Genomic DNA, 115,343 nt, shown 5'->3' on the forward strand with positions numbered 1-115,343 from the left:
AAGTACAAGGTACGTTATGTTCATCATAAAAGGCTTTTTCAAATGGCAGTAAAGAGAGCACCATATTGGTGGCTTTGGCGATTTTAAAAATCCGCTTAGGACGCCATGCCCACACCGAAGGGCTAACATAGTGAACCGTTTTGATACCTTTATTCTTAAGTTTGAGCTCAAGGCCAATATTAAAATCAGGTGCATCAATACCAATAAAGCAATCAGGCTTAATGGATGTGATTTTATCTATCAAGGTGGCACGTACTTTCAGTAGCCGTGGCAAGCGCGATAGCACTTCAACAATGCCCATCACCGCTAATTCCTCTATCGAAAACCAAGACTGGAAGCCTAATTTTTCCATACGAGGCCCACCAATGCCAACAAACTGTGCATCGGGGTAGCGTTGCTGTAGTGATTTTATTAAACCAGCACCTAAAATATCGCCGGAGATTTCTCCGGCGACCATGGCAAATATACGGGGTTTTGAATCGTTCATTAGATCACTTAACGAATAATGCCACGGGAAGAGTTAGTAATAAAATCAACCATGGCTTGAACATGGGGGTCATTGTCAGCATCAGGTTTTATTTCAGCTAATGCTTCTTCAAGGGTTAAATTTTTACGATATAAGGCTTTATAAGTACGACGGATAGCATGTTGGGTTTCTTTGCTAAAGCCACGACGTTTTAAGCCTTCAACATTTAATCCACGTGGTATAGCTGGGCTACCTGCGGCCATTACAAAAGGCGGCACATCTTGAAAAATAGTTGATGAGCCAGCGGTAAATGCATGAGCGCCAATGTGCACAAATTGATGCACGCCGGTCATTCCACCTAAAATAACATGATCATGTACGTGGACATGGCCTGCTATAGAGGCGTTATTAGCCATGATGACATGGTTACCGACCACACAGTCATGTGCGACATGCACATAAGCCATTAACAAGTTATTTGACCCTATGCGAGTCTCGCTATTATCTTGTACTGTACCACGATGGATGGTGACAGATTCACGGATAATATTGTTGTCACCCATGATTAAACGAGTCGGTTCGCCTGCATATTTTTTATCTTGGCATTCTTCACCTACAGAGGCGAATTGAAAGATACGGTTACCTTTACCGATAACCGATGGGCCTTTGATAACAACATGCGAACTAATCCAAGTATCATCGCCGATTTCTACATCTGCGCCGATATAACTCCAAGGTCCAATGGTGACATTGTTACCAATTTTGGCGTCTGGATGAACGAAAGCTAATTTATCTATCACGTTTGAATCTCTCTTCGGGCACACATAATTTCAGCAGAACACACCACGACGCCATCAACGCGTGCTTCTCCTTCAAATACACCAATTCCACGGCGCTCTTTAATCATCTTCACATGGAAATGGATTTGATCTCCGGGCTCAACAACACGTTTAAAACGTGCTTTGTCGATACCTGCAAAGTAATACAACACATTAGGTGATGGCTCTGTACTCATGGTTTTAAATGCTAATAGGCCTGTGGCCTGCGCCATAGCCTCTAAAATCAATACACCTGGCATAACAGGTGCTACAGGAAAATGACCTTGAAAAAATGGTTCATTTATTGTCACGTTTTTCATCGCGTGTAAATAGTCACCAACGGCGTAATCTAACACCCGGTCAATCAATAAAAATGGATATCTATGGGGAAGATATTTAAGGATTTCTTTAATATCCATTGTGTTTAATTCGTTCGACACTCTTGTTTCCTTAACAGGTTCAATGAGAGGTTTAGTATGACAGTTAATCTTATTTTTGCGTATTCTCAAGTTGTTTAACTCGAGCAAACAATTCATCTAGTTGGCGGAAGCGCACGGTATTGCGTCGCCATAACTTGTTTTCCATTGCTATAGTAGCAGAAGAATATATGCCTTTTTCACGGATAACACTGGTCACATTAGTACCACCCGAGATATGCACTCCATCAGCGATACTGATATGGCCAGAAACACCACAACCACCACCAATAATACAATACTTACCAATTGTCGAACTACCGGCAACAATTGTTCCGCCAGCAATAGCCGTGTTTTGACCAATCACCACGTTATGGGCAATTTGAACTTGGTTGTCAATAATAACACCGTCATGAATCTCAGTGTGCGATAACGCACCTCGGTCAACACTGGTAGAAGCACCTATTTCAACACGATTACCAATTCTAACCCCCCCTGTTTGAGGGATTTTTATCCAATTACCATTCTCGTTGGCATAACCAAAGCCATCAGAGCCAATAACCGATGCGGAATGAATAGTACAGTCGGTACCAATATGGACATTATGGTATAGAGTCACATTAGCCCATAAGCAGCTATTTTGACCAATAATGCTAGACTCGCCAACCACAGAGCCAGGACCTATTTGCACATTATCACTTAAAATAACATTGGCACCAATCACAGCATTTGCGCCAATTGACACATTTTCACCGAGTTTAGCACTCGCATCTATTTGTGCACTTGGATGAATACCAACAGCCGCTTTGGGCGAGGTATCAAGTAATTGTGCCACACGCGCAAAACCGACATAAGGGTCAGCAACAATAATTGCTGTCCCTTTATAATCTGCTGCGTCTTTTTCAGTAAGCAATACCGCACTCGCTTGAGTTGCCTCAAGTTGAGCACGGTACTTACTGTTGGCTAGAAAAGATAATTGGCCTTCTATTGCATCTTCTAAAGTGGCAACACTCATCACAATTTGGGTATCATCACCGCGAATTGTGGCATTTAGCAGTTGGCCAATTTCTTTTAAAGTCACTTGTTGCATAGTGTTTCTCGCCTCAAATTCGGGCTTATTTACCTTTACTTAACGCTTCAACCACTTTACCGCTAATATCAGCGTCTGGCTTAACAAAAATAACTGCACCACGTTGTAATACCATGTCATATTTTTCTTTCTCAGCAATGGTATTAATCGCTTTTTGAACTTGTACTAACAGTTTATTTTGCTCTTCACCCTGACGACGACGCATGTCTTCGTCAAGTGCTTTACCTTTTAATTGAAATTCAGACTTTAGCGATTCCATTTTACGAACCATGTCAGTCTTTTGAGTTTCACTCATTAACGCACCATCACGTTGCTGCTTTTCAACCAATGAACGCATTTCTTCCTGCATTTTTTGGACTTGAGCAACACGATCACCAAATTCAGCTTTTAATGATTTTGAGATTTGTTCACGTTGTGGCAATTGTTCAAATACTTCGCCCATATCCACTACAGCAATGTTTTCAGCATGCGCCATGATTGGTGCAGCTAAAAAAGCTAATGTCACTAATGCGCGATTTACCATCTTTTTCAAAGTAGACTCCTTGTTAATAAATACTTGTTCAGCAAAGTCTGCTGAGTTTATTTGTTTTAGAACGTTTTGCCAATATTGAACGAGAAAATCTCTGTTTCATCATCTTCGTATTCTTTAAGCGGCCATGCCAAACTAAAGACCATTGGGCCCATAGGAGACAGCCATTGCACACTCATACCCCATGAAGCACGAATACGCGCTGGATCACTATAGTCTTCAAGTTTACTAAATTCTTCCGATGGAAGAGTTCGGTAAGATTCATAATCAAACTCGGTATCCCACACGTTACCAGCATCAACAAAGAAACTGGTACGCACAGAATTGGTATAAGCTTCATCGAGGAATGGAGTAGGAACAATTAACTCCATACTGGCTGTTGCGATAGCATTACCACCGATAGAGCGACCCTGACTAACCTGAATTTGATTAGGCTCTCCAGGTAGGCTACAACCATCACCTGAAGCATCTGGAGCACATGGCTCACTGCCACGAACTAAATAGAATGATCTAGGACCAACAGAGTTGGATTTAAAACCACGCAATGAGCTACTGCCACCTGAGTAGTAGTTTTCCCAAAACGGTAAAATTTGATCGTTATCATTAAACTGACCAAAGCCATTGGCATAACCCAGACGTGCACGAGTCAAAAAGACAAAACTGTGGGTACGCGTTAATGGGAAGTAGAAGTTAGTATCAAAGTCTGTTTTAAAATATTGTAGATCAGACCCAGGTACCGTCATTTTACCATTCAAACGCTGTGACGAACCATCCGTTGGGAAGGTGCCGCGGTTTAAGGTACTTCTAGACCAACCACCATTAAAGTCGAAGTTATCAAATGCTAAATCGGCATTTGGATCTTCTTTATCACGATACACATTATAAAAACGCAACGCCTGCTCGTAGGCAGAAATTTCAGAAATGGCATTGTGACGATATCCAACACCACCGTTTAAGCGATTATATTCATTTATAGGAAAACCAGAATTTAATGCCACACCATAAGAGTTATTCTTATAGCGTTCTAAGTTAGCTTCATTTGCATCAAATTCGCTCCAGTAAACACTGCCACCTAAACTCACAGCATCTTTAGTAAAATAAGGGTCAGTAAAAGAGAGGTTTGCACTCTTAGAATACTTGTTGGTGTTAATGCTAATACCAGCCTGGTTACCTGTGCCTAAGAAGTTGTTTTGCTCAACACCAAACTGCAAGCTAACACCAGATTCAGTACCATAACCGACACCAGCATTAAAGGAACCTGATGGCTGCTCTTTCACCGACACAGCAACATCGACCAAATCATCACTGCCAGGGACTTGTATTGTCTCAGTATCAACTGTCTCGAAATAACCTAAACGGTTTAAACGAGCTTTGGACTGCTCAATTTGAGCAGAATTCAACCAAGCACCTTCCATTTGGCGTAATTCACGGCGCATAACTTCATCTTTAGTAACAGCGTTCCCAGTAAAATTAATACTGCGAACATATACACGTTTACCCGGATCAATATTAACGTTTAAGACGACTTCTTTATTTTCATCGTCAATTTCTGGGTATATTTTCACTTCAGGATAAGCATAACCAAAACGGCCAAGGTACTTGCTATACATTTCTTCGGTGAATGTGACATCCGCACCGTTATACATACTGCCAGCTTTAAGCGGCAATATTGCATTCATTAGCTCTTCTCGACCCATTAAATCGCCGGTGAGATTGACCTCTTTAATTTTATATTTTTCGCCTTCATCGACGTTGATCGTAATGTAGAGTCCTTTACGGTCAGGAGTCATAGCAACTTGCGTTGAGGTCACATCAAAACGAATATAACCTTGATTGTGGTAATAAGTTTTAATGGTTTCTAAGTCAGCTTGTAACTTTTGTTTTTGATAGCGACGTTCACCAAACACATCCCACCATGCAACAAAGTCTTTCAACTCAAGCATGCTAATCAATTCAGAGTCAGTGAAAACCGTGTTACCAACCACGTTAATTTGACGAATTTCAGCCGCTAAACCTTCGGTAAAGTTAAACTGCAACTCCACTCTATTACGCGGTAAGTTAACAATTTGAGCTTCAACTTTTGCGCCGTACTTACCGACACCATAGTAGAAATCTTGTAAGCCCTTTTCGATGCCTGATAACATTGTGCGGTCTAAAGACTCACCAATTTTGACACCAGAACCATCAAGACTCTCTTGAAGCTGCTCATCTTTAATATCTTTGTTACCTTCAAACGTCACCGCACTAATCGTCGGGCGCTCTTTAACGGTAACGTACAACACGCCATTTTCATGACTGACATTAATGGTTTCGAAATTAGTCGAACCATATAAGCTTTTTATCGCCTGTTGTATTTTAACTTGATCAACTGTGTCACCGACTTTAACCGGTAAGTTTAACAATGCAGCTCCTAATGCTACACGCTGTAGACCTTCAACTTGAATGTCTGTGACTTCAAATGGTTGGAATGTATTTGCCCAACCGCTTCCCGCATAAGACGCACCGACGAATAACATCGAGGCAAAAATTTTATTCAATCTCATAGAGCACTTCTAATTATTTGTCTGTCCTGCTCAGAGTCGGGCAAAATCGTTGAAAAGCGCTACGCTCATCAACATTAGCAGCAAAGCTGCGCCGAACCTGAATCCAATTTCCTGTACCTTTTCAGGCACAGGCCTACCCGTAATCACTTCAATAAAGTAATACAGCAAGTGTCCACCATCTAGCACAGGTAAAGGCATTAAGTTAATAATGCCTAAGTTAACGCTAATTAGTGCGATAAACCCAAGAAAGTACACCAATCCGTAATTTGCACTGGCTCCTGCACCTTGCGCAATCGAAATGGGACCACTTAAGTTTTTCACCGACACATCGCCGGTAAATAATTTGCCGATCATTTTGAAACTAACCACCACTAGCTGCCACGTTTTATCAGCTGCGGCGGAGACGGAATCTATCATGCCATATTGTAACTCAAAGCGCATATTTTCAGGCCACTGCGCCGCGGTAGGACTAACGCCTATAATACCAATCACGTCACCGCTATCATTTTTTTGAGCTTGAGGCACAACTTCAACTAAACGCTGCTCACCTGCCCGCTCAATTAACATAGCTATTGGTTTATTGGCTGACGTTTGTATCACATCAACAAACGCATTCCAATCTTTGTAATCTTGTTGATTAATACTTAAAATACGATCGCCAAGCATTAAACCAGAAATTTGTGCTGCGCTGCCATCACTTATGGCCGCTATAACGGGCTCAATACCAGGTCTAAATATACCTAATCCTATAGCGGTTATAGGTGACTCTTTCTCTGGATCAAATTGCCATTGACTAATATCTAATTCGTAAGTAGTTCCAGCGACCTCGCCCCCTTCCAATCGAGATAATGGTGCAAGCGTAATATCGACTTGCTCATTACCTATGTGGCCCACCAAGGCTAAGTTGACTTCTTCCCAATTGCGTACCTTCTGCCCAGAAACGGCAATTATTTGTTGCGGTTCTGACAGTTGAATAATCGCAGCAGGAGAATTTGCTTTAGTGGTATCAATGACGGGTTTAACTGACGGCACACCAATTAAATACATGGCATAAAGTGCAATTATTGCAAAAATAAAATTAGCAATCGGTCCGGCTGCCACAATCGCAATGCGTTGCCATACATTTTTGCGATTAAATGCTTGGTCAAGCATTTCCTCTGGTACGGTATCAACCCGTTCATCGAGCATTTTGACATACCCACCTAATGGGATCATTGCCACCACATACTCGGTGCCATCTTTACCGACTTTACGCCAAATAGCTTTACCAAAACCAATAGAGAATTTTTCAACTTTTACGCCACACTTACGTGCAACCCAAAAGTGGCCATATTCATGAACGGTAATTAAAATGCCTAAGGCGACAATAAACGAACCTAAATTCCAAAAAAAATCGAACATCTTGCTCCTGATTACGCCAAGGTTTTTATCGCTAACATCGCTTGTGTTCTTGCTTCGCCGTCGAGGCGAATAATATCTTCAATTGAATTCAATGCCGCGGGAGTGACTGAAACAAGGCATTGTTCATTTATTATTGCGATATCTGTAAATTTAATTCTACCTTGTAAAAAAGCTTCAACCGCAATTTCATTAGCGGCGTTTAACACTGTTGTCGACTCTTGGCCTTGTTTACATGCATCAATCGCTAACTTCAAACATGGAAAACGATTAAAATCAGCTTCAAAGAAACTTAACTGTCCGACTTTGAAAAAATCTAAAGGTTCAACTCCAGCCGAAATTCTTTGCGGATAGCTCATACAATGAGCAATCGGCGTACGCATATCAGGATTGCCCATCTGCGCGATAACGGAGCCATCTTTAAATTGTACCATTGAATGAATAACGCTTTGGGGATGGATAACTACTTTTAACTGTTCTGGACGAGTATTAAACAGCCAGCGCGCTTCGATATACTCTAACCCTTTGTTCATCATTGAAGCTGAATCAACGGAGATTTTTCGTCCCATTGACCAATTGGGGTGGTTACAAGCTTGCTCTGGACTCATGTGAGGAAATGACGCTAAATCTGCAGTTAAGAACGGACCGCCTGAGCCTGTTAACAAAATATGTGAAATCCCTTCTACAGCAATATCGCAATAACCTAAATTAGCTTGCACAGCTTCAGGCATACACTGAAAAATAGCATTATGTTCGCTGTCTACGGGTAATATTGTCGCCCCTGATGTCTTTGCGGTGTGCATAAAGAGTTCACCAGACATGACCAGCGCTTCTTTATTCGCTAGTAGCACCCGTTTGCCCGCTTTTACTGCTGCAAAGGTTGATACAAGCCCAGCTGCGCCGACAATTGCAGCCATAACAGTATGCACTTCTTGGCTGGTCACCAATCCAATCAAATCTTGCTCTGATGTGGTGACAATGGTTTTGCACCAAGCAGGTAAAGATGCTTTGAGTTTTACAGCGGCCTGCTGATTAACCATGTGAGCATAAACAGGTTGATGAGTCACACATAAAGCATGCATTTTCTCAACACTAGAATTGGCAACTAAGGCGTAAACACAAAACTTGTCAGGATTTGTTGCTATTACACTTAAGGTACTTGCGCCAATAGAGCCCGTTGCGCCAAGGATAACCATATTTTGCATCAAAATTACATCCACATCGCAATGTAAATGAGCGTGAATACAGGCAATGCAGCAGTTAGGCTATCAATTCTATCCAAAATACCACCGTGACCAGGCAAGATACTGCCTGAATCTTTAATTTCTGCTACACGTTTAAACATACTTTCTGATAAATCACCAAATGCAGAGGCTAATGCGGTAATAAGGGTCACCACAACTAACAGTCCGACCTCTTGTTCAGGAGAAACATACATCACAGCAGCAACGATTAACATAGTGGTTAACAATCCACCAGCCAAACCCTCTAAGGTTTTTGCTGGACTGACGCTTGGCATCAACTTATGTTTACCTAAAGTGCGCCCAGCAAAATAAGCGCCGGTATCGGTTGCCCAAACCACTAGCATGACAATAAACACTAACCAACCACCAAAATAAGGCTCAGCATGACTGCTTAATGACTTGAGAGCGATTAAGGACACAAAGCAAGGGATCAACGTCAATTGGCCAAACATGGATTTAAACATGTGGCTATCGCGCCAGAATTTAGCACTTTTAGGAAAACTAACCACCAAGATAGTGCTGAATACCCACCAGACAACACCAATACTGATAATCGCTAAAAACATTGGATTAATATGACCTTTAAACCAAAGACTGTCGGCAGGAAACATTACATTAATGACGACCAGTAAAATGGTAACAGTGACGGTAAATGACCACTGGGTAACATTACACTCCTTATCAATAAATCGGCCCCATTCTTTTGCTGCAATCGCAAAGATGGGAACTAAACACCACGCAAAATAAACCGTAGGTACCCAGAAAATACCGGCTAATACTAGTGGGATTAAACAAAGTGCTGTTATTATTCGTTGTTTTAGCAAAAAAATAATCCTTTTAAAAATTATAGCGTACGTATTTCTTCGATTTGACTTCCGGTCAGACCAAAACGACGCTGGCGGCTGGCAAACATTGCCAGTGCATGATGAAAAGCTTTCTCATCAAAATCAGGCCACAGTGTTTCAGTGAACACGAGTTCCGCATAGGCGGCCTGCCATAAAATAAAATTACTGATGCGGTAATCACCGCCTGTTCTTATCATTAAATCAACTTCGCTTTGATTTTGCATGCACAAATGTTGATTTAATGCCTCTTCTGTCATCTGACTGCTGCTGATTTCGCCACTTTCGACTTTTTCGGCTAACTTTTGAGCTGCCTGCATGATATCCCAGCGCCCGCCATAGTTTGCAGCAACATTTAAAACGAGACCTTTGTTATGTTTAGTTTTGTCTTGAGCTTGTCCAATTTGAGTTTGTAATCTAGCAGAGAATCGACTGATGTCGCCAATAATATTAAGTCGTACTTGGTTTTTATCCAGACGTTTTATTTCACGTTGTAATACGCTGAAAAAAAGTTCCATCAACAAACTGACTTCTTTATCGGGTCTACGCCAATTTTCACTCGAAAAGGCAAATAAAGTGAGAGATTCTATGCCTAATTGACTCGCAGCGCTGACAATACGTCTTACCGCTTTAACGCCGGCTTTATGGCCCACAACTCTTGGCATGCCTTTATTTTGTGCCCAGCGGCCATTACCATCCATAATAATAGCAACGTGTTTAGGCAAAGACTGCCTAACGATGTCAGATAATTGTCCAGGTAAACATTCTGATGAAGCTAAGTCAGAAAGTGAAGCTATACCTGATCCATAATCATTTGTAGATGACATTAACAACAACCCTATAAAAAACAAACGCCGTGTAGTATACACTTACACGGCGTATTAACTCTAGCGTTGAACGCTGAAGTTTAAACTTCCATTAGCTCTTTCTCTTTCGCGGCTAAAAGTTGATCAACCTGCTTGATAGCAGTGTCAGTAAACTTTTGGACACTGTCTTCACTGCGACGCACATCGTCTTCAGTGCAGTCTTTTGCTTTTTCAAGTTTTTTGACTTCAGTAATGGCATCACGACGGACATTACGAATAGCAATACGACCATTTTCAGCTTCGTTACGAACCACTTTGATAAAGTCTTTACGACGTTCTTCAGTTAGCGCTGGCAAAGGGATACGCATTGATGTACCCGCTGTCATTGGATTTAAACCCAAATCAGAAGACATAATGGCTTTCTCAACCGCTTGTACTAATGTTTGGTCAAACACAGTCACGTTAAGCGTACGTGAGTCTTCAATACCAATGTTCGCCACTTGCTTAAGAGGGGTCATTGAACCGTAGTAAGAAACTTGAATTGAATCTAACAGGCTAGGATGTGCACGTCCGGTACGCACTTTAGCCATTTGATTTTTACTTGCATCAACACATTTTCCCATGCGCTCTTGCGCATCTAACATAATTGTTTCAATCACAATAATTTCCTTTTTCACAAATATTTTTTGAACTGATAGATAAAGAATGACACAGACATTAGATCAGCTCAAATAAGGATTGCACATTATTTAATGCAATAATGAAGTTATTTTGGGTTACTATTTTTTTGACTACTAATAATAGTGCCTTCACCTTCGCCCATAATCACGCGTCGAAGTGCGCCAGGCTTGTTCATGTTAAACACTAAAATAGGTATATCGTGATCACGTGCCATTGTAAATGCAGCAAGGTCCATTATCTTAAATTCGGACTCTAATACTTCAGCATAAGTGAGCGCATCGTACTTAATAGCTTCAGGATCTTTCATTGGGTCCGCGGAGTAAACACCATCAACTTTGGTCCCTTTTAAGACCACTTCTGCTTCAATTTCAATACCGCGTAGGCAAGCAGCTGAATCAGTAGTACAAAATGGATTACCTGTACCCGCAGCAAAAATCACTACTCGACCAGACTTAAGTAAACTAATCGCCTCAGCCCAGTTGTAATCATCACAAACGCCCTTTAACGGAATCGCTGACATGAGACGTGCGTTAACATAGGCACGGTGAAGCGCGTCACGCATGGCTAAACCATTCATTACCGTTGCTAACATTCCCATGTGATCACCCACTACACGGTTCATGCCTGCTTGTGCAAGACCTTCACCTCGGAATAGATTACCACCACCAATAACCACACCAACTTGAATACCTAACTCAACCAGCTCTTTTACTTCTTGAGCCATACGATCAAGTACTTTAGGGTCGATGCCGAAGCCTTCTTCGCCCATTAATGCTTCACCGCTTAATTTAAGCAGAATACGTCTAAACGCAGGTTTTGGATTGGTGCTCATAATTTTGATCCTGATCATAACAAGACCGCAGCGATAGCTGCGGTCTTAGGGTCTTTTAAAGAAAAAGCGATTACGCCTTTTTAGTGGCAGCGATTTGTGCAGCTACTTCAGCAGCAAAATCTTCTTGTTTCTTTTCAATACCTTCGCCAACTTCTAAACGGATGAAGTTAGTTACTGTCGCTTTTTTCTCTTTAAGAACTTCGCCAACAGTTTTCTTTGGTTCCATGATGTAAGCTTGACCAGTAAGAGAGATCTCACCAGTAAACTTCTTCATACGACCAACAACCATCTTCTCAGCGATCTCTTGTGGCTTACCTTCGTTCATGGCGATTTCTACTTGTAGAGCTTGTTCTCTTTCAACAAGTTCTGCAGGTACATCTTCAGGGTTAACGAATTCAGGCTTAGAAGCAGCAACGTGCATTGCGATATGCTTTAATGTTTCTTCGTCAGCATCACCAGTAACAACAACACCGATACGGTCGCCGTGACGGTAAGATGCTAAGTTAGCACCATCGATGTACTCAACACGACGAATGTTGATGTTTTCACCAATTTTAGTCACTAGTGCAACACGAGTTTCTTCAAACTGTGCTTTTAAGTCTTCAATAGACACTTTAGATGCAGCAGCAACATCTAGAACTGCGTTAGCAAATCCTAGGAAGTTTGAGTCTTTTGCAACGAAGTCAGTTTGACAGTTAACTTCTAATAGCGCAGCGAAACCTTCGCCATTCTTAATCAGAATTGCACCGTCAGCAGCGATATTGCCCGCTTTTTTAGCAGCTTTAGCAGCGCCACTTTTACGCATGTTATCAATCGCTAGTTCGATGTCACCGTCAGTTTCAGTCAGTGCATTCTTACAGTCCATCATGCCAGCGCCAGTGCGGTCACGAAGTTCTTTAACTTGGGCAGCAGTAATCGCCATTGTTAAATCCTCTAATTTAGTTGGTCTAATTTTACATTATAAAACAGGGGCCATTAGGCCCCTGCTCACCAATTTTTTATTGGCAAATAAGGGGGATGGTTATCCATCTCGCCTTATTAAACAGCTTCTACGAAACCGTCTTGTTCAGCTTGAACAGCGATATCTTGACCACGGCCTGAGTTAGCGGCAGCAGCAACAGATGAAGTGTACAAACGAATTGCACGCATCGCATCATCGTTACCAGGAACGATATAGTTAACGCCATCTGGAGCAGAGTTAGTATCAACAACTGCAACAACTGGGATACCTAGGTTGTTAGCTTCTTTAATAGCGATATGCTCATGGTCAGCACCGATAACGAATAATACGTCAGGTAAACCGCCCATGTTTTTGATTCCGCCTAAAGATTTTTCTAACTTGTCTAACTCGCGTGAGCGCATTAACGCTTCTTTCTTAGTTAGCTTGTCGAAAGTACCGTCAACAGACTGGCTTTCTAGCTCTTTAAGACGCTTGATTGACTGACGAACAGTTTTCCAGTTTGTTAACATACCGCCTAACCAGCGGTGATCAACATAATACTGGTCACAAGAAATTGCAGATTCTTTGATAGCTTCGCCAGCAGCGCGCTTAGTACCTACGAATAAAACTTTACCTTTTTTAGAAGCAACATTGCTAATGAAAGCTAAAGCTTCATTGAACATTGGTACAGTGTGCTCAAGGTTGATGATGTGTACACCGTTGCGAGCACCGAAGATGAAAGGCTTCATCTTTGGGTTCCAATAACGTGTTTGGTGACCGAAGTGAACACCAGCCTGAAGCATTTCGCGCATTGTAACTGTAGTCATTTTATTTACCTTAATGTAATAAAGGGGTTAGACCTCCACGCATCCCATTTCTCGACCCTTAGCAACCTATTATGGCTTTAAGAGCACCCCGAAAAATGTGCCGATACGTGTGTGATTTAGTATTTAAGTTAATTGCCATGTATAATAGCCGCAAATTTTGACAGTTTGTTGAAAATAGAATATCCAGCTACTCAAAAGTAGAAAGTTATTCTGCAAAGTTCCACAAACAGCAAACAACAACTTACACATAACGGCGCGCTTTATACCATAAACGGCTATCAAATACAAATTTTTGCGTATAATTGATGACTAAAAACGTGCCTTTTTTGAACGTTAAAAACCAAGAGAAGATTCATGAGTATTGTGATTAAGAATGCCGACGAAATTGAAAAAATGCGCGCAGCGGGTAAACTCGCGGCGCAAGTACTGGAAATGATCGTGCCACACGTTATTGTGGGCGCGACAACTGAACAGTTAAATGCTATTTGTGCTCAATATACCGAAGAGCAAGGTGCTATTTCAGCACCGCTTAATTATCATGGTTTTCCTAAGTCGATTTGCACTTCAGTCAATAATACTATTTGTCATGGCATCCCTTCTGATTACGTATTAAAAAACGGTGATATATTAAACATTGATATTACAGTGATAAAAGACGGTTATCATGGCGATACCTCAAAGATGTTTTTAATTGGTGAAGTGAGCCCTAAAGACAAACGCTTGTGCCGTATTGCACAAGAAAGTCTCTACCTTGCAATCCGTCAAGTGCGTCCTGGTGCAAAATTAGGTGAAATTGGTACAACCATCGAAAAATTCATCAAGGCGAGCAAATCAGGACTTGATAAGTATTCTATCGTGCAAGATTATTGCGGTCATGGTATTGGTTCAGGCTTCCACGAAGAACCTCAAGTTGTCCATTATAAAAATAATGACAAAACCGTGATTAAACCCGGTATGTGTTTCACTATCGAACCTATGATCAACGCTGGTCGTCATACATCGATATTAGATAAAAATGACAACTGGACTGTGACTACCTCAGATGGTAAAAATTCAGCTCAATGGGAGCATACGCTACTCGTCACCGAAACTGGTGTTGAAGTACTGACCTTACGTGACGAAGAAGATTTTCCGAGAATCATTAACTTTTAACTCTTAATCAGTCAAGGATATCAATGAATACCGCGCTGGCAGCTAAAAATACTCTACTTGAACTTAACCAGCGCTTAGTTGAGCAATATAAAGCGAAACACCCTATCGCAGACATTGTTAGCCAACGCAGCGCATTTATTGATAACTTACTCCAAAAGGCTTGGGTTGATTGTCAGTTAGACCAATATTCGATGACATTAATTGCAGTAGGTGGGTATGGACGGGGTGAGCTATTGCCCTATTCTGACGTCGATTTATTGTTTTTAGTTGAACAAGATGAAATATGTCAAAACACCCAGGCTAAACTCAGCGAACTGATCACCTACCTTTGGGATGCAGGGCTTGAAATTGGTCACAGTGTCAGAACCATTGCACACACCATTGAGCAAGGCAAAGCTGACATTACCATCGCCACCAATTTAATTGAAGCGCGCTTTTTGTGCGGTAACACGCAATTATTTGAGCTGTTATATCAACGCATTCGCCAGGATGACTTTTGGCCTTCAGCTGATTTTTATAATGCCAAAAAAGAAGAGCAAACTCTTCGTCATTCAAGAGCGAGTGCCTTTGACCTCGAACCTAATATTAAGACTTGTCCAGGCGGGCTTCGGGATATTCAAACCATCGCCTGGGTGGCTATGCGACATTTTGATGCGGCCAACTTAACCGAGTTAGTTGAGCACGATTTTCTTGAGCCATCAGAGCTAGATGAGCTTCTAGAGTGCCAAAATTATTTATGGGAAATTCGCTTTGCTTTGCACATTAGTGCTAATCGCAATGAAAACCGCTTATTATTTGACTTGCAACGACAAGTTGCCAGTCTATTGGGTTATCAAGATGCGACTCAGCTAGCTGTAGAACAAATGATGAAACGCTATTATCGCACCGTAAGGCGAATAATGGAGTTGAATCAAATGCTGTTGCAACTATTCAAACGGGCAACGCTAGGGCATATTAAAGCGCTTGAAATTAGAAAAATTAATGATGATTACCAACGTCGTGGCCATTACATTGAAGTATTAAATGATGAATTATTCAGCCAATATCCCGAAGAGATTTTACGTTTGTTTTTGCATTCAATTAGAAACTCTAATATTGAAAATATTTATGCCCCAACATTACGCTTATTGAGAAAAGCTCGCCGCAGCTTAACGGGTCCACTGCAAGATAATGCTGCTTGTCGTAAAGTGTTTATGGAAATATTAAAACACCCTCGCGGTATTATTGCGTTTTCGATGATGCATAAACACGGTATTTTATCATCATATCTACCCGCCTGGAGAAGCATTGAAGGACAAATGCAGTTTGACCTATTCCATGCCTACACTGTAGATGAGCATACCCATAGATTATTACTGAACATTGAGCGCTTCTCACAAGCCGAGCAAAAAGATGAGTTTCCACTTGGCGCGGTACTGATTAACCAGTTGCCCAAAAAAGGCTTACTCGTATTAGGTGCTATTTTTCATGACATAGCGAAAGGCCGCGGCGGCGATCACAGTAAACTCGGTGCCCAAGATGCGCTCGATTTTTGTAAACTGCACGGCTTAAATGATCATGACGGCCGTTTAGTTGCCTGGCTTGTCGAAAATCATTTAGTGATGTCTATAACCGCTCAAAGGCGGGATATTTCAGACCCCGATGTAGTGGCAGCCTTTGCCGATAAAGTGCACGATGCCGCGCACTTAAGTTATTTGTATTGTTTAACTGTCGCCGACATTTGCGCTACCAATGAAAAAACCTGGAATAATTGGAAAGGCTCTCTGCTACGGGATTTATACTTCTCGACCCAGCGAGTACTGGCAAGAGGTAAAGAAAAGCCAGTAGATGAACAAGCTAGAGTTGACGAAGTTCAGGCTAAAGCCCAAAAAGAACTGTTTCGTCGTGGCCTAAAAGATAAAGATATGCAGGCATTATGGAGTCGATTTAAGCCTGAGTATTTTTTACGTCACCAACCTAATCAAGTCGCATGGCATACCGAAGCTATTATTAAACATAACCAAGATGAACCCTTGGTATTAATGTCAAAACACACCACCCGTGGTGGCACTGAATTATTTGTTTACAGCAAAGATAGGCCCAAACTATTCGCCACCGTAATGACCGTTTTGGACAATAAAAACATCAACGTACATGATGCAAATATCATGACGTCAATTGATAATTTTGCACTAGACACTTTCGTTATTTTAGAACAAGATGGCGAGCCTATTTTACAGCTGTCACGCATACAGAGTATCAGAAAGGCGCTTGAAAAAGCCCTTGCAAATGAAAACCCTAAATTACCTAAATTTAGAAAACTTGCGCGAATAATGAAGCCCTTTAATGTGCCTACGCAGGTCAGTTTCTTACCGAGTATTCGTCAAGATACCAGTATGATGGAACTAATAGCCCTTGATTCACCAGGATTATTAGCAAAAGTGGGTGATATTCTTTACCGCTGTGAAGTGACTTTATTAGCAGCCAAGATCACCACCATTGGCGAACGAGCAGAAGATTTTTTCATCTTACAAACACAAGATGGCCAGGCGCTAAATGAAGCGCAACAACAACATTTATCTTATGCGCTACATGTAGCGTTGAATCAATCTAGTTAATCAATATGATATTGGGAGAGTTCCATGGAGGCATTACGCCAACGAATAGAGGCGGCATTTGAAGCACGTCAAACTATCACCCCTAGCACAGTAGAGCCAAGTTTACGTGCTGACGTAGAGACAGTGATAAACATGCTTGATAAAGGTCAAGCACGTGTAGCTGAAAAAATAGATGGCGAATGGCATGTTCATCAGTGGTTAAAAAAAGCGGTATTATTATCATTCCGTATTTTTGATAACGGTGTTATCGAAGGTGGTGACACTAAATATTTTGATAAAGTGCCACAAAAGTTTGCTGACTATGATGAAGCACGTTTTAAAGCTGAAGCAATCCGCGTGGTCCCGCCAGCAACGGTTCGTAAAGGCTCATTTATCGGTAAAAATACCGTATTAATGCCATCATACGTTAACTTAGGCGCCTATGTTGATGAAGGTACTATGGTTGACACCTGGGCAACCGTAGGTTCATGCGCACAAATTGGTAAGAATGTTCACTTATCAGGTGGTGTTGGCATTGGTGGTGTATTAGAGCCATTACAAGCAGGCCCGACTATTATTGAAGATAACTGCTTTATTGGTGCCCGTAGCGAAATCGTTGAAGGTGTCATTGTTGAAGAAGGCAGTGTAATTTCAATGGGTGTTTATATTGGTCAAAGCACACGCATTTTTGATCGCGAGACAGGTGAAGTGCATTATGGTCGAGTGCCTGCAGGCTCTGTAGTCGTTTCAGGTAACTTACCGTCAAAGTGCGGAACTTACAGCCTATACGCCGCAATTATTGTCAAAAAAGTAGATGCTAAAACCCGTGGAAAAGTCGGTATTAACGAGTTATTACGTATTGTTGATTAAATTATAAATCAACTAGCATGTTCTATTCTGGTTAACAACAAAGGCTCTTAGGAGCCTTTTTTAATTCCTTAAAATCAAATGCATCTGTTTCTGAACATTTAACTTTGCATCGAACGCTCTTCATCCAGCTCATTCATCAATGCATTGGCTAAAATTTTCCATGTCACAATACCGATAACTTGATTATCAATATTTTGCACCACAAGATAATCAGTATTGTTTTTTTCCATTAAAATTTTGGCGTCTTTTAAAATCGTGTTAGCGGCAATAATATTAATTTTATGGTCCATTATTTGGTGGGCACGTTTATTGAGCAAACTACGGTCAACCAATCGTTCTGCTGCGGTATCTAAAAATGGGCTACGCCAAAAAGCTAACGTCTTTTTATCTATCACACCTATGGGTAAACGGTTTTGTTCTGACAAGACCACAGCGACTTGCATTTTTGCCTTATTTAGCATATTTTCAGTATGCTCAAGTGTATGATATTCCTCAATGGTAACTGCTGGATCCAATGATAAACTGCCGACATATTCAGCTGTTTTAAGATCGTGAATAGCCAGAATATCTAAACAAGCATCAACCACATGGGCGTCAAATATCTTACCTCGGCCTTCTATTAGCACATCATTTAACGCCGCCATTCCCATAGACGGTCGATAAGGCCGATGGCTTAAAATAGAGTCAGCCACATCCGCAACAGCGATAATTTTTGCCTCAATAATTATGTCTTTCTCTTTTAAACCACTAGGGTATCCAGAACCGTCTAGGCGCTCATGATGTTGCAAAATCATCTGCTTAATGGGCCAGGGGAATTCGACTTCATCAACAATTAACGCTCCTTGCACAGGATGCTGCTTGACTAACTCATACTCAATTGCCGTCAATCTGGAAGGTTTAGCAAGAATTTGACTCGGTATGGCAAGCTTACCTATGTCATGAATTAATGCCCCTAGCTTTAGCCCCTCTAACTGATCTGCAGGTAAACCCATTTTTTCGCCCATTAAATAACTTAATTGTGCGACTGATTTTTGATGACCTGCGGTATAGGCATCTTTTAGCTCTAAGGCTTCTGAAATAGCACCAACAAGCTGCACTAGTATGTGAGTCATTTTCTCTTTTTGGTCTTTAATAATGACTGACTGTTTAGACATTGCATTAATTGTGCGCGGGAGTTCGACACAGTGCCACAAAATGGTCGCATAGATCGCCAATGATTTTGCATCAACCTGGGTAAAAGGTTTATCCCTATTACCCACACCAATAATACCCACCACTTTTTTACGATATCGAATAGGGACACAAAGGTGATTATTAAACGCAAAATAGCCATCTCTTTGTAAGCGAACTGAATTATCTAGGGGGTCATTATCAATTGTCGCTTGTTTGGTTTTAATCGTTTCAGCCCACAGTCCTGAGTCTGCAAGATATTGCTGATTATCTGAAATAGCAAAAAACTGCTTCACTTTATCGGTCCAAGCCGTGCGAACAATTTTATTATGTTTTTCATCATAAATATGCAGATAACCTACTTGACTGTGGGTTAGCGCAAGCGCTTGTTGCAATGCTGTTTTGAATACCACATCGGATTTGGCAGTAATCACAGCTTCAATTTGTTGTAACCAATCATCGCTAGATTGAATGGCTAAATTGTAGTCAGGGTGGAGATCCATTAACCATTTTTCATCTAAATCTAATTGGGTTAGCACCATGCACCAGTGGTCAGCACTGTCGTCAATTGGCACTATGATAACTTGCTGTGCATGACCTCGTTCATCAATAAAGTGCAACAGCTGTTTTGTGGTTCGATTAGTTAAATCAATTAAGGTTAACTCTAGGGTTGGAAACGTGGCTGACATGGGCTGCTTTAAGATAGAGGCGATGGGTTTTTTAACTTGTGAATATAAAGCTTCACTTAATTTTACTATCTCTAAGCGATGATTGAACATAGCCCATGACAGTTCGAACCCTTTAGGTAGCTCTGCGTGTTTCAAAAAAAAGTCGTTCTTTTGATGCATTCTGTACAATCCTTGTCTATTTATACCCTCTACTTATCTTAGCTTAATAATTATTTATGGCTAATAATTTTCAATAAAACAGTTATTTAGCCCTATAAAAAAGCCTACATTTTGTTGTAGGCTTGATGTTTGAGTAAAATATTAACCCTTAAAATACGACTGTTTTATTGCCATAAACGACCACTTGTTCATTCAGAACTAATTGCAGAGCTTTACTGAGTACACTTTTCTCAACATCTCTACCTTGATGAGCTAGCTCTTCTGCACTGTAGCTGTGATCAACAGAAATAACATCTTGCTTAATGATAGGTCCCTCATCTAAACAGTTATTAACAAAATGGGCTGTCGCACCAATAATTTTCACCCCTCGGTCCCAAGCTTGTTTATAAGGTGAAGCACCAATAAATGCCGGTAAAAATGAATGGTGAATATTAATAATTCTGTCAGGAAATTGAGCCACAAATTCAGGAGTTAATACCCGCATATATTTAGCTAAGACAAGGTAATCAGTGTCGTAAGGCTGAATAACCTCAAGCATAGCCTGCTCATGTTCTTCGCGATTTAACCCTTCATGACTAACAAAGTGATAAGGAATATCAAATTTTTCAGTTAAATTTTGCAACACATCATAATTCCCTACCACGGCTGCAATTTCTACATCTAAACCACCGTAGTATGACTTCATTAATAAATCACCTAAACAATGCGCCTCTTTTGTTACCATCACCACGATTCGTTTTTTACCCGCATCGACTAGTTTTAAATGGTTTTTAGCGGGTAACACCGCTTTTAATGCACTGATAAATTCAGCATCATTAATCTTGCCATCTAATACTGTGCGCATAAAAAATCGCCCTTGAGCATGGTCAACAAACTCAGTATTTTTAATCACATTCAGATGATGGGCAAAACACACGCCGGTTATTTTTGCAATTAGCCCTTGAGCGTCTGCACAGTCAATAATGAGGATTTTTCTGGTTACTGTCGATTGCGCGATGTGGTCGCTCGCAGTCGTTTCTGATAATGCCATGGTTAAGTCTCGACTAAAAATTTCATTACTTAAGTCTGCCATTAAACTGCCATGATTTGGTAACTTTTATACTGAAATTTAATAAATTTTCACAAAATAGGCCACTAACTAAACATTAAGCATAAAAAATGATGAATTATTATCAAAAATGAAGTTTATCGACGGGAATCTATGTATTTTTGTAAAAGCTTTCTGAGGGTTTCTGCTTTAGTTCCATAGACCACTTGCACCCCTTTACCAACCACCACGACCCCTTTTGCCCCTAAGCGAACTAAACGTGCTTTATCAATTAAAGCTGAATCAATTACGCTAACTCTTAATCGCGTTAAACATGCAGAAAGCTCAATAATATTATCTCGCCCACCTAAACCTGCCACCATCCCCCTTAAACTTTCTTTTTGTTGGGGTAAAGCACTTGTAGGAGTCAGCCTTCCTGGGGTTTTCAAGTTAAAGCCAATAATACTAATACGAAACAAACTGTAATAAACAACGGCCGTTAATGGACCTAATATCATAAACCAGTAACGATTACTCGATTGGGGAAACAGTAAACTAAAATCCACTAATCCATGGGAAAATACAATGCTGTGGTGAACATCGAGCAGTATACAAATACTATAGGCCACACCCGTTAACACCGCATGTACCAAAAAAAGCAAAGGGGCGACAAACATAAAAGCGAACTCAATGGGCTCGGTAACACCGGTCAGCCAACTTGCCATACCGGCAGATAACATAATACCCGCCACTCGATTTCGTTCAGTTTTGTCCGCACAACGCCATATGGCGAATGCCGCAGCAGGTAAACCCCACATTTTAATTAAATAGCCTCCAGCAAGATTACCCGCCATAGGATCACCAGCTAAATATCGACCGACCTCACCACGTACCAGTTGTCCATCATGCCAAAAATGACCAAACTCTAAGTAAAATGGTGCATTCCATATGTGGTGTAGTCCTAATGGGATCAGTAAACGCTCAACAAAACCATATAATCCAAATGCAACCGAAGGGTCTTGATAAACTGCCCAATTAGATAGCAGTTCTATATTTGACGATAAGGGAGGCCAAATAAAAGCAAGCACGCTTGCGAGTATCATAGCTAAAGGCAAAATAATTAAGGGTGCGCTTCGACGACCTTCAAAAAATGAGAAGATAGCTGGTAGGGTTAACTTTTCACTCATCTTAACCGCGATATAGGTTATAGCACCGACCAACATACCACCCGCTATACCAGTATCTATGGTTTCGATACCCCACATTGGCCTTGAGGGTAATTGATAGAGTGAACTCAGTGCGCCCATGGTTGAGATAAACACACCAAACCCGAAAACGGCAGAAAAAGCGGCAAGCCCCTGATCTTTACAAAATCCAATTGCTATCGCGACAGCAAAAAGCAGTGGCATCATAGTAAAGATTAGGTGACCGACAGAAGAAAAGATTAAATTAACGGCTTCAGGAATGAAGGTTAAGGGATTAGCCGTGATACCCAGCATAACCCCAGCGGCTGGTAGTATAGCAATCGGGATCAATAAAGCCTGGCTTAATCGCTGTGCGAACTTAAACCATTGCTGGGTAATGACGTGTTTAGAAAATTTACCTATAACATGTCTGCATTAGCTGCGGCTTGCCAAGTTGTTAGCCATTGAACTGCATCTAACTCAGGTTCCATGGTTTCTGTGGCATCTATTTCCAATCTAGGGGTTAATGCCTGTGCGCCAAGCTCATTTAATAGCTCATCAAACTGTTTTGCTGCGCCGCAAAAGGTGTCATAACTTGAATCACCTAGACCAACAATGCTGTATTTCAATTTTGGTAAATAGGGCGCGGCAGATTTCATTTGTGTAAACCAAGGTTGAATATCTTCCGGTAAATCACCTTGGCCTGTGGTTGAGCAAACAATAATAAGATAATCAGATTCAGCAGGAATAAATCCTGCTAGCTCATCTGGTTGCTTTAAGGTGGTTGTAAAACCCATCTCAGTAATTTTTTTTGCTAATGTTTCAGCGGTAAATTGCGCACTGCCATAAACAGTACCAAAAACAAGATTAACATTTGCCACTACTTTATCCTTCCTGTGCCATGATTTAAAAATCAATTAGATTATAACTAACATACTGTATAAATTTGCTTTGTAGCAAGTGGGTTTTATTGATGAATTTAAATAAGCATACTGGCTTCAGTATCTAGATCGTTCCACCCCAGTAAACTGAAAAGATCTAACCACTCTTGTTCTAACTCAGTCTCTATGTGCATTGGCTCACCCGTTATTGGGTGGGTAAATTGCAAGCTTTTAGCAATAAGCCATAAACGGTTGACGCCAAAATGCTCACGCCCGAATTTATTTTGTTTACCATCGCCATGGGTGGTATCACCAATAATAGGATGACGTAAATGTGCCATATGGCGACGCAATTGATGTTTTCTGCCTGTTTTAGGTGTGAGCTTGACTAATCCGAAACGACTGGTTGGATAACGACCTGAACTAAATGGGATTTCACTATTAAGTAGCGGCTGATAAAAGGTCACAGCATCTTGAGCGGGTTTATCCGCAGCTGCAAATTTGTCAGCAACATCATCAAGTTCAACTCTTAAAGCATAGTCGAGCTCACCGCCATCATGCATATTACCGCGCACTAAAGCCAAATAGCGTTTAGTGACGGTATGATTTTCAAATTGCTCACATAAAGTACGTGCACATTCACTGCTTTTGGCAAATAACAACACGCCAGATGTGGGGCGGTCTAAACGATGAACTGGAAAAACATGGCAGCCAACGAGATCCCGGGTAAGTTGCATAGCAAAAAAACGTTCTTTACGCGCCAAGTAGCTACGATGCACTAACAAGCCTGCGGGTTTGTGAATAGCGACAATGTGTTCATCTTCAAATAAAACGGCTAATTCTGGGGGGCTTTGTTGCTCTTCATCAGCATTTAACGTCTGATCACCCTCTTGTTCTGGCTCAATATCAGCCATTAAAAGGTCATATAAATTGGAGTCGCTCATAGTCATTAGGTCGCTTATTGTCACCAGCCTGCACTAATATTGATTAGTTAACAGTTGGTCAAATTGATCCAATAGTGCAATTATCTCTTGTCTGTCAGGTAGCGCTTGCCACACCTGTTGCGCCATTGGCGCTATCGCCATTTGGCTAGGTAACGAGCTTTGCGTGTCGATTAATTGCTGCATTTTAGGAATAAAAATAAATTGTAACCATTGCTCAAATGCTAAGGTATCGCATGCAAATGGAGCCGTACTTGCCAGCGCTATAGTGGAAGGAGGCGTTAATGACCATAGACCTAACAACTTGAGTTGCTGCTCTAATTTTTCTAAAAAAGTCAGACTCGCTTCATAAAGCATATATAATGGCTCAAATACAATGGCAAAGGTTGAATATGATAACATTAGCCACCATTAATACCCACATATTGCCACGTTTTGTATAGCGAGTCCCCATGACAGAAATCACCACCCTTAGCCAATTTCTTGCCACAGCTAACACTCAATTCCAGGTTTATGATTTAGGCAGAAGAGTACAAAATATCGATATGATGGCATTTCATCAAATAGAGTCATTGGTTGCCCCCTACCCTTATCCCATTCAAGGCCATGCGCAGTTTGCGATAGTTTTTTGGCAGCAAAGCCAACAACCATACATTTGGTTTATCAAACTGGCCCTTGATGAACAGGGATTACTCTCCCCCGCGCCAAGACAACAATTTATAAAGATGATTTTAGAGGCGTTAGGCCGAGATCCGACTCAAGACCTAACGGATGAACAGCAACAACAATTGGCTAACCACCCATTCAGCTTTAAACCCAATCAACATAAATTGGCTATTTTTAATGCCTTAGTCAAAAAACAACTGGGCGAGCAAGCCTCAAATCAATATGAAATTGCAGCGCAGTATCTTGCCGGGCAAATGCCGCCACAACAATGGCAGCAAATTGGTATGCAAGGTTTAGCCGATGTATGCGTGAGAATGTCATCATTTGACCACCAACAGGATATTATCAACATTTTGCCGCTGGCCCCTGTAGAAGTACAAGCGGCATTATGTAGCTGCTTTGAACACCTGCCGATTGAACAGCCCTTAGCTGACGTATTAGTAACATTATTTGACCAATCCCCAGTAGAATATAAGGGGCTATTTTTAAAAGCGTTGGCATCAAATACAAAACTCAGTCAACAGGCAATACATAGATTAAATGTTCAAGATCAACTTGATGAAACTATGCTAATCACAATAGCAGCGCGTAATTGGTTAGCATTGAAAGATGACACCACCCGCAAATTCTTTTTAGAAGCGCTGGCAAAACAGCCACAAAGCTTTTTTAATCAAGTTTTTGCTGATATTGTTGCCATACCAAGCTTGCGTAATGCTTTACTAACAGATTTGCGTAATCCAGATCGCAGCGAACAACTCTCCCTCGCCATTGGCGGTTTATTTAAGGCAACAAGCCTATGATGTCTGATTTTTTAATAATGGCTGCACTGATTGTCACCGCTGCTTTCTTCTGGCAGTTACGCAATATGGCTGAACTTAGTCGCGTTTTCGCTGAGCAGGCTTGTGGCAAACAAAAAGTGCAGCTACTTGCAATCGCTATGGAATCTGCTCGCCCAAGTTTAGGCGGGCAAACTGGCTTATGTTGGCGAGCTAAGTTTATGTTTGAATTTAGCACTGATGGGATGAATCAATATCAGGCGCATATTAATATGCATGGAAAAAGAGTCACTAAAATAGACTGGCCGATTTTCCCTGAACCTGAATGGTTTGATGCACCAATGTCACAGGGAAAATTTGGTGGCTGCGGCACTAAAACAAGTTGTGATTCAGGTAAGTGTCATTAGCTATCAAACTGATGTTAACAGACTGAGTTAGACCCATCATGATTCACTCACAAAATGTTATCTTAACGGGTAGCATTTTTGTTTGTGATAATGGTTGGCTAATAGCTGTGGATTCATTCTAGTGCGGTAACGAATTGAAAACTCATTTAAAAACATGCAGACATAAAAAAGCCCCGACGCAGTGTCGAGGCTTCTTTATCCATCACTCAATCTCGATATAAATATCAAAGTGAGTCTAATAATGGTACCCGAGGCCAGACTTGAACTGGCACGCTTATTCAGCGAGGGATTTTAAATCCCTTGTGTCTACCGATTCCACCACTCGGGCAAACTGTGACGAATTGAATTTCAATTCGTAGAATCTATTGTCAACTTAACAACTTAGGTTGTGCCGCTGAACTTGCTGCACACTTTACTGTTTTTTTGAAATCACGCAACTATTAATTTTAATCAAACGATTCAAGTGACTTAAAAAACAACAAACTGAAGTGTTTTTATTCATTAACCGCTAAAAATTAAACAGCAAGTCTAATACCCATGCTTTATTAGGGCGTTGGTGTTATCGGTCACTCGAACTAAGCATGGCAACGCAGTGATGATAAAATAAAACTTATCCGCTATAAAAAAAGGCCGCTAACGCGACCTTCTTTTAATACTAAACAAACTCACAGCTTAATTAGCTACGTTGACGCGTAGGCTTAGCTTTACCAGTGACCACTTTCGTTTTACGCACAGCACGACGAATTTTAGCACTTTTCACTTTCGAGCGTGAAACACTGTGTTTATCGTGTCCGATAAGTGAACGGGTTTCAACGTCTAAGCTAGCCAGCTGACGCAAATAGTTCACTTGGTCTAATGAAAGTTCTAACCACCCGCCACGCGGCAGTGATTTAGGTAATTCAATCATGCCATAGCGAATACGGATCAGGCGGCTTACTTGTATTTCTTGTGATTCCCATAAACGACGCACCTCACGGTTACGACCTTCACGTAATGTCACATGCCACCACTGGTTTATGCCTTCACCACCGGCAGGTTTAACGCTATCGAACATGGCTGGGCCATCTTCTAGAGTCACACCGGTACGTAAACGCTGCACAGCAGCCTCTGGTACTTCACCAAAGGTACGCACGGCATATTCACGCTCAACTTCGTTCGATGGATGCATTAAGCGGTTAGCTAACTCGCCATCTGAAGTAAATAACAATAAACCTGAGGTGTTAATATCTAAACGTCCAACAGCAACCCAGCGTGAGTCACGCATGTTAGGTAAACGTTCAAAAACCGTTGGGCGGCCTTCAGGGTCTTTGCGCGAACAAATTTCACCTTCAGGTTTGTGGTACGCCAACACACGACAAATAACTTCGTCTACTGACTTTAATGCAATCGCGCGTCCATCGATACGTATTTTGGCACTAGCCTCAACACGGTCACCAAGATTGGCAATTTCACCATCAATACTAACTCGGCCTGCAGCAATCCATGCCTCCATCTCACGACGGGAGCCATGGCCTGCACGGGCCAAGACTTTCTGCAACTTTTCGCTCATTAGTATTACTCTTTAGTTTGCTCTTACGAGACTTGCTCTTGCGAGGTTTGCTCCACATTTTGTGGTGCCTGTTGGGCTTTTTCAAACATCGCTTGAAGTGACTCAATATCATTTAGCTCAGGTAAATCAGCTAACTTTTTTAAGCCAAAATAAGATAAAAAATCAATGGTGGTTGCATACAGTGCTGGTCTACCCGGCACCTCTTTGTGTCCGACCACTTTTATCCAATGTCTATCAGCTAAACTTTTAATGATGTGACTGCTGATCGCCACACCTCTTATTTGTTCAATATCGCCCCGGGTAACGGGTTGTCGATAGGCAATCACGGCTAAGGTTTCCATGGTTGCACGAGAATACTTTGGCGCTTTTTCTTGCCAGAGTGGCTGTAAAAAAGGGCTGAGTATTTCTTGAGTTTGAAAACGATATCCGCCGGCCACTTGCACCAGTTGAACACCGCGCTCTTGGTATTCTTGCTGTAATTCATCTACAGCGGCTTTAATTTTAACCCGTGACACGTTGAAATCAGCCAGTACGGTTTCTCTCAACGCTTTAATGGTCATCGGCTTGGCTAATACAAATAAACTGGCTTCGATTAATTGCTTTAATTGAGTCGGGTTTATTTGCATCATGGTTTACACTTATTTAACATTACTTGGCTTTAATATAAATGGTGGCAAAAGGCTCGTTCTGCACCACATCCACTAATAACTCTTTAATCAATTCCATTAACGCTAAAAAACTTACCACCACACCGGCACGGCCTTCTTCAAAATCAAATAACTGCTCAAAATGCAGGTATTCGTTACTGGATAGCTTAGCTAAAATTTGGCTCATTCGCTCGCGTGTGGACAGTTGCTCGCGCTTTACATGGTGATCTTCGCTCGCGTCAATGCGTTTTAGTACCTCACCAAATGCACGTGCTAATTCTAACAAGGTCACATCTGGAGGTACAATAATAGGCTTGATGTTGGGTGCTTTGGCAGCACTGACTTGAAATACATCCCGCTCTAGTCGAGGTAATTCATCTAAATCGTATGCAGCCTGTTTAATCACTTCATAGGCTTTCAACTGACGAATAAGTACAACTCTAGGGTCTTCTTCCTCATCGTTTTCTGTCACCATTTTAGGCAACAACAAACGTGATTTAATTTCAGCTAAGGTTGCTGCCATCACTAAATAATCGGCTGCTAGCTCAATTCTCGCCTCAGTTAACACTTCGATATAAAGTAAATACTGCTGAGAAATTTGCTGAATGGGTAAATCAACCACATCCAATTTTTGCTTGCGAATTAGGTATAAAAGTAAATCTAGCGGCCCTTCAAATGACTCTAGAAATACCTCTAATGCTTCTGGGGGAATAAACAAATCACTGGGCATAACGTCTAACGCTTTGCCGCGAACTATGGCTAATGGAAGGCTTTGTTGATGACCCTGCATAGCGCTCCGTTTGTTATGATTATTAGTGCGTAATGACTGTTTCTTCGCCCAATAAAACAGGCCCTAAAAGCGAACGCGCGATTATACGCATTAATGGATAAGGATTAAACAATTATCTACTCTATCGCTAATTGCTATTCAAATGCCGCCGTATCGCCAGCACCATAACGTAAAATGTTAATCTCACCTTCTGACATATCAATTACGGTTGTTTGCTTTTCAGGCAAGTAACCACCCAATACGATGCCTTCAACTTGATGCTCAAGAATATCGCGAATATGTTCTGGATCAGACTCAGCATGCTCTTCATTAGGCATTACTAAACTGGTCGACATTAAAGGCTCACCCAAGGCTTCTAATAATGCTTGTAAAATCAAGTTATCCGGTACACGAATACCAATAGTACGTTTTTTCTCACACTGTAAACGGCGAGGCACTTCTTTACTGGCTTTAAAAATGAAGGTGTATGGCCCAGGGGTGCAGCTTTTTAGCAAACGATAAGCTTGATTATCAACTTTTGCAAAATTGGCTAACTCAGACAGATCACGACACATTAATGAAAAATTTTGGTCATTATCAATCTGGCGAATACGAGCCATACGGGTCATTGCATTTTTATCGCCAATCATACAACCCAATGCATAGCCTGAGTCGGTTGGGTAAACGATAACCCCACCCTGCTTTAAAATTTCCACAACTTGATTGATTAATCTGGCTTGTGGGTTTTCTTCATGTATATAAAAAAATTGGCTCATTAACGTTCCATCCAAGATGCTGATTGCCAAACCCAAGTCACTCCTTGGGGTTGATATAAATTTTTACCTAACTCTATCCAGTTGCTTATAAAGTGAAAATCACTTCCCAATGAACCTAGTAGCTGATGTTGGTGGCATAATGCAAGTAAGTTATTGCGGTCATCAATGGTTTGCTGACCAAGCACGACTTCCATGGCGTCGCCGCCTGCTTCAGCAAAGTCTTTTACGAGTTTTTTAAGCCACTTTGCCGAGAGTTTATAACCGCTCGGATGCGCTAATACTGCAACACCACCCGCTTGATGGATCACGTTGATCGCATTTGCCATATCACCCCAGTTATTGGGGACGTAACCTGTTTTACCACGGGCTAAGTAGCGTTTAAAAACACTGGGCATATCGCTAGCGTAACCATGTTCAGCTAGCCATCTGGCATAATGGCCACGACTTAACGCCGCATCACCGGCAATCGCTTTGGCGCCTTCGTAGGCACCTTCTATGCCTGCTTTGGCTAAGCGTAAACCAATCTCTTGGGCGCGAACTTCACGCAGTTCACGTTGTGCTAATAAGAATTCAAGTAACGCAGGCTGGGATTTATCAATATTTAAACCCACAATGTGGATATCAAAATTATTCCAACGGGTGGATATTTCGGTGCCATCAATCAAATTTAACGGCTGAGCCTGTTGATTGTTAAATGAATGTGCTTCCGCTAAACCATCAATAGTATCATGATCAGTAATTGACAACATTTGCACGCCTTTTTCAAGCGCTCGGGCAACAAGTTCTGAGGGTGATAACATGCCGTCAGATGCAGTTGTGTGGCTGTGTAAATCGGCCAAGATAGATTCAGTATTCATGCCGATATTGTACTTGATACTCCTAATAAAAGCTTTGTGTATGTGTAAATAAATCGCTAAATAAGAGCAAGATACCGCAAAAAAACCACCTACAAGCGAATTTATTAGTCATTTATTAAAATAATGAATAATATTCAATTGACATTAAGCGCCAGCTAAGGTTTCCTATAGGCACTAAAACACACTGACTTAGATGACTTGCATGACACACTTTATCGCTTCTCAAAACATTACATGGTGGTGGCACTTCCCAAATTATCGGGTTGTGTGAAGCGTTGCGCTCATTTTAAGAGACAAAATTTTACAAGAAAGCCCGCAGAGATGTGGGCTTTCTTGTTATTTGGCCCACGCTCAGAGGCTGAATAATGATAATAATTTAGCGATGTATTTATTTAAGCGGTCATTCATTCCCCCTTAGATAACTTAATCGACACAGAATCAAACGAAGGCAGCACTATGAAACATGATCAAATAGCCCAGGTTAACACGGTAAAGCAGCCATTGACCTATCATGCAGACCCTTTAAGTCTTTATGAGCACGTCACCCAAAATGCCCCACATACTATGTTGTTGGAATCAGCTGAAATTGAGAGTAAAGACCATCTTAAAAGTATCGTATTAACCCACGCAGCGTTAATGATCCGGTGTGATAGTTATCAGCTAACGTTTACAGCCTTGAGTGCAAACGGCCAAAGTTTACTCAGCCCTATAGATGAATACTTTGCGGCGCAATTTAGTAGTCACAATAAGTTAGCCGATAATAGTTTAGTTATTCAATTAACCAAGGCCACCAGTCTGCAAGATGAAGATGCCCGGTTAAAATCAACGTCTCCGCTTGATGGTTTACGGGCACTGGTTAACCATATTCATACCGACACATCGCCTCAATTTGAAGACCTATTCTTAGGCGGCGTGCTTGCATATGACTTAATTGATACCGTTGAACCATTGCCTATGGTGCCTAATGCCAGTAATGAATGTCCTGATTATTTATTTTATCTCGCTGAAACCCTTATATTGATTGATCACAAGCTACAAAAAGCCGATATCATCAGTCAACAGTTTAACCAAGATACTGCGGTTACATCGCTGCTTACTGCGCAACGAAAACAGATAATAACCCAGTGCCAAACCATTGCAGCAGCAAAGCCGTTAGTGACTATCAACACCACTGAAACGGTTAACATTAGCGATGAAGAATACAAAAAGACCGTTATCGATTTAAAAGAACACATCGTTGCCGGTGATATTTTCCAAGTGGTGCCATCACGTAGCTTTAGTTTGCCTTGCCCCAATACACTCGGCGCTTATCGTGCATTACGTAAAACCAATCCTAGCCCTTATATGTTTTATTTTCGTGGTGCAGATTTCACCTTATTTGGCGCTTCCCCTGAGTCAGCACTGAAGTATGAGGCGGCTAATAATCAGGTTGAAGTTTACCCTATTGCGGGTACTCGTAAGCGCGGAAAAACACCTGAGGGAGAAATTGATTTTGATCTAGACAGTCGTATTGAATTGGAACTGCGTTTAGATAAAAAAGAGTTATCAGAGCATCTTATGCTGGTTGACTTAGCCCGCAACGATATTGCCCGCATTAGCCTAAGTGGTAGCCGCAAAGTCCCTGAGCTTTTGAAAGTTGACCGTTACTCCCATGTGATGCACTTGGTCAGCCGCGTAACTGGTCAACTGAGGGGAGATTTAGACGCGCTACACGCCTATCAAGCGTGTATGAATATGGGCACGTTAGTCGGCGCGCCAAAAGTACGCGCATCACAGTTAGTCCGTCAGGCAGAGCAAGCTCGCAGAGGCAGTTATGGCGGCGCCGTGGGTTACTTAAATGGCCTGGGCGATATGGATACCTGTATTGTGATCCGTTCAGCTTTTGTTAAAAATGATATTGCTCATATTCAAGCTGGTGCCGGGGTGGTATTTGATTCAGACCCACAAGCTGAAGCTGATGAAACCCGCCAAAAAGCACAGGCCGTGATCACCGCAATTAAACTAGGAGGCGGACTATGATAAATTCTAACGGCTTAGATAAACAAAACGCCACTCAGTACACTCAAAAAATGAAACTGTATTTACTCGATAACTTTGACTCTTTTACCTATAACCTGGTTGATCAATTCAGAAGCCTGGGTTTTGAAGTGGTTATTTACCGGAATGACGTTAGCGCCGAATATTTGGCAGAAAAGCTATTGAATGAAACCCAGCAAGCCGCATTGGTGTTATCACCCGGCCCTGGTGCGCCGCACGAAGCGGGCTGCATGATGGCATTAATTGGTAAAGTGGCGGGCAAAGTGCCTATGTTAGGTATTTGTCTTGGTCACCAAGCCATGGTGGAATATTACGGTGGAAAAGTAGAGCGCGCACCTTTTGTAGTGCACGGTAAAGCCAGCCCGACAGTGCATAACGGTCAAGGTGTATTTGCCAACCTTCCCTCACCTTTACCCGTTGCCCGTTATCACAGTTTAGTGGCGACAAGAGTACCTGATTGCCTTGATATTATTGCCACCACAGATGATATGCCAATGGCGATTTTACATGATGCCCACAAGGCAGTGGGATTCCAATTTCATCCAGAATCAATTTTAACCACTCTTGGCAGTCAATTACTGACCCAAACACTGACGTATTTAACCACGACCTCGATGTCTCAAGGAGGCCAATAATGTCTATGCCAACTGAATCAATGCAAACGCTGTTTGATAGCTTGTATCAAGGAAATGCGTTAACCCGTCAGCAAAGTGCCAGTTTATTTGCCAGCATAGTGGCTGGTGAAATGGACCCAGTCACTATGGCGGGAATGTTAGTCGCATTAAAAATGCGCGGCGAAACCATAGATGAAATCACCGGTGCTGCAGATGCATTACGTCAAGCGGCTAAAGCTTTTCCTCGCAGCAATCAATCTATTATTTCTGGAGTGGTTGATATTGTCGGCACCGGTGGTGATGGATTTAACACCATCAATATATCAACCACAGCGGCTTTTGTTGCAGCTGCAGCTGGCGCTAAAGTGGCCAAACACGGTAATCGCGGCGTATCAAGTAAATCAGGATCGTCAGATCTACTTACCCATTGTGGTATTGGCTTGACCATGACACCTGAGGCCTCAAGTCACTGTATTGACACGCTCGGATTATGTTTCTTATTCGCACCGCATTACCATGCGGGAGTACGTCATGCAGTACCTGTTCGCCAGGCACTAAAAACTCGCACCATATTTAACATTCTTGGGCCATTAATTAATCCGGCAAAACCTGAGTTTATGCTGCTTGGGGTGTATTCTCCTAAATTGTTAGCCCCTATCGTTAATGTGCTCAATGGATTGGGCGTAAAGCGCGCCATGGTTGTTCATGGTAGCGGCTTAGATGAAGTGGCTTTACACGGTGATACTCAAGTGGCTGAGCTAAACAATGGTGATATTCGCTTTTATACCCTAACGCCGGAAGAATTAGGCGTAACCAGAGCGGATATCAATTTATTAACCGGCGGTGAACCAAGTGAAAACGCCCAAATAACCCAAGCTATTTTGCAGGGTAAAGGCGAGACTGCACAACGTGATGCTGTAGCGATTAATGCCGGTTGTGCCCTTTATATCAGTGGTGTTGCTGACTCAGTTCAAGCGGGAACTCAGCTGGCGCTAACTACCTTAGCTAGCGGTAAAGCGCACCAGGTACTGACACAATTAGCAACCATAAGCCAAGCTACTGAGCAAGCTCAAGTGCACGCGCAAACTCAAGGGTAATGACAAATGAATCAAGCTAATCTATCACCAAAAGAAAGTAATGTATTAACTAAAATAGTGGATACCAAAGTCGCCCATATTGCCGCACTTAAGCTGCGTTTTCCAGAAGCGACATTACAACCCAAAACATCTGACCGCAGTTTATTTGAGGCGCTAAAACAGCCTAATGCGCAATATATATTTGAGTGTAAAAAAGCCAGTCCATCAAAAGGGGTTATTCGTCCAGTATTTGATGTTGATGCCATTGCTGATACCTATACCAAGTATGCAGCGGGTATTTCAGTACTCACCGACGAAGAGTTCTTTCAAGGTGATATGGATTATATTCCTCAAGTACGCGCCCGTGTTACTCAGCCTATTTTATGTAAAGACTTTTTTGTTGATGTATACCAGGTCAAATTAGCTGCCCATCAGGGCGCTGACGCAATACTGTTAATGCTTTCGGTGCTCGATGATGAACAATACCGACTACTAGCTGAAGAAGCTGCAAAGTATCAATTAGATACATTGACCGAAGTCAGTAATGAAGACGAATTACACCGAGCGATTGATCTTAATGCGCCTATTATTGGTATCAACAACCGTAACTTACGTGATTTATCGACAGATTTGGCTACTACAGAACAATTAGCGCCGCATATTCCAGCGGATCGGGTAGTGATAAGTGAATCAGGCATTTACTCGCATGACCAGATAAAACGACTCAACCCTTTGGTTGACGGTTACTTGGTTGGCAGCTCAATTATGGCGCAAGAGGATATCGATTTAGCGTGTCGTCAGTTATTATTTGGCAACAACAAAGTCTGTGGCTTAACTCGTATTGAAGATATTAAAGCCGTCGCCGATTTAGGCGGTGTTTATGGCGGCTTAATTTTTTATCCTAAATCACCACGCGCAGTCGATTTACCCCAAGCTAAAGTCTTGGTGGACCAAATGGGTGTTCAGGGCATTAGCCTTAATATGGTAGGTGTATTTGTCAATGCTGACACACAAGAAATAGTCGAAGCCGCTAACACCTTAGCGTTACATGCGGTGCAATTACACGGTAGCGAAACAGAACTTGAAATAGCCGCATTAGCTGAGCAGTTTAGCGGTTTAAATATTAATTGTGCTATTTGGAAAGCCATTGCCGTTGACAGTACCTGTGGCGACATTGGTGTTACGCCAAAAGGCGTAGACCGTTACTTGTATGATAGTAAGAATGAGAATCGATTTGGCGGCACGGGTCAAGCTTTTAACTGGCAATTATCTATCGAAAATAAAGATCAAGCTATGCTAGCGGGTGGCTTAAATGCCGGTAATGCTTACGAAGCCAGCCAGCAAGGGTTCTACGGATTAGACTTTAACTCAGGTGTAGAATCACACCCTGGTCAAAAGGAATATTCATTATTGGCACAGGTATTTAGCAACCTGAGACGCAACTAACATAGCTAGCAGTAACTAGATGTACATAGTCATCAATGACTCACAGTAAAGATTAGTAGAACTCATTTAGGGTATCGCTGTTTAACTAGCGATATTCACAAATATCCGATTTTAACTTCGAATCGACAACTGACTCAAAAACAGAATCTATTTAGCAACAGGACACATTATGGACGAGCTCAAGCTTAACCCTTATTTCGGCGAATATGGCGGTATGTATGTACCACAGATTCTAGTACCAGCTTTAAAGCAATTAGAAACTGCCTTTGTAGAAGCTCAACAAGACCCTGAGTTTCAAGCTGAGTTTACTGACCTGCTAAAAAACTATGCGGGTCGCCCAACAGCGCTGACACTTACCCGTAATTTAAGCCCTAACCCATTAGTAAAAATCTATCTTAAAAGAGAAGATTTGCTCCACGGCGGTGCCCATAAAACCAACCAGGTATTGGGTCAAGCATTATTGGCTAAGCGCATGGGTAAGAAAGAAATTATTGCTGAAACCGGTGCCGGCCAACACGGCGTAGCAACCGCCCTAGCCTGTGCGTTATTAGATCTTAAATGTAAAGTTTACATGGGTGCAAAAGACATTGAACGTCAATCACCAAACGTATTTAGAATGAAATTAATGGGGGCTGAGGTGGTACCTGTGACGTCTGGTTCATCCACCCTAAAAGATGCTTGTAACGAAGCAATGCGTGATTGGTCTGGCAGCTACGATAAAGCACATTACCTTTTAGGTACTGCAGCTGGCCCTCATCCATTCCCGACCATAGTGCGTGAATTTCAGCGTATTATTGGTGAAGAAACCAAAAGGCAAATTCTTGAAAAAGAAGGTCGCCTTCCGGATGCTGTTATTGCCTGTGTTGGCGGTGGTTCAAACGCTATTGGTATGTTTGCTGACTTTATCGATGAACCGTCAGTTGAACTTATTGGTGTCGAACCAGCAGGTAAAGGCATTGATACCCCCATGCACGGCGCCCCGCTTAAACACGGTAAAACCGGTATTTTCTTTGGTATGAAAGCCCCACTAATGCAAGACAGTCATGGTCAAATTGAAGAGTCTTATTCAGTTTCTGCCGGACTTGATTTCCCCTCTGTTGGTCCACAACATGCACACCTTAATGCCATTGGTCGTGCTAGATATGAGTCAGCAACCGATGATGAAGCATTAGAAATGTTCCAAGTATTGGCCCGTAAAGAAGGTATTATTCCTGCGCTTGAGTCCGCTCACGCACTTGCCTATGCAGTGCGACTAGCAAAAGAAGCCACCAAAGAAACCATTTTAGTGGTCAACTTATCAGGTCGTGGTGACAAGGATATTTTCACCGTAGCAGACATTTTAGCAGCCAAAGCACAGGAGAGCGGCAATGAGTAATCGATATCAGGCAGTCTTTGCGGCGTTAAAAGCAAAAAAACAAGGTGCCTTTGTCCCCTTTGTGACCATTGGTGACCCTAGTTTAGATATTTCTTTTAATATCATTAAAACCTTAGTTGAAAGTGGTGCTGATGCGCTGGAGTTAGGATTTCCATTTTCAGACCCACTTGCTGATGGCCCGGTTATTCAAGGCGCTAATTTGCGCTCGCTAGCAGCAGGCACCACACCTGACGACTGCTTTGAATTAATCGCTAAGGTTCGTGTGCTTTATCCAGAGTTGCCGATTGGCTTATTACTGTATGCTAACTTAGTATTTTCAAATGGTATTGATCAATTTTATACCAAAGCACAGGCAGCGGGTGTCGACTCAGTACTAATTGCCGATGTACCGATAGAAGAATCTGCCCCCTTTATTGCAGCAGCTAAACAGCACAATATAGCGCCAATATTTATTGCGCCGCCAAATGCAAACAGCGACACATTAAAACAGGTAAGTGAATTAGGTGAAGGTTACACCTACTTATTATCTCGTGCTGGCGTAACAGGCACTGAGTCTAAAGCAGGCGCACCAGTTGAACTTATTCTGGCAAAATTAGTTGAATTTAATGCGCCGCCACCGCTATTGGGCTTTGGTATTGCAGAGCCCGAGCAGGTCAAAGAAGCGATCAAAGCCGGTGCTGCGGGTGCTATATCAGGCTCAGCTGTGGTTAAAATCATTGAAACTCATCAACATGATGAAGCAAAATTACTGGCAACACTGGGCGAGTTTACCAAAAACATGAAAGCTGCCACGGCTTATTAAGTAAACCTAATTAGCTAATTATTATTGGAATAGATAGAATATTGGAGCCGCTAAAGGCTCCATTATTTTTACACTGCTATACTGATTTAAAAGACTAAAATTGAAAAGGACCCCATGGCTAAAACTGTATTGTATTTAATGATATCGATAGGCTTACTGCTCTTTGTTAACGGAGAAGCTGAGGCCATCGACATTGAAGAAATCACTGAAGTGAAATATAATTTATCGGTGCAGTTTGTCGACCCTAAACAAGCCTATTATATTGCTTTACTTGAACTGGCTTTACAAAGAAGTCAATCAAAGTACGGCGCTTACAAAATGACACCTGTGGTTATCGAAATGCCACAAGCCCGTACCATCAAATTAGTTGAATCGAACCAGCATATCGACATTGTGTGGACCATGACCTCTATTGAACGAGAAAACCAGCTGCAAGCAGTTTATATACCGTTACTTAAAGGCTTAATGGGTTATCGTATTGGTATCATACGCAAAGGCGAACAAAGTCGTTTTAATGGGATAAATTCCCTAACTGAATTTAAACGTATTCTTATTGGTCAAGGCTCAGACTGGCCAGATACAGATATTTTACAGCAAAATGGTTTTAGTGTTATTGCAGGTTCTGCCAGTAAATTATTAGCCATGTTAGCCAAAAATCGCTTTGACTATTTCCCCCGCGCAATACATGAACCTTGGGATGAATTGTCCCGCAGGGATGACATTGAATTAGAACAACATTTATTACTGCACTACGCTGCCCCCATTTACTTCTTTGTTAATAAGCAAAATAAACCATTGGCTGAACGATTAGAGTTTGGGTTACGCCAAACAATTGATGATGGCAGCTTTGATGAACTACTTTTAAATCATCCTATTACAGCAGGTGTAATAGAGAAGGCTCAGTTACACAAGCGCAGACAATTTGAAATAGCCAATCCCCTTTTATCACCCAAAAGCGCGGCATTATTAAATGATGCCAAATTATGGTTAACGACACTAGAAAGCGCTCAATAACATTAAATATCAATACGATTAATCTCGACAACCTTACAGTCAACTTAATGACCACAGCTAAATTTATTGATTACCTTATCTGCCTACTGCACTTATTTTATCCATCATAATTGATGAAAAAATGTTAATTATCAAACACCATTTTAGCCGTGGTAAAGGTTCTCGATTGACCTTATTGCATGGTACACTCTCAGCTTATTTTTTCATGCAATCGACTTTGCAGCCAACAGTGAATTTTATCTAACATGAAACAATTGCTCGATTTCTTACCCTTAGTTATTTTTTTCGCCGTGTATAAATTTGCCGATATTTATACCGCGACAGGCGTACTTATCGCCGCCACAGCAGTACAACTTATGGTAACGTACCTACTATATAAACAAGTAGAGAAAATGCATCTCATTACCTTCGCTATGGTAACGGTATTTGGCTCATTAACTTTGTTTTTTCATGACGATGCCTTCATAAAATGGAAAGTCACTATCGTCTATGGACTGTTTGCCGTGGGGCTAGGTGTTAGCCAATTAATGGGCAAGTCAGCACTGAAAAGTATGCTAGGTAAAGAGATGGTTGTCCAAGATAAGATCTGGGCTCAGGTAACCTGGTATTGGGTCAGTTTTTTCATTATTTGCGGTATCGTCAATATTTATGTCGCCTTTAGTTTACCGCTAGAAACCTGGGTTAACTTTAAGGTCTTTGGCTTAACCGCTTTAACCCTAATTAATACCGTAGTCACTGTGGTTTACTTGTTTAAACACATGGAAAACCCACCGGAAGAACCAAAAAGCGAATAGGGTTTAAATCGTTATTGAAAACGATTTCAGTGCGTTTTATTCAACAATGTTAAACAGCAAATTTAAGAACAAATGGAGCCTTAACTATGTGGTATATGATCTCTTCTCAAGATGTTGAAAACAGTTTAGAAAAACGCTTATCAGTCCGTGCCGATCACCTTGATCGTTTACAAGCTTTAGCCGATGAAGGCCGCTTGTTAACCGCAGGCCCACATCCTGCAATCGATAATGAAAATCCAGGTGAAGCTGGGTTTACAGGTTCACTAGTGGTTGCTGATTTTGCCTCACTAGAAGAAGCACAAGCTTGGGCCGATGTGGACCCGTATATTGCTGCAGGTGTGTATAAAAGCGTGATTGTTAAACCGTTTAAACGAGTCCTTCCATAATGAAAATTGTCTCATTTAACATCAATGGTATTCGGGCGCGGTTACATCAATTACAGGCATTGATTGATAGCCACCAGCCAGACATTATTGGCTTACAAGAAACCAAAGTGCACGATGAAGCGTTTCCGTTGGCCGATGTTGAAGCCATGGGCTACAAGGTGCATTACCATGGTGGCAAAGCCCACTATGGCGTAGCTATGTTGTCTAAAGTCGAGCCTATCAAGGTCATAAAAGGTTTTGAAAGCGACAGCGACGATGCACAGCGTCGTTTAATCATCGGCCAATTTAGCCAGCCAAATGGCCGTGTATTAACTGTCATCAACGGTTACTTTCCCCAGGGTGAAAGTATTCACCATGAAACCAAGTACCCTGCTAAGCGCAAATTTTACCAAGATTTAATGACCTACTTAACCACTCACCACACCCCAGATGAAGACATCGCTGTGATTGGTGATATCAATATTTCACCACTTGATTTAGATATCGGTATTGGTGAACCTAACGCTAAGCGTTGGTTAAAATCAGGTAAGTGTAGTTTTCAACCTGAAGAGCGTGAATGGTTAAAGACCTTATTAGACTGGGGCTTTGTTGACAGTTTCCGTCAATTACATCCAACACGTACTGAGCGTTATTCATGGTTTGATTATCGCAGCAAAGGCTTTGATGACAACCGTGGTCTGCGTATTGACGTTGTGTTAGCAACACAATCGTTAGTGGCTAATGTGGTTGAGTCTGATGTCGATTATGAGTTACGCGGCATCGAAAAACCCTCTGATCACGCTCCGATCTGGAGCACATTTAAAGCATAAACAACGGCTCTAATGTTTGTGTTTTACCCCATTAAAAAAGGCCTAATCGATGAGATTAGGCCTTTTTTGCTAATGCTATCTACAGAAATAACACTCCGCTTTCCATATGAAAACTGAGACTATAACAACAAAGACTATGACAACTGCCCGATATCAAGGTGTTTTGCGGCTAATTCAGCACTTGCGTGTGGAAGGTGAGGCACGTAACCTAAATAAGGTGCTGTCATCATTTGTTGTAAGCTTGCCAAATTAGCGGCTATCTCACTCATGTTTGCATCTACCTGATTAGCCACCCAACCAACAACCTTTAAGCTATCGGCTTCAATCGCTTGTAAGGTCAATAAAGCATGATTCAAACACCCTAGCTTCATACCGACCACTAAAATAACCCCGACTCGTTCGGCATTATGGGTTTGTACATAAGCATCCAGTTGCTTAACACTGTCCGACAAATACTGGTTATTGCCTAAGGGTAATCGCCAGCCACCCGCCCCTTCAATTAAGGCGAAATCTGCCGCTAAAATTGGTGTTGCCAGTAAAGCTTCTACTACCTTAGACGCCGATAATGTTACATCTATTTGAGCAGCAGCAATATGCGGCGCAATGGCTGGTTCAAACGCAATAGGATTAACCTGTTGGTAGCTTAAGCCCATGTTCGATTGTGCCATTAACGCTTGCGCATCTGGGTTTCTTAATCCATCAGGCGTTAACACACAGCCAGATGCGATGGGTTTAAAGCCACACTTGTTACCTTGGGCTAAAGAAAGCAACGCTGAAGAAATTAAGGTTTTACCGCTATCGGTGTCGGTTCCCGTCACAAAATAAATCATGTTCCGCCTACTTTATGTAAATGCAAAATTAACGCTTTTTCGCGTGGATATAAGCTATGTGGTAGGTCAAAGGTATGCCCTTTTCGGTGGCGAGGCCTTGTGCTAACACCACCCGCTCTTGCCAGGCGGATTTTGATAACATCGCCCGCGATTGACTGCCAGCTTGCCCAGCTGATGCGCCAACGCCTTTAATTGAATACAATAAACTGCGTAAACTATCGAAATACACGGTTACTTTTTCGACCTTGGCCTGTAAAACCGTCCAATGACTGTTGCACGATTGCATCGATGCATCTTTAACACCAAACGCGCTTAACAGGCTGGGCATACTGGTAAATTGATTGGTTCTAAAACCTAACGTTTGTAGTTCAGGTAAACTGCCATCGGCTACTATGGCGAGACTACAAACACCGTTATCCACTAACACGCGCTCAATTTCATTAACTGCTTTGGGGAAATCATCACACCATTGCAAGGCAAGATTTGAGTAAACGCTGTCAACACTATTAGCGCTAAGCGTCAAAGATTGCGCATCACAGTTAAGGGTTGAATATTGAGGGTAATTCAATCTGACCTGCTCTAACATGCCAGCGGCAATATCTATTGCAGTGACGTTAGATACCGATGAAAAATCACTAAAACAGGTACCAGGGCCACAGCCAATATCTGCCAGATGACCTGTTAATATGGCATTACCCTGTAATGTTTTGGCGGTGATCCGCTGTAGCACATCATGTTGTTTATACAAACTAGCCGCATGGGAAAAGGTATCGGCAACCGATTTATCTAACATCTATTGATTCTCAATTGGCTGATCTATTAACAACAAAGCAAGCTCGGCTACAAGTTGGCAAATTTGTGCAGACGTATGCTTGGCATTTAGGGTAATGCGTAATCTGGCCGAACCTTGAGGTACTGTGGGCGAACGTATTGCCCCTACCTTAAAGCCTTTTTGAGCCAGCGACTCTGCCACCGTCATGGTCGATATATTATCGCCAATAATAATAGGTTGAATTGCTGTGTTTGATTCAGTTAACCCAATACCCGCTTGCTCTGCTAAACGTCTAAATAAGGTAATATTGTCATTGAGTTGCATAAGGCGTTCAGGCTGCTGTTCAATTAATTTAAGCGCAGAAAAAGCCAAATATGCATTAGCCGGTGACAAGGCTGTTGAATAAATATAATGGCGGGCATTGGCCACTAAAAAATCAATCACTTGCTGGCTCGCTAAAATGGCTGCGCCTTGGCAGCCTAATGCTTTACCAAAGGTAACCACTTGAATATCAGCATCAGCTGCTGTTAATCTCTTGGCACTTAACACCCCAAAACCGTGGGCATCATCGACGATTATCAAGCTATTATGTTGCCGACACAGCGCGCTTAAATCACTAATGGGTGCGCAATCGCCGTCCATACTAAAGACGCTTTCGGTGACTAATACACTATTGGGATGCTTGGTTAGTAGGCGGGCCGCGCTGTCTATGTCGTTATGCAGATAACGCAGCAACTTCGCGCCGCTGTCTTGAATGCCATCAATAATTGAAGCGTGTACCAGTTTATCGGCAATCACTGTATCGGTACTTGAAAACAAGGTTTTCATTAATGCGCTATTAGCACTAAAACCAGAACAAAAAAGCATGCCAGCTTGATGACCTGTCATCTCACACAGTTTTTGCTCAAGCATTGCATGTGCCTGACCATAACCGCTGACTAATGGCGATGCTTTGCTGCCAACACCATAGGTTAATGCGCCTTGATAAAGCGCATCGGCAAGTTCGCTGGCGTTAGCTAAACCTAGATAATCATTATGACTAAAATCGATGAAAGCTGTAGGCTGATGAGTTGCGGCATTAAGCTCATGCCGCTGTCGCAGCAAGCCACTTTCTTGCTGCTGCGCCATTTGCTGAGTCATTTTATCCGTCAGAGGATGCGCCATCAATTTGCCGTATTGTTGTCAATAATAAGCTTACAATGCCGCGGCATCGTAAAACTGTTGAGTTGCTTTAGCAGTTTGCGCGCTGGCCTTAGCCACCATTTGACTGTCTTGATCAATATTGGCTACAGGGCCCTGTTCAGGGTGTAGTCCTAAACGTTTAAACAAGTTCATGTCATCATTTTCTTCAGGGTTTGCAGTGGTTAATAACTTACATCCGTAGAAGATTGAGTTTGCCCCTGCAAAAAAACACATAGATTGTAATTCATCACTCATGCTTTCACGCCCTGCCGATAAACGCACTCGAGACTTAGGCATAATGATGCGGGCAACGGCAATGGTGCGTACGAATTCAAGTGGATCTAAATCATCTATTTTTTCAAACGGTGTACCTGCGACTTTGACTAACATGTTAATCGGCACTGAATCTGGGTGTTGGGCTAAATTAGCTAATTGCTGCAATAAACCTGCGCGGTCAGTGGCTTGTTCGCCCATGCCAACAATCCCGCCCGAACAGACTTTCATCCCAGAAGCTCGTACGTTTGTTAAGGTATCTAGGCGGCTTTGATAAGTGCGGGTGGTGATCACATCGCCATAATATTCAGGCGAGGTGTCTAGATTATGGTTGTAATAATCTAAACCAGCATCGGCTAATCTGCCGGCTTGTTCAGGCGACAACATACCTAATGTCATGCAGGTTTCCATGCCTAAAGCACGAACATCTTTTACCATTTGAGTTAAATATGGCATGTCTTTATCACGCGGGTTACGCCATGCAGCGCCCATACAAAAGCGTGATGCCCCAGCAGCTTTGGCACTTTTGGCTTCAGTTAATACTTTTTCAATTTCAAGTAAACGCTCTTTTTCAAGTCCGGTGTCGTATCGCGCGCTTTGTGGGCAATATTTACAGTCTTCAGGGCACGCACCGGTTTTTATCGATAATAAACGACTGATCTGTACTTCGTTAGGATCAAAACTTTCACGATGGATACTGTGGGCTTTAAACAGCAAATCATTCATTGGCAATGCAAATAACGCTTCAATTTCTGTTTTTTGCCAATCATTGCGAACTTCAGCTAACGACATGGATTATTCCTTTATTTTGATTTTATGTTGGCTAGGATACCTGTAGCCCGTAAACTGTCAACGCAGCGCCCACCACCAACTTTACTAATGGTTATTTTATGAGCAAATCAAGCGTATCACAACAGCCAGAAAATGAATCAACCATTGATTACGCATTTGACCGTCAACATATTTGGCATCCTTATACGTCAATGACCCAATCTATGCCGGTGCATGGTGTGGTGTCAGGGCAAGATTGTGAGCTAGTGCTGGATAATGGCCGTAAGTTAATTGACGGCACCAGCTCATGGTGGGCATGTGTCCACGGTTATGGTCACCCGCATATTTTGGCGGCGATGCAACAGCAGCTTCATCAATTAAGTCATGTGATGTTTGGCGGTATAACCCATCAACCCGCTATTGACACCAGTAAGTTGTTAGTCGAAATGACTTGCTCGAGATTAACCAAGGTATTTCTGGCTGATTCAGGCTCTATTGCAGTTGAAGTGGCATTAAAAATGGCACTGCAATACTGGCAAGGACGTAATCAGCCTAACAAGCAAAAAATAATGACCGTAAAACGTGGCTATCATGGCGATACCTTTGCCGCCATGAACGTATGTGACCCTGAAGACGGTATGCATACTATGTTTGGTGACAATGTCACCCAACAGATCTTTATTGCTGCCCCGCAAACCCCGTTTGGCTTCAGTGCAGCATTAGACCCTCAATTACCATTAAATGATCAAGACTTAGCCATTGAAGATGAAACCGCATTAATAACGGCTTTTGAAACCCACCATCAAGATGTGGCCGCGATTATTATCGAGCCCATTATGCAGGGCGCTGGCGGAATGCGCTTTTATTCTCCGGCATATTTAACCCGATTACGTCAGCTATGTGATCAGTTTAATGTCTTACTGATATTAGATGAAATCGCCACAGGCTTTGGTCGCACAGGTAAATTATTTGCCTATGAGCATAGCAATATTGAGCCCGACCTACTGTGCTTAGGTAAAGCGCTCACTGGCGGTTATATCAGCCTTGCTGCGACTATGTGCAGTGATGAAGTCGCCAAAGGGATTAGTGACTCGCCCGCGGGGGTATTTATGCATGGGCCGACGTTTATGGCCAATCCCCTCGCCTGCGCCGCAGCAACAGCTAGCTTACAATTAATTAATCAACAGCAATGGCCAGCGCAAATCAATATGATTGAACAACAAATGATCACTGAGCTTGCAGAGGCAATTGAATTTGATCAGGTAAAAGATGTACGCATATTAGGTGGCGTGGGGGTGATTGAAATGCGCCACACAGTCAATACCGCACAATTACAGCAGGCTTTTATCGACCAAGGGGTTTGGGTTAGACCTTTCAGCAATTTAATTTATATTATGCCGCCCTACACCATTAGCTCAGCGCAATTAAGCCAATTGACCAGAGCAATGAAAGTGGTTGCCGCTAGTATCACAGAACCACAAACACATGAAGATGCTGAGTTTATTAGTCATGGATGATCATCGGATAGTCGATACTTCTACATCGGCTTTACTTAGCATCTTAATGAACGATGCTATAAGTATTAATCTCTTAGGCTTAGTTATATGTTTGTTCTACAAGGTGCTTTCATGCTCTTTCTACCTTTGGCTTCTTTAGTGACATTAATGGTTTTATATAGAGTTTAGCGAAAAAACGCCACCCTCTTTTCTTTAAAACGTCGGTATTTTTTGTTGTCAGCTTGATTCTGCAAGTACTGTTTAGTCAAACTGAATTTTGGCAAGTTGATCGCTACCTTGATAACGGTGGTAGATATAATTACCCGTTAGCTAGATGCGAGCAAACACTTGCATGAATTTAATTCTGGCCTTCTTAATCTCATCATAAAAATTATTATACATAGATGCCTATTTTTGAGTAATTTTTACAAGGTTGAATATAATTACCTGTAAAAAATACAAAAAAATTACATCTAGGCACTCCTATTAAATATAATTATAATAAAAACCTATTCATATCATTCGCCTATCTTTTATATTGTTAATATTTAAAATATGGCACAGCATTCGCATCTTAAATAATAACAATCGATACTTTATAGTTTCAAATTGATATTGTATTGGTTTACCTATTTTATTTTAAGTAGTAATGTTTGGATGCAATCATTTATTGTTGCTATTTATTCACAATAAGATAACTCGAAAGATTATTTAAGGAGATTAAAATGGCTACAACAAAAGAAAAAAATCAAGACTCTCAAGAAAAAGTCAAAGATGCTTACCATTTAGCTGAAGAGGCAACATCAGAAGCCGTTAATTCTTTAAAAGATCATGCCAAAGAATCACTCAGTGAAGGCTCTGAAAAAGTTAAGTCCGTAACTCATCAAGCTGGAAACATGATAAAGGAACATCCCTTACTGAGTATTGGGTGTGCATTTTTAGCTGGCTGGGCAATTTCGAAAATTACGAAGTAAAAAGGTAACCGGAGAGATTTTATTATGGAAAACACCAAGACAGTGTCGAGTAAAAATAAGATCTCTGACGATAAGAAAACCGATCCATTATCTAATTCGGATGAGGTTAATGCTAATGTTGACGAAATAACTGATATTTTTAATAAGGTATCAAAAGTCGGACAAGATATTGGACAGTGGTCAGAATATACTGTCCAACTTTTCTTTATGGAGGTTTCTAGAAATGTTGTTGTGGCGAAAAAATTTCTTGTTTGCCAACTTTTGTTTATTCCTTTATTAGTACTTTTTATCTTCAGTATATGTGTCAGTGTAGGGATTGTTTCATATAGTATTACTCACAACATGCTTATCGGAGTGGGACTATTTTTATTCACAATGATTATGGTTTTACTCGGTTTAGTTTACTGGCAAAAATACCTGACGCAGTTTTTTGGCTTTAAAGACACTATATCGCAATTGAAGGAGGGTATGGATGTCATCTCTAAAGCGTCTCAATCACTCGATTAAGCTAAAGCGTATGCAAGGTAACGTATCAGCTAGACAGAGTGAATTATCGATAAATTTATTACTTCACTCTGTCAAAAAACAAGCCGAAAAGCATCCTTTTGGGGTAACTGCCGTTGTCTCCATAGTCACTTTTATCTTTGCTAAATACAGACGAAATAGTAAACCACTTAATATTGCTACCCACTATTTTAATTTAGCTATGTTTTAGCCATGCTATTAAGCCATATATGAACAAACTTTGATATTCACTCGGGTATTGAGCTAGTTTTTTTAAAATAAATGGCTTCATTAACAAACACTCCTATTTAATCGATAAGCCAACGACCATCATCCTAAATATCGTTAATATTAAATGACACTCTCTCATTTTTCAACCCATTAACTTTTAAGCATCCAACTAATCCATCAATGTTTTCAAAGAGTGAAACCTAATTAGACACATATTTGTTAAATAATAATTTATCAGATACTTCATAACTATTTACATTCAACTTTGCGAGTAAAATTTGACTCAAAATATCGGGAATTATCTGGAGTAGATTGTCTTTATGGACAATTTTATCAAATCAATTTATAAGATTAAAAGCCTACAAAGATAAGTATTTTAAGCTAAAATCACACTGGCTAACAGGTATTAAGACGCTACAATCGTTAATCAAGGATCCTATTCAATTCGTGGAAATCCCTCAGACTCTAACCAGATTGAGTCTTTAATATTAGTTAAACATAAAAAAGGTTAACCCTAATTAGAGGTGAACCTTTTTCTTACTTATCTTACTTAGCTTACTTAGCTTACTTAGCGATAGTGCCTGGTAGCAACTCAAATGCCATAGAGAAGTTAACTACTGAAGACATTAACTCATCTATCGCCTTGCGGTCACCGTCAATTTTAACTTTACCAGCCTTAATTTTGTCATCAAAACTTTTTGCGCCCATCATCACATCGTTTAATTCAGCACGATCAATGGTAAGGGTCAAGTCAGCTTTGTCAGAATGAATACCCTGGATATTGGTTAGTGCAGAGTTACTTAACTCGACAAGATATTTTTCATCATTATCTGGGGTAACCAAATTAATAATATAGTGTTTACCTGCTGATTTTTCAGTATCAAGACGCACACCAAGAAAATCAAGCCATAATCCGGTAGACATACCTTTTATCATATCTGGACCAGTCGTCTTTGGAGAGCTACCTGTAGGCATGCCATTACGAAGCTCATAGGCTGCGGCAAGAAAGCTGTTTCGAACACTCGGGCTTTCTTTTTGATAACCAATTTGCTCAAACACATCGGCTAGTAAGTCTTTTGCCTGTTGGTTCTTAGGCTCTGCATAGACTAACTTGTTAAGAATTTCAGTTGCATGAAAATACTTACCTTGGTCAAACAACTGCTTTCCTTTAGTGATAATCTTAGCGCTGCCGCCCATCATCTCAACATATAAAGGTGCAGAATCTTCAGGTGACAAAGGCATTAAGGTTGCAGGGTTTGCATCCCAATAACCTAAATAACGATTCAATACTGCGCGGCTATTGTGCTCTTCAGAACCATGATAGCTGTGTGCGGACCATTGTTGACGTAAGCTTTCTGGAAGCTTATAAACATTATGAATTTGATTAATTGTCACCCCCTGGTTGGCCAAATGTAGCACTTGATTATTTAGGTGGGCATAGGTATCACGTTGAGTTCGCATTATTTCTTGAATACGCTCGTTACCCCAACGAGGCCAAGAGTGTGAAGCAAACATAACTTCGGCATCTTGTCCAAACTTATACAAAGAGACGTTAATTTGCTTAGACCATTCCAATGCATCACGTACTAATGCGCCACGTAACGTATAAATATTGTGGATAGTACCAGTAATATTTTCTGCAGCCCAAAACGCTTTCATATCTGGGAACCAAGTGTTCATTTCTGCAGGGGCTTCTGTACCTGGCGTGCTTTGGAACACCATCTTAACGCCATCAATTGTCATATCAGTGAAATCTTGCTTAATAGTCACGTTAGGCTCAATTAAGCCTAAATTACCCGCAGCAGTATTTTTACCGATAGACTGATCGACGTGTCCATAAGGACTGCGCGGTAGCAATACACCATATTGGAAGAACATACGGCGAGTCATCGCATTTCCCGCCATCACGTTTTCAGCAATCGCATGATGCATGAAACCCTCAGGGGCTATGATTTTAACCTTACCACTCTTTACATCTTCTTCATTCACAACACCACGCACACCACCAAAATGATCTCCATGAGAATGCGAATATACAACGGCGACAACTGGGCGCTCACCCAATTGCTCATTAATAAATTTCAGCGCTGCAGCAGCGGTTTCTTTAGCTGTTAACGGGTCAAATACAATCCAGCCTGTATCACCTTTAATAAAACTAATATTTGCTAAGTCATAACCACGGACTTGGTATATTTTGCCTGGAAGCACTTCATACAAACCATAAGCCATATTTAATACAGCTTGACGTTGTAACGATGGATTGATTGTATCGAAGGTTTTACCTTCATCAAGTAACCAATCGTAGCTGCCCATATCCCAAGCAACGTTGCCAGCTTCAGCCATAATTTGCTTATAATCAGGTGCAGCAATAAAACCTTTTTGAGCTTCCTCAAAATCACGTTTATCTTCAAATGGAAGTGTTTTACGTAATCCATTTTGCAATTCTATGGTGAACTTAGAAGGCGCTTTTCCTTTTTCATCAAAATGCTTAGTCGGATCACTTTTTATAACGGCCCCGCCACCAGCAGCCATAACAGAAGATATGGATAAGCCCATAACCGCTGATGCAACTATTACATTAATTAGTTTTCTATTCATAAAAACACTTCCTTAAAAGTTAAAGTTAAATTTCCATTTTGATTTGTTACAAAAAATAGGCAGAAAAGATCGATTAATTTTCGCAAGTTGAAAACGTTCAATACTCTACTTCGGCAAAAAATGCATCCAAGTAACTTATTTATAACATATCAGTGCGGTTTTTAGAGGGGTAAAATAGACTTATTTAAAATAAAAAAAACAATACTTAAACACAGAACTGGATGCAAAAAGTCACAAACCGCCAAAGGTTGGGGCTGTTTAAGGTTGAGGCTGTTTAATGATGTAAAGAGCTCAATTTAATATTGGGTGTCAATGATTAATAAGGCGAGTTTGCTAGGTCTGGCTATCTTCAATTACCATTTAGGACAGGTGAATAAAGCGTAGTATACTGTTTAATATTTAGCCAAAATCGTGGGTAGCCAAATTGATGGTTGCTAGCTGATTAGTCGATTTCACCCTTTGATAAAACTTTAACCTTTGCTACCGTTTCGTTTCCATTGAAAAAGGGGGATGGACTACTGCTTTTCCTAAATAGACCCTTTAGCATAAAACCTATTATTTTAGGCATGAAGGACATAGGGAACTTAGAGTAAGCATCCTTAGGCATTTCTCCTATTGAGTGTTTACCAAATGCCTTCATGGTAACAGGCCCTAATATTTCTAACTTTTCTTGCTCGCTTGCAAATTTCATTAGTTTTACTGACACACCTATAAATGGGATCTTTGCTGAACTCATTGTGTTAGCTATTGGCATATTGCAACATCTTGTATGCCAACGATATATACCTTTGTCTTTCAATTGTACGCCACCGATCTTGTCTTGCCCTTCAGTAATTTTCATAAACTCCGGATAAGTCTGGAAAAGTTCAGACCCGCCATGCTCATCCAAAATATTGTCACTATTCTTTAAATAAGAGGCGAACTGTTGGCAATCGCAACACAGGCAATGTACGTGAAAAAATGATCCAGGAACCACCCTAATATTGCCTTTCACTGTTCCACATAAACATTCTAGTTCAACTATTTTTGACATGTCATTTCCTCGTGATAAACGCCAGTATAAGTAGGAGTAACACTAGCACCTAACGAAACTGTACAATAACTTCAACAGCAAAAACTAACTAAAAAACGAGCCCCTCAAATTAACTTTAAGCGCCTTTGAGACGCTAGGCAATGCATTTTAACCCCATAAAAGAAAAACATAGCCACCCATTTTTAATAAAATAACTTAACTCGTTTTGATTCCTTTTACGACAGTTCTTTTCTAGATACTCAATCCAATTATTTAAATCGATATAGCTGAAAGTTAGCGCTGCATTAGTCATTGATTAGTCATCTAGAAAATTTAACACAGCAGAAATACTTGATATCAATCAAGTATGAATTGGAAATTTATTTGGAGGAAAGTTAACGGTTAAGCGCACAACCAGCGCTGACAGTTGGCTGCGCCTTGTCGTCGTTTTCGGTCTAAATGTTCACAATAGTCAGTTAATGCAGGTAAAGCCCCTACTGCACCTTTGAATAATGCGCCAAATTCGGTAGTAATTTTCAACCAGTTTTCAGCAGGAATATTTAGTCTATTGAGAATATTCTGGCTACTTTCGCTAATGGCACCGCGTTTATCCTGTCGAATTATCCTGCCGGTATCTTCAACCAGAACAATGTAGTCTTTTACACTGAACATTAACCCATTAGGCATGTTCAAACGCTCATTACCCACAAAAGGCAATAATTCTGTTGGTTGCTCACCTTTTATCGCTGAATTTATTCGACGCTGAATACTGGTGTAGTCTGAGGTTTCAGGGGTAGCAGCCATTTTGGCGCGAATAGGATTCAAATCGACATAGGCCATACAGGCTAATACTGCGGCTTCATCTAATAATGCTTGAGACTTGAACCTACCTTCCCAGAAGCGACCTGTGCATTTATCTTCTTTATTGGCCATTCTGGCTATTGGCTCACTAAGCGAGCGCATAAACCAGCTGATATCGATTAAGCGTTGTCGATATTGGGTGATACTGTCATTAACCGTCTTTAATTCAAATTCATTCAGGTCTTCACCTTTTACAAACTTATGTGTCAGTAAGGTACCTTTAAAGCCCTTATGCCACTGCATCAGTACCTCTTTATCTGACCAGTTTTTTGCTTTATCTGCATCCACTTTAACCACTACATGCAAGTGATTGCTCATGACGACATAGGCACAAATATCAATGGCGAAAATTATCGCTAATTCAAGAATACGAGCATCAACCCACTCTCGTCGATGTTCAAAGTTTTCGCCTGTTGAGTTATCAAAACCGCACAGAAAAGCTTTACGCACCACACGCGAACAGCAGTGATAATAAGGCGTATCTTCTAAGCTAACAATAGTTTGTCTTGGTCTGGCCATCTTCAAATACCATTTAGGAAGGGTAAATAAAGCGTAGTTGAGTGTTTAATATTTAGCCAATAATCTTGGGTGGCCATGTTTTAATAATCTTGGGTGGCCATGTTTTACTGTACTTCGTTAGGATCAAAACTTTCACGATGAATACTGTGGGCTTTAAACAGCAAATCATTCATTGGCAATGCAAATAACGCTTCAATTTCAGTTTTTTGCCAATCATTGCGAACTTCAGCTAACGACATGGATCATTCCTTTATTTTGATTTTATGTTGGCTAGGATACCTGTAGCCCGTAAACTGTCAACGCAGCGCCTACCACCAACTTTACTAATGGTTACTTTATGAGCAACTCGAGCGTATCACAACAACCAAAAACCGAATCAAGCATTGATTACGCATTTGACCGCCAGCATATTTGGCATCCTTATACGTCAATGACTCAAGCTATGCCTGTTCATGGCGTGGTGTCTGCGCAAGATTGCGAACTCGTGCTGGATAATGGCCGTAAGTTAATTGACGGCACCAGCTCATGGTGGGCATGTGTTCACGGCTATGGTCACCCGCATATTTTGGCGGCGATGCAACAGCAGCTTCATCAATTAAGTCATGTGATGTTTGGCGGTATAACCCATCAACCGGCTATCGACACCAGTAAACTTTTAGTCGAGATGACTTGCAGTAAATTAACCAAGGTATTTCTGGCTGATTCAGGCTCTATTGCAGTTGAAGTGGCATTAAAAATGGCACTGCAATACTGGCAAGGACGTAATCAGCCTAACAAGCAGAAAATAATGACCGTAAAACGTGGCTATCATGGCGATACCTTTGCCGCCATGAGCGTATGTGACCCTGAAGGCGGTATGCATACTATGTTTGGTGACAATGTCACCCAACAGATCTTTATTGCTGCCCCGCAAACCCCGTTTGGCTTCAGTGCAGCATTAGACCCTCAATTACCATTAAATGATCAAGACTTAGCCATTGAAGATGAAACCGCATTAATCACGGCTTTTGAAACCCACCATCAAGATGTGGCCGCGGTTATCATCGAGCCCATTATGCAGGGCGCTGGCGGAATGCGCTTTTATTCTCCGGCATATTTAACCCGATTACGTCAGCTATGTGATCAATTTAATGTCTTACTGATATTAGATGAAATCGCCACAGGCTTTGGTCGTACAGGTAAATTATTTGCCTATCAACATGCCAATATTGAGCCCGATTTACTGTGCTTGGGTAAAGCGCTAACCGGTGGTTACATCAGCCTTGCTGCGACTATGTGCAGTGATGAAGTAGCCAAAGGGATTAGTGACTCGCCCGCGGGGGTATTTATGCATGGGCCGACGTTTATGGCCAACCCCCTCGCCTGCGCCGCAGCAACAGCTAGCTTACAATTAATTAATCAACAGCAATGGCCAGCGCAAATCAATATGATTGAACAACAAATGATTACTGAGCTTGCAGATGCAATTGAATTTGAGCAGGTAAAAGATGTACGCGTATTAGGTGGCGTAGGGGTGGTTGAAATGCATCACCCAGTCAATACCGCACAATTACAGCAGGCTTTTATCGCGCAAGGGGTTTGGGTTAGACCTTTCAGCAATTTAATTTATATTATGCCGCCCTACACCATTAGCTCAGCGCAATTAAGCCAATTGACCCAAGCAATGAAAGTAGTCGCCGCGAGTATCACAGAACCGCAAATACATGAAGATGCAGAGTTTATTAGTCATGGGTAATCATGGTAGTCCATTTTCACACACTGCTTGCCACACTCTAATCAATGATGCTACAAACATTTAAATCTAAGGTTTATTTATATGCTTATTGTACAAAGCGCTTTATTGCTCTTTTTGCCTATCGTTTCTTTGATAGCGCTAATGGTTTTGATATGGAGTTTAGTGAAAAAACGCCGCCCTCTTTTCTTTAAAACGTCGGTATTTTTTGTTATCAGCTTAATTCTACAAGTACTGTTTAGCCAAACTGAATTTTGGCAAATTGATCGCTGCCTTGATAATGGTGGCAGCTACAATTACCCGTTAGCCAGATGCGAGTTCACGCCGGCATGATTGTCATAATGTCTGACATAGTAATGTTTGATCATTTTCAAACTCTCTTTTAGACAGATGTGTTAGCAAAGCCAACTTGAAAATGGACAAAAGGGCTTAGAAGGTGTCTTTTTGTAAAGGTTGACTTTGACCCCACTACATTTCTCGCTGGCTCGTCTGCACCCGAATTATTATCTCTTCGATTTAGCTTCATTGATGACAGTATCTGGAAAACCAAAGAAAGTGGCTATTATTGTCTGCATTAGAAAGATGCTTGGGATCTTAACTTAGATGTTAAGAGATGCTGTTTTATGGGAAGCGCCAAAAGCATAGAATTAACTATTGACGCCATAGTCTCTTGTTAGCTGTAATTTACCACCAACCACCGATTTAAATAATAAAATACGATACTATGAATTAAACCAGACACCCCAAACAATAACGTAAATGGTAGCGATATTGTAAATATATACTCTACTACTTGAGTAAAACTTGCCCCCATTAATGGATCCCCAGCCGCAAGAACCTGAGTTGAAATACTCCAAGTCCAAAAAACAACACCAGAGATTACACCCCACTTAAAACCATCTATGGCATATAACTTTAAAGTTGCAGATCCTTTAATTAGTTGGGGAGCTAACGATGTGCTACGCCAAGAAACTAAAGCTGAAGTAGGAATTAAGATAAACAAAAATATTGGAATAACACCAAACCAATTAGTAGCTAAAATTAACCCTACAATTGACCAAACAGAAAGAGTTAATAATCCATTGATTAATCCCAAACTTCTAGGTTGCACACAATCTCCGATTACAGCTAACAGCTTATTGAACGGTTCGACCGATAAAGCCGCCCGTTTAAGTTATTGATTAATATCATGCTACATTTCCTATGTCTTTGAAGTAAAGCAATTTAATGACTGATACACTCAAATATAAAACTAAAATTGCGCGTTAAAAGTGTCGACGCCAAATGTAAAAAAATAAACCAAGCAAGATCAATATATTAGAGCAGCCCTATTTTTCTCGACATAGTCCTTTAGACTGCTTTTTGTTCACTTATTATTGGTATTCCGTCAAAAACCATTATAACTGTATATAAATACAGCACAGGTAACATAAAGGGGGAATGTGATGGCGGGAACAGGAAATTTATAAGCCATTAGACAACAAATGAGGATGAGACCTAATGAGTCTTTAACTCTGATTAATCTTTAACTCTGACACCCACCATTATTTCCGAACTACAATACCAAATTAGCGCACAAATTTAAGAATATGGCCTTTGAATGGATTAACAAGGTATTCGGTGTGTAGCGGCTTTAGATGAACCGACGTAAAGCCAAATTCAATCATTTTATTGGTGAGCTTGTTTTTATTTCCCCGACCTGGGTCAACCAAAATCATTTCACAATGGGGCTTAGCGTGCTCGTTAATAAAGTTAGCTAATAGCTCGACGTGTTCATCTTCGTACAATAAATCACTGCCAATAATCATATCAAACAAACCTAAACTGTCGTCATGGCTTGCCCAATCAGTTTGTTGATAGGCAATGGGTTTATCTTGATTTAACACAGTGTTTCGAAGTAAAAACTTACCGACTTCTGGGTGATAATCTGTGGCGGTGATATCAGCATGTTTTTTATTAAGCATTAAACTGGTTAAAGCCATACCACAGCCGATTTCAAGTATTCGTTTAACACCCGTATCGTAATCAGAAATATAATGCGCTAGTACTAAGCTTGAAGGCCAAAGAATGCCAAATATTGGCCATGTGGCGGATGAAATACCGAGTTTTTCAGCAATGCCTGCAGGATCGTTAAATTCTTGATTATCGCGAAGCGTACACAGATGAATATCGGTCTTACCAAACTCAACGGTTTGGTAACGTAAGCGTAGATTTGTCATTTGGCGGCCTAATAATTGGCGCTCAGCCAGGTATCTTTGATAAATGACAAAACGGGATGAACGTTCAAAGTATAGTAAATCAGCAGAAAGGCAATGTATTTAAATTATAGTACCGAGAAAAAAATAATTTATTATCAATATTTTAGCCATAAAAACCCTATTGATTCGGCTACTTAACAGATACAAAAAACACAACAATATCAGTGTTTGACCAAGGTTATACCGAACTTACTGCGTGCTACATTTAGCTCATATTGGCAGCAAACCATAAAAGCGTACTTATAATCGATTAATTGTCAGGTTTTTAACGCCCAAATAAGCTATGATCCCCGCCACGACTTTGCGACTTAACTGGCTGCTTGCTAGCACTTAATTATCGATGGCCTTGAATGCTATTCTGCCTTGATAATCGCACTGTGCACCACTTTCTCTTTTACATTTTAAATTAGGCAATACCATGGCTATCAGAATTAAACTTAAACCCGGCCGCGAACGTTCATTAGAGCGACGCCATCCTTGGATATTTTCCAACGGTATTCACAACGTTAATGGCGGCAAGCCACAGGCGGGAGATACGGTTGATGTGGTCGGCCATGATGGTCGTTGGCTAGCACGTGGTGCCTGGTCACCTGAATCACAAATTCAAGTACGCATATGGACCTTTGATAAAGAAGAAACTATTGATAGCGATTTTTTTGCTAGACGTATTAAAAGAGCCCAAGCTGGACGTGATGAACTGATACGTGAGCAAGGTTTAACCGGTTATCGTTTAATTGCTGCAGAATCTGACGGTTTACCCGGTATTACCATTGACCGTTATGCCAATGTGCTTGTCTGCCAATTACTGAGCACAGGTGCTGAAAAATGGCGTGACACAATCGTCGAGCAATTAGCGATTCAATATCCAGATTGTGCCATTTATGAACGCTCTGATGTCGACTCAAGAAAAAAAGAAGGCCTATTGCCAGTCACTGGATTACTGCACGGTGAACTGCCACCTATGCCGGTTATCATTGAAGAAAATGGGATTAAAATTGCCGTTGATGTCGTCAAAGGCCACAAAACAGGATTTTATCTGGATCAGCGAGACAACCGCGCCATGGCTGCGCGCTTTGTTAAAGGCAAGTCAGTGCTTAACTGTTTTTGCTATACGGGCACTTTCGGCTTATACGCCGCTAAAGCGGGTGCGGCGAGTATTGAAAACGTTGATGTATCATCCCTGGCACTGCAAACTGCCCGCGACAATATGGCCATCAATGCGCTAAATGATGACCATATCATTTATAATGAAGCTGATGTGTTTAAGTTACTGCGCCAGTACCGCGATGAAGGTAAAACCTTTGATGTCATCGTGCTTGACCCACCTAAGTTTGCCGATAACAAATCGCAACTCGATGGTGCATGTCGCGGTTATAAAGACATTAATATGATTGCAATGCAGCTGTTAAACCCTGGAGGCATGTTACTGACTTTTTCTTGTTCAGGTTTGATGCAGTCTGACTTATTCCAAAAAGTGGTTGCTGATGCGGCACTTGATGCCAAACGTGAAGTGCAATTTGTTGAACGTATGCACCAAGCTAGCGACCACCCAATAAGCAGTGCTTTTCCTGAAGGTTATTACCTTAAGGGTTTAGTTGCCAGAGTGTGGTAAATAATCACGTTAATGAGTAACAACTCATCCAAGGGGAGCATGAATTGCTCCCTTTTTTATTGGTTATCTGCTCTGGGCACTCACTACTAATCATGCTGATTAATCCACTTACTCAGGTTGACCCATTCTAATGAGTCCTAACCACTCAATCCCTGTTAAATACAATCAATACTTCCTGATACTCATTTTGTAAATATAGCTTTTCGTTAACCAACACACGTTTTTAGTCTCGGGTGATTGTATCGGAGTGAAACCTCAGGTAATCTGCGTCTTCTTATTATATATAAGTGGATTTAGGCACAGTCAACGCACGAACGACAGGCCAGTCCCAACAGATTATTCGGATATGCTGTCTCGATGACAAAAAAGATAAGTACGCCTACAGAAGTGAGCCAGGCCGACGGGACTGCCAGCAAAAAAACGGTTAATCACCGCAATGCAACCACAACACCAGAGATGCGTCAGTTCATTCAAGAATCTGATCTCAGCGTAAGCCAATTATCTAAAATTCTGAATATTAGTGAAGCCACTGTGCGTAAATGGCGTAAGCGTGACTCTGTTGATAACACTCCTAACACGCCACACAAACTCAATACGACCCTGTCCCCCATGGAAGAATACGTCATGTTGGGTCTGCGTTATCAATTGAAAATGCCTTTAGACAGGTTGCTAAAAGTCACCCAAGAATTTATTAACCCCAATGTGTCACGCTCGGGTCTTGCCCGCTGCTTAAAACGCTTTGGGGTATCTAAGTTAGATGAGTTCGACAGCCCTTTTGTGCCCGAAAAATTTTTTAACCAGCTTCCTGTTACTCAGGGTGCTGACATTCAAACCTATACCGTTAATCCACAAACCTTAGCCGATACTTTGTCTCTACCCAGTCCTGATCCTGACAACGTAGTACAAGTCGTGTCCCTAAGTATTCCACCCCAACTAACAAAGCAGCAAGCCTATTCAGTGCTGCTAGGAGTCGATTTCAAGTCTGACTGGGTTTACTTAGATATTTATCAAGACAGCCATACCCAAGCGAGTAATCGCTATATCACCCATGTCTTAAAGCACGGCCCGTTTCATTTACGAAAGTTGCTGGTCCGCAACTATCACAGTTTTCTTGCTCGATTTCCTGGAGCAAGTCTATCAGCTGCCAAGCCTAATAATGGCCAACCTAGCGCAGCTGAATCCCTACATCAGATGGCTCATTCCCAGCCATCAAACGGAGACTCACAATGAGCCAATCCAACAAAAACACCGACAAACGTCTTAACAAACGTTTAAAAGATATGCCTGTTGCCATAGTCGGCATGGCGAGTATTTTTGCCAATTCGCGTTATTTAAACAAGTTTTGGGATTTAATCAGCGAAAAAATCGATGCCATTACCGAAGTGCCTGACACTCATTGGCGTATCGAAGACTATTACGATGCTAATAAATCTGCGCCGGATAAAAGCTACTGTAAGCGCGGTGGTTTTTTACCAGAAGTTGACTTTAACCCAATGGAATTCGGCCTGCCGCCTAATATCCTTGAGCTAACAGACTCATCACAATTGTTGTCACTTATTGTGGCAAAAGAAGTATTAGCCGATGCAGGCGTAGGTGCTGATTACGACACCGACCGCATTGGTATTACGCTAGGTGTGGGTGGTGGTCAAAAGCTTAACCACAGCTTAAGCGGCCGGCTGCAATATCCTGTGCTTAAAAAAGTATTCAAAAGCAGCGGATTAAGTGATAAAGACACTGAAATGCTGATCAAAAAATTCCAAGATCAGTATGTTCACTGGGAAGAGAACTCGTTCCCTGGATCTTTGGGTAACGTGATCGCTGGTCGTATTGCTAACCGTTTTGATTTTGGCGGCATGAACTGTGTGGTCGATGCGGCATGTGCTGGCTCATTAGCTGCGCTGCGCATGGCGTTAACTGAATTAACAGAACATCGCAGTGACATGATGATCACCGGCGGAGTATGTACCGATAACTCACCGTCTATGTACATGAGCTTCTCTAAAACCCCTGCTTTTACCACTAACGAAACCATTCAACCTTTTGATATCGATTCAAAAGGCATGATGATTGGTGAAGGTATTGGCATGGTGGCATTGAAGCGCCTTGAAGATGCTGAGCGTGATGGCGACCGTATTTATGCTGTCATTAAAGGTGTTGGCGCTTCATCAGATGGTAAGTTCAAAAGTATTTATGCTCCGCGCCCTGAAGGCCAAGCAAAAGCATTAAAACGCGCCTATGATGACGCAGGATTTGAGCCACACACTATTGGCTTAATTGAAGCCCATGGTACAGGTACTGCAGCGGGTGATGTTGCCGAGTTTAATGGCTTAAAGTCGGTATTTTCTGAAGGCAACGACACTAAGCAACACATCGCATTAGGCTCGGTTAAATCTCAAGTCGGTCACACTAAATCGACCGCAGGTACTGCTGGCGTGATTAAGGCGGCCCTTGCACTGCATCACAAGGTATTGCCGCCGACCATTAATGTCAGCAAACCTAATCCAAAGCTTGGCATTGGGGATTCACCGTTTTATTTGAACACCGAAACGCGTCCATGGATGCCACGCACTGATAATACTCCTCGCCGCGCCGGCGTAAGCTCATTCGGTTTTGGTGGCACTAACTTCCACGTGGTGTTAGAAGAATACAAGCAAGATCACGCCCGTGATGCTAAATACCGTCATCGCGCGGTGGCACAAAGTTTACTGATTAGCGCAAGCAATAAAGCGGCACTGCAAGCTGAATTAACCCAGTTATTAAATACCGTAAAAGCAATTGATACCGCTTCACCTAACAGCAGTGAAATTGAATTAGCCAAGTTAGCTAAACGTTTTGCCGTCACCACACTTGATAGCCAAGCTGCACGTATTGGTATGGTGGTAAGTTCATTAACTGAGCTTGTGACCCAACTAACACAGGCCGTTGCACAGTTAAGCGCGAACACCGATGATGCCTGGCAATTACCGTCTGGTACAAGTTATCGTACTAGCGCGTTAGTGGCTAAAGACAGCAAGGTTAAAGTTGCCGCGCTATTTGCTGGTCAAGGTTCACAATACGTCAATATGGGCGTGGATTTAGCCTGTCACTACCCAGAAATGCGTCAGCAGTTAATCCTAGCCGACAAGGTGTTTGCTAAAAACAAGCAAACACCATTGTCACAAATTCTATTTCCAATTCCAGCCTTTGAAGCGGATGATATTGCAGCCCAACAAGCGGCATTAACTAATACCGCGAATGCGCAAAGTGCTATTGGTGCTGTGAGCATGGGTCAGTATCAACTGTTATCCCATGCTGGTTTTAAAGCCGATATGGTCGCCGGGCACAGTTTTGGTGAACTGTCGGCATTATGTGCTGCTGGGGTTATCTCTTCTGAGGATTACTACCAATTAGCCTTTGCCCGTGGTCAAGCGATGGCGGCAACGCCTAAAGATCAAGATGCTGGCGCCATGTACGCGGTTATTTTGCCCGCCACTGCTGATACGGCCAATATTGATAAATTAGAACACTGCATCAAAGATTTTGATGGCGTGAAAGTGGCTAATTACAATTCACCGACTCAGTTAGTGATTGCAGGCCCAACGACAACCACCAGTGATGCGGCAAAAGCGATTCAAACCTTAGGCTTTAAAGCCATTGCTTTACCAGTATCAGGTGCATTCCACACGCCGCTTGTGGCTCATGCCCAAGTACCGTTTGCTAAAGCCATCAGCAAGGTTAAATTTGCTAAGCCAGGCATGAGTTTATATGCCAATGGCACAGGTAAATTGCACCCTAAAGATCCTAAAGCCATTCAAGCCGCCTTTAGCGAGCACATGCTGCAATCGGTGCGTTTTAGCGATCAATTACAGTCTATGTACGATGCTGGTGCCCGCGTCTTTGTTGAGTTTGGCCCGAAAAATATTCTACAAAAATTAGTTGAAGGCACCTTAGGCAACCAAAGCGATGCTGTCAGTGTAGTCAGCTTAAATCCAAATCCTAAAGGTAATAGCGATATTCAATTACGCCAGGCTGCAACTCAGCTTGCGGTATTAGGGTTAAGCCTTACAGAGGTTGACCCGTATCAAGCACCGATTGCTGAATTAGCTAAGTCATCGCCGATGAATGTGAAGCTAACGGCAACCAACTTCATCAGCCCTGCGACCAAAGCCAAAATGCAAAAGTCACTGGAAACGGGTCAAGTTGCGCTTAAAGAAGTGAAGGTTGAAGTGCCTGTTGAAAAAATTGTTGAGACTATCGTTGAAAGAATTGTGGAAAAAGAAGTGATCAAAACAGAATATATTGAAGTGCCACAAGCTGGCAGTGCTAATGCTAATGCGAGTAACAGTGCAAGCGCTCAAACAAGTGCTCCAGCCAACGCCGCGCCTGTAAACACAGCACCAGTCAGCCATGACAGCATTGGGGCATTTTTTGCCGCCCAGCAACAAACTGCTGAGTTACATCAACAGTTTTTAGCCATTCCACAGCAATACGGTGATACGTTTGCCACCTTAATGGCTGCGCAAACGCAAATGGCAGCTTCGGGCGTTGCTATTCCTGATAGCTTGCAGCAATCAATGGCATTCTTCCACCAGCATCAAGCGCAAACGCTGCAAAGCCATACCTTGTTCCTTGAGCAACAAGCGCTTTCAAGCCAAAACGCATTAGCCATGTTAAGCGGTCAAGCGCCAGTTGCATTTGCTCCGGCTCAAGTTCAAGTTCAAGCTGTGCCGGTTGCCACTCAAGCTCGCGTTCAACAGCCAGTTCAACATATTGCGACTCAAACTGCTGCGCCTCAAACACCTGTCGCTCAAGCTGCTGTGCAAAATCGCGCAGCTCCGGCTCCACAAGCGGCCGTTGCTATGTCAGCTCCAGCGCCTCAAGTAGTGACGCCAGTTAAAGCACCTGTACCAACTCCAGTTGCTGCAGCGGCGCCAGTTACTCCAGTGGTAGAAAGTTCAGGCTTAAGCGCACAAACAGCCCTGAGCGCACAGAAAGTACTGCAAACCATGCTAGAAGTGGTGGCCGACAAAACCGGTTACCCAACTGAAATGCTAGAGCTTGGCATGGACATGGAAGCCGATTTAGGTATCGACTCTATCAAGCGTGTTGAGATTTTAGGTACGGTACAAGACGAATTACCAGGCTTACCAGAATTAAGCCCAGAAGATTTAGCCGAATGTCGTACCCTTGGTGAAATCGTTGACTACATGAACTCTCGTCTACCAGCTGAGGGCTCTAAGCTGCCAGCAGCAGGTTCAAGTCCAGTTGCAGCATCGGTAGCATCAGCACCGACTTCATCAGAGAGCAACGGATTAAGTGCAGCAAAAGTTCAAAGCACCATGATGGCTGTGGTGGCAGATAAAACGGGTTACCCTACTGAAATGCTTGAACTTGGCATGGATATGGAAGCCGATTTAGGTATCGATTCAATCAAGCGTGTTGAAATTCTTGGTACGGTTCAAGACGAATTACCAGGCTTACCAGAATTAAGCCCTGAAGATTTAGCCGAGTGTCGTACATTAGGTGAAATCGTTGACTACATGAACAGCAAATTGCCAACTGCGGGCGCTGCGCCAGCTCAATCAGGTGTCGCGCCTGTTGCATCTGCAAGCAATGGCTTGTCTGCAGCAACAGCCTTGAGCGCGCAACAGGTTCAAAGCACCATGATGGCTGTGGTTGCCGACAAAACCGGCTACCCTACTGAAATGCTAGAACTTGGCATGGACATGGAAGCCGATTTAGGTATCGATTCTATCAAGCGTGTTGAAATTCTTGGTACGGTTCAAGACGAATTACCAGGCTTACCAGAACTTAGCCCTGAAGATTTAGCCGAGTGTCGTACCTTAGGCGAGATTGTTGACTACATGAACTCTAAGCTCCCTGCACAAGGCGCGGCTTCAGTACAACATACTGTGTCTGCACAAGCCGCTCCTGTATCAGGTTTAAGCGCGCAAAAGGTTCAAAGCACCATGATGGCTGTGGTTGCCGACAAAACCGGTTACCCTACTGAAATGCTAGAACTTGGCATGGATATGGAAGCCGATTTAGGTATCGATTCTATCAAGCGTGTTGAGATTCTCGGTACAGTACAGGATGAGCTTCCAGGCTTACCAGAACTTAACCCAGAAGATTTAGCCGAGTGTCGTACCCTTGGCGAAATCGTTGCTTATATGGGCAGCAAGCTGCCAGCCGCAGGCGCCATGAACTCTCCACTGTCTGCACAAGCAGCTCCTGCATCAGGTTTAAGCGCTGAAACAGCCTTGAGCGCAGAAAAAGTACAAAGCACTATGATGTCAGTGGTTGCCGACAAAACCGGTTACCCAACTGAAATGCTTGAGTTAAGCATGGACATGGAAGCTGATTTAGGTATCGACTCTATCAAGCGTGTTGAGATTTTAGGCACAGTACAAGATGAGCTTCCAGGCTTACCAGAACTGAACCCAGAAGATTTAGCCGAGTGTCGTACCTTAGGCGAAATCGTCGCCTACATGAACTCTAAGCTAACTGCTGGCGGCGCATCAACAACTAGCCCTGCTGCACAAACTGTTGTTCACCAAGCTACAGCTGAACTTGCTACAGACTTACCTCCTCATCAGGAAGTCGCGCTAAAAAAGCTACCAGCGGCGGATAAGTTAGTTGGCTGTTTTTCTAAAGACGCATGCATCGTTATCAATGATGACGGCCACAATGCCGGCGTATTAGCAGAAAAATTAGTGTCAACAGGCCTAACCGTCGCAGTGATCCACAGCCCTAAAGCCATTACCAATAAACAGTCGCCACTAAGTAGTGCAGTTGCTAGCTTTGAGTTAACGCAAGTCAGTGATGATGCGATTAGCGCTGTGATTAAGCAAATTAGCGCTAAACACAAGATTGCAGGTTTTGTGCATCTACAACCTCAGTTTGAACAGATAAACAATGCATTACCACTAAGCGACGCTGGTTTCAAAGCTGTTGAGCAAGCCTTCTTAATGGCGAAGCATTTACAAAAAGGTTTTGAAACCTTATCAAAAACTGAGCGTGTTAGCTTTATGACGGTAAGTCGTATTGATGGTGGTTTTGGTTATTTAGATACCCAAGCCCTAGCGACAACTGAGCTAAACCAGGCGGCACTGTCAGGATTAAGCAAAACACTCAGCCATGAATGGCCAAACGTGTTCTGCCGCGCCTTAGATATTGCACCAAGCTTTGAAGCGGCAGAACTAGCCAAGGCAATTGTTGCAGAGCTGTTTGATATTGACACGTCAATCACTGAAATCGGCATCAGCAAGCAAGGTCGTCACACGCTTAGTGCAACGGCTTGTGCAACAACGCGCTACCAAACCACCACGTTAAACCAAAATGATACTGTGCTAGTTACGGGTGGCGCAAAAGGAGTCACATTTGAATGTGCCCTCACCTTAGCCAAACAAACTAAATCACACTTTGTTTTAGCGGGACGTAGCGAGCATTTAGCGGCTAATTTACCAACCTGGGCGCAAGGCAAAAAAGTTAATGAGCTTAAAGCGGCAGCGATTGGGTTTATTCAATCCCAAGGTGACAAACCAACACCTAAGCAAATTGATGCCTTAGTTTGGCCTATTACCAGCAGCTTAGAAATTGACCGCGCGCTTAATGCATTTAAAGACGTGGGCGCCAGCGCTGAATATATCAGCATGGATGTCAGCTCAGATGCGGCAATTAAGCAAACGATTAAAGGGCTTAACACCATTACAGGCATCATCCATGGAGCTGGTGTGTTAGCCGACAAACATATTCAAGACAAAACCTTAGCTGAATTAGGCCGTGTTTATGGCACTAAAGTATCGGGCTTTGCCGGCATTATTAACGCCATAGATGCCAGCAAACTTAAGCTAGTGGCTATGTTCTCATCTGCGGCGGGTTTTTACGGCAATACAGGCCAAAGTGACTATTCAATGTCTAATGAGATCCTCAACAAAACAGCACTGCAACTTGCGGCTAACTACCCACAAGCCAAAGTGATGAGCTTTAACTGGGGCCCTTGGGACGGCGGCATGGTCAGTTCAACATTGAAGAAGATGTTTGTTGAGCGCGGCGTGTACGTTATTCCATTAGATAAAGGCGCAAACTTGTTTGCCCACAGCCTGCTGTCTGAAACGGGCGTGCAAATGCTGATTGGCTCGGACATGCAAGGTTCTGACACTTCAGCCCAAGCTAATGCTCCGCAAGCGAGTGCTGCTGTAAAAAAGCTTAATGCGGACTCTTTGCATAACGCCAAGGGTTCGCTGACACTGTCTTTTAATGGTATGAACAACACTTATATTGTTGAACGTGTACTTAACCCGCTTTTAATGCCCTTCATTGAAGATCATTGCATTGCGGGTAATCCAGTACTGCCGACCGTATGTGCCATTCAATGGATGCGTGAAACTGCGCAGCTATTATGTGGCCAGGCGGTTTGCGTTCAAGATTATAAGTTACTCAAAGGCATTATTTTTGACACCAATACGCCGCAGGTATTAACCCTGACATTAACGCAAACGCAGGCCGGCTTAAATGCAATTATTGCTAGCCGTCTGCAAAGCGATCCGGTAGACAGTGTGTTAAGACCGCAATATCAAGCGAGCCTGATTGTTAATGAAAAAGTTGTTAACCAAAACTTGGTTAACGAGAAAATTGTTAATGCATCGAACGCCTTACCTGCAATCATCACCACTGCAAAACAGTTGGCAAATGAAGGTAAAGTGATAAGCACTGACAGCGAGCTTTATTCAAACGGCAGCTTATTCCACGGCCCTCGCCTACAAGGGATTAAGCAAGTGTTAATTGCTGACGATCAGCAGTTGGTGTGCAAAGTTGAACTACCGCAGATTAACGACAATGATTGTGCCGGTTTTGCACCTAAGTTAACCCTTGGTGGCAGTCAGGCATTTGCTGAGGATTTGTTATTACAGGCCATGCTTGTGTGGGCGCGCATTAAGCATGATGCAGCCAGCTTGCCATCTACCATTGGTGAGTTGACTACCTTTGACCCATTTGCATCGGGTGATAAAGGTTATTTAGTACTAACCGTGCTGAAAAGCACCAGCCGTTCACTCACTGCCGACATTGCGCTTTACCATGAAGATGGTCGCTTAAGTTGCACTATGTCAGCGGCTAAAACCACTATAAGCAAAAGCTTGAACGATGCCTTTATCGCACCGCGTAATAAGCTTATAGAGGGTGCAACTTGAGTACTGACTTAACAGATAACTCATTAGCTGGCCGCGCATTAACTAGCGCAGAACTGGCACAAGCAGTTAAGCAACGCCACACTATGCCACTGCGCATAGCGGTGTTGCTTAACGCGCCTAAGGTGATGGCTCAAACTGAGATCCAGTTTGTTAGCCTTGATGAAACAAATCAGCTTGGGTTTGAACAAGCCCTTGCTGATACAGCAGAGCGTCTAACCAGTGTCCAGCCGGCAAATGTGATCATTAATTTAGCAGACAAGTTATGGTTAATGCCTGCACTGACAGCAGCAAGAAACAGCGTTCATCCACATGCAGTAATAAACGGTGTCGGGATTGCTGAAAATAGTATTGAAGCCATTAATCAAGCTTTAGCGCATGCTAAACGGGATCACGTTCAGCCTGTGGTGCAAACCGTTAAAGCAGGATCGGCCAGACATAAGCTTAATCAACTTCATGGCTTAGTCACTTCTATGGCGACAAGGCAGCTTCCAGTTGCTAGCTGCTTAGCCTCTTCAAGAGCTAGCGAACAAGGTTATTGGTTTTGCGAGTTTCATCAAAGCCGAGTGGCTGCTTTTACTAGCTCTATGTGCGCTAACTCGCATCAAGCAGTCATTTTAACCCAGGGCACAGGGCTGATTACTGCCAAGCCTTTACTCAATACTTCACGATTATGGCTGCCTATTGGCGCAATATCGATTGATGATTTACAAGCCCAGTTAGCGTCATTAGCACTATTGCTGAGTCGTTTAGCCAGTGACTCAAGTAATGATATTGCTTTATTGGAACTGATTAAACAGCAGCTTATTGGTTATCAAGCTAAGTCAGCAATTAACAGCTTAAGCGCTGTGGTGATGGCAAGCAGTTATGAGGCACTTTGTGTTGAAGTCAACACCATGCTTAACGCAGTAAGCCACACTGATAGTACTGATATTCACTCACCGATTAATTATAAAACGCCTGCTGGCAGTGCTTTTACTCATCAGCCCTTAGGTGAAAATGGCTTAAGTTTTGTCTATCCCGGTGTCGGCACCGTGTATCCCAATATGTTTAAACACTTGGGGCATACTTTTCCTGCGCTTTATAGTGAGCTTGAAAAAAAAGGTGATTTGCAAGCCATGTTGCAAAGTCAGCTAATCTATTCGACAGAAGATACGGCAACGGCACAGAGCATGAGTTTATCTGAACTGGCTATTTCAGGTGTTGGCGCCAGTTATATGCTGACCAAGTTGTTAGAAAAAGAATTTAACATCAAGCCTAAATTGGCCTTGGGTTATTCGATGGGTGAAGCCTCAATGTGGGCTAGCCTTAATGTGTGGCAGCAGCCCCACAGTTTAATTGATGCCACCCAAACAAGTTCATTATTCACCCAGGATATTTCAGGGCCATTACTGTGTGTTAGACAAGATTGGCAGCTTGATGTGTCAGACGCCACCAAAGGCGAAGACATTGTCTGGAACAGCTTTATTACTCGGGCAACACCAGAAGAGTTAGCGCCACACCTTAACGATTACCCTAGGGCATACATTGCTATTATTCAGGGCGATACCTGTGTGGTTGCGGGGTGTGAAACCAGCTGTAAAGCCATGCTCAAACAAGCGGGTAAACGGGGTATTGCATCCAATAAAGTCACCGCAATGCACACGCCCCCGGCGATGCAAATTATTGAGCAGGTAAAGCAGTTTTATCATCAGCCTCTGATGGCGGACTTACCCAATGACATCCGCTTTATCACAGCAACAGAAGCTGAGCCAATAGTGTTAAGCCCGGATGCTATAGCCCAATCAATTGCCGATACTTTTTGTCATCAATTGGATTTTACCCAGTTAATTGCCAAGGCTTGTCAGCACGGCAGCAGGCTATTTGTTGAAATTGGCGCGGACAGACAAACTAGCACACTAATCGATAAAATTTTAACCAGCCAGCTTGCTGACAAACAGGTTAATCAAGACAGCTTTTCAGCCCAAGCTATTGCCGTTAATGCCAAAGGTGCGGATGAAAATATCAGTTTATTGAAATGCCTAGGCCAATTGTTAACTCATCAAGTCCCTATGTCATTTACCCCTTTTATCGACAGCATTGATTGTGCCATCTCACAAGAGCTAGCACGAAAAGTCGAAAAACTAGCGGTTCTTGTTGATCCGATTTTATCGTCTCAGGCACCTCACCCTATTTCAGAAGGAGAACCTCATTGAGTTCTCATAATGCCCCCAAAATTGCCATAGTCGGCCTTGCTAATCAGTATCCTGATGCGGACACGCCGGCTAAGTTTTGGCAAAACTTATTAGATAAAAAAGACTCACGTAGTCAAATCAGCGATCAAAAACTGAATGCAACGCCCAGTGATTACACAGGCGTGCAAGGTCAGTCTGACCGCTTTTATTGCGACAAAGGCGGCTACATTGAAAACTTCAGTTTCAATGCCAATGGTTACCATGTGCCAGCCAGTGCATTTGACGGTTTAGATGACAGTTTTTTATGGGCCACAGACACTGCGCGTAATGCCTTAAATGATGCGGGCATATCGTTAAACGATAGCCGCTTATCACGCACCGGTATTGTGATGGGCACGCTGTCATTCCCTACGGCTAAGTCCAATGAGCTGTTTGTGCCGCTTTATCACGGCGCTGTTGAAAAAGCCTTACAGGTAAAACTTGCCCAGCCTAATTTTGTGCTGCAAGGTTTTGGCAATGAGCAGAGTGCTGGTAATAAACCGGCTGAGCCAATCAATTATCGAAATGGTGCTATTGCCCACAATGCTTCAAAATTGGTTGCCGATGCACTGGGTTTAGGCGCAGCGCAATTAAGCTTAGATGCCGCCTGTGCAAGTTCTGTTTATGCCTTAAAACTGGCGTGTGATTACTTGCACACAGGCAAGGCAGATATCATGCTAGCGGGTGCAGTATCAGGCGCCGACCCTTTCTTTATCAACATGGGTTTCTCGATTTTTCACGCCTACCCAGACCACGGCATTTCAGCGCCGTTTGATAGTAACAGCAAAGGCTTATTTGCCGGTGAAGGTGCGGGTGTATTAGTACTCAAACGGCTTGACGATGCTCAGCGTGATGGCGACCATATTTATGCACTCGTTAGCGGTATTGGCTTGTCAAACGACGGAAAAGGTCAGTTTGTACTAAGCCCAAATAGCAAAGGTCAGGTGTTGTCATTTGAGCGCGCTTATCGTGAAGCTGACATAGCGCCTGCCAGCATTGAAGTGATTGAATGCCATGCCACCGGCACGCCTTTGGGTGACAAGGTCGAGCTGACCTCCATGGAGCGCTTCTTTGAAGATAAGCTTAATGGCAGCGCAACCCCATTAATTGGTTCAGCTAAATCTAACTTAGGCCATTTACTTACCGCCGCAGGTATGCCGGGGATCATGAAAATGATTTTCGCCATGCGCCAAGGTGTGTTGCCGCCAAGTATCAATATCAGCAGCCCTATCGCCTCGCCGAATCAATTGTTTGGTCAGCAAACCTTGCCTAATGAAGTGTTACCTTGGCCAGACAAAGCTGGCAATACAGCGCGTCATGCTGGGGTGTCGGTATTTGGCTTTGGTGGTTGTAACGCGCATTTATTGATTGAATCTTATGATAACAATGCGATTAATCATGATTTAACACATACGCCGGCTACCAAACAAGACACGTTAAACGCTGCTAACACGCCGCTTAACATTACCGGTATGGCTGCCCATTTTGGCCAAGCCAGCAACATTAATGCACTGGCAGACAAGATAGCTCAGCAACAACCTTTGATGACAGACTTACCTGCTAAACGCTGGAAAGGGTTAAATAATCATCCCGAGTTATTAGCAAAACACGGTCTGTACTCTGTTCCCCAAGGCGCTTATATTGAACAGTTTGACTTTGATTTTTTGCGCTTTAAAGTGCCGCCAAATGAAGATGACAGATTAATATCACAGCAACTGTTATTAATGAAAGTGGCCGATGAAGCCATCGTGGACGCCAAACTTAAACCTGGCAGTAAAGTCGCGGTATTGGTGGCGATGGAAACTGAGCTTGAACTGCATCAGTTCCGTGGCCGCGTTAATCTGCATAGCCAAATAGCCCAAAGCCTTAAAGCACAGGGTGTTGTGCTAACAGATAATGAATACCACGCCCTTGAAGCTATTGCCATGGACAGTGTATTAGATGCCGCTAAGCTGAATCAATATACCAGTTTTATCGGCAATATTATGGCGTCGCGGATTTCATCATTGTGGGACTTTAATGGTCCGGCCTTTACTATTTCAGCTGGCGAGCAATCTGTGAGTCGCTGTATTGATGTGGCACAAAATCTGTTTGCCTTAGGCTCAATTCAAGAGCCACTAGACGCTGTGATCATCGCTGCAGTAGATTTGTCGGGCAGTATTGAAAATATGCTACTTAAAAATAGCTGCTTATCTGCATCAGGTATTCAGGCAAGCGATATTGCTACTAGCCCTTGGCATGTTGGCGAAGGTGCTGGAGCAATTGTATTGCAGACAAAAACGGCCAATACCAGCTTAACTGACAACAGTTACGCCAGTATCGACAGTTTGCAATTTAGTAGCCACTATTGCGCCAATAATATCAGTGCTAACGTGTTTGCTAAGCCGACTAATTTGATTGAACTTAATCAATCTCCTGAAAGCCGTTTCGATGTTGCTGGCCAAGCATTGTTTAGCCAATTAGCATCTGGCACAACAATGCTAACCCAAGCGCAAGATATCATGGGACACAGCTTTGCGGCATCCGGCATGGCCAGTATGCTGCATGCTTTAATTAAGATGAGTCAGTTAAATGTCAGTGCTGGCGCTAATGCGGCTAATACAAGTGCAAACCATGCTAGTGCTAAAATCGTCACGGTAAGTGAAAACCAGTGTTCAAACATTGATTTATCGGTATCTCAGCCACAGCAACAAGCGCTAACACATCGTTTGAGTGCGCCCCTTGCTCAGCAGCTATCGCACACAATCGCGACTGGCAGCAAATTAAGTTTAATCAAGCAAGTCAGCCTTGGCGGACGAGATATTTATCAACATATTATCGATACACCAATAGCATCAATTGATAGCATTAAAGCTAAATGTGCCCATATTGCTCCGCAACCAAAGGCAGCGACATCCGTCACAGTAGTTCCTATGACAAACACGCTATCGACAACAAAAAATGCGCCCTCAACAGAGACGACACACACTATTATGCCTAATCTAAAACCGGCTTCTCCTGCACTAAACTCTGCAAACTCTTCAAACGCTGCGTTTACCCAGAGTGTGCCACCAGCCCATTTAAATGCTTTTCAGCAAAACCAGTGGCTAGCGCAACAAGCACATTTGGCGTTTTTAAAAAGCCGTGATGCAGGCCTTAAAGTCGCTGATACCTTACTAAAGCAGCAGTTAGCTCAGGTTAATAGCCAGCAAAATGTTTACCCATCAAGCCCTGTACTTGCTCAACCTTTACAACAGCAAGCTCAAGCGGTAAACGTATTAGCCCAACCTGTGCCACAAACGGCATTAACACCCAATCATGCTAAGGTTCCCGCCTACACAGCCCCAATTCCAGCGGATAAACCGTGCATTTGGAATTACGCAGATTTAGTGGAATATGCCGAAGGGGATATCGCCAAGGTATTTGGTCAAGATTACGCCATTATTGACGGCTATAAACGTCGCGTACGTCTACCTACCACTGACTATTTATTGGTATCACGCGTCACTAAACTTGATGCAACCATGAACCAATATAAGCCCTGTTCAATGACCACTGAATATGACATCCCAGTGGACGCCCCTTATTTAGTCGATGGTCAAATCCCTTGGGCGGTCGCGGTTGAATCTGGTCAATGTGACCTGATGTTGATTAGCTATTTAGGCATCGACTTTGAAAATAAAGGCGAGCGTGTTTATCGCTTATTAGATTGCACCCTGACCTTCTTGGCTGATTTACCTCGCGGCGGCGACACTCTGCGTTACGACATTAAAATCAATAACTTTGCTAGCAATGGCGACACCCTACTGTTCTTCTTCTCTTACGAATGTTTCGTTGGCGATAAGATGATTTTGAAAATGGATGGCGGCTGTGCAGGCTTCTTTACTGACAAAGAACTCGCAGACGGAAAAGGCGTAATTCACACTGAAGATGAAATCAAAAACCGTCTTAGCGTGATGAACAATCCTAACAAACCGCGTTTTGAACCACTGCTACATTGTGCTCAAACAGCGTTTAACTATGGTCAAATTCATCATTTACTCAATGGCGATATCGGTAGTTGTTTTGGCGGCGCCCATGTTAGCCACCAGCTAGAAAATGGATTACAGCCATCGTTATGTTTCGCCTCTGAAAAATTCTTAATGATTGAGCAAGTGAGCAAGTTAGATGTCCGTGGCGGTGCTTGGGGCTTAGGCTTAATTGAAGGCCATAAACAATTGGCACCGGATCACTGGTATTTTCCATGCCACTTCCAAGGCGATCAGGTCATGGCTGGATCATTAATGGCCGAAGGCTGTGGTCAGTTATTACAGTTCTTTATGTTGCATATCGGCATGCACACACAAGTGAGTAATGGTCGTTTCCAACCACTTGAAAATGCTTCGCAAAAAGTACGTTGTCGCGGACAAGTATTACCGCAACATGGCGAATTAACTTATCGCATGGAAGTCACTGAAATTGGCACTAGCCCTCGCCCATACGCAAAAGCCAACATTGATATTTTGCTTAATGGCAGAGTGGTTGTCGATTTCCAAAACTTAGGCGTAATGATTAAAGAAGAAAGCGAATGTACTCTTTACCCGCTTTTATCTTCAGCGGCCACGAGTGCGAATATCCCCGTAAATAAAGCGCCATTGATGGCACAAGAGCCGGATTTAAGTGCGCCAACCAATAAAGGGGTTATTCCGCTTAAGCACGTTGAAGCACCTAGAGTGGCAGCTGATTCTAAATATGCCAACCGCGTACCTGATACAGTGCCATTTACGCCTTATCATATGTTTGAATTTGCCACCGGTAACATTGAAAAATGTTTCGGCCCAGATTTCAGCATTTACCGCGGCTTAATTCCACCACGTACTCCCTGTGGTGATTTACAGCTAACCACTCGCGTCGTTGAAATTAACTGTAAACGCGGTGAGCTGAAAAAACCTTCTTCTTGTATTGCTGAATATGAAGTACCTGCAGATGCTTGGTATTTTGCTAAAAACAGTCATCAAGCAGTTATGCCGTATTCGGTGTTAATGGAAATTTCATTACAACCCAATGGCTTTATTTCTGGTTACATGGGCACCACCCTAGGCTTCCCAGGGCAAGAGCTGTTTTTCCGTAACTTAGATGGTGGCGGTAAATTGCTACGCCATGTGGATTTACGTGGTAAAACTATCGTCAACGATTCAAAGTTGTTATCAACGGTTATTGCTGGCAGTAACATTATTCAAAGCTTCACATTTGAGCTCAGCGTTGATAACGAGCCGTTTTATACTGGTAGCGCGGTTTTTGGTTACTTCAAAGGTGACGCGCTTAAAAACCAGCTTGGTATCGATAACGGTAGAATTACTCAGCCTTGGCATATCGACAATAATGTTGCCGCTGACATTAGCGTCAATTTACTCGATAAAACTTCACGGGTATTTAATGCGCCAACCCGTCAACCCCATTATCGACTAGCGGGCGGCCAACTTAACTTTATCGACAAGGCCGAAATCGTCGAGACGGGCGGCAAGTATGGTAAAGGTTATCTTGCAGCGTCACGCACTATTGACCCAAGTGATTGGTTCTTCCAATTCCACTTCCATCAAGATCCGGTAATGCCGGGTTCATTAGGTGTTGAAGCCGTGATTGAGTTAATGCAAACTTACGCCATCAGCACAGACTTAGGTAAAGGTTTCACTAACCCGAAATTTGGCCAAATTCTGTCGGACATTAAATGGAAATATCGTGGTCAAATTAACCCATTAAACAAACAAATGTCACTCGATGTGCATATCAGCGCAGTAAAAGATGAAGACGGCAAACGCATCATCATAGGCGATGCAAATCTTAGCAAAGATGGTCTGCGTATTTATGAAGTCAAAGACATCGCAATCTGTATTGAAGAAGCTTAGGCCCAAAAGGAATAATAATAATGACAACACAAGTGCATAACGAAAAGCTTTCACCATGGCCTTGGATAGTAGATTCAAACGATGCCAATTTTGACCTTGCTACTATTGGCAAAAAACTAAAAGATTTGTCACAGGCATGCTATTTAATTAATCACCCTGAGAAAGGGTTGGGCGTGGCTCAACATGCTCAGGTGATTACTGAGCAAAATGATGCGTTAACGGCAAATAACCAAAACTTACCGGTGAGTGCGTTTGCCCCAGCCCTTGGCACCCAAAGCTTAGGTGACAGTAACTTCCGCCGGGTTCACGGGGTTAAATACGCCTATTATGCAGGTGCTATGGCCAATGGCATTGCCTCTGAAGAGTTAGTGATAGCCTTAGGCCAGGCAGGTATTTTATGCTCATTTGGTGCAGCGGGTCTTATTCCATCACGGGTTGAACAAGCCATTAAGCGCATTCAAGCAGCGCTGCCAAATGGGCCATACATGTTTAACTTAATCCACAGCCCAAGCGAGCCCGCATTAGAGCGCGGCAGTGTGGAATTATTTTTAAAGCACAAAGTGCGTACCGTTGAGGCATCAGCCTTTTTAGGCTTAACCCCACAAATTGTGTACTACCGCGCCGCCGGATTAAGCCGTGATGCAAATGGCGAGATTAATATCGCCAATAAAGTGATAGCTAAAATTAGCCGCACCGAAGTGGCGATTAAATTTATGGAGCCGGCTCCTGAAAAAATGCTCCAAAAACTGGTTGATGAAGGCTTAATTACCACTGAACAAATGGCACTCGCGCTACTTGTGCCGATGGCTGATGATATTACTGCAGAAGCCGATTCTGGCGGCCATACCGACAATCGTCCTTTGGTGACGTTATTGCCGACTATTTTGGCACTTAAAGACAAGGTCCAAGCGCAATATCAATATAAAACACCAATTCGTGTCGGTTGTGGTGGCGGTGTGGGTACACCCGATGCTGCGCTTGCTACATTTAACATGGGCGCAGCTTTTATTGTGACCGGTTCAATCAACCAGGCTTGTGTTGAAGCTGGCGCGAGTGAATATACCCGTAAACTTTTGGCTACCACCGAAATGGCCGATGTGACTATGGCACCAGCGGCAGATATGTTCGAAATGGGCGTTAAGCTGCAAGTGGTAAAACGCGGCACCTTGTTTCCGATGCGAGCCAACAAATTGTATGAACTTTATACGCGTTATGACTCTATCGAAGCGATCCCTATTGATGAGCGTGAAAAGCTTGAAAAACAAGTGTTCCGCTCAAGCCTAGAGGACATTTGGGCTGGGACTGTGGCGCACTTTAATGAACGTGACCCTAAGCAAATAGAGCGTGCTAAAGATAATCCAAAACGAAAAATGGCATTGATTTTCCGTTGGTATTTAGGGCTATCTAGCCGCTGGTCAAATACCGGAGAAGTGGGCCGTGAAATGGACTACCAAATTTGGGCAGGTCCTTCATTAGGTGCGTTCAATGAATGGGCGAAAGGCAGTTATTTAGATGATTATACCAAGCGAAATGCGGTAGACTTAGCCAAACACATGATGCACGGCGCCGCATACCAAGCCCGAGTTAACTTACTTACCGCCCAAGGTGTGGCTGTTCCAGTTGAATTACAACGCTGGCGCCCACAGGATCAGGTGAAATAGTTTACCACTTGGATAGCAAGCTGGTATCAATAAAAGTATCAGTAATGTCAGTCTCTTTTAAAAGGAAGCGACTGACAATTAAATTAGGTAATGGCTATGAGTGAAACGCAAAAACTGGATTTCTCAGCGGTTAATGGCACCACATTAGCGTCTTTTAATCAGCATAAGAATCTGATTAAGCGGATGTTAAAGGGCAACAGTGCAACTTGCAGTGAGTGTAATAAACCATTGATATTACAGCTGCCGCCAAATACTCACAAAGCCAAACCCAGCGAAAAAGCACCTGGTATTTATTGCGCGAAAGGCTGTACTGATATCGAGCTTGATATGGAAGCTGTATCCTTGATGTAATATGAGTAAAGTGCATTTAATTTAATCATTAAAGGCGCCTTTAGCGCCTTTTTTATTGCCTGAATTAGCAAAAACTTGAATTACCGAGTTTTAAAAAATGCCATTAATAAAGAAAGGTTGAAATGAAATATATCTAACCTCGGTCTACTTTTTTAATAACAAACACTATAATGTCAAAAGAGCATAAACGTTCTACATATTTGTATGCAGGACATAATAAAAACAGAGATTCAAGGTTATCAATGAAGTATCGTTTTATGTTAGCCCTTGCCGCGATAGTTTTTTGCGGCGAAAGCTTTGCTCAAACTGAAGATTATCAGTTTGCCTCGATAGAATCCTTATTTGAACAACAGGTCGGAGCAAAAGTATTGCCGGTCATTTATTCAAAACTGGGATTAACCATTAGCATCGCTCCGATGCCAGGCAAGCGCGCCCAACGTGAGGCTGTATCAGGTCATAAAGATGGCGAAATAATGCGAATATGGAATTATGGCGAAGAAAACCCCACCTTGATCCGTGTACCTACTCCTTACTATCAATTAGAGACTATGGCGTTTGTACATAAAGATAATCACATTGTATTAACGTCTCAGGCTGACTTATCTAAGTATAGCTTGCTAAGAGTAAGGGGCGTTAAGCACACTAATATCATTACAGCTGATTTAAGAAACGTATTTGATTACAATAATACTCAAACTATGATGCAGGCTCTGTATTATAACCCCTCTAGTGTTGCACTTACTAATACAGCTGATGGCTTATACGCGATAAAAAAATTAAATATCGATTATGTCAAAGCCTTACCGCCAGCCTTAGCAACATTGGACTTATATCATTACGTTAATCAATAGCATGCAGCATTAGTCCCTAGGCTAGATGCCGTAATCAAAACCATGAAACAAAGTGGTGAACTTGATAAGTTACTTCGTAATGCAGAAGCCGAGGTGTTAGCAAGTTTATAGATTTTAATAAATATTTCATAAAATCATAACCTTGAGGTATTTCTACATACCTAGATTGAATCGATAAATAGTAAGTTCTCAACAAATAGAAACCCTTGTTTAAAAGTCTTACCGGAGATCATAGATAACTATACGCAATAGTATTATTCGCAATAGTGCTAAACGTAATGAGGCCTTATAAAAACTAACATAGCTCCATTCCCGCCACACACAGAAAATGGTGACACTATCATTTATGTATTAAAAATGGATGTTGCTAAGCAATAGGCTAAAAATAAACCCTAATTCGAATGGTGATTAGTTATTGCCTTAACTTAGAGTGTTTTACCGTAACTCATAACTTACGGTGCTATTTAAGATTTACTCTTAGGGTTTAATTTCATCACAAGCGCCCAATATCATATTAATAAAGGCTAATTTATAACGGATAAGCGATTTCATATAGCGAATTTAAATATTAAGGATTTATCATGACAAATGAATATACCCCTCCAGCAGTATGGACAATGGACAGTGAGAATGGCGGCCAATGGGCTAGTATTAATCGCCCTGATTCCGGTGCCCGTCATGAGCAAAGCTTACCGGTTGGTGAACATGCGTTACAACTTTACTCATTAGCAACGCCTAACGGTCAAAAAGTTACTATTATGCTTGAAGAGTTGCTAGCTGCGGGGGTTGGTGCGGCTGAGTATGATGCTCACTTAATTAATATTGGTGAAGGTAATCAGTTTTCTTCTGGATTTGTAGATGTTAACCCCAACTCAAAAATTCCAGCGTTAGTTGATAACTCGGGCGCAGAACCTATTAACGTATTTGAATCAGGTGGCATTTTATTATATTTAGCCGAAAAATTTGGTCATCTTATTCCGACCGACATAGCACTGCGCACTAAAGTCATGAATTGGTTATTCTGGTTACAAGGAGCTGCCCCTTATCTTGGTGGTGGTTTTGGACATTTTTATGCTTACGCCCCTGAAAAGTTTGAGTATCCTATTAATCGTTTTTCAATGGAAGTAAAACGCCAATTAGACGTATTAGATAAACAACTTGCCAAGGGTTCATTTATTGCTGGCGAGGAATACTCTATTGCTGACATAGCGATTTGGCCATGGTACGGTAATTTAGTACTAGGGAATATTTATAGCGCAGCAGAGTTTTTAGACGTAACCAGCTATAAAAATGTGATGCGCTGGGCAAAAGCTGTTGAACAACGTCCGGCCGTTCAACGTGGAATAATAGTTAACCGCAGTTGGGGAGAAGCGTGGGAACAACTTTCTAATCGCCACAGTGCCGCTGATATTGATAAGGTTTTAGCCCTAAAACCTTAAAGGATTAACCTTTAGAGGCTAAAAGCTTATAATATTAGCCTTGTACATCAGTAATTATCCAATAATAGGTCAGTTAATCAATAATAAATGATATTGTGGTTTAACTGACTTATTAGTCTATAACATGGGAGCCACAATGGATTTTGACACGTTAAGAGCATACTTGCTTGCCAAAACCGAAGCGGTTGAAAAATTTCCATTTGGGCCAGGCACACATGTGTTTAAAGTCAAAAATAAAATGTTTGCCTTAATTGGCTGGCACAACGATGCTTTAATGATAAACCTCAAGTGTGATCCTGATGAAGCCATTGCATTATGTGATATTTCCTCGTCTATCACCCCCGGTTATCATATGGATAAGAAACATTGGATATCGGTTTATTTTAACCAATCAGCTAAACAACATATCCCAGATGATGAAATAAAACGACTGATGGATAACTCGTTCATGCTTGTTGTTAGCAAGCTACTCAAACACGACCAAACATCCATTTTATTGCACATGTAAATATTCGATACATTTTGAAATTATAAGCATTTACTGATACTTATTTTTGATTCAAACTTCATGCTAGCTCATGCTGCATTATGAATTTCAGTTGCATCTCACCTAATCCTTGATATTGAAATTTAACCAAGGTGTCCATAGGGACTTTGATCACGCCACAGTACGACCCTGTAATAATGGCTTGGCCTTTTTTAAGGCTAACGCCCTTTGATGTTAAATAATTAACTAACCAATAGACTGGATTTTGCGGCAGGTTACACGGATGAATACCGGTAAATGACCGTACTTCATCTTGATGGCTAACGGTGATGTTAACCTTACTCGCCTGATAGGCTAATGCTTTATCAATTTCAGGCCCGATATACAGCCCTTGATTACTTAAGCCATCAGCCAGGTTTTCGAAGTAACTGGCAGAGTAATCTGCACTAAACCGGCCTTGAATTAATTCCAACGCCATATGTGTTGCGCTTATGCCACTATCAATTTTTTCAATGCTGTATTCTTGATTAGCATCGAAGTCTTGACCTAAAACAAATGCGATTTCCGGTTCAATTAACCCAACGGCTTCAACACCTTTTAGGTTAGCAATGATTGGACAACAAGTTTGTTGATTAACTGCTGTTGCAATAATGGGGCAAAAATAAGCTGTCCGTTATCTAACGGCACTAAACACTTCCACCCAGTTACAGCATTACCGGACAATTCAATCATCTGCTGCTGGACAGCAAAAGCGTCATCGATATTTTTTGGTTTAAAAAGCTCAAAATCAGAAGCGGGATCCCTTACCTTACGTTGCGCAAAAAGGTGCTGTGTTAATTGATCGATTTGCTCAAGCTTCGACATATTTGTCCTTAATCACTAAATAGCCAGCCACTGCTGGGTTATTAGTGGGGTGGAATTTGTTGTATCATCTAATAATTGCTGATCTGAGTAGTACTCTATCCCCTGCCACAGTGTTAACTTAAACATACTTCCAGCAATAACCTTTCCCACGCCTTTGGGAGTACCTGTCATGACGACATCCCCATCTTCTAAGGTAATAAATGAAGCCAGCTCATTAAAGATTTGTGCGGGTGAATAGATCATTAACTGACTATGCCCCAACTGGGCAAGTTGATCATTTACCGTCAAACTAAAACACCACTCTTGGTTATCCGTACTTATCGGAATAAAGTCACTCAATATAGCCGAACCATTAAATGCTTTAGCCCGTTCCCATGGCAACCCTTTGGACTTTAACTGGCTCTGTAATTGACGTTTGGTTAAATCTAGCCCAATGCCTACCGCGCTAAAACGTCCATTTTCGACTAAAAAGCATAACTCAGCTTCATAGTGAATAGATTCTTGATGAAAGCTAATTAACTCAGTACTTATTGCGCTGTTGGGTTTTAAAAACACCACCATATCGTCGGGAATATCATTGCCTAACTCATGAATATGTTCGACATAATTACGCCCAATGCAGACGATTTTTGATGGAGTGACAGCGCCTTGCTGCCTAATCAGTATTTGCTGCATATTAATTTGCTAAATAGTGGAAAACATGAACAATTATCCCGTATACAAAATAAAAGCACTACACTTAATTTAACCTTTGCCGATATAAGTTATCGCCACTATTCAACATTACCTAAAAGGCTGCTATGAAATCACTCATTTATTTGCCATAAAATGTATTAACCATTGATTATATTGACTACACTGAAACGGCTTAATCTTATTTAAAAGCATATAATTATAATGAAAAATTGCTATTGCCATTATTCAGAAAGGGACCTCAAATGAACTTGCTTGAGCTAACAATCAAACAAAAAATTGCCTTGGGCTTTGCCACGATTGGTGTGTTGCTTCTTGCAGGAAGTAGCTTCTTTTATCGTTCGCTAACACAAATCCAAACAGCTAACACTAACATCGAAATCTTAGCGGTTCCTGTTCAAACCCAAAGTAATGCACTTCAATTAAGTTTACTCAAAATGGCCAAAACAGGTAGTTTAGCCTTTTCACAGACGGGAAATGACAATATTAGTAGCAGCTTTGCTCAATTTAAGCTGTTACAAAATGAATACTCAACAACCTTTAAGGACTTATCAAATAAGGTCGCTGATCAACCCAAAATGAAACAGGCTCTAGATAATGTGACGCAACAATACTCACAATACATCAAGCAAAGTGAAATTATGTTCAATGCAAAATTAACCATTGAACAAGCGCGTGCAGATTATCAAAAGCAGTTTCAACAGTTCCTGCAAATAAAAGATACCGCCAGTAATAGTATGATCGATTTAGAGATAATAGATGCAGGCGAGCAAGACAATTTATTGGCAGAGGTCATAGGAACAGGTACTAGATTAGACGATACCATCTATAATATGGGCAATATCATAGGTGAAGTTGCTCGATTTACAGATTTACAGAATGTAAACAATCACCAGCAAGATATCTTGATGATGGTTAATAGTATTGAGACTAATTTTCAATTTTTAAAACAGCAAACAGCAACCCTGCCTGCAGATGATTTGTTGGCTATTTTTGCTGAACAATTCGAGCAAATGAAAGCCTTACTCGATACACCGGGCACGCTATATGAAAGTCAGCGTAAAGTGGTTGAGGTAATCAAACAGGCTGATATGGCATATAGTCAATCAAATCAATATTTCGACTCAAGCTTTGCCGAGCTAAGCAAGTTAATGATTTTAGCAGATCAGCGTTTTAACGACTTTAAAAACGTCGCATCCGATGAAATAAGCACGGCGCAAACCTTAGCGATTGCGTTAGCATTAATATTCATCGTACTTGCTATTATCATTTACTATTTTACCTCTAAAGCCATGCTAGAGCCACTTAGAGCGGTCAATCATGCTTTGTCTCGTATTGCTAGTGGAGATTTATCTAAACGGCTCACAAAGCGCAACGATGATGAGTTTGGCGAGTTGATGGACAATATCAACAAGCTCTCCGATGATTTAACTTCACTATTACAAGATATTAGCCGCGATGCACATCTATTAGATGAATCCGCAATTAACTCACAAAATCAGGGGCAGAAAATTGCTGATGCCGCAAATAGTCAAATTCATCAAATCAATCAAGCGAAACAACTCGCAGAACACATTCATCACAGTTCGAATTTAGTGAATAAACAGACTAATGAGTCGGCTAGCCAGATAAGCCTAGCGTCGGAACAAGGCAAGCATGTAAAAGGTATTGCTGATGATAACCGTGGTCGAATTGAACGGTTATCAACTGGGTTAATCGACTCGGTTAACATCATGAATAGCCTAAGTAAAAACAGCGATAACATTGGTGGAATATTAGTTACTATCAGCGCTATTGCAGACCAAACTAATTTGTTGGCCTTAAATGCGGCAATTGAAGCGGCACGAGCGGGTGAACACGGAAGAGGCTTTGCCGTAGTCGCCGATGAAGTAAGATCCCTTGCCTCAAGAACTCAATCATCTACCGCTGAAATTCAAACCATGATAGATGCCCTGCAGCAAGAAACGACAAATGCGGTGAAAGCGATTACCCAAGGACAAACCCAAGCTAACCAATGTGTTGAACAAAGCCAGGCACTACATGATGCAATCGAGCATATTGAGTCGGCGCTGTTAACCATAGATAAAATGAGTCAAAGTATTAATCAAGCGGCACATGAACAGGTCAGTTTTAGTGAGCAAATTGAGCATACTATGGCTGAAACTGCAGAGTCTGCGGAACATAATGCAGAAGAGTCCTCAGCAATGGCGAAGCGAAGCAAGGAATTAAATCAATTAGCCCATTCATTAACCACATCTGTTGAACGGTTTAAGTTATAGTTTTTTGAGAGCTAAAGCATTTGAGTGTTAAAGACGACATTAAGTGCGCTAGGTATTTAATGCTTAGAGATAGAAGTGAAATGATATTGTGGTAATTAGTAGAGACTGTAACTAATTTTGTGTAACTGCTAATCAAAATGTCACTTTAATATTAGATTTTTAAAGTGACATTTTTATCATGCTAGCATACCTGGGCTAATCCCATAAAAACTCTCTAAAGTGCTTGCGGCAAACCGACTCATAGGTTTCATTGCCACCTATCGCCACTTGCTCACCTTCTTTCATTGGTTTGCCATCACCGTCTAAACGTACCACCATATTGGCTTTGCGACCACAATGGCAAATCGTCTTTAGCTCAACTAATTTGTCAGCCCAAGCTAACAAATATTGGCTACCAGTAAATAGCTCTCCTTGGAAGTCACTTCGCAGCCCATAACACAATACAGGGATATTTAAATTATCTACCACATGAGTCAGCTGCTTAACCTGTGCTTTTGACAAAAATTGGCTCTCATCGACAAGTACACAATGGATATGTTTCTGTTGATGTGATTGACCAATAATATCACTCAAATCATCGCCACTGGCAAACACTTGCGCATCAGTTTGTATACCAATTCGTGATGCAACAATGCCAACGCCATAGCGATCGTCAATTGATGCTGTCATAACTAACGTGTGCATGCCGCGCTCGCGATAATTATAAGAAGATTGTAATAATGAGGTCGATTTACCCGCGTTCATCGACGAATAATAAAAATACAGTTGCGCCAAAATAATGTCCAATATTGTTGCTTTACTAAATTCTACTTTGATATGACCATTAACCACAAATAATAATGCCGCTCAATGAAGATTGAGCGGCATTATTATTCATTTATGAGTAACGGCTAGCGACGTGCAAAAAAAGCCAAAGCGAACACGCTGATCACAAACACAAGACTACAAGCTAATAATCCACTGATTAATGAGTCAGTAAAGCCAAGCACTGTATAGCCAATAATACTGATAAACGCCACAATTAAGGCATAAGGTAACTGAGTAATCACATGGTCTATATGATGACAACTGGCCCCTGTCGATGACAAAATAGTGGTGTCGGATATAGGTGAACAATGATCACCAAAAACAGCACCTGCAAGCACAGCCGACAGCATAGGTAACATCATATTTGAGTCGCTTCCCATTGCCATATCGGCAGCAATTGGCAACATAATGCCGAAAGTGCCCCAACTTGTGCCGGTTGAAAAAGCGGTAATGCCTGCAAGAATAAATAACACCACAGGCAATAGCTCAAAAGGAATTGAACCCGTGACTAAGCTTGCCATATATTTACCGGTTTCTAGCTGACCAATAACTCCAGCAATAGACCAGGCAAACAGTAATATATAGATAGCGGGTAACATTGAACGCGCACCAGTAACCACACCTTTAAAAATCAACCCCATCTCTAACTTTTGAATAAAAGCTAAAATTAACGTAATACTAAAACCAATGACTGAGCCATAAAATAATGATTGGCTCACTTGAGTATTTTCAAAAGCGCCTAAAATAGTAAAGGCTTTACCATCGGCTGCAAGTACATCTGCACCGCTAGTTATCATAAAGTAAACTGTGGCAACGATTAATGTCAAAATGGGTAAAAATAAACCTATTACTTTCCCCGTATCAGCTTCAGGCAGGTCAGCGTTTGCACCAGGGGGAAGGCCTTTAGATTCATCATAAAGCTCACCTTTTTTGGCATTTAATTCATGTTGGCGCATAGGGCCGACATCAAGACCGAACAAGGCAACACATAATAATAATAGTAACGCGAATATGGCATAAAAATTCATCGGGATCATTTGGACAAACACACTCAAATGACCTGACTCAGCAAAACCATGCGCGGTTAAGATGCCCCCTATCAAGGCGATAATATAGGCTCCCCAACTTGAAATAGGTGAAATAACACAAATAGGTGCGGCTGTAGAATCTAATAAATATGCCAATTTAGCCCGCGATACATGGTATCTATCGGTAATAGGTTTTGAAATTGAGCCTACCACTAAACTGTTAAAATAATCATCAATAAACACCACACAGCCTAAAAATATGGTCATTAACTTGGCATCACGTTTACTGCGAATATGCCCTTTAGCCCAATCAGCAAACGCCCTTGCTGCACCACTAACGGTTATTAAAGCGGTTATCATGCCAAGCATGACTAAGAAACCTAAGATTTGTAAATTCCAGCTATTTAGCGCGCCATCACTCCAAACCAACCCTTGAACTGTGTTGAGCAAAAATAGACTACTATCCCCTAAAGAGAACTGTGTAAGTAATAATGCGCCGACCACAATCCCCACGCCAAGGGACAGTAAAACTTTACGGGTGATAATAGCCAAAACAATGGCAACAAGAGGTGGAAGTAAAGATAGTGCCGAATCGGCATGACTAAGTACGTTCATTATTTATTCATCGAGTATGTATGAATGGAGGCGACTGAACCGGTGTAAGGTAATGTTATACCTTAGAGACACCTGTCCTATCAGTAGCGCTCCATAGTAATTTATCTTTGTCATCCCGACAAAAAATACTATGGCAGTGCTGCACCTATTTGGCGACAACACCAGCTGTATTGACCGATATCAATAGCAACTTCGGCATTAAATCCTTTCAAGGTAGATCACAGGCATCACCCTACTCACCTTTACTATTATTTAATGCACCTCTACTTAAAGGGTAAAAATGCGAGCACATAAAAACATAGCGGCCGTAAGGTTACCACCCTACGGCCGAATATTGTGACACACATCACATTTACAACAAATTATTCAGTGCCGGAATAGCCACAAATAAATCAGCTTCTAGTCCATAATCAGCTACTTGAAAAATTGGTGCTTCAGGATCTTTGTTAATAGCGACAATTACTTTAGAATCTTTCATACCCGCAAGGTGCTGAATTGCGCCAGAAATACCGACTGCAATATACAAATCAGGAGCAACAATTTTACCTGTTTGACCGACCTGTAAATCGTTAGGGACAAAACCCGCATCAACTGCGGCGCGCGAAGCCCCAACAGCGGCACCTAACTTATCTGCAAGTTGCTCTAGAATAGCGAAGTTTTCACCGCTACCCATTCCACGACCACCAGAGACAATAATACCAGCATTGCCTAATTCAGGACGAACTGACTCAGTTAAGCTTTGTGATACAAACTCAGTACGCGCATTAATCACTTCGTCAATATTGGCTAATTCAGCACTGCCAGTTGAAGCAACCGCATCAAATGCACTTGAACGTACTGTCATGACTTTTTTATCATCTAAGCTTTTCACTGTCGCTAATGCATTACCTGCATATATTGGACGTATAAATGTATCTGCGCTTTCTACGTTAATCACTTCAGATATTTGCGCCACATCTAATAAGGCAGCAACACGCGGTAACGTGTCTTTACCTACGCTTGAGGCTGCGGATAAAATATGTGAATAGTCTGCAGACAAACTCAAAATTAACTTAGCTAAGTTTTCGGCTAATTGGTTAGCATATACAGCTGAGTCAGCCACAATGACTTTGTTAACGCCAGCTAATGTTTGCGCCATTTTGGCCGCTTCACTACATTGAGCTCCCGCCACTAAAATGTGAATATCACCACCAATTGCAGTAGCCGCTGCAACCACTTTGGCTGTGTCGGCTTTTAAATGCACATTATCGTGTTCAGCTAAAACTAAAATGGTCATATTAGATCACCTTCGCTTCGTTTTTTAATTTTTCGACAAGTTCTTCAACAGAAGATACCATGATGCCAGCTTTACGTTCTGCTGGAGGCGTGACTTTCAATACGGTTTGATGTGCTTTCAACGTTACACCTAAGTCAGAAATAGATAATACTTCTAAAGGCTTACGCTTAGCTTTCATAATATTTGGTAATGAAGCATAACGAGGTTCATTTAAACGCAAATCAACTGTCACAACCGCTGGTAATGGCATTTTCAAGGTTTGTAAACCGCCATCAACTTCACGGGTTACCACAATAGTCTCGCCATCAATTTTAACTTCAGAAGCAAAAGTGGCTTGTGGCATGTCAGCAAGTGCTGCCAACATTTGGCCTGTTTGATTGTTGTCACCATCAATAGATTGCTTACCAAATATCACCAGTTGAGCCTGTTCTTTTAGCTGAACGGCATGCAGTAACTTAGCAATTGAGAGTGATACTAACTCTTCTTCGGTTTCAACATGGACGGCACGATCTGCACCTAAAGCCATTGCCGTTCTTAATTGTTCTTGCACCGTTTTCGGACCAACGCTAACAACAACAACTTCAGTCGCAATTCCAGCTTCTTTGAGGCGAACCGCTTCTTCAACTGCAATTTCACAAAATGGGTTTAATGCCATTTTTAGATTGGCTGTATCAACATTTGAATTATCAGCTTTTACTCTGACCTTTACATTGGCATCAACGACGCGCTTTACAGGCACCAATATTTTCATAGGGTTTCCTTCCTACACCTTGTCTATAGACAACACATTGGCCAATGCCAATGCAAGATAGCTCAACTTTACGACCTGTTAACGTTAACGTCAACCTAAGTTAAACGCTTGTTTGAAAAAATATAGCATACAAATTGGCAAGCTAAAGTAACATTTTTCACTTATATGCACCCATAATGTCGTTTTTAACAGCCTTTTTAGGCTAATTAATAAAATAAGCTTATTTTTGATAAATTAAATTGATCAAGGCTCAATATCTTTCTATTATTACGGTTATTGATAAATACTATTTTATTAATTTGTTATTAACTTATTTGAATGTATTGCTCAAAAATAAAGCTTGATGTTAAAAGTTAACCTCGAAGGAATTATTTCTAAGGAATGAGATATTTTTGATTATGCTTTTAGTACTGACATGTATCAATCAACATTAATGAACATGATATGCTGCACGTCTTCATTCAACGTCAGAACTAACAAATAAAAACTATGTAAATTCCAATTCATTAGGACGTTTAATATTATGAGTGATTTTTTAGATATTTTAACCCATGGTCGTCGTTTTAAAGCTGCTGTAAAAGAACTCAGTATTGAAGATCTTAACGATCTTGCTGCGAAACTTGATAAAATTATCGTTGAACGTGAAGAAGAAGCCAAAGCAGATGAAGCGGCAAATGCCGAAAGAAATGCTCTTATTGCTGGCATTTTAGCTCAAATCGAAAACAGTGGTTTATCGATTGAAGATCTTGGCGAAGTCACAGCAAGCAAATCAGCACCTAAAAAACGCGCTCCTCGTCCAGCAAAATATCAAATCACCTTAGACGGTGAGTTAATTCAATGGACTGGCCAAGGCCGTATGCCAACGGTATTTAAAAAAGAAGTTGATGCTGGTAAATCCATGAGTGCCTTTTTAATTCCTGGCATGGAATAATAGTTCAAGCATTAATAATAAACGCTTACTTCGGTAGGCGTTTTTTTTAAACAAATTAAAGTTTGCCTTTACCTCTAATAAAGAGAGAGTAAACTATAATTAAATTGAATTAAGTGAGCACATCTATGTTTTCGCCTATCCTTAAAGTGTTAACCCTTTCATCTTTATCTTTATTATTAACAGCTTGTGCAGGTGACTATGCCTTTAACAGTAATCTTGATCCCAAAGCGATTAATGAATATTTTAAAGTGGGTGATGTGATTGTTTATGAAGGCAATAACCAGCCCAAAGGTCATTATGCCATTATTGGTTTAGCTGAGGGTGAGGTTTGTCAGGAGCAATCAAACGATGCACCTGCATCGATTCAAGATGCAAGAACTGAAGCCCGTAAAAAAGCTGCAGATATGGGTGCCAATGGCATTATTATCAAACAATGCTTGATCATTGAAGAACAGGATAAAGCCTGTGTTAGTCGCAGTTTGTGTATTGGACAAGCCATTAAACACGAGCAAGAAAAATAATATTTTATTTTAGTCATTTTATCGCTGCAATATCAGACTTTATTATATTGCAGCTCTTTTTTATACCTAGTTGATAAGCCATCATGTTTACATCTCAAATTAGTGCAGTCGCAATTTGCCGAACCCCTTATAAACAAAAATTTGGTATTCCTCGCCAGCCAGGATTAGTCGATGTAAAAGGTTATATTGAACTTGCTCCAGCGTTAAATACTGTTGATGCAATTAGAGGAATTGAACAATATTCTCATCTATGGTTATTATTTTGTTTTCATGAAAATTTAGCTCAAGGCTGGAAAACAACCGTTCGTCCACCTCGTTTAGGTGGCAACGAAAAACTGGGTGTATTTGCGACACGTTCAACTTTTAGGCCAAACGGTATTGGACAGTCTGTGGTTAAATTACACGGTATTGTGAAACGAAAAGGCAAAGTGTGTCTTGAAATATCCGGCATGGATTTATTAGATGGCACGCCTATTATCGATATAAAACCTTATATTCCCTTTTCAGATGCCATTACAGACGCCAAGGGCGGTATAGCTCAGGAGGCGCCTGAGTTAATAAAGGTTGTTTTTTCTGATAATGCAAGTATTCAGTTGTCAACACTTGCAGAAAATGAAAAGTATGCTCAATTACAGCCGCTAATTAGTGCAGTATTAGCCCAAGACCCCAGGCCTGCTTACAAAAAAGCAAAAGAGGATCCCAAAATCTATCAAGTTGCCCTATATGATCTTGATATTTTGTGGCAGGTGATTGATAACCAAATTATCGTATTAACGTTAAAACCCACGTCTGTGGTTTTACTTGATGAGTAAATGAGGACAGAACGTTGGCATTACTCGATTACCAAAAGCAGCAGAAAAAAAGACTGTCCTGGATGCCCTGGCTTTACTTCAATCTCAAGCCAAAATTATTAGAGTGGGTAACGCCCTGGCAGCTGGATATTCAAACTAAATTAACTCAGCTTGAAACCATTAGCATTGGTCAGCAATGTTTTATTGCGCCTGAAGCAGAGTTATTTGCAGAGCCTGGTCGAAATATTACTATCGGCGATAAATGCATGATTGCTGCTGACGTATTTATGCACGGCCCTATAACGTTAGGCGATGAAGTGGCTATTAATCATAGTTGCAGTTTAGATGGTGGTCAGGCAGGTATTCATATTGGCTCACAAACTCGCATTGCCAATAATGTCACTGTGTATGCTTTTAACCATGGCATGTCACCCGACTCGCCTATTTATCAACAACCAACATCATCAAAAGGCATTATAATAGGTCAAGATGTGTGGATTGGCGCTCAAGCGGGTTTGGTCGATGGCATCACCATTGGTGACAAAGCCGTTATCGGCATGGGCTGCATTGTGACTAAAGATGTCGCCGCATACGCTATTATGGCTGGTAACCCAGCAAAAGTGATTGGTGATAGACGTAATAAATAACCCTTATCTACCGCAAAACAATAATTTAATGTCTATATCCCAAGTTGTTAAAGTAACTTTGCTCAATGGCTAATAATCAGGTGACATAAACGCTTCAAGTGCTAAAATGACCTCCATTGATTTTTACTCATAATGGATACCGGAATGCGAGTTAGTAAGTACCTGCTTTCAACACAAAAAGAAACCCCTGCAAATGCAGAAGTCATTAGCCATCAGTTAATGCTACGTGCGGGTATGATCCGTCGTAATGCGTCAGGTTTATACAGCTGGTTGCCGTCAGGTTTACGAGTTCTTCGTAAAGTCGAAGGTATCGTGCGTGAAGAAATGAACAATGCAGGTGCTATAGAAATTCTTATGCCGTTAGTCCAACCTGCTGACTTATGGATGGAAACTGGCCGTTGGGAAAAATTTGGCCCGGAACTACTCCGCTTCCAAGACCGTCATAACCGTGATTTCGTATTAGGCCCAACTCACGAAGAAGTGATTACTGACTTAGTACGTAAAGAATTAAGTTCGTACAAACAGTTACCGATAAACCTTTATCAAATTCAAACCAAATTCCGTGATGAAGTTCGTCCACGCTTTGGTGTTATGCGTGCTCGTGAATTTTTAATGAAAGACGCTTACTCATTCCATTTAGATCAGCAAACCATGGATGAAACTTATCAGTCCATGTATACCGCTTATAGCAATATTTTAAGCCGTATGGGATTAGAGTTCCGCCCTGTTCTTGCTGATACAGGCTCAATTGGTGGCAGTGTTTCGCATGAGTTTCATGTATTAGCTAACAGTGGCGAAGACTTAATCGCTTATTCTACTGGCAGTGATTATGCAGCGAATATAGAGAAAGCTGAATCGCCAATGCCGACGCTAACTCGTCAAGATCCGACTCAAGAGCTAAAGCCAGTCGATACGCCTAATGCAAAAACTATTGCTGAGTTAGTTGAACAGTTTACCCTTGATATCACTAAAACGATTAAAACATTAATCGTTAAAGGCGCATCAGAAGACGCACCTTTGGTGGCATTAATTGTGCGAGGCGATCACGAACTTAATGAAATCAAAGCCGATAAACTTGAAGCGGTTGCATCACCTTTAGAGTTTGCCACTGAAGCTGAAATTCGAGCGGCTGTAGGTGCAGGACCAGGTTCTCTTGGCCCTGTCGGATTGAGCATGCCAATTATTATCGATCACAGTGTGGCGGTGTTAAGCGACTTTGCCGCTGGTGCAAACCAGGATGATATACATCTCTTTGGTATCAACTGGGAGCGTGACTTACCTTTAGCGGTAGCTGCCGATATTCGTAATGTGGTCGAAGGTGAAGCAACACCAGATGGTCTGGGCACCTATGCAATGGCACGTGGTATTGAAGTGGGTCATATTTTCCAATTAGGCACTAACTATTCAAAATCAATGAACGCGACTGTACTTGATGAAAATGGTAAAGCCCAAGTATTATTAATGGGATGTTATGGTGTAGGAGTTAGCCGTATAGTGGCTGCCGCTATTGAACAAAACCATGATGACCGCGGGATTATTTGGCCTGAATCAATTGCACCATTCCAGGTCGGTATTTTACCTATGAATATGCATAAATCTCATCGCGTTGCAGACATGGCTGAGAAACTTTACGCTGACTTACAAGCTGCTGGTATAGAAGTACTGATGGATGACCGTAAAGAGCGTCCTGGGGTTATGTTTGCCGACATGGAGCTGATTGGGTTACCTCATGTTATCGTTATTGGTGATCGTAATATCGATGAAGGTGTATTTGAATATAAAAATCGCCGTACAGGGGAGAAACAAAACATTCCTTTCGATCAAATCATGACGTTCTTATCCGCTGTGAAATAGTATTGAACCAACTGATTTAAATACCTTAATATATAAAAACGCACTTTAGAGTGCGTTTTTTATTTTGCCTTGATAAATATTTCAATTTCGAGGCCTTTATTTAACTCTGACACAATATTTAATCGCCCACCTAATTTTTGAGTCACTAAATTATACACAATTGACATGCCTAATCCGGTTCCCCCCAAATGTCTAGCTGTCGTAAAAAAAGGCTCAAACATCCTATCCTTAACTTCCTGGCTTAATCCTTTACCATTGTCCTTATAAAACATTTTAATTTCGTCACCGTAAACCACTGCCCCTAAAATAATGGTTTTGTCACCGATGAAATCATCTGGGTAAGCATGGCGAAAACAATTCGATACTAGATTTGTAAATATTTGAGCAATTGCACCAGGATAAGACTCAACCATGATTTCTTCCGCTAATTGAATATCCAAATTAATGTTCTGCTTGCGGGTTAGCGGTCTTAATGGAGTAGAAATTTGCCCTAAATATTCGGTTAAATTAAAGTATTCTTTCTCTAAAGTCAGTTGATCCGCCGCTGTTCGCTTAAAGTTATGCACCAATTCCGCTGCACGGGATAAATTACGTTCGATAAGCAATAAACCATCACTCATAGTACTGATAAAATATTCAAACTCTTTCTCATCTAATTCACCAGCAGAAAATAATTTTTTAAGCTTATTCAGCTCATCAATACAATGACTGGTTGAAGTGACTGAAATCCCTAAAGGTGTATTGACCTCATGCGCCACACCGGCTACCAAATTACCGAGTGCGGCCAGTTTTTCACTTTCTATCAAACTGGCTTGAGTCGCTTTTAAGTGTGTTAAAGTTTGCTGCAATTCTTGGGTACGAGACGCGACTATAGTTTCTAATTTTGCATTAAGTTCCTCTAGCAGCATTTGCTGGCTACGTACTTCATTTGCATTTACTGCCCGACCATATAAATCAGCTAATGCCGCAACAAAAACCTCTTCATCTCGGCTCCATGACCTCATTTGGCCACGATGCTCACAACATATAATACCAATCATTTTACCTGCGTGACGAATTGGACAATCTAACATTGACACAATCCCCTGAGGAATTAGATAGATATCGGTAAATTCAGATGTAGCAGAATGCTGAAAGACATCATCAGCAGCAATCGTTCTTTCAGAATCTAACGCATGGAAGTAGCGAGGCAGTTGAGCGCGAGTTAACGTAATATTCTGTTGCTGTGATTCATTATCTAATAACAAAAAACACGAGATGGATTGCTTATCTTCCGATAGCAACCAAATACCCGCTCTTTCGACTTTAAGCCCTTGACAAACCGACGAAATAATAAGTTGAGAAGCACTGTTTAAGTCGCCTTTATCAATCAACACTGATTGGCTTACAGTAAATAACACCTTCTCAAGGGACGCATTCATGTCTTAATCTACTGTTTTTGCGCAATCAGGCATATCACGTTGAATAGCAATAAACCTATCCATCAACTCAAGGCTTGCATCACACATTTTAGGGTCAAACTGCTTACCCGATTGCTCATTTAAATACTCGATAACCTTTTCAACTGGCCAGGCATCTTTATAGCTACGTTTTGATAACAGTGCATCAATAACATCCACTATAGCCATGATGCGTCCCTCTATCGGTGTTTGCTCGCCAACTAAGCCTCTTGGATAACCTTGACCATCCCAACGCTCATGGTGAGTGTAAGCAATTCTAGCGCCCATTTTGGCAATAATGCGATTAGAAGCAGCTAATAAGTCATACCCCTTTTCCGCATGGGTTTTCATTATTTGCCATTCTTCGTCAGTTAATTTACCCGGTTTATGTAGAATGCTTTCCGGTATGCCGATTTTACCTACATCGTGCAAAGGTGCTGCATAGCGAATAGTCTCAATAAAATCATTACTAAGCTTCAGATGCTCGGCAAGTATTTCACTCATCAATGCGACTCTGCGGACATGTGCCCCGGTCTCTTTACTGCGCTGCTCAATCGCATCACCAATGATTAAAATAAGTTCTTTTTGTGTTTGTTGTACGTTTTCCTTACCGGCAAGGTTTTCAAAGGTGAGACTAACGTTAGCGGCAAATAACTCTAAAATCCTGACCTGCAAAGGTGAAAGAGCAGCATTGTGCTCTAGATATAATATACTTGTTACATCATTACCAAACTCGTAAAAACCAACATAAATATTATCGTGCACAACCGACGTTTTTAATGCGATAGCCTCAATGATATATTCTTTAACATCGCCTGGTAATGACTCAACACTGTCTATTTCACTGTAACTCACCAAACTACCAGTAGCAGCAAGTAAGTTCATTTGAGTGTCTTGATATAAGTCTTGATGATAACTGGTTAAATATAGTGCTGAACTGTCTAAACTAAGTAACTGTAATGTTTGTTCTAATACCGCACTACCAAAGTGATGCAGTGTACTACTACGGAGCACTGAGGAGGATGCTGAGATGACTTTCTCCATTCCACGCTGACTTTGCTCAATGGTTTTAATATCACGATATGAACGTAATGAGGTATACACACACGATTTTAATTTTGCAGCTGTTAACTCGGTTTTCGCTTTATAATCATTAATATCAAAATCTCGAATCACTCTTTCTTCTGGAGCACTTCCTGGTTGGCCGGTTCTTAAAATAATACGGGTCGAATGATTATTTAATTCACCGCGAATACGCTGAATTAAATCAAGCCCTGCTTGATCATTTTCCATCACCACATCGACAAACGCTAATGCGATATCATGTTCATCACGAAATAAATTAAACCCTTCTTCACCGCTAAAACAGGAATAAAAAGCCAAGCCACGCCCATCAAGATTAAACTGACTTAACGCAAACTTTGTCACATCATGTATACCGGGTTCGTCATCAATAATAACGACTTTCCATGGCGGCAATTGGACTTTAGGCTTTAAAGTCGTATCCTCGCCTTTTGGCATATCTGCAGATTTTTTAAACAAAGCCAATGGTGTCTCCTTTAACTTTTTTCTAACTGTGTGTCACAAACACCAGAAAAATGCGTTTTTATTTTTATTATCTATTAAGTTACCTACTAAGGTAATAGCTGATTAAACGCCCTCTTGTCAAAGAAAAGCTACTAAAAGGTTAAGTTTTGTTTTACCAAGGTGAATTTGAAATCAGCCAAAAAAACTTATCCGACTAGTGCAACAAGTTAAAACAAGACATACTCTTAGTTAATCTTTTCTAACCTAGGTGTAGTGATAAATTGTCAATTGGACTTGTACTTGGTGGTGGCGGTGCCCGCGCGGCATATCAAATTGGTGTATTAAAGGCTTTGGTGCAATTTTATCCTAGAAATAGTCATATCCCCTTTGATGTCATTTGTGGCACATCTGCAGGTGCTATTAATGCAACATCTTTAGCGACTCACGCCGCGTGCTTTCATTTAGGGGTAAAGAAATTAGATTGGGTATGGCGTCACTTTAAAACACAACAAGTTTATGAGTCTTCAGTCGGTGGCGTTGCTAAACACTTATTAAAGATGGCAATTAAAGGTTTACAGCATGAAAAAGTGAATACCGATGCAGCAAGCTTACTAAACAATCAACCATTACGTGAGTTATTGAATAAACTAATAGACTTTGATCGTATCGAAAGAAATATACATTTAGGTGCATTGAAAGCGATCAGTGTGGATGCTTCTTGTTATAACAATTCGCTGTCATATAGTTTTTACCATGGTCATCATTCAATCGAGAACTGGAAGCGTGCCCGAAGGCAAGGGAAACGGAGCCAGTTGAATACTGATCATCTGCTTGCTAGCTCCGCAATCCCAATGGTGTTTCCTTCTATAAAATTAAACAGAGCTTTTTTCGGTGACGGTTCTGTTCATCAACTTTCGCCCTTGTCGAGTCCTATCCATCTAGGGGCACAGAAATTATTCGTGATTAATTTGGATAGTCCTCATAAACACAAAGATGTCTTACCAAGTCATCACCCAAAAACAGCGACAATAGCAGGACATTTATTAGATACTATATTTTCAGATACGTTAAATAGCGATCTTGAACGTCTACAAAGGGTAAATCACACTCTAGATCTTATCTCTGATGAAGATAAAAATAAGCTAAATTTACGAACAATAGACACATTAGTGATTAAACCAAGTGAAGATCTAGGTATGATAGCTGCAAAGTATTACCTAGAAATACCTATCGCAATCCGTTATTTACTCAAACTGTTTGGCATACATCAACAATCAGATTCAAGTATTGTTTCTTACCTATTATTTGAAAAAGCTTATACAAGCGCACTTATTGATTTAGGTTACCAAGATGCTATGACTCAAATAGATGACATAAAAGCCTTTTTTGACATACCAGCATAATAAATAATACCAAAGGTAAACTTTCACATTGATATGTCTAATTTGATGTACCTGGTATTGTCATATTTTATTCATCTTATTCTGATAATATTTTTTTAGGTTAGATTTATAACCTTAATATAGTCATACAAAATATTTCACCGGGTTGAACTAAAGATTTCGCTTTAGCTTTTAACAGACTTTAGGTAAAAGGGAGACTGTACTAATAGCAGTATAGTTTTATTGGATAGTTGAAAATGGCACACACATTTGAATTTGATGAAGATGATGCACCATGGGGTGACAACATCAAGGGAAAACAAAAATCTAAAAAGGTAAAGCAACGACGAAGAGATAATAAGCGTAGCTACTTTGATGATACTGCAATGGAGTTTGCACCTGCTAAATTAAAGTAATTTAATAAAAATTTAACAGTAATTAACCATCAAGTTTAAAAAGCAAGTTGCTATCAACTTGCTTTTTTATTTGATAGGGTGATAAAGATATGCATCAGTAAATCCACCATCTTAGAAATTTCAATGCAGTGCACTTTACATCTAAATTCAATTTAGAAACCTTAGGGTTTAATCTAACAGACATAAAAAAGGAGCCGGCGGCTCCTTTAGTCACTTTTTGTAGACAAATATTAACAGATACTTTATAGATACAAAATTGTCGCTAAACCTAAAAAAGTAAAAAAACCTACAACGTCTGTCACTGTGGTTAAAATGACTGAGCCTGACAATGCCGCATCTTGGTTAAATCGTTGTAAAATCATTGGAACCATGACTCCGGCGATTGCAGCCATAGCCATATTGATTAAAATAGCACAGCCTATAATAACGCCCATCATGGGGTCATCAAACCACCATCCAGCAATCAAGCCAATAACAATGGCCCATAAAATACCATTCAAAGCACCAATACCTAGCTCATTCTTGAGCAGTGACACTACGTTACCTGCAGATATTTGCCCCATTGCCATACCACGGATCATTAACGTTAATGACTGACTACCTGCTATGCCGCCCATAGACGCAACAATAGGCATTAACACAGCTAAAGCTACCACTTGTGATAGTACATTCTCAAACAGGCCAATTGTTGCTGAGGCTAAAAACGCCGTTAATAAATTAATACCAAGCCATACAGCACGACGTCTAGCCCCTACAGTAATAGGTGCAAACAAATCGTCATCATCGTCCATACCAGCTGTAGCCATTAACTGTGATTCGTAATGTTCACGTACTAAGGCTGTTGCCGTTCTCAATGTCATGCGACCAATTAAGATACCTTCATCATCAACCACAGGCAATTCTAACTCTCGGCTGTGCTCAATGGTCTCAGCGGCTTCTAGTAAGGAAGAATCTGCTGATATAACCCGACTATCTTGCCAAATCAAACTAGAAAGTAAAACATCTACATCAGTTTTAAACACGTCATAGCGTCGAACTGTGCCAAGGTACTTATCATTTATATCAACTAGAAATAGATGATCATTACAATCTAAATCAATACGACGGAAAAATCGCTGGCCTTGCGCCACTGTTGAATCAAGATTTAGTACCAACATTTGGTGATCAGCATAACGGCCAATCTCATTTTCATCATACTGGTCATAAAGCTCAAAGTGCTTTCGCTGTCGCTCGCCCATTTGCGCTAATGCGCGATCAGTAATGCTGTCAGGTAATGAGTCACTCCAATCAATCAGATCTTCTGGACTAAGCTGCGAAAATATCAAATCCAGCTCTTCGTCTGGCATTTTCTTTAAAATGCCCAGACGTGGATCCGCACGCATTAAGTTTAAAACATCAACACGCTCTTCTGGCTCGACCTGTTGCCAACGGTCATAACGCTCATCTAACGGTAAAGATTCAAGTAAAATAGCGATAGTACCAGCTTCTGCACCATTGAGTATTTCACTAAAAACTTCAGCTTGTTCTTCACCTTCAGCTTCTGTAAGTTGCTGCACAGCTTGGCTGACTTCTATTTGTGACTGTGTTGTAATCTCTTGCTCTGATTCAGATATAAGTTCGTTCTTTACTTCATCCATAAGTCCGCCCCTTATCTTGTTCAGCGAATAATGCGCCGACTATATTCATATTTTTGGTGATAAGCAAATAGATAAATTAAATTGCGCACTATTAAATTGACCGCTTCAAGACAAGTCATTATAGTACAAATTAATCTACAAAGTATTGAGGTTACTTATTTCAGTTGAACGCGTATAACAACCTCATTATTCTCGTTATATTTGGACAATGAATTTACTGGAGCACGACATGAGCAAGGCAATTTATCAGTTTAATATCAAAGATATTAAAGGAACTGACATCAGTATGGACACTTTTAAAAATAAAGTGTTATTGATTGTTAATACTGCGAGTAAATGTGGTTTTACCCCTCAATATAAAGCTTTGGAGGAGCTGTACCAACAATATAAAGATCAGGGTTTGATAGTGATGGGATTTCCTTGTAATCAATTTGGTAAGCAAGAGCAAGGAACTGAAACTGAAATAAGCCAATTTTGTGAGCTTAATTTTGGGGTGACATTTCCATTATTTAGTAAAATAGACGTAAATGGTGATGATGCTGCTCCGCTATACCAACACTTGAAGCAAGCTGCGAAAGGGCTTTTGGGGAGTCAGTCCATTAAATGGAATTTTACTAAGTTTTTAGTCGATACACAGGGTAATGTCATTGAGCGTTATGCGCCAACAACAAAACCGGAAGATTTGTCATCAGTAATAGAAAAACTTTTAAAATAACTTTTCAATAACACTATAAATTTCAAACAAATAAATAGTTTGTTATAAATACTTATACTTTTTGAAAAAAATTATACGTATTTTTGAACTTTTACATAAATGATGACTCAAACTTAATAACAGTGATATTTACTTTATTGTTCATCATCTCCCTGGGACTTCTAGCGCAGTCCCCTTGATCTCTAAGTAGATCAATAGGCAATCATTTGATTGCCTTTTTTTATGGCTCAAATTTAAATCAAACACAAAATTTAAACATAAAAAAACCACCTTGCGGTGGTTTAGTGTGGTATCCCATAGGGGATTCGAACCCCTGTTACCGCCGTGAAAGGGCGGTGTCCTAGGCCTCTAGACGAATGGGACGCCGAGATTTACTTATACTCAGTAAATAGAGTGAATACTCATTAATGCCTGTAGGCAAAACATTAATGCTATTTGTTGTTTCCAACAAAACTTGGTGGAGCTACACGGGATCGAACCGTGGACCTCTTCACTGCCAGCGAAGCGCTCTCCCAGCTGAGCTATAGCCCCAAATTTTAGTAAATAGACACCAAAATTTGAAAATATGGTATCCCATAGGGGATTCGAACCCCTGTTACCGCCGTGAAAGGGCGGTGTCCTAGGCCTCTAGACGAATGGGACACTGTTGATACGTTAGACTCTGTATCGAGTGAATACTCATCAATGACTGTAGGCTAATCATCAATGCTATTTTAGATTTTCAAACGTTTTACGAAAAAAACTGCTTCGAATTATGTTCAACCATCTGAAATATGGTATCCCATAGGGGATTCGAACCCCTGTTACCGCCGTGAAAGGGCGGTGTCCTAGGCCTCTAGACGAATGGGACACTGTTGATACGTTATACTCTGTATCGAGTGAATACTCATCAATGACTGTAGGCTAATCATCAATGCTATTTTAGATTTTCAAACGTTTTACGAAAAAAACTGCTTCGAATTATGTTCAACCATCTGAAATATGGTATCCCATAGGGGATTCGAACCCCTGTTACCGCCGTGAAAGGGCGGTGTCCTAGGCCTCTAGACGAATGGGACACTGTTGATACGTTAGACTCTGTATCGAGTGAATACTCATCAATGACTGTAGGCTAATCATCAATGCTATTTAGATCATTAAACTCTTCTTTCGAATTATGTTCAACCATCTGAAATATGGTATCCCATAGGGGATTCGAACCCCTGTTACCGCCGTGAAAGGGCGGTGTCCTAGGCCTCTAGACGAATGGGACACTGTTGATACGTTAGACTCTGTATCGAGTGAATACTCATCAATGACTGTAGGCTAATCATCAATGCTATTTAGATTTCTAAACCTTTCCGAAACAACCGCTTCGAATTATGTTCAACCATCTGAAATATGGTATCCCATAGGGGATTCGAACCCCTGTTACCGCCGTGAAAGGGCGGTGTCCTAGGCCTCTAGACGAATGGGACACTGTTGATACGTTAGACTCTGTATCGAGTGAATACTCATCGATGACTGTAGGCTAACCATCAATGCTACTTACCTATATCAGGTGCTAAAACCCTAAGGATTCGAACCCCTGTTACCGCCGACTCTTTATAAACCAAAGTGGGCGATGTCCTAAGCTCTATTTCTAGACGAATGGGACACTGTTGATACGTTAGACTCTGTATCGAGTGAATACTCATCGATGCCTTTATGCGCTCTTGTTAACCAAGAATTCGATGCTAGCTTCGATAACGAAACTTTTAAGTAAGTGGTGGAGCTACACGGGATCGAACCGTGGACCTCTTCACTGCCAGCGAAGCGCTCTCCCAGCTGAGCTATAACCCCTCTTACTTAAAACACAATCTAGATAAGCTGCCAGAAATTACTGAGCTGTGTCTCAACTGCGAGGCGCATTCTATGCAGCATACCTTAATGTGTCAACTCGTTTTTTAGGAATTTATTCTATCTGCTACAAAATCAATCGCTTTGGATATTCTTTCAACAGATCTGTCTTTTCCAATCAAAAACAAGGTTAAGTCTAAAGCAGGTGACTGCCCTGCCCCAGTTACAGCAACGCGAAGCGGCATACCGACTTTACCCATACCAACATCTAATTCGGTAGCTGTAGCTTCAATAACTGCATGCAGTGATTCTACAGACCAATCAGTTAAAGCCTCTAACTTTGCTTTAACAAGCGTTAATGGCTCTAGCGCCACCCCACGAAGATGTTTTTTAGCTTGTGTTTCATCAAATTCAGCAAAGTCTTCATAGAAATAACGGCTAGATGCTGCAAGTTCTTTTAGTGTTTTAGCGCGTTCAGAAAGCGCTATAACTAATTCAGCTAATGCTGGCCCATTACTGGTATCAATTTTTTGATCATCCATATGCCACTCTAAATGAGATGCGACATATTCAGGGGCTAGTGATTTAATATAATGTTGATTTAACCAATTTAACTTATCAGTGTTAAAGGCTGATGCCGCTTTATTAATATCATCTAGCTTAAAGAAGCTAATCATCTCTTCCATAGAAAAGACTTCTTGGTCACCGTGAGACCAACCTAATCGGACTAAATAGTTAAGTAAAGCTTCAGGCAAGTATCCATCGTCACGATATTGCATTACACCAACTGCACCATGACGTTTAGATAATTTGGCACCATCGTCACCTAAAATCATCGATACATGGGCATATTCTGGTATAGGTGCACCAAGCGCTTTTAGGATATTAATTTGGCGAGGAGTATTATTAATGTGATCTTCACCGCGTACTACGCAAGTGATCCCCATATCCCAATCATCAACGACAACGCAGAAATTATAGGTTGGTACACCGTCAGTACGTTTAATAATTAAATCATCAAGCATGCTATTTGATATTTCAATACGACCACGTACATGATCTTCAAAAATTACACTGCCTTCAATTGGGTTTTTAAAACGGACAACAAAAGGTTCATCTGTATCACGCGGCGCTAAATCGCGACAACAACCATCATATTTCTGTTGTTCACCGTTAGCCGCTTGTTCTTCACGTAAAGATTCAATACGTTCACGTGAGCAATAACATTTATATGCTGTACCTTTATCTAACATTTGCGCGATGATCTCGTTATAACGGTCAAAACGCTTAGTTTGATAATAAGGGCCTTCATTCCAATTCAACCCTAGCCAATTCATACCATCTAAGATCGCATCGCATGCTTCTTGGGTAGAGCGTTCAATATCAGTGTCTTCTATACGTAAAACAAATTCACCGTTATTCGCTTTAGCATGTAACCATGAATAAAGTGCAGTACGGGCACCACCAACGTGTAAGAAACCTGTAGGGCTTGGAGCAAAGCGAGTCTTAGTTGTCATAATCGGACACTAACCTATATAAAGAAGTCTGTATAAACTATACCCAGCGAAAAGCAGAGTATAAAAATGTGGCCAACATTCTAACAGCCTACGCGTTAGGTTGAAATGCCCGTGCATCGAATCAAGATGCTATTTTACTTAAAAGCCAAAACCTGCTTGCTTAACAAAACGCCAAACGGCACAAAAATAGCACTATCGTGATATTTTTATCGAAAAATCGTTGACAGCTAATCCTTGCTCCCTATAATACCGACCCACACAGCATGAGGTCGCTTAGCTCAGCTGGGAGAGCACCTCCCTTACAAGGAGGGGGTCACTGGTTCGAGCCCAGTAGCGACCACCATAATTTCATTGAAGAAATTATTATTTGTTGTTAATTATATCCCAGGTCGCTTAGCTCAGCTGGGAGAGCACCTCCCTTACAAGGAGGGGGTCACTGGTTCGAGCCCAGTAGCGACCACCATATAATTAACAAGTGTAGAGTCCCCAGGTCGCTTAGCTCAGCTGGGAGAGCACCTCCCTTACAAGGAGGGGGTCACTGGTTCGAGCCCAGTAGCGACCACCATTTATTTGGACTCACAGTTTTAAAATTAGCTGCATTATCCCAGGTCGCTTAGCTCAGCTGGGAGAGCACCTCCCTTACAAGGAGGGGGTCACTGGTTCGAGCCCAGTAGCGACCACCATAATGTGCTAATGTTGCAAGATATCCCAGGTCGCTTAGCTCAGCTGGGAGAGCACCTCCCTTACAAGGAGGGGGTCACTGGTTCGAGCCCAGTAGCGACCACCATTATCTTCATCATGATTTAATTTATCCCAGGTCGCTTAGCTCAGCTGGGAGAGCACCTCCCTTACAAGGAGGGGGTCACTGGTTCGAGCCCAGTAGCGACCACCATAAATCTGCTTCAAAAAACAAACTCTTCAGTTTCAAACTAGAACTGTTTTAATGAATTGCCTCACCATAAAACATCGTTAAAAATTATAACTTCCTCTTAATAATATTCTTTTTATAAAATCATTTTAATCTCATTAAATTTACTCCAAACCTAAATCGTCTTTTTAAAAAGTCCCATCTGCTTTTTAGAATATTTATTTCAGTATTTTCATCATCAATGGCTTAATTGTTAACTTTATGATCAAATGCTATCAATGTGTGAAATCCCACCCATTGATACTATTAAGATGTCCCTCATATCACCCAGTTGAATATTAAAAAGATTAAAAAAATAATTTTAATCTTACAAAACAATAATATAACCACAACTCTCAAACTGGCACCTCTTTTGCTTACTACCTTGTACTCCTCTGGGACGCTGGCTATATCCCAACTGCTTTATCTATTGCAGTAAAGAGACAAAACGATAATAAACAAGTAAAGGAAGCCATAACATGTCTACATCAACCACTATCAACCCTATATGGAAATCAATAAAGTCTGCAGTAAAACTCACTGCTATCGCATCGATTTTAGCTTCTAGCTTTAATGTTTTTGCTGAGCCTATAGAAATTAAGTTTTCTCATGTGGTCGCAGAAAATACCCCTAAGGGCCAAATGGCACTTAAATTTAAAGAGTTAGTCGAGCAACGCCTACCAGGCGAATATACCGTTAGCGTATTTCCAAGTTCGCAGTTATTCGGGGATAACAATGAACTCGCGGCATTATTATTAAACGATGTGCAAATTGTTGCACCATCACTTTCGAAGTTTGAGCGCTACACGAAAAAACTTCAGGTGTTTGATCTTCCTTTCTTATTCGAAGATATGGCTGCGGTCGACCGTTTTCAACAATCTGAAGAAGGTCAAAGGCTCTTAAACTCGATGAACCGCAAAGGTCTTGTCGGTTTAGGGTATTTACATAATGGTATGAAGCAATTTTCAGCCCATGCGCCCTTGCCTACCCCACAAGATGCCAATGGTAAAAAATTCCGTATTATGGCTTCTGACGTTATTGCGGCACAATTTGATGCCGTAAAAGCGATTCCAGTTAAAAAGCCATTCTCAGAGGTGTTTACCCTTTTACAAACCCGCGCTATTGATGGGCAAGAAAACACTTGGTCAAATATTTACTCGATGAAATTTTATGAGGTACAAAGCCATATCACTGAAAGTAACCACGGCGTATTGGACTACATGTTAGTGACTTCAAACACTTTCTGGAAAAGCTTACCTAAAGACAAACGTGAAATTATCAAAAAATCACTCGACGAAGCCATTGTATTAGGCAATCAAATTGCCGCGGCTAAAGAAGGTGAAGATAAACAGGCTATTTTGGATTCAAAGCGCTCTGAACTGGTGTCATTAACTGCTGTACAACGCCAACAATGGGTTGATGCCATGAAGCCTGTATGGACTAAGTTTGAGTCTCAAATCGGTAAAGACGTCATTGAAGCAGCTCAGGCCGCAAACAAGCAATAAGGTTCTCTTGGGTTGTTATCTAAAGTTATCACAGGATAACAACCCTCTTTTCATTAACATTTAGGAGAACAAAGTGATTTCAAATTTACTCAATAAATTCGAAGAAGGGTTTTTAAACCTATTGATCTCACTGATGACCTTATTGGTATTTGGCGAAGTTATCGCACGTTTTTTCTTTAATACCGGTTTTCTATGGATACAAGAACTGACCCTAACCCTGTGTGGATGGTTTGTATTATTTGGCATGTCTTATGGCGTAAAAGTAGGTGCACATATTGGTGTAGATGCGTTTGTCACAACACTTTCGCCAGCACCCAAAAAGCTAGTTGCATTATTAGCCTGTTCATTGTGCGTTATCTATTGTGGTTTATTTCTTAAAGGTAGCTGGGATTATTTAAGCCAAATGTACCAAATTGGACTCCCGATGGAAGATATCGACTTTCCAGCATTTCTGGTTCATCAACTCGATCCTGATTTTGCCTGGGATGTATTAAAAATCGATCTTGAAGATGAGGGTGCGGTACCCGTTTGGATGTCTCAAAGCATTTTAATTATCGGTTTTTTAATGCTGACCTGGCGGTTTGTACAATTATTTATCGCCATTTTAACCGGTAAAGCAGATGGATTTAAATTAGCAGATGAAGCGAAAGACAGCATGCATTTAATTGATGAAGCTGCACTAGCAAGTGCGATTAATTCAACAACATCAACAGAAAAAAATAAGGACGAAAAATAATGACTATCGCAACCTTATTTATCACCTTGCTATTGTGCATGTTAATCGGCATGCCGATTGCTATCGCATTAGGTTTTTCAAGTGTGTTAACCATTTTATTATTTTCGAACGATTCATTAGCCTCTATTGCATTAAAGCTATACGCATCAACGTCTGAACACTATACCTTACTAGCTATTCCCTTCTTCATATTGTCATCAGCATTTTTGTCTACTGGCGGCGTAGCACGCAGAATTATTGATTTTGCCATGGACAGTGTCGGCCATATTCGCGGTGGTTTAGCAATGGCCTCAGTAATGGCATGCATGCTATTTGCAGCAGTATCAGGCTCGTCACCTGCCACAGTTGCAGCAATCGGCTCAATTGTCATTATAGGTATGGTTCGCGCTGGCTACCCCGAAAAATTTGCCGCTGGGGTGATTACGACTTCAGGGACATTAGGCATTTTAATTCCACCCTCAATTGTAATGCTAGTTTATGCCGCAGCAACGGAAGTGTCGGCAGCTAGAATGTTTATGGCGGGTTTAATTCCTGGTTTAATGATGGGGTGTATTTTAATGCTGGCAATTTATATTGTCGCCAGAATTAAAAACCTCCCATCTCGCCCCTTCCCTGGCGTTAAAGCACTATCAATATCAAGTGCAAAAGCCATGGGCGGTTTAGCACTGATTATTATCGTGCTGGGTTCGATTTATGGTGGAGTTGCCAGCCCAACAGAAGCGGCAGCGGTAGCTTGTGTTTATGCTTACTTTATTGCGGTATTTGGATATCGTGATATTGGTCCATTGAAGAATGTGGCCTGGCGTAATCAGCAAGAATCTATTGTCGGCGCCGGCTTACGTAATATTCTGCAAATGTTGTTGGCGGTGATAAAAACCCCCACAGATAAAGACATTCGACATGTGGTTCGCGATGGCGCAAAAGTCAGTATTATGTTGTTGTTTATTATTGCCAATGCCATGTTATTTGCCCATGTACTCACCACTGAGCGTATCCCGCATATTATTGCTGAAACAATTGTCGGGTTTGGGTTACCAGCCTGGGGCTTCTTAATCATAGTTAACTTGTTGTTGCTAGCAGCCGGTAACTTTATGGAGCCTTCTGCAATTTTATTAATTATGGCGCCCATTTTGTTCCCAATCGCAACTCAGCTCGGTATTGACCCTATCCATTTAGGGATCATCATGGTCGTCAACATGGAGATTGGTATGCTAACGCCGCCGGTGGGGCTCAATCTATTTGTTACCGCAGGGATTACGGGTAAAAGCATGGGCTGGGTGATCCAATCATGCTTACCTTGGTTGCTGCTGTTATTAGGATTTTTAATGCTAATAACCTATGTGCCGCAAATATCACTGTTTCTACCTGAGTATATTGATAAACTCAATGGCTATTAACTTGATTAATTAGCCAAAATAGACCAGCCTTAAGACTCAATATCCGTTGTTAATAACCAGCAACGGATATTTTCTCGTTTATAGTTTTATCGCATTCATCGTCAAATTAGCCATCTAATTAAGCATTTCTATAAGAGTATTTATGGTTATCACCCGCACAAAAATCAAACATAAAATAGGGTTAAGTATCCCCCTTATTATAGGGCTTGTTATTACTCTATATAGCAGTCAATGGTATTGGCTTAACAAGGGAGTCAACAATATTGCCCAGCAATCAGAAAAACAAATTAATGAACTCGTGCTATTTATCGATCAACAATTAGCTCAGTTTGAAATTATTCCAGAAGTGATTGCGACAAACCCAATACTGCAAGAAGGTTTATTAGCCCAAAAAAATCCAAAAAAAATGGCTGAAATAAATGCTTATCTATCAGAATTACAGAAAGTCACTGAATCATCCGATATTTATCTAACAGATGCTTTGGGTATAGCTATTGCCGCCAGTAATTGGGATCAACCTAGTTCTTTTGTTAATCAAGATTATTCATACAGACCCTATTTTATCGCAGCACGCTCTGGACGCTCTGGGCGCTACTATGCCGTAGGGGTATCATCAGATAAACGCGGATTTTATTTCTCTAACCCCGTTTACCACAATGGCCAAGTCCTGGGCGTAATAGTGGTCAAAGTTGATATTGGTGTTATTGAGCAGCAAAGTACTGGCATTGCTATTGCGGGCCAATATGAGTTTATGATTAGTGACCCTGATGACATTGTCTTTTTATCAAGTATTAATCATTGGCGATTTAACTCATTAACCCCTTTATCGCAATCTAAACGGTTTGCCCTTAACAATGCCAAACGTTATGCAAACCGTCCAATCAGTGAATTATCTATTCATCCCGACTATAAAGTAAATTCTGCAACTGATTTAAATACCTACAAGATCACCTCCAGTAAGGGGAGTGAAACATTTTTAGAAAAAAAACAGTTAATGCCAAATGCAAATTGGACATTACACATATTAGCCCCTATGTCCCCTTTATATAAATCGCTACCCGCTATTATGTTGCTGGCGGCCAGCCTATATTTATTAATCGTACTGTTTATTTTGTACACCATTGAGAGACGCAAAAATTTACTGCGTATGCACCATGCTCAGAATCAGCTTGAACAAAGGGTTAAAGCACGTACTCTAGAATTAGAACAAGCCAATACCCAGCTTAAAGACACTCAAGATGAATTAATTCAAGCAGCCAAATTAACGGTTATAGGCAGTTTATCTGCCAGTATTAACCATGAGCTCAATCAACCATTAGCCGCATTAAGAAGTTATGCTCAAAACACCCAAACTTTCCTAGGTCGAAATATGTTCGATGATGCTAAAAATAATCTAAAAATTATGATTGAGCTCACAGACCGTTTAGCTGATATCATCGCACAATTTAAAAGTTTCACCCGCAAATCCCAAGGCAAAGATAATGCCATCGAAATTCAACAGGCCATTGAACAAGCACTGACTATTGTACAACCTGAAATTGATAAACAAGGCGTACAATTATCTAAATCATTACCTACTGGGAAATGCCAAATTTGGGGTGATACGGTTAGATTACAACAGGTATTAGTTAACATTATCAGCAATGCAATTGTTGCCATGCAGCAAAGCAGTCAAAGACATTTAACCATTAGTGTTAACAAGATAAGTGACAGCAATACACTCATCATTAGTATTCAAGACACAGGGCCAGGCGTAAGAGAAAGCCAGATGAGTAAAATATTTGAGCCCTATTTCACCACTAATGAACGCCAAGGGTTAGGGTTAGGCCTATCCATTTCTCAGCGTATTATTGAGTCGATGCAAGGTCAAATTACAGTAGAAAATAGCGATAAAGGTGGTGCTATTTTTAGACTTTCCCTACCGATTTATTTACACGAAGGTAACTAAACTTGAGCTCACTAGGTGATATAAACCAACTACAAGTCATTATTGTTGATGATGAGCCTCATATTGGCAGCGTGCTGAGTCAATTATTCAAATTAGAGGGTATCAGTGCCGCATCAACAACGCAGCCAACACAGGTCGCTGAACTCATTCATAATGATTGGCCTGGTGTGGTGTTTTCTGATGTCAATATGCCGCAACTGAATGGATTAAGCCTATTACAGCAATTAATCCACAAAGACCCAGACCTCCCCGTGATACTCATTACTGGTTTCGGCGATATTGCCATGGCAGTTGATGCGGTAAAAAAAGGGGCTTATGACTTTCTTGAAAAACCTTTTAATAATGAACATGTGGTTGATGTTGCCAAGCGCGCGTTAGAAAAACGCCAATTAACCCTCGAAAACCGCAAACTTAAACAAGAATTAGAGTCACACATAGCGCCTGGGCCGCGGATTTTAGGCCACAGCCCAGGCATTATAAAAATGCGCAACATACTCAACCAAGTGATAAATGTACCTGCTGACATCATGATTGAAGGTGAAACCGGCGCAGGAAAAGAGTTAGTTGCCCGCTATCTACACGACCATAGTCTTCGAAGTAAACACAACTTTGTGGCTATTAACTGTGGTGCAATTCCTGAAAGTCTTATTGAAAGTGAGTTATTTGGCGCTCAAGCAGGTGCTTATACAGGTAACGATAAAACTCGTATCGGCAAGTTTGAATATGCTAATGGTGGCACACTATTTTTAGATGAAATTGAAAGTACCCCACTCAGTTTACAAGTCAAATTACTTAGAGTGCTTGAAGATCGTAAGGTTGAACGTTTAGGCTCTAACCAGTCAATTGAACTGGATATTAGAGTCATTGCTGCCACAAAAGTAAACTTGCAGCAACTCTGTGAAACCGGTGAGTTCCGTCAAGACTTACTTTATCGTTTAAACTTAGTCACAGTGCCAATTCCTGCCTTAAGAGAGCGCAGAGAAGATATCCCTATTCTGTTCCTACATTTTGCTCGAATCGCTTCTACTCGCTACCACAAAGCGCTTATTGCATTGAATCCTGAGCAGCAAGCAATGCTAACCTCGCATGATTGGCCAGGTAACGTGCGAGAGTTACGTAATTTAGCCGAGCGCTACGTGTTATTAGGCGCAGAAGCCGCTTTTGCCGCAGGTAATATAGACAATCACCCCACTATGCATTCGAATATGTCTTTGCAACAGCGAGTCGACTTTTTTGAACGTTTATTAATAGAAGAATCTTTGAGTTATAACAAAGGCAGCATAAAGCTGACAATGGAACAACTCGAGCTCCCCCGAAAAACGCTTTACGATAAAATGAAAAAATTTGAAATAGATCGTAAGCAATTCACCGATCACTAACAATCTAACCTCTCTTACTTGTAAGTCATTTATCTTAGGCCGGCTTATCTAGCGGCCCTCTACTCAGGAATAATATGGCCAGCGCCAACATAGCTAACAAGGTTAACGAACCTACCACAACCCCTGGCCATTCAGAATGCTGCCAAAATACCATCAAATAAGGCCCACCTAGTGCTGCACCTAAGTAATAGCAGCATAAATACAAAGAAGTCGCTTTTGCCCTGTGATTGGTAGCTCGGATAGCCACAAACGAATTACAACAACTGTGAGTTAAAAAGAATCCGCTCGCGGTGATCAAAAAGCCCAATACAATGGCCCATAGGGTATCGACTAAGGTTAACAAGGTGCCTAATACCATGAGCAAAAAGGCAGCTTTAAATAATATGATCGATCCAAAGCGTACAATCCACTTAGCCGATAAATATGAAGCAAAGGTGCCACTGAGATAACATAAAAAGATTAACGTAGCATTGAAGCGACTCAGCTCATAAGGTAACGCCATTAAATGCAACTGAATAAAACTAAATTGATTCACCATCATCATAAAAGCAAGACCACCGATGATGAATACCAAACTCATTTTACGGTCGGTGATGTGCCCCCAAAAACCTTGTAAATCCTGGTGTAACTTTGCCAGTTTCGCTTGCTTGGCCGATAAATGAGTTACCTGTGGTTTAATTTCACGCCGGGGCAATAGAAAAGTGACTATTGCCACCCCAATTAAGGTCACAATAAACACCAACCCCATAGATTGCTGCCAAGATAAATGTTGTGACATTAAGCCACCAAATAAGCGGCCAAAGATCCCCCCTAAACTGTTAGCAGTAATATAGATTGCCGCTGCTTTTAACATAAATTCAGGTGCGAGTTGCTCTTTAAAATACGCCATCGCAATCGCGGGCACGGCTGCCAGAAGCGCTCCCTGTAATAGCCTTATCCAAACCAATGAGTCAAAGTCTGTTGCAAAAATGAGTAATAAATTTGAGCAGGCTAATAACCATAAACTGATCACAATCGGCATTAACCGCCCGACGCGATCTGAAATCATAGCATAAAACAATAATGAAAAAGCCAGGGTAAAACTGGTCACAGATAGCACTAATGTGGAATGCGCACCGGTAACATTAAAGTGTTCTGCTATCAGCGGCAACATGCCCTGAACAGTATAAAGATTGATATAAATAACCACAGACGCAAGACAAAGCGCCCAAATGAGTCGGCTTTGTTTAGCTGGCTCAGGTGCTAAGGAGTGATTTGAAATTCTTGGCGATTCAGATTGATAAGTCACACTTGCCACAGATTAATTACGACGGAATAACATTATCGTTCGCCACTGTAATTAATCAATGACGAACACGGTAAAATGTGAGCTTTATAGCTTTAACAACAGTAGTTTTCAACTTTACTTAACTTGTTTCATCAACACTTCTGTGGTGAATTTATTATTATTAATTACTTTAAATTTCTCATAGGTTTGAAAAATCACTTTACCCTGATAAGTGATCATCGCTACCACGCCATAATCAATATTCTTATCTATTGTTTCAACAGGAAAAATAAATTTAAACGGCACTGGCGCCCGTGCTATATCAAAGGTTTTTTGCGAAATAATCGAGCCTGGTGTATTAAAATCAATCACCGCGATATTAATTTTACAGCCTTGAGGTAACTTTATTTTCTCTAGATAACCGGCATAGCCATTCACCACAACTGGCTCTTCTGGGGTAACCATCACACAACCCGTCAACACCAACAATGCGCCAACAAGACCCACTAAAACACATTTAAACTTACTCATACCACTCAACCTATTCATCTATTATTGTTGACATTAATACGCCAAACACCCATTACGACTTAGTCATTCTCAATAAACCTTCCTGGGTTGCCGAAGCCACTAGGCGACCTTGCTGATCAAAAAACTGACCTTTTACAAAGCCACGACCGCCACCAGCATTAGGACTTTCAATGCTGTATAAAATCCATTCTCCCATATTAAATGGACGATGGAACCACATAGAATGATCAATCGTTGCCATTCGAATACCAGGGGTTAAAAATGACACGCCATGGGGCTGGGCTGCAGTCACTAAAAAGTTAAAGTCAGAGGCATAGGCTAATAGATACTCTTGAATACTATGATCATTAGGGATAATGCCGTTGGCTCTAAGCCACACATAGCGCACAGGCTCACTGGTTGAAGGTGCGAGTGGATTACCTGGGTTAACTAAACGCATTTCAATTGGCGAATCGGCCATAAATTTCTCAAGCATCTTTGCTGGCACTTTATCGCGCATCGTCATGGCCAGTTCTTGCTGATTCATCAATCCTTCTGGTCCCGGTACATCAGGCATAGTCGCTTGATGTTCATACCCTTGCTCGATCGTTTGGAATGAGCAGGTCATATAAAAAATCGGACGGCCTTTTTGAATCGCTTTCACTCTCCGGGCACTAAAGCTACCGCCATCACGCATGATTTCAACATCATAGACAATCGGTTGTTTTTCATCACCTGCGCGTAAAAAATAAGAATGCAAAGAATGCGCATATCGATCTGCACTCACGGTCTGTTTTGCTGCACTCAATGCTTGCCCCATCACCTGACCGCCAAAGACATGGCCAAAACCTAAATCCTGACTTTGACCACGAAATAACCCCAGCTCAATTTGTTCAAGGGACAATAATGATAATAAATCGTTTAAAACCTGACTCATTTAACTCTCTCACAAACCACATAATTATAGATAAGCCTACCTTAAACTCTTCAGTAAGAGCTAGTGACTTTTGATTACCATTTTAAATCAGCACTACTTTATATATTCAAATTCGAAATTAGTGATTTGTCGCAAACAATATCAACAGCAGTCGTTAACAAAATTTGTTAAGCTATTAGGCATTACTAATCTAGTTATTTGATGTTTATGCAACCTTGGATTTTGGCTATTCGCCCAAGAACATTGCCAGCGGCAATAGGACCTTTACTTATCGGTAATATGTTAGCGCTTCAGCTAGCACAATTTAGCTGGCTCATTGCCGCTATTTCAATGTTATGTGCCGTGTTACTGCAAATATCAGTCAATTTAGCTAATGACTATTTTGACTTTAAAAATGGTATAGATACCGCAGAAAGACTTGGGCCAGTGCGTGTGACTCAAAGCGGCATGATCGCCCCAAATACGGTACGCAACGCCATGATATTGTGTTTATTGGCAGCCTTATTAGTGGGTTCACACCTTATTTTGCACGGTGGTTGGCCAATTGCCATATTAGCAGCAGCGTCAATTTTAGCGGCACTTTGCTACAGTGGCGGCCCTTACCCTCTGGCATCTCATGGATTAGGTGAAGTTGCAGCATTTATCTTTTTTGGCTTAGTTGCTGTTGTAGGTAGCTACTACCTGCAAGCTGGCGAGACCACATTAACGGC

The 115,343-nt window shown here is 41.5% G+C and carries 93 protein-coding genes, 15 tRNA genes, 1 pseudogene and 1 riboswitch (2 of these 110 cut by a window edge); of the genes and pseudogenes, 51 read left to right on the top strand and 58 right to left on the bottom strand.

Going from position 1 to position 115,343, the window contains the following annotated elements:
* The 14 genes from lpxB to rpsB form a co-directional block, all read right to left on the bottom strand.
* A protein-coding gene (gene lpxB / locus FJ709_RS12010; RefSeq protein WP_226410294.1) for a lipid-A-disaccharide synthase crosses the window boundary here: on the bottom strand, positions 1-487 show its 5' end (the start). Its footprint begins 662 nt before the window's first position; only the first 487 of its 1,149 coding nucleotides appear in the window; its start codon is at positions 485-487; its stop codon lies off the left edge, out of view.
* 8 nt (positions 488-495) lie between these two features.
* A complete protein-coding gene (lpxA, locus tag FJ709_RS12015) occupies positions 496-1,266 on the bottom strand; it encodes an acyl-ACP--UDP-N-acetylglucosamine O-acyltransferase (RefSeq protein WP_226410295.1) in 771 nt (256 codons plus the stop codon).
* Positions 1,263-1,724 (bottom strand): 3-hydroxyacyl-ACP dehydratase FabZ, encoded by a 462-nt coding sequence (fabZ, locus tag FJ709_RS12020; RefSeq protein ID WP_226410296.1) that lies wholly within the window; start codon positions 1,722-1,724, stop codon positions 1,263-1,265. Before fabZ ends, lpxA begins: the two co-directional genes overlap by 4 nt.
* Positions 1,725-1,773: 49 nt before the next feature.
* Positions 1,774-2,790 (bottom strand): UDP-3-O-(3-hydroxymyristoyl)glucosamine N-acyltransferase, encoded by a 1,017-nt coding sequence (gene lpxD / locus FJ709_RS12025; RefSeq protein WP_226410297.1) that lies wholly within the window; start codon positions 2,788-2,790, stop codon positions 1,774-1,776.
* 25 nt (positions 2,791-2,815) lie between these two features.
* The gene (locus tag FJ709_RS12030) at positions 2,816-3,313 is read right to left on the bottom strand and encodes an OmpH family outer membrane protein (RefSeq protein ID WP_226415964.1); all 498 of its coding nucleotides are present in this window, start codon (positions 3,311-3,313) and stop codon (positions 2,816-2,818) included.
* Between the two features lie 65 nt (positions 3,314-3,378).
* A complete protein-coding gene (bamA, locus tag FJ709_RS12035; RefSeq protein ID WP_226410298.1) occupies positions 3,379-5,862 on the bottom strand; it encodes an outer membrane protein assembly factor BamA in 2,484 nt (827 codons plus the stop codon).
* 30 nt (positions 5,863-5,892) lie between these two features.
* Positions 5,893-7,263 carry a sigma E protease regulator RseP gene (gene rseP / locus FJ709_RS12040; protein WP_226410299.1) on the bottom strand — a complete coding sequence of 457 codons (1,371 nt, stop codon included), beginning with the start codon at positions 7,261-7,263 and terminating at the stop codon, positions 5,893-5,895.
* Between the two features lie 11 nt (positions 7,264-7,274).
* The gene (gene ispC, locus FJ709_RS12045) at positions 7,275-8,465 is read right to left on the bottom strand and encodes a 1-deoxy-D-xylulose-5-phosphate reductoisomerase (RefSeq protein WP_226410300.1); all 1,191 of its coding nucleotides are present in this window, start codon (positions 8,463-8,465) and stop codon (positions 7,275-7,277) included.
* 5 nt (positions 8,466-8,470) lie between these two features.
* A complete protein-coding gene (locus FJ709_RS12050; protein WP_226410301.1) occupies positions 8,471-9,328 on the bottom strand; it encodes a phosphatidate cytidylyltransferase in 858 nt (285 codons plus the stop codon).
* A gap of 20 nt (positions 9,329-9,348) precedes the next feature.
* Positions 9,349-10,173, bottom strand: coding sequence for an isoprenyl transferase (locus FJ709_RS12055; RefSeq protein ID WP_226410302.1), 825 nt, complete (start codon positions 10,171-10,173; stop codon positions 9,349-9,351).
* Positions 10,174-10,253: 80 nt separating this feature from the next.
* Positions 10,254-10,796, bottom strand: coding sequence for a ribosome recycling factor (frr, locus tag FJ709_RS12060; RefSeq protein ID WP_226415966.1), 543 nt, complete (start codon positions 10,794-10,796; stop codon positions 10,254-10,256).
* A gap of 122 nt (positions 10,797-10,918) precedes the next feature.
* Positions 10,919-11,665, bottom strand: a complete 747-nt coding sequence (pyrH, locus tag FJ709_RS12065) for a UMP kinase (protein WP_226410303.1) — start codon at positions 11,663-11,665, stop codon at positions 10,919-10,921.
* 70 nt (positions 11,666-11,735) lie between these two features.
* Positions 11,736-12,587: a translation elongation factor Ts gene (gene tsf, locus FJ709_RS12070; protein WP_226410304.1), complete on the bottom strand. Its 852-nt coding sequence runs from the start codon at positions 12,585-12,587 to the stop codon at positions 11,736-11,738.
* Between the two features lie 116 nt (positions 12,588-12,703).
* Positions 12,704-13,432 (bottom strand): 30S ribosomal protein S2, encoded by a 729-nt coding sequence (gene rpsB / locus FJ709_RS12075; protein ID WP_226410305.1) that lies wholly within the window; start codon positions 13,430-13,432, stop codon positions 12,704-12,706.
* Positions 13,433-13,786: 354 nt separating this feature from the next.
* Between rpsB and map the strand changes: the two genes are divergently transcribed.
* From map to dapD, 3 genes are read left to right on the top strand one after another with little or no spacing between them, the layout of a single operon-like run.
* Positions 13,787-14,584 carry a type I methionyl aminopeptidase gene (map, locus tag FJ709_RS12080; RefSeq protein WP_226410306.1) on the top strand — a complete coding sequence of 266 codons (798 nt, stop codon included), beginning with the start codon at positions 13,787-13,789 and terminating at the stop codon, positions 14,582-14,584.
* Positions 14,585-14,607: 23 nt separating this feature from the next.
* Positions 14,608-17,181 (top strand): bifunctional uridylyltransferase/uridylyl-removing protein GlnD, encoded by a 2,574-nt coding sequence (gene glnD, locus FJ709_RS12085; protein WP_226410307.1) that lies wholly within the window; start codon positions 14,608-14,610, stop codon positions 17,179-17,181.
* A gap of 24 nt (positions 17,182-17,205) precedes the next feature.
* Positions 17,206-18,030: a 2,3,4,5-tetrahydropyridine-2,6-dicarboxylate N-succinyltransferase gene (gene dapD, locus FJ709_RS12090; RefSeq protein WP_226410308.1), complete on the top strand. Its 825-nt coding sequence runs from the start codon at positions 17,206-17,208 to the stop codon at positions 18,028-18,030.
* A 98-nt stretch (positions 18,031-18,128) separates the two neighbouring features.
* Here the strand turns inward: dapD and FJ709_RS12095 are convergent, their stop codons facing one another.
* From FJ709_RS12095 to FJ709_RS12120, 6 genes are all read right to left on the bottom strand, one after another.
* Positions 18,129-20,048, bottom strand: coding sequence for an HD domain-containing phosphohydrolase (locus FJ709_RS12095; protein ID WP_226410309.1), 1,920 nt, complete (start codon positions 20,046-20,048; stop codon positions 18,129-18,131).
* Positions 20,049-20,196: 148 nt separating this feature from the next.
* On the bottom strand, positions 20,197-21,078 hold the full coding sequence (gene purU, locus FJ709_RS12100; RefSeq protein ID WP_226415968.1) for a formyltetrahydrofolate deformylase: 882 nt from the start codon (positions 21,076-21,078) through the stop codon (positions 20,197-20,199).
* A gap of 155 nt (positions 21,079-21,233) precedes the next feature.
* Positions 21,234-22,682, bottom strand: a complete 1,449-nt coding sequence (locus FJ709_RS12105; RefSeq protein ID WP_226415970.1) for a PTS transporter subunit EIIC — start codon at positions 22,680-22,682, stop codon at positions 21,234-21,236.
* Complete coding sequence (locus FJ709_RS12110; protein ID WP_226410310.1) at positions 22,679-23,140, bottom strand: flavodoxin; 462 nt, start codon at positions 23,138-23,140, stop codon at positions 22,679-22,681. The genes FJ709_RS12105 and FJ709_RS12110 overlap by 4 nt, the downstream gene beginning before the upstream one ends.
* A 98-nt stretch (positions 23,141-23,238) precedes the next feature.
* Positions 23,239-24,054, bottom strand: a complete 816-nt coding sequence (truC, locus tag FJ709_RS12115) for a tRNA pseudouridine(65) synthase TruC (protein WP_226410311.1) — start codon at positions 24,052-24,054, stop codon at positions 23,239-23,241.
* Between the two features lie 63 nt (positions 24,055-24,117).
* Complete coding sequence (locus FJ709_RS12120) at positions 24,118-24,438, bottom strand: YqcC family protein (protein ID WP_226415972.1); 321 nt, start codon at positions 24,436-24,438, stop codon at positions 24,118-24,120.
* Positions 24,439-24,533: 95 nt separating this feature from the next.
* Here FJ709_RS12120 and FJ709_RS12125 point away from each other — a divergent pair, with 95 nt between their 5' ends.
* Positions 24,534-25,547 carry a DUF3549 family protein gene (locus tag FJ709_RS12125; RefSeq protein ID WP_226410312.1) on the top strand — a complete coding sequence of 338 codons (1,014 nt, stop codon included), beginning with the start codon at positions 24,534-24,536 and terminating at the stop codon, positions 25,545-25,547.
* Complete coding sequence (locus tag FJ709_RS12130; protein WP_226410313.1) at positions 25,544-25,930, top strand: DUF3301 domain-containing protein; 387 nt, start codon at positions 25,544-25,546, stop codon at positions 25,928-25,930. Before FJ709_RS12125 ends, FJ709_RS12130 begins: the two co-directional genes overlap by 4 nt.
* Positions 25,931-26,172: 242 nt before the next feature.
* Here the strand turns inward: FJ709_RS12130 and FJ709_RS12135 are convergent.
* The 6 genes from FJ709_RS12135 to rnm all read right to left on the bottom strand — a co-directional run bounded on the left by FJ709_RS12135 (position 26,173) and on the right by rnm (position 30,528).
* Positions 26,173-26,258, bottom strand: a tRNA-Leu gene (locus tag FJ709_RS12135).
* Positions 26,259-26,606: 348 nt separating this feature from the next.
* Complete coding sequence (gene rluB, locus FJ709_RS12140; RefSeq protein WP_226410314.1) at positions 26,607-27,479, bottom strand: 23S rRNA pseudouridine(2605) synthase RluB; 873 nt, start codon at positions 27,477-27,479, stop codon at positions 26,607-26,609.
* 23 nt (positions 27,480-27,502) lie between these two features.
* Complete coding sequence (scpB, locus tag FJ709_RS12145; protein WP_226415973.1) at positions 27,503-28,105, bottom strand: SMC-Scp complex subunit ScpB; 603 nt, start codon at positions 28,103-28,105, stop codon at positions 27,503-27,505.
* 22 nt (positions 28,106-28,127) lie between these two features.
* Positions 28,128-28,916, bottom strand: coding sequence for a segregation and condensation protein A (locus FJ709_RS12150; protein WP_226410315.1), 789 nt, complete (start codon positions 28,914-28,916; stop codon positions 28,128-28,130).
* A 134-nt stretch (positions 28,917-29,050) separates the two neighbouring features.
* Entirely contained in the window at positions 29,051-29,671 is a 621-nt protein-coding gene (locus FJ709_RS12155) for an L-threonylcarbamoyladenylate synthase (protein WP_226410316.1), read from the bottom strand.
* Positions 29,671-30,528 (bottom strand): RNase RNM, encoded by an 858-nt coding sequence (gene rnm, locus FJ709_RS12160; RefSeq protein WP_226410317.1) that lies wholly within the window; start codon positions 30,526-30,528, stop codon positions 29,671-29,673. The genes FJ709_RS12155 and rnm overlap by 1 nt, the downstream gene beginning before the upstream one ends.
* 456 nt (positions 30,529-30,984) lie before the next feature.
* On the opposite strand from rnm, the gene FJ709_RS12165 reads away from it, so the two are divergent.
* The 10 genes from FJ709_RS12165 (at position 30,985) to xthA (ending at position 40,881) form a co-directional block, all read left to right on the top strand.
* Positions 30,985-32,547 carry an anthranilate synthase component 1 gene (locus tag FJ709_RS12165; protein ID WP_226410318.1) on the top strand — a complete coding sequence of 521 codons (1,563 nt, stop codon included), beginning with the start codon at positions 30,985-30,987 and terminating at the stop codon, positions 32,545-32,547.
* A gap of 50 nt (positions 32,548-32,597) precedes the next feature.
* Complete coding sequence (locus tag FJ709_RS12170) at positions 32,598-33,200, top strand: aminodeoxychorismate/anthranilate synthase component II (RefSeq protein ID WP_226415974.1); 603 nt, start codon at positions 32,598-32,600, stop codon at positions 33,198-33,200.
* 5 nt (positions 33,201-33,205) lie between these two features.
* Positions 33,206-34,276 (top strand): anthranilate phosphoribosyltransferase, encoded by a 1,071-nt coding sequence (gene trpD / locus FJ709_RS12175; RefSeq protein WP_226415975.1) that lies wholly within the window; start codon positions 33,206-33,208, stop codon positions 34,274-34,276.
* A gap of 6 nt (positions 34,277-34,282) precedes the next feature.
* On the top strand, positions 34,283-35,701 hold the full coding sequence (trpCF, locus tag FJ709_RS12180; protein ID WP_226410319.1) for a bifunctional indole-3-glycerol-phosphate synthase TrpC/phosphoribosylanthranilate isomerase TrpF: 1,419 nt from the start codon (positions 34,283-34,285) through the stop codon (positions 35,699-35,701).
* Positions 35,702-35,870: 169 nt separating this feature from the next.
* Positions 35,871-37,076 carry a tryptophan synthase subunit beta gene (trpB, locus tag FJ709_RS12185; protein ID WP_226410320.1) on the top strand — a complete coding sequence of 402 codons (1,206 nt, stop codon included), beginning with the start codon at positions 35,871-35,873 and terminating at the stop codon, positions 37,074-37,076.
* Entirely contained in the window at positions 37,069-37,878 is an 810-nt protein-coding gene (trpA, locus tag FJ709_RS12190) for a tryptophan synthase subunit alpha (RefSeq protein WP_226410321.1), read from the top strand. Before trpB ends, trpA begins: the two co-directional genes overlap by 8 nt.
* A 114-nt stretch (positions 37,879-37,992) precedes the next feature.
* Complete coding sequence (locus tag FJ709_RS12195; protein WP_226410322.1) at positions 37,993-38,892, top strand: substrate-binding periplasmic protein; 900 nt, start codon at positions 37,993-37,995, stop codon at positions 38,890-38,892.
* Between the two features lie 245 nt (positions 38,893-39,137).
* The gene (locus tag FJ709_RS12200; protein ID WP_226410323.1) at positions 39,138-39,686 is read left to right on the top strand and encodes a septation protein A; all 549 of its coding nucleotides are present in this window, start codon (positions 39,138-39,140) and stop codon (positions 39,684-39,686) included.
* Positions 39,687-39,772: 86 nt separating this feature from the next.
* On the top strand, positions 39,773-40,072 hold the full coding sequence (locus FJ709_RS12205) for a YciI family protein (RefSeq protein ID WP_226410324.1): 300 nt from the start codon (positions 39,773-39,775) through the stop codon (positions 40,070-40,072).
* On the top strand, positions 40,072-40,881 hold the full coding sequence (gene xthA, locus FJ709_RS12210) for an exodeoxyribonuclease III (protein WP_226410325.1): 810 nt from the start codon (positions 40,072-40,074) through the stop codon (positions 40,879-40,881). Before FJ709_RS12205 ends, xthA begins: the two co-directional genes overlap by 1 nt.
* A gap of 134 nt (positions 40,882-41,015) precedes the next feature.
* Here the strand turns inward: xthA and bioD are convergent, their stop codons facing one another.
* Genes bioD through bioB form a run of 4 tightly spaced genes read right to left on the bottom strand, consistent with a single transcriptional unit; the run spans position 41,016 to position 44,730 of the window.
* Positions 41,016-41,708, bottom strand: coding sequence for a dethiobiotin synthase (gene bioD, locus FJ709_RS12215; RefSeq protein WP_226415976.1), 693 nt, complete (start codon positions 41,706-41,708; stop codon positions 41,016-41,018).
* A gap of 31 nt (positions 41,709-41,739) precedes the next feature.
* Entirely contained in the window at positions 41,740-42,504 is a 765-nt protein-coding gene (locus FJ709_RS12220) for a methyltransferase domain-containing protein (protein ID WP_226410326.1), read from the bottom strand.
* The gene (locus FJ709_RS12225) at positions 42,505-43,647 is read right to left on the bottom strand and encodes an 8-amino-7-oxononanoate synthase (protein ID WP_226410327.1); all 1,143 of its coding nucleotides are present in this window, start codon (positions 43,645-43,647) and stop codon (positions 42,505-42,507) included.
* A 30-nt stretch (positions 43,648-43,677) separates the two neighbouring features.
* Positions 43,678-44,730, bottom strand: coding sequence for a biotin synthase BioB (gene bioB / locus FJ709_RS12230; protein WP_226410328.1), 1,053 nt, complete (start codon positions 44,728-44,730; stop codon positions 43,678-43,680).
* A gap of 98 nt (positions 44,731-44,828) precedes the next feature.
* On the opposite strand from bioB, the gene bioA (FJ709_RS12235) reads away from it, so the two are divergent.
* From bioA (FJ709_RS12235) to FJ709_RS12245, 3 genes are all read left to right on the top strand, one after another.
* Entirely contained in the window at positions 44,829-46,226 is a 1,398-nt protein-coding gene (gene bioA / locus FJ709_RS12235; RefSeq protein ID WP_226410329.1) for an adenosylmethionine--8-amino-7-oxononanoate transaminase, read from the top strand.
* 704 nt (positions 46,227-46,930) lie between these two features.
* Positions 46,931-47,179, top strand: coding sequence for a hypothetical protein (locus FJ709_RS12240; RefSeq protein WP_226410330.1), 249 nt, complete (start codon positions 46,931-46,933; stop codon positions 47,177-47,179).
* A gap of 24 nt (positions 47,180-47,203) precedes the next feature.
* Entirely contained in the window at positions 47,204-47,686 is a 483-nt protein-coding gene (locus tag FJ709_RS12245; RefSeq protein WP_226410331.1) for a hypothetical protein, read from the top strand.
* 792 nt (positions 47,687-48,478) lie between these two features.
* Here FJ709_RS12245 and FJ709_RS12250 read toward each other — a convergent pair.
* The 4 genes and pseudogenes from FJ709_RS12250 to FJ709_RS12265 form a co-directional block, all read right to left on the bottom strand.
* Complete coding sequence (locus FJ709_RS12250) at positions 48,479-50,512, bottom strand: alkyl/aryl-sulfatase (protein ID WP_226410332.1); 2,034 nt, start codon at positions 50,510-50,512, stop codon at positions 48,479-48,481.
* Positions 50,513-50,954: 442 nt separating this feature from the next.
* Positions 50,955-51,545, bottom strand: a complete 591-nt coding sequence (locus FJ709_RS12255) for a DUF6151 family protein (protein ID WP_226410333.1) — start codon at positions 51,543-51,545, stop codon at positions 50,955-50,957.
* Positions 51,546-51,926: 381 nt separating this feature from the next.
* Positions 51,927-52,904, bottom strand: coding sequence for a transposase (locus FJ709_RS12260; protein ID WP_226410334.1), 978 nt, complete (start codon positions 52,902-52,904; stop codon positions 51,927-51,929).
* 107 nt (positions 52,905-53,011) lie between these two features.
* Positions 53,012-53,143: pseudogene (locus FJ709_RS12265) on the bottom strand (biotin synthase BioB); the annotation flags it as partial.
* A 98-nt stretch (positions 53,144-53,241) separates the two neighbouring features.
* Between FJ709_RS12265 and bioA (FJ709_RS12270) the strand changes: the two are divergent.
* Together bioA (FJ709_RS12270) and FJ709_RS12275 are read left to right on the top strand one after the other, a co-directional pair.
* Positions 53,242-54,639, top strand: a complete 1,398-nt coding sequence (gene bioA / locus FJ709_RS12270) for an adenosylmethionine--8-amino-7-oxononanoate transaminase (protein WP_226410335.1) — start codon at positions 53,242-53,244, stop codon at positions 54,637-54,639.
* A gap of 162 nt (positions 54,640-54,801) precedes the next feature.
* Positions 54,802-54,969 (top strand): hypothetical protein, encoded by a 168-nt coding sequence (locus FJ709_RS12275; RefSeq protein WP_226410336.1) that lies wholly within the window; start codon positions 54,802-54,804, stop codon positions 54,967-54,969.
* Positions 54,970-55,309: 340 nt separating this feature from the next.
* Here FJ709_RS12275 and FJ709_RS12280 read toward each other — a convergent pair whose 3' ends face one another.
* Complete coding sequence (locus tag FJ709_RS12280) at positions 55,310-55,747, bottom strand: hypothetical protein (RefSeq protein WP_226410337.1); 438 nt, start codon at positions 55,745-55,747, stop codon at positions 55,310-55,312.
* 457 nt (positions 55,748-56,204) lie between these two features.
* Complete coding sequence (locus FJ709_RS12285; protein ID WP_226410338.1) at positions 56,205-56,855, bottom strand: class I SAM-dependent methyltransferase; 651 nt, start codon at positions 56,853-56,855, stop codon at positions 56,205-56,207.
* A 457-nt stretch (positions 56,856-57,312) separates the two neighbouring features.
* Here FJ709_RS12285 and FJ709_RS12290 point away from each other — a divergent pair, with 457 nt between their 5' ends.
* The 10 genes from FJ709_RS12290 (at position 57,313) to FJ709_RS12335 (ending at position 80,560) form a co-directional block, all read left to right on the top strand.
* Positions 57,313-58,506 (top strand): class I SAM-dependent rRNA methyltransferase, encoded by a 1,194-nt coding sequence (locus FJ709_RS12290; protein WP_226410339.1) that lies wholly within the window; start codon positions 57,313-57,315, stop codon positions 58,504-58,506.
* A gap of 357 nt (positions 58,507-58,863) precedes the next feature.
* Positions 58,864-59,736 (top strand): COG3415 family protein, encoded by an 873-nt coding sequence (locus FJ709_RS12295; RefSeq protein WP_226410340.1) that lies wholly within the window; start codon positions 58,864-58,866, stop codon positions 59,734-59,736.
* Positions 59,733-67,676 (top strand): type I polyketide synthase, encoded by a 7,944-nt coding sequence (locus FJ709_RS12300; protein WP_226410341.1) that lies wholly within the window; start codon positions 59,733-59,735, stop codon positions 67,674-67,676. The genes FJ709_RS12295 and FJ709_RS12300 overlap by 4 nt, the downstream gene beginning before the upstream one ends.
* Positions 67,673-69,868: a PfaB family protein gene (locus FJ709_RS12305; protein WP_226410342.1), complete on the top strand. Its 2,196-nt coding sequence runs from the start codon at positions 67,673-67,675 to the stop codon at positions 69,866-69,868. Before FJ709_RS12300 ends, FJ709_RS12305 begins: the two co-directional genes overlap by 4 nt.
* Complete coding sequence (locus tag FJ709_RS12310; RefSeq protein WP_226410343.1) at positions 69,865-75,750, top strand: hotdog fold thioesterase; 5,886 nt, start codon at positions 69,865-69,867, stop codon at positions 75,748-75,750. The genes FJ709_RS12305 and FJ709_RS12310 overlap by 4 nt, the downstream gene beginning before the upstream one ends.
* A gap of 20 nt (positions 75,751-75,770) precedes the next feature.
* Entirely contained in the window at positions 75,771-77,411 is a 1,641-nt protein-coding gene (gene pfaD / locus FJ709_RS12315) for an eicosapentaenoate synthase subunit PfaD (protein ID WP_226410344.1), read from the top strand.
* A gap of 96 nt (positions 77,412-77,507) precedes the next feature.
* Entirely contained in the window at positions 77,508-77,762 is a 255-nt protein-coding gene (locus FJ709_RS12320; RefSeq protein ID WP_226410345.1) for a hypothetical protein, read from the top strand.
* 242 nt (positions 77,763-78,004) lie between these two features.
* Positions 78,005-78,613, top strand: coding sequence for a type 2 periplasmic-binding domain-containing protein (locus FJ709_RS12325; RefSeq protein WP_226410346.1), 609 nt, complete (start codon positions 78,005-78,007; stop codon positions 78,611-78,613).
* Between the two features lie 581 nt (positions 78,614-79,194).
* Positions 79,195-80,052: a glutathione-dependent disulfide-bond oxidoreductase gene (gene yghU, locus FJ709_RS12330; RefSeq protein WP_226410347.1), complete on the top strand. Its 858-nt coding sequence runs from the start codon at positions 79,195-79,197 to the stop codon at positions 80,050-80,052.
* A 136-nt stretch (positions 80,053-80,188) separates the two neighbouring features.
* Complete coding sequence (locus FJ709_RS12335) at positions 80,189-80,560, top strand: MmcQ/YjbR family DNA-binding protein (protein WP_226410348.1); 372 nt, start codon at positions 80,189-80,191, stop codon at positions 80,558-80,560.
* Between the two features lie 58 nt (positions 80,561-80,618).
* Here FJ709_RS12335 and FJ709_RS12340 read toward each other — a convergent pair whose 3' ends face one another.
* The 3 genes from FJ709_RS12340 to FJ709_RS12350 all read right to left on the bottom strand — a co-directional run bounded on the left by FJ709_RS12340 (position 80,619) and on the right by FJ709_RS12350 (position 82,078).
* Positions 80,619-81,017, bottom strand: a complete 399-nt coding sequence (locus FJ709_RS12340; protein ID WP_226410349.1) for a hypothetical protein — start codon at positions 81,015-81,017, stop codon at positions 80,619-80,621.
* 119 nt (positions 81,018-81,136) lie between these two features.
* On the bottom strand, positions 81,137-81,403 hold the full coding sequence (locus FJ709_RS12345) for a hypothetical protein (protein WP_226410350.1): 267 nt from the start codon (positions 81,401-81,403) through the stop codon (positions 81,137-81,139).
* A 15-nt stretch (positions 81,404-81,418) separates the two neighbouring features.
* Positions 81,419-82,078 (bottom strand): fumarylacetoacetate hydrolase family protein, encoded by a 660-nt coding sequence (locus FJ709_RS12350; protein WP_226410351.1) that lies wholly within the window; start codon positions 82,076-82,078, stop codon positions 81,419-81,421.
* Between the two features lie 263 nt (positions 82,079-82,341).
* Between FJ709_RS12350 and FJ709_RS12355 the strand changes: the two genes are divergently transcribed.
* Complete coding sequence (locus FJ709_RS12355; protein ID WP_226410352.1) at positions 82,342-84,375, top strand: methyl-accepting chemotaxis protein; 2,034 nt, start codon at positions 82,342-82,344, stop codon at positions 84,373-84,375.
* Between the two features lie 195 nt (positions 84,376-84,570).
* Here the strand turns inward: FJ709_RS12355 and FJ709_RS12360 are convergent, their stop codons facing one another.
* The 4 genes from FJ709_RS12360 to FJ709_RS12375 all read right to left on the bottom strand — a co-directional run bounded on the left by FJ709_RS12360 (position 84,571) and on the right by FJ709_RS12375 (position 88,852).
* Positions 84,571-85,149 (bottom strand): thymidine kinase, encoded by a 579-nt coding sequence (locus FJ709_RS12360; RefSeq protein WP_226410353.1) that lies wholly within the window; start codon positions 85,147-85,149, stop codon positions 84,571-84,573.
* A gap of 116 nt (positions 85,150-85,265) precedes the next feature.
* Positions 85,266-86,825 (bottom strand): Na+/H+ antiporter NhaC family protein, encoded by a 1,560-nt coding sequence (locus FJ709_RS12365; RefSeq protein WP_226410354.1) that lies wholly within the window; start codon positions 86,823-86,825, stop codon positions 85,266-85,268.
* 76 nt (positions 86,826-86,901) lie between these two features.
* Positions 86,902-87,099: riboswitch (Lysine riboswitch) on the bottom strand.
* Between the two features lie 78 nt (positions 87,100-87,177).
* A complete protein-coding gene (locus tag FJ709_RS12370) occupies positions 87,178-88,101 on the bottom strand; it encodes an electron transfer flavoprotein subunit alpha/FixB family protein (protein WP_226410355.1) in 924 nt (307 codons plus the stop codon).
* Position 88,102: 1 nt separating this feature from the next.
* Positions 88,103-88,852 carry an electron transfer flavoprotein subunit beta/FixA family protein gene (locus tag FJ709_RS12375; RefSeq protein WP_226410356.1) on the bottom strand — a complete coding sequence of 250 codons (750 nt, stop codon included), beginning with the start codon at positions 88,850-88,852 and terminating at the stop codon, positions 88,103-88,105.
* A 523-nt stretch (positions 88,853-89,375) separates the two neighbouring features.
* Between FJ709_RS12375 and FJ709_RS12380 the strand changes: the two genes are divergently transcribed.
* From FJ709_RS12380 to FJ709_RS12400, 5 genes are all read left to right on the top strand, one after another.
* Positions 89,376-89,783 (top strand): H-NS histone family protein, encoded by a 408-nt coding sequence (locus tag FJ709_RS12380; RefSeq protein WP_226410357.1) that lies wholly within the window; start codon positions 89,376-89,378, stop codon positions 89,781-89,783.
* Positions 89,784-89,908: 125 nt separating this feature from the next.
* On the top strand, positions 89,909-90,304 hold the full coding sequence (rcsF, locus tag FJ709_RS12385; protein WP_226410358.1) for an Rcs stress response system protein RcsF: 396 nt from the start codon (positions 89,909-89,911) through the stop codon (positions 90,302-90,304).
* An 80-nt stretch (positions 90,305-90,384) separates the two neighbouring features.
* Positions 90,385-91,116, top strand: a complete 732-nt coding sequence (tsaA, locus tag FJ709_RS12390; RefSeq protein ID WP_226415977.1) for a tRNA (N6-threonylcarbamoyladenosine(37)-N6)-methyltransferase TrmO — start codon at positions 90,385-90,387, stop codon at positions 91,114-91,116.
* 62 nt (positions 91,117-91,178) lie between these two features.
* Complete coding sequence (locus tag FJ709_RS12395; protein WP_226415978.1) at positions 91,179-91,742, top strand: acyltransferase; 564 nt, start codon at positions 91,179-91,181, stop codon at positions 91,740-91,742.
* 144 nt (positions 91,743-91,886) lie between these two features.
* Entirely contained in the window at positions 91,887-93,596 is a 1,710-nt protein-coding gene (locus tag FJ709_RS12400) for a proline--tRNA ligase (RefSeq protein ID WP_226410359.1), read from the top strand.
* 59 nt (positions 93,597-93,655) lie between these two features.
* On the opposite strand, the gene FJ709_RS12405 is transcribed toward FJ709_RS12400, so the two are convergent.
* Positions 93,656-95,017, bottom strand: coding sequence for a sensor histidine kinase (locus FJ709_RS12405; protein ID WP_226410360.1), 1,362 nt, complete (start codon positions 95,015-95,017; stop codon positions 93,656-93,658).
* 3 nt (positions 95,018-95,020) lie between these two features.
* Entirely contained in the window at positions 95,021-96,583 is a 1,563-nt protein-coding gene (locus FJ709_RS12410) for a DUF3369 domain-containing protein (protein ID WP_226410361.1), read from the bottom strand.
* Positions 96,584-96,843: 260 nt separating this feature from the next.
* On the opposite strand from FJ709_RS12410, the gene FJ709_RS12415 reads away from it, so the two are divergent.
* Positions 96,844-97,965 (top strand): patatin-like phospholipase family protein, encoded by a 1,122-nt coding sequence (locus tag FJ709_RS12415; protein WP_226410362.1) that lies wholly within the window; start codon positions 96,844-96,846, stop codon positions 97,963-97,965.
* A gap of 236 nt (positions 97,966-98,201) precedes the next feature.
* Positions 98,202-98,360, top strand: coding sequence for a small highly charged protein (locus FJ709_RS12420; protein WP_226410363.1), 159 nt, complete (start codon positions 98,202-98,204; stop codon positions 98,358-98,360).
* A 242-nt stretch (positions 98,361-98,602) separates the two neighbouring features.
* Here FJ709_RS12420 and FJ709_RS12425 read toward each other — a convergent pair whose 3' ends face one another.
* Complete coding sequence (locus FJ709_RS12425) at positions 98,603-99,997, bottom strand: magnesium transporter (RefSeq protein WP_404829957.1); 1,395 nt, start codon at positions 99,995-99,997, stop codon at positions 98,603-98,605.
* Between the two features lie 229 nt (positions 99,998-100,226).
* Here FJ709_RS12425 and FJ709_RS12430 point away from each other — a divergent pair, with 229 nt between their 5' ends.
* Positions 100,227-100,712 (top strand): glutathione peroxidase, encoded by a 486-nt coding sequence (locus FJ709_RS12430; protein WP_226410364.1) that lies wholly within the window; start codon positions 100,227-100,229, stop codon positions 100,710-100,712.
* Positions 100,713-100,999: 287 nt separating this feature from the next.
* Here FJ709_RS12430 and FJ709_RS12435 read toward each other — a convergent pair.
* From FJ709_RS12435 to gltX, 9 genes are all read right to left on the bottom strand, one after another.
* Positions 101,000-101,075, bottom strand: a tRNA-Glu gene (locus FJ709_RS12435).
* 92 nt (positions 101,076-101,167) lie between these two features.
* A tRNA-Ala gene (locus FJ709_RS12440) sits at positions 101,168-101,243 on the bottom strand.
* A 35-nt stretch (positions 101,244-101,278) separates the two neighbouring features.
* Positions 101,279-101,354: transfer RNA gene (locus FJ709_RS12445), tRNA-Glu, on the bottom strand.
* Positions 101,355-101,486: 132 nt separating this feature from the next.
* Positions 101,487-101,562, bottom strand: a tRNA-Glu gene (locus tag FJ709_RS12450).
* 132 nt (positions 101,563-101,694) lie between these two features.
* Positions 101,695-101,770 (bottom strand) — tRNA-Glu (locus FJ709_RS12455).
* Positions 101,771-101,888: 118 nt separating this feature from the next.
* Positions 101,889-101,964, bottom strand: a tRNA-Glu gene (locus FJ709_RS12460).
* 129 nt (positions 101,965-102,093) lie between these two features.
* Positions 102,094-102,169, bottom strand: a tRNA-Glu gene (locus FJ709_RS12465).
* Between the two features lie 288 nt (positions 102,170-102,457).
* Positions 102,458-102,533 (bottom strand) — tRNA-Ala (locus FJ709_RS12470).
* A 104-nt stretch (positions 102,534-102,637) separates the two neighbouring features.
* A complete protein-coding gene (gene gltX / locus FJ709_RS12475) occupies positions 102,638-104,047 on the bottom strand; it encodes a glutamate--tRNA ligase (protein ID WP_226410365.1) in 1,410 nt (469 codons plus the stop codon).
* A 267-nt stretch (positions 104,048-104,314) separates the two neighbouring features.
* Between gltX and FJ709_RS12480 the strand changes: the two genes are divergently transcribed.
* The 11 genes from FJ709_RS12480 to FJ709_RS12530 all read left to right on the top strand — a co-directional run bounded on the left by FJ709_RS12480 (position 104,315) and on the right by FJ709_RS12530 (position 111,919).
* Positions 104,315-104,390 (top strand) — tRNA-Val (locus FJ709_RS12480).
* Between the two features lie 44 nt (positions 104,391-104,434).
* Positions 104,435-104,510 (top strand) — tRNA-Val (locus tag FJ709_RS12485).
* Between the two features lie 26 nt (positions 104,511-104,536).
* A tRNA-Val gene (locus tag FJ709_RS12490) sits at positions 104,537-104,612 on the top strand.
* A 42-nt stretch (positions 104,613-104,654) separates the two neighbouring features.
* Positions 104,655-104,730 (top strand) — tRNA-Val (locus FJ709_RS12495).
* 28 nt (positions 104,731-104,758) lie between these two features.
* Positions 104,759-104,834, top strand: a tRNA-Val gene (locus FJ709_RS12500).
* A 29-nt stretch (positions 104,835-104,863) separates the two neighbouring features.
* Positions 104,864-104,939: transfer RNA gene (locus FJ709_RS12505), tRNA-Val, on the top strand.
* A 494-nt stretch (positions 104,940-105,433) separates the two neighbouring features.
* Complete coding sequence (locus tag FJ709_RS12510) at positions 105,434-106,459, top strand: TRAP transporter substrate-binding protein (RefSeq protein WP_226410366.1); 1,026 nt, start codon at positions 105,434-105,436, stop codon at positions 106,457-106,459.
* Positions 106,460-106,532: 73 nt separating this feature from the next.
* Complete coding sequence (locus tag FJ709_RS12515) at positions 106,533-107,195, top strand: TRAP transporter small permease (RefSeq protein ID WP_404829958.1); 663 nt, start codon at positions 106,533-106,535, stop codon at positions 107,193-107,195.
* Complete coding sequence (locus FJ709_RS12520) at positions 107,195-108,592, top strand: TRAP transporter large permease (RefSeq protein ID WP_226410367.1); 1,398 nt, start codon at positions 107,195-107,197, stop codon at positions 108,590-108,592. Before FJ709_RS12515 ends, FJ709_RS12520 begins: the two co-directional genes overlap by 1 nt.
* Before the next feature lie 142 nt (positions 108,593-108,734).
* Entirely contained in the window at positions 108,735-110,540 is a 1,806-nt protein-coding gene (locus FJ709_RS12525; RefSeq protein WP_226410368.1) for an ATP-binding protein, read from the top strand.
* Positions 110,541-110,542: 2 nt separating this feature from the next.
* Positions 110,543-111,919: a sigma-54-dependent transcriptional regulator gene (locus FJ709_RS12530; protein WP_226410369.1), complete on the top strand. Its 1,377-nt coding sequence runs from the start codon at positions 110,543-110,545 to the stop codon at positions 111,917-111,919.
* A 34-nt stretch (positions 111,920-111,953) separates the two neighbouring features.
* On the opposite strand, the gene FJ709_RS12535 is transcribed toward FJ709_RS12530, so the two are convergent.
* The 3 genes from FJ709_RS12535 to tesB form a co-directional block, all read right to left on the bottom strand.
* Positions 111,954-113,207, bottom strand: a complete 1,254-nt coding sequence (locus tag FJ709_RS12535) for an MFS transporter (protein WP_404829960.1) — start codon at positions 113,205-113,207, stop codon at positions 111,954-111,956.
* 114 nt (positions 113,208-113,321) lie between these two features.
* Entirely contained in the window at positions 113,322-113,717 is a 396-nt protein-coding gene (locus FJ709_RS12540) for a YbaY family lipoprotein (RefSeq protein ID WP_226410370.1), read from the bottom strand.
* 52 nt (positions 113,718-113,769) lie between these two features.
* Positions 113,770-114,633 carry an acyl-CoA thioesterase II gene (gene tesB, locus FJ709_RS12545; protein WP_226410371.1) on the bottom strand — a complete coding sequence of 288 codons (864 nt, stop codon included), beginning with the start codon at positions 114,631-114,633 and terminating at the stop codon, positions 113,770-113,772.
* Positions 114,634-114,840: 207 nt separating this feature from the next.
* Between tesB and FJ709_RS12550 the strand changes: the two genes are divergently transcribed.
* Positions 114,841-115,343, top strand: the 5' portion of a protein-coding gene (locus tag FJ709_RS12550) for a 1,4-dihydroxy-2-naphthoate polyprenyltransferase (protein ID WP_226410372.1). Its footprint extends 382 nt past the window's final position; 503 of the gene's 885 nt are visible here — the first part of the coding sequence; it begins with the start codon at positions 114,841-114,843; its stop codon lies off the right edge, out of view.

It is taken from the genome of Shewanella glacialimarina, from assembly GCF_020511155.1.
Lineage (GTDB): Bacteria > Pseudomonadota > Gammaproteobacteria > Enterobacterales > Shewanellaceae > Shewanella > Shewanella glacialimarina.

Coding starts and splice junctions, on each gene's coding strand:
- lpxD (WP_226410297.1), bottom strand. CDS start 2,790: ATGCAACAAGTGACTTTAAAAGAAATTGGCCAACTGCTAAATGCCACA.
- FJ709_RS12030 (WP_226415964.1), bottom strand. CDS start 3,313: ATGGTAAATCGCGCATTAGTGACATTAGCTTTTTTAGCTGCACCAATC.
- bamA (WP_226410298.1), bottom strand. CDS start 5,862: ATGAGATTGAATAAAATTTTTGCCTCGATGTTATTCGTCGGTGCGTCT.
- rseP (WP_226410299.1), bottom strand. CDS start 7,263: ATGTTCGATTTTTTTTGGAATTTAGGTTCGTTTATTGTCGCCTTAGGC.
- ispC (WP_226410300.1), bottom strand. CDS start 8,465: ATGCAAAATATGGTTATCCTTGGCGCAACGGGCTCTATTGGCGCAAGT.
- FJ709_RS12055 (WP_226410302.1), bottom strand. CDS start 10,173: ATGTCATCTACAAATGATTATGGATCAGGTATAGCTTCACTTTCTGAC.
- frr (WP_226415966.1), bottom strand. CDS start 10,796: ATGTTAGATGCGCAAGAGCGCATGGGAAAATGTGTTGATGCAAGTAAA.
- pyrH (WP_226410303.1), bottom strand. CDS start 11,665: ATGAGCACCAATCCAAAACCTGCGTTTAGACGTATTCTGCTTAAATTA.
- tsf (WP_226410304.1), bottom strand. CDS start 12,587: ATGGCGATTACTGCTGCCCAAGTTAAAGAACTTCGTGACCGCACTGGC.
- rpsB (WP_226410305.1), bottom strand. CDS start 13,432: ATGACTACAGTTACAATGCGCGAAATGCTTCAGGCTGGTGTTCACTTC.
- map (WP_226410306.1), top strand. CDS start 13,787: ATGAGTATTGTGATTAAGAATGCCGACGAAATTGAAAAAATGCGCGCA.
- glnD (WP_226410307.1), top strand. CDS start 14,608: ATGAATACCGCGCTGGCAGCTAAAAATACTCTACTTGAACTTAACCAG.
- dapD (WP_226410308.1), top strand. CDS start 17,206: ATGGAGGCATTACGCCAACGAATAGAGGCGGCATTTGAAGCACGTCAA.
- FJ709_RS12095 (WP_226410309.1), bottom strand. CDS start 20,048: ATGCATCAAAAGAACGACTTTTTTTTGAAACACGCAGAGCTACCTAAA.
- purU (WP_226415968.1), bottom strand. CDS start 21,078: ATGGCATTATCAGAAACGACTGCGAGCGACCACATCGCGCAATCGACA.
- truC (WP_226410311.1), bottom strand. CDS start 24,054: ATGGCTGATATTGAGCCAGAACAAGAGGGTGATCAGACGTTAAATGCT.
- FJ709_RS12120 (WP_226415972.1), bottom strand. CDS start 24,438: ATGCTTTATGAAGCGAGTCTGACTTTTTTAGAAAAATTAGAGCAGCAA.
- FJ709_RS12125 (WP_226410312.1), top strand. CDS start 24,534: ATGACAGAAATCACCACCCTTAGCCAATTTCTTGCCACAGCTAACACT.
- FJ709_RS12130 (WP_226410313.1), top strand. CDS start 25,544: ATGATGTCTGATTTTTTAATAATGGCTGCACTGATTGTCACCGCTGCT.
- rluB (WP_226410314.1), bottom strand. CDS start 27,479: ATGAGCGAAAAGTTGCAGAAAGTCTTGGCCCGTGCAGGCCATGGCTCC.
- scpB (WP_226415973.1), bottom strand. CDS start 28,105: ATGCAAATAAACCCGACTCAATTAAAGCAATTAATCGAAGCCAGTTTA.
- FJ709_RS12150 (WP_226410315.1), bottom strand. CDS start 28,916: ATGCAGGGTCATCAACAAAGCCTTCCATTAGCCATAGTTCGCGGCAAA.
- FJ709_RS12155 (WP_226410316.1), bottom strand. CDS start 29,671: ATGAGCCAATTTTTTTATATACATGAAGAAAACCCACAAGCCAGATTA.
- rnm (WP_226410317.1), bottom strand. CDS start 30,528: ATGAATACTGAATCTATCTTGGCCGATTTACACAGCCACACAACTGCA.
- FJ709_RS12165 (WP_226410318.1), top strand. CDS start 30,985: ATGAAACATGATCAAATAGCCCAGGTTAACACGGTAAAGCAGCCATTG.
- FJ709_RS12170 (WP_226415974.1), top strand. CDS start 32,598: ATGAAACTGTATTTACTCGATAACTTTGACTCTTTTACCTATAACCTG.
- trpD (WP_226415975.1), top strand. CDS start 33,206: ATGCCAACTGAATCAATGCAAACGCTGTTTGATAGCTTGTATCAAGGA.
- trpCF (WP_226410319.1), top strand. CDS start 34,283: ATGAATCAAGCTAATCTATCACCAAAAGAAAGTAATGTATTAACTAAA.
- trpB (WP_226410320.1), top strand. CDS start 35,871: ATGGACGAGCTCAAGCTTAACCCTTATTTCGGCGAATATGGCGGTATG.
- trpA (WP_226410321.1), top strand. CDS start 37,069: ATGAGTAATCGATATCAGGCAGTCTTTGCGGCGTTAAAAGCAAAAAAA.
- FJ709_RS12195 (WP_226410322.1), top strand. CDS start 37,993: ATGGCTAAAACTGTATTGTATTTAATGATATCGATAGGCTTACTGCTC.
- FJ709_RS12200 (WP_226410323.1), top strand. CDS start 39,138: ATGAAACAATTGCTCGATTTCTTACCCTTAGTTATTTTTTTCGCCGTG.
- FJ709_RS12205 (WP_226410324.1), top strand. CDS start 39,773: ATGTGGTATATGATCTCTTCTCAAGATGTTGAAAACAGTTTAGAAAAA.
- xthA (WP_226410325.1), top strand. CDS start 40,072: ATGAAAATTGTCTCATTTAACATCAATGGTATTCGGGCGCGGTTACAT.
- FJ709_RS12220 (WP_226410326.1), bottom strand. CDS start 42,504: ATGTTAGATAAATCGGTTGCCGATACCTTTTCCCATGCGGCTAGTTTG.
- FJ709_RS12225 (WP_226410327.1), bottom strand. CDS start 43,647: ATGGCGCATCCTCTGACGGATAAAATGACTCAGCAAATGGCGCAGCAG.
- bioB (WP_226410328.1), bottom strand. CDS start 44,730: ATGTCGTTAGCTGAAGTTCGCAATGATTGGCAAAAAACAGAAATTGAA.
- bioA (WP_226410329.1), top strand. CDS start 44,829: ATGAGCAAATCAAGCGTATCACAACAGCCAGAAAATGAATCAACCATT.
- FJ709_RS12240 (WP_226410330.1), top strand. CDS start 46,931: ATGGCTACAACAAAAGAAAAAAATCAAGACTCTCAAGAAAAAGTCAAA.
- FJ709_RS12245 (WP_226410331.1), top strand. CDS start 47,204: ATGGAAAACACCAAGACAGTGTCGAGTAAAAATAAGATCTCTGACGAT.
- FJ709_RS12250 (WP_226410332.1), bottom strand. CDS start 50,512: ATGAATAGAAAACTAATTAATGTAATAGTTGCATCAGCGGTTATGGGC.
- FJ709_RS12255 (WP_226410333.1), bottom strand. CDS start 51,545: ATGTCAAAAATAGTTGAACTAGAATGTTTATGTGGAACAGTGAAAGGC.
- FJ709_RS12260 (WP_226410334.1), bottom strand. CDS start 52,904: ATGGCCAGACCAAGACAAACTATTGTTAGCTTAGAAGATACGCCTTAT.
- bioA (WP_226410335.1), top strand. CDS start 53,242: ATGAGCAACTCGAGCGTATCACAACAACCAAAAACCGAATCAAGCATT.
- FJ709_RS12285 (WP_226410338.1), bottom strand. CDS start 56,855: ATGACAAATCTACGCTTACGTTACCAAACCGTTGAGTTTGGTAAGACC.
- FJ709_RS12290 (WP_226410339.1), top strand. CDS start 57,313: ATGGCTATCAGAATTAAACTTAAACCCGGCCGCGAACGTTCATTAGAG.
- FJ709_RS12295 (WP_226410340.1), top strand. CDS start 58,864: ATGACAAAAAAGATAAGTACGCCTACAGAAGTGAGCCAGGCCGACGGG.
- FJ709_RS12300 (WP_226410341.1), top strand. CDS start 59,733: ATGAGCCAATCCAACAAAAACACCGACAAACGTCTTAACAAACGTTTA.
- pfaD (WP_226410344.1), top strand. CDS start 75,771: ATGACAACACAAGTGCATAACGAAAAGCTTTCACCATGGCCTTGGATA.
- FJ709_RS12320 (WP_226410345.1), top strand. CDS start 77,508: ATGAGTGAAACGCAAAAACTGGATTTCTCAGCGGTTAATGGCACCACA.
- FJ709_RS12325 (WP_226410346.1), top strand. CDS start 78,005: ATGAAGTATCGTTTTATGTTAGCCCTTGCCGCGATAGTTTTTTGCGGC.
- yghU (WP_226410347.1), top strand. CDS start 79,195: ATGACAAATGAATATACCCCTCCAGCAGTATGGACAATGGACAGTGAG.
- FJ709_RS12335 (WP_226410348.1), top strand. CDS start 80,189: ATGGATTTTGACACGTTAAGAGCATACTTGCTTGCCAAAACCGAAGCG.
- FJ709_RS12340 (WP_226410349.1), bottom strand. CDS start 81,017: ATGGCGTTGGAATTAATTCAAGGCCGGTTTAGTGCAGATTACTCTGCC.
- FJ709_RS12345 (WP_226410350.1), bottom strand. CDS start 81,403: ATGTCGAAGCTTGAGCAAATCGATCAATTAACACAGCACCTTTTTGCG.
- FJ709_RS12350 (WP_226410351.1), bottom strand. CDS start 82,078: ATGCAGCAAATACTGATTAGGCAGCAAGGCGCTGTCACTCCATCAAAA.
- FJ709_RS12355 (WP_226410352.1), top strand. CDS start 82,342: ATGAACTTGCTTGAGCTAACAATCAAACAAAAAATTGCCTTGGGCTTT.
- FJ709_RS12365 (WP_226410354.1), bottom strand. CDS start 86,825: ATGAACGTACTTAGTCATGCCGATTCGGCACTATCTTTACTTCCACCT.
- FJ709_RS12370 (WP_226410355.1), bottom strand. CDS start 88,101: ATGACCATTTTAGTTTTAGCTGAACACGATAATGTGCATTTAAAAGCC.
- FJ709_RS12375 (WP_226410356.1), bottom strand. CDS start 88,852: ATGAAAATATTGGTGCCTGTAAAGCGCGTCGTTGATGCCAATGTAAAG.
- FJ709_RS12380 (WP_226410357.1), top strand. CDS start 89,376: ATGAGTGATTTTTTAGATATTTTAACCCATGGTCGTCGTTTTAAAGCT.
- rcsF (WP_226410358.1), top strand. CDS start 89,909: ATGTTTTCGCCTATCCTTAAAGTGTTAACCCTTTCATCTTTATCTTTA.
- FJ709_RS12395 (WP_226415978.1), top strand. CDS start 91,179: ATGCCCTGGCTTTACTTCAATCTCAAGCCAAAATTATTAGAGTGGGTA.
- FJ709_RS12400 (WP_226410359.1), top strand. CDS start 91,887: ATGCGAGTTAGTAAGTACCTGCTTTCAACACAAAAAGAAACCCCTGCA.
- FJ709_RS12405 (WP_226410360.1), bottom strand. CDS start 95,017: ATGAATGCGTCCCTTGAGAAGGTGTTATTTACTGTAAGCCAATCAGTG.
- FJ709_RS12420 (WP_226410363.1), top strand. CDS start 98,202: ATGGCACACACATTTGAATTTGATGAAGATGATGCACCATGGGGTGAC.
- FJ709_RS12425 (WP_404829957.1), bottom strand. CDS start 99,997: ATGGATGAAGTAAAGAACGAACTTATATCTGAATCAGAGCAAGAGATT.
- FJ709_RS12430 (WP_226410364.1), top strand. CDS start 100,227: ATGAGCAAGGCAATTTATCAGTTTAATATCAAAGATATTAAAGGAACT.
- gltX (WP_226410365.1), bottom strand. CDS start 104,047: ATGACAACTAAGACTCGCTTTGCTCCAAGCCCTACAGGTTTCTTACAC.
- FJ709_RS12510 (WP_226410366.1), top strand. CDS start 105,434: ATGTCTACATCAACCACTATCAACCCTATATGGAAATCAATAAAGTCT.
- FJ709_RS12520 (WP_226410367.1), top strand. CDS start 107,195: ATGACTATCGCAACCTTATTTATCACCTTGCTATTGTGCATGTTAATC.
- FJ709_RS12525 (WP_226410368.1), top strand. CDS start 108,735: ATGGTTATCACCCGCACAAAAATCAAACATAAAATAGGGTTAAGTATC.
- FJ709_RS12540 (WP_226410370.1), bottom strand. CDS start 113,717: ATGAGTAAGTTTAAATGTGTTTTAGTGGGTCTTGTTGGCGCATTGTTG.
- tesB (WP_226410371.1), bottom strand. CDS start 114,633: ATGAGTCAGGTTTTAAACGATTTATTATCATTATTGTCCCTTGAACAA.